The following is a 115,343-nucleotide window of genomic DNA, read 5'->3' as shown; positions in this document are numbered from 1 at the left end:
ACAGTATGTTTAAAGAGCCCATATTCAATTTAGTTTTCGTAGATAAATCGGTTAATTTTAAAGAATTAACGAATTTTCAAGAAACCATCAATAACTTAACACATTTAAATTTAAATATAGAAAGCATTGATAACTTACAAACAAGTATTGATCGCTTAATACTTGTATTTTATATATTTTTTATCGCCTGTATATTAAGTTTAATCTTAACTATTTTTACATTATTTTTTAATAAAACGATTTTGAAAATAGTTAATATGTTTATCATAGCGATCATGCTTGCAATTACTTTTGGTTTTTCTGCATTAATTAAAAATATTGCTACAAGAATTGCCGATTCAATGAATCAATATTATATAACTGTTGATTCAAACCAAATATTAACAGAAGCAAATGCAATCCATAACGCTTTTATTTTATTAAGTTGTAGTATTGCTTTACTTTTAATTAGTTTATTCTTTAGAAATCGGAAACCAAGAATTTAACTTCGTTCAAATTTTATCAAAAAGCTGCTACATATAGTATATTAAGCCCGAAAATGTATGCCAAAGTTCATTTTCGGGTTTCTTTTATACCTATAGATCGATGCGCCAATCGATTAATATATTTGATAAAATTAAAGTCAAAACCTAAAAGGTCTCAACTTAATTATCAAATTTATTTAGACCACGTGGCTTGTTACTTTTAATGTATTTAATACTAGTAATTATCTGAGTCACAAAAGTATTCATTATAAGAAAATAGTAACGCAGACTTTATTAAAGATTAAAAAAGCGACACTTTCTATACAACTGTTATAGAAATTGCCGCTTTTTCGTTAGTCAGAAATGTTATATCACTGATTCTTTTTCTTATTCTTCATTTGAAATGTAATGTGACTTGCCTTTTAAGAACAAGCTCAAAATAAATGCCAACGCACTTAACAAAGTAGCGATTAAGAAAGCACTATTTACGCCGTTAATTGAAGCTAGCTTTTGCACAAATTCTAAAACTTGAGAAGTTGCCATTTGTTCTCCACCCATTGCTTGAGCCATTTCTTGTAAACGGTCTTTAATAAATGGATTTGTTTTATCTAAATCCTGTGTATATGATGCAATATGTTGAGTTGTTTGTGTAGACATGACTGTAACTAGTAATGCCGTACCAATTGAACCAGCCAATTGTCTCAATGTATTAGTTAATGCATTGCCGTGTGCGATGAGTCTTTGTGGTAATGCGTTCATACCAGCAGTCATTATTGGCATCATGATAAAACTCATACCAAATGAACGAATGATATAAATAACCATTAAATGACCATACGTTGTATTCATATTTAATTTTGTTAATTCCCACGTAGCATAAGTCATAATGGCTGTCCCTACTAAAGCTAGTGGTTTAATACCTATCGTATCTAATAATTTTCCTGCTATTGGGCCCATTATACCCATTATTAGAGCACCTGGTAATAATAATAAACCTGATTGTACTGGTGTAAAACCTCTTAAGTTTTGTAAGTAAAGTGGTAATAAAATCATACCACCAAATAAACTCATGGTTACAATCATGTTAATAACTGTTGTTAATGTAAAACCTGAGTATTTTAAAACTTCCATGCTTAGCATTGGCACACGCATTGTAAGCTCTCTAATTACAAAAGCAATAATAAAGATCACACCAATAATAAGCGACACTACAACTATTGGAGAACTCCACGTGTTATTTCCCGCTTCACTGAATCCGTATAATAACGCACCAAATCCAATTGTACTAAATATGATGCCGGGGATATCTGCTTTAGGGTTTGTAGTAACTTGATATACTCTAAACCATATATAAGCGATAGCCAATGAAATAAGCCCTATAATGAACATGCCATAGAACATCACGTTCCAATGATAATTTTCTACAATATAACCTGATAATGTTGGTCCTATTGCAGGTGCTAAAATCATTGCTATACCGAGTGTCCCCATTGCTGCGCCACGTTTTTCAGGTGGGAATATAGTCATAAATACATTTGTACCGAGTGGCATTAAGACACCAGCACCAATAGCTTGCAGTACTCGGCCAACCATCATTATTGTAAATGAACCTGATATACCACAGACTAACGAGCCAATCGTGAATAATGTCATCGCTATTAAGAATAATTTACGATACGAATATTTATTAAATAAATAGGCACTGATTGGTATTAGAATACCATTCACAAGCATAAAGCCTGTCATAAGCCATTGACCTGTATTAGCAGAAATATTAAAATCTGTATTTATTTTAGGTAATGCAACATTTAATAACGTTTGGTTTAATATAGCTATAAACATACCGAAAATCATCGCTATTAAAACTTTACCTTGAGAAGTGCCTTTTCCAAACATAAATGAACTATGTTTAGCTTTTAGCTTTTCATTTACCTGTGCTTCTTCAGAATTCGGATTGATTTGTTCATGATCCGAATCATGTTGTGTCGATGATTCAGTAGCGTCACTATCAGAGTGCGTTGCCTTTTCTGGCTTTTCGTCTATTGATTCATCTTTGTTTTGTTCTTGATTTTCTGTTGTTGTTTTGTCGTCTTTAACTTTAAATTTAGATTGATAACTTTCGTTAGAAGCAATGCTTTCATGCTTAGATTGTTCCATTTTTCTGGCAGATTTTTGCTTATTTCTTTTCATGATAAAGAAATTTAGTCCGCCGACAAGAATGAGCGCTATGACTACGTAAACAATAATGAAGGTCATTGTCATTTTAAGACCCCCTTAATTTTTATGAATTTTTACTTCAGCGTTCATTCCTGGAACAACATTTTTAGATGGTTTTGAATCTAGTGAAATTTTCACTGGTACCACTTGTGATACTTTTGTATAGTTGCCATCACTGTTTGATGAAGGCATCATTGAAAAGCTTGAAGCAGTTGCTTTGCCGACTTCTTCTACTTTACCTTTTAATTCAGCGTCTTCACCATCTAATTTAACATTTACATCTTTACCTTCCTCAACGTCTGCAATATCTTTTTCATCCACGTTAGCAGTTATATAAGAATCATCTAAATTATAAGCATAAGCGATTGGTGTGCCAGCTTGAGCCATTGAACCTTCCATGCCATCAACTTTTACAATTGTGCCATCTTTAGGCATTTTAATACTCATATCTTGAGATTGACCGCCTTCACCTTTAGCAGCAATCTCTGCAACTTTGTCACCTTTGCTTAATTTTTCATTATTTTTGACATCAAGCGATTTGATTTCGCCAGAAGCTGGAGCTGATATTTTAATTTGTTCTCCATCCACTTTAGCATTATCCGTACTTACAAAAGATGTTGCTTGATTATAAAAATGGAATCCTACGACACCAATAATTACAAGTACAACAATGGTAATGACATTGATTAATACCATTTTCTTCATGATACTTTCCTCCTATTTGCATTTAAAATTCACCTTGTATATTATAAAGAGATGAAATTTAAAAGTATACCGACACTTAAATAAAATGTGTTGGGTACGTTATTTATGTTCTATGAAGGAGTTATTATGAAACAAAATGCTAAACGTAAAATCATCCATAATATGATTGCATTACTAGAGCTACATCCGTTTGAAAATATAACTATCAAAATGTTATGTGCATATAGTGATATAAATAGGACAACTTTTTATGATTACTTCGTAGATAAATATGATCTTTTAGCTACAATACAGTCACACCATATTCAGAAATATAAAAAACTATTAGAAAATCTATATAAAAGTTCAGAAGAGATTGCAGATAATTATTCGAAACTATATCAGTTTTTCAAAATCATTTTACGCTATATTAAACGCCATTATGGCTATTTCCATGCTATTTTAGTCACATATCCTAATCGAGACTTGTTTTTTGAATATATGCATGCCACGCGTGATACCTATATTAAAATTTTGGATGACTATACCAGTGTTATAAATAAAAAACAATTTGTAATTTACGCACTAGGTGGCCAAATGGGTCTTGTTTATACTTGGATTAAAGAAGGATGCAATCAACCGGTAAATGATTTAGCTCAAATTTTATTAGCTAATACAATTAAGTTGAATCGTTAAGTCATTTCCTAATAAATGATCTAATTAAAAAGACTACTAAATTTCTACAAAATAATAGAAGTTTAATAGTCTTAGATTATTTCTAATTCAAATATATAGAACAGCTTGATACCTACCATGCAACATCATGTCAATGCTATACTTCACCTTGGTTTAGCAAAATTCTAGCCTTCGCCACTTCGAATCATTCCTGCAAAATAAATTAGCTTGGGATAAAAATCTAATTTGTTTAAAATGACATTATTGCTACATCCATGAATGTAAGCGCATGTTTAAATCAACTTAAAGTACTTGACTTGAAACACATGCACCAGCTACTTACCAAAATACTAAAAAGATTTTATTTCATCCTCTCTTAGGCTCACTTGCTTGTTCTAAATACAAAATAACTCATCACTTGCAACACTATGAGTAATATACCTGCAATTAGGATAATTGTGACATAAGGTACATAATTTTCTTCTCCCATTAAACCTACGAGAGGTGAAATCACCCCACCTAATAAGTATTGGATAAGTCCAAGTAAACTTGATGCGCTTCCATTACCCCCAGTACGTTCATCCATTGCTATAGAAAATCCCAGTGTTGCTACACCAGTAACCGGTGCAACAAGAATAATAAAACCAAAGCATAAAATCCATATTGACAAGTGATTTACTAAAGTGAACGTTACACTCAGAATTCCTACTAATTGAATCAATGTCAAAATTCGTAATAACATTTGCCTATTTATAAAATCAACCAACTTACCAGTCAATTGACTTGAAACAATCAGACTTATACCAACAACTGCAAACATAATACTAAATTGCTGTGGAGACATACCATAAATATGTTGAGTAATAAATGGAGAAGCTGAAATATAACTAAACAATATGATAAACGTAACCCCTTGAATCAACATTGGTAATACAAAACGTGGTGCTTCTAATAATTGTAAGAAATTCTTAAAAATACTTCCCATATGAGGGCTATCCCTATGTTCAATTGATAATGATTCTTCCACTTTAAACATTGTTCCAAAAAACATGAGCATGCCAAATATGGTAAGTACGACAAACACCATATGCCAAGTTGAAAATGATAAGATCACACCACCTAAAGCGGGTGCTAATACAGGTGCGACGCCATTGACTAACATGAGTAAAGCTAAAAATTTCGTTAATTGTTTACCACTGTATAAATCGCTTGATATTGCTCTAGAAATAACTGCGCCTGCGCCTCCACAAAAACCTTGCACAAATCTTAAAATGATCATCCACCAAATATTGTTTACAAAAATAATTCCTAAACTTGCTAATGTAAATAACAACATCGCAATCATAAGTGGTTGTTTACGTCCGATGGAATCAGAAATAGGACCAGTAAATAAATTCCCAATAGCTAAGCCAATCATAAATAAAGATAAAGTTAATTGCGCATTTGAAGTTGTCGTATTAAAATCAGTCTGAATTTGAGGTAAACCAGGTAAAAACATATCTATAGATAAAGCACCAATTGCAGTTAATGCACCTAGAATTAAAATAAAAATAAGTGATTGCTTTTGTTGTTGATTGTCTGACATCTTATAACTCCTTCAAATATTACTTAAAATACTCAATTCGACGATAACTACATTTAATTATGTATTTCTTACTGACTTATTACAATATTATGAATAAGCATTATTACCATTATAGCTTTAGCTCAAAAACAAAGAAAGCGTCAATTTCTACTAACTGTTATAGAAATTGACGCTTATACATGAGTCAGAATGAGTTTATTCTCAAATTGCTCTATTTTTCTACTACTACATTTATCAAAGTGATATTGACAAGCATTTCACTACATTACTATTCCGAATATTTCACTACCTTGAGATTACTGGCATCATCATCGCCTTCAAGTTGATAGTTCACTTCGCCATATTGTCCGTCTTCTTTGACGGTTTGAGCAGTAATATAAAATGTTTCACCTTGTCTCACAATTTCAGTGATTTGTGGCTGTGGTAAATAAAAAATAGCATTTTCTTTCACTTGATTTTTTGTAGACTTGTAGTTATTGCTATTCTTTTTCAGATAAGATGAAACTAAATTAAAGTTACTTTGGCTATGCGCGTTATTCATTGCAGCAGTATAATTACCGAAAAAACGAACCACCTTATTTCTGAAACTATTTTCTTCTTTTTCTTTTTTATCAACATAATCTTGAATTTCATCACCATCAAAATTCAATGTTACATATGTTTTATCTTTCAAGTTATCCGTTTTAACAGTCGTTTCAGCTGATTTAAATGTCTTTTTCTTCGCTTCACCTTCGGCAGAAACTGTTAATTCTTGTGTTTTTGGATATGGTCCTATTTCTTTATTATTATTATAGTCATATGTTTTATCATTTACTTTCACTTTAACCGTATCTTTATCAATTTCTGATGCGCCTTTTAAATCTAAGACAATATAAGCTTCATTAAAATCTTCTGAAACGTCAACTGTTTCATGATTACTATTATTAAAATTAAATTTGAGTTCACCACTAAACTGTCCGTTAGCCATTTCCTTTTTAGACTCGATAACGTAATCACCTGGTATGAATTCACCAAGTACCGTCGTCTTATTCTTCTGTGCGTGAACAGTTCTTTGCTTATCATTTGCTTTAAATTTATATGTTGCATCGTACTTAGGCTTTACAATCGCTTCTTTTGTAGGTGCTGTAAAACTCATGTTATCAAATATCAAATAACGTCGCCCATTTTTACTGATACGCAAAACTTTTTCACCATTTTTGGCTGTTACAAAGTCTTCCTCACTCGTCTCATTATTATTTAAAGAAGCTATTTTTTGTTTAATATCTTTTGTATATTGTTTCATGCCAACTTCTTTTTTTATATATTTAATATAAGCTTTAGTCTCATTTTCATCCACACTATTATTTTGTGTGCTTAATAAGGTTGATAATTTTTGAGTATCATTATTATCTACAGCATTAATTAATATTTCCGATTGTGCTTCCGGAGAATTAAAATTTTTCAATAAGATAAATATAATCACCAGTAGAATAATGATAAAAGCTGCAATACCCCAGGGAATAATTTTCCTTGCTTTGTTATTAACAGTTTTTTTGTTTTCTTTTGAAGTTCGAGTCATTTTTTCGTTACTTGTCGACTCTATACGATAGCCACAATGACTACATCTTCGTTGTCCTATCCTTATATTTCCCCCACATTTAGGGCACTTTTGCATTTTATCACCACGCTCAGTCCTTATTTTTTACATTATCCCGTTATTTTAACATAATATATTTATAAACTATATGGCTTTATCAAGCCATTTCCACCAATTTTTTGTAGTTTTTTAATTAAGTGAAATTTATTTTTACGCTACCTTATTTCTATTATATGTATATAAATCAGTAAAAGATATACATCATTAGTCCAATGTCTTCTTATATCTTCTATGATTTTTTCTTTCATCTTATATAGCTTAAGCTTTTAATTATGCACTTCAAATGAATCATTTTAACTTGGGTACGTCATTCCGGTTGTTGAAGCATGATTTTAATTAAATGTATTTAGCTTTGCTTTTAAATACTTTCATTGCTTATACTATTAAATACTGTGCTTCAAATTGAAATTTTTTAATCTTTGGTCAATAATTTCTAAAACATAACGTGCTTGTTCGATTTGTTCATCAGACAAGTCGTGTAAAATATCACTGACAATCGTATTGATAATTTCCTTACTTTGTTTATTAAATTGTTTGCCTCTTTCTGTTAATTTAATATATTTTAATCTTTGATCTATATTTTCTTCTGCTTTCTCCCATTGAACTACTTCTGCTTGTATTAATTTTTTGATTCTCCGGCTAACGGCAGCTTTATTTACGCCTTGTCTTTCAGTTATTTCAGTTAGCGTCATGGTTTTTTCGTTTTCTAACATTAATATAACATTGGCCTGCTCTTTTGATACGTTATAGTCTTCTCTTAATTCTTTTAACAATTTAGCTAACAAAGTATTCACATCATTTATAAATTCACCCATAAAATCAATATGACTACTTAAATTTTTAACCATAACTTCTCGCACCTCTACTATTCTAGCTCACATAAGTAAACGTTATTTTTTTTATATTATGTTTATAATATCAATATTCGAGATGGTATAAAAGCAGAAATTTGTATTCACTGCGTTTTTTAATTGTTAAATCTAGCAAAATTACAAAATACAATACCATTAAAATTTGATTAATTTTAATAATTGCTCTACATTTAAAATATTATAAACTTTCGGGGTGAACCATGTATACGTTGTCTTTAATTATAAGTTTAATTATTTTATGTGGTTTTATTGCTATGATTAAAAATTTCAAATTCACTACTAATTTAACTTTTTTTGTAATTCAAATTATTTTAGGTTACTTTGTAATCATCTTACATGTAGGTAAGTTATCTTTGCCTATGCCACTCATATTCACTATGTTTGTTGGCGTGTTGTTAATACACATCAAACATCATCATTTATTTAAACATAGATTAAGCGCACTTTTTTTGCGCCGTTTGTATGCTATTGCATATAGAGTATTACTATTTATGATTGCTTGTGCTTATATTAGTCTAATACCTGTAGGTATCAATGTGATTTTTTATTGGTTAGCTGCTATTGCATTTAGTGCATGTTTCACCTTCATTTGTTATGCGCTTTGCACATCTGCATTTTCAAATGTTACATACAAAGAAGACTTTGATGTCATATTGGTATTAGGCGCAGGTATTTTTACTGATCAAGTAACACCTATGCTAGCTAAAAGATTAAACAAAGCTATAGCATTACACCATTTAAATCCAAATGCTCGACTCATTGTAAGTGGTGGACAAGGTCCTGACGAACCAATTTCAGAGGCCTTGGCTATGTATCGATACTTAGTACAAAGAAATATTAATCCTTCAATGATAGTACTTGAAGACCAGTCTACGAGCACTTTAGAAAACCTTAAATATACAAAAGTGCTCATTCAACAATTATATAGATATGAACCAAGTATCCTATGTGTCACAAGTCAATTTCATATTATGCGCGCTTTAAGGTTTGGACAAAAATTAAACCTCAACTTAAAAGGTGTCGGCAGTCATACACCTTATCATTTCTTTGAAATTGCATTAATTAGGGATTTTTTAGCAATCATGTACCAATATAAGCTTTTACTAACTTGTTACTTTGTAGTGTTATTTTGGGCAAGTATGATGGCGTTGTGGCATATTCCATCCATTTAAAGCCACTATACACAAAATAATTTGTGCATCCTATTTACAATAGAATATAGTGTTTTCTTCATAGAAAAAGAGTGGGACAGAAGTCTAATTTTATTAAAAGATTTCTGTCCCACTCCATTGATTTAGGAATCATAATTATATTACGGTTCATTTAATTATACTATTGATCAACGATGACACCATCATCTAATTCGATGACTCTATCAGCATAATCAAATAGTCTTTTATCGTGGGTTATCATAATACCAATCATATTTTTACTTTGAATTTGATTTTTAATCATATCTATCACTTCTGTGGCACGTTCAGCGTCTAAACTTGCAGTTGGTTCGTCAGCTAAGATTATTTTCGGATGATTCATCAATGATCTCATGATGGCAACACGTTGCTTTTGTCCGCCTGAAAGTGTGTGTGGAAATACGTTGAGCTGTTCTGCTAAACCGATTTGTGTTAATAGTTTTTCTGATCTATCAGTGGCTTCTTTTTTAGACATACCTGCTTCTTTACCTATTGTTGTTAACTGATCTTTAACTTTTAAATAAGGTACTAAGTGTGAAGATTGAAATATAAATCCAATTTCATTTAGTCTTAGCTCAGAAGCTTTTTTATCACTATCATATAAATGCTCACCATTATATAATATTTCACCACCACTTTGTGACAATAGCCCACCTAAAATAGTTAAAAGCGTTGTTTTACCTGAGCCTGAAGCACCGTTTAAAATTACAAATTCTCCTTCATTCACTTCAAAATTAATCCCTTTTAAAACTTTAGTTTCGGAAGAACCTTTCCCAAAGGATTTTTTTATATCTTTAACTTGTAAACTCATTATTCTCCACCTCCGATAGCTTCAATAGGATCTACTTTAAATAATTTAATAAATGATAGTGCTGCGCCAACAATTGCAACAACGATGAAAATGCCTACGACTAATAATATATTCGCAACAGTTACGTGGAAAGGCATAGAAATTGGCATTATTAATGATAAACCACTAATTAATGCAACAGCAATTATCACTGCAACCATTGTAGTTATTAATATTTGTAATACTAAAGCACTTAGTAAATGTCTTGTCTTGATACCAATTGCTTTTAAAATACCGATTTCTGGAATTTTTTGTATCGTCATAACATAGAAAAATGCACTGAGAACTATAGCAGAAATGACAAACAAGCTAACTATCATCATATTAAGTGGTGCTTGTTCTGCTTGATAACTCGGTATTTCACTTGTGATATCGTCTTCCGTAAATACATCGATACCATTAATATCTTCTAATTTATTTATCTGTTTTTGTGACATATCTTGAATTGGATAAACGGTACTTACATTTTTATTCAATTTATCAAATCCACTATTATTCATCATAACCACTGAACTATGAGAATACATTGTGTCATCCAAAATACCTGATACTTTTAACGTTTCACCGTCTTTAATTTTAATGTTGTCTCCAACATCTACCCCACTTGCAGTTAATTTACTATTAATTGCAACTTCATTGTCTTTTTTAGGATAATGTCCTTCTGACAATTCTGGTTTTTCATTTTTCACTGTATTCGTCATAACAACATCTTCTTCATCTTTATCAATTTTCAAAGTTTGAGATGCTATTTTTAAAGGTGACTGTCCACTAATATCTTCAATTTTCTCTTGCTGTTCTGGTTTAATAATTGATTTTTCGATTTGTGGTGTTTTGTTATTTTGCATCACATATTTTTCTGACTTCATATTATCTAACATAGAAATATTTTCTCTTGCTAAACCTTGTGCCAACCCACTAATAAATAAAACCATAACACCTAATAACAATATAATTAACATGATTAATATATAACGAAATTTATAATATTTTATCTCTTGCCATGCCAATTTCATAGTGTTTCACTCCCTTTCAAGAACTTATATTTAAAGTTTAAGGTCTTTATATGAACTCAATATGAACTATGATTAACTTTTTAAATTATTTCCTATTTGTTAAGTTAAATTTTTCCATATATAATGTCTGTAAAATGATTAAGGAGATTTTGAGCATGACAACTTGTTTAATTGTCGATGATGACAGTAAAATTTTAGAATATGTTTCAAATTATATTTCACGAGAAGGACTAGATGTTGTGACACAATCAAGTGCTGAAAACGCACTGTCGTATTTAGATACACATCAGGTTGATATTGCTATCGTCGATGTAATGATGCCTGGCATGAGTGGTTTTGAACTATGTAAAGTTTTAAAAGAAGATTTTGAAATGCCTGTCATTATGTTAACAGCAAGAGACGCACTTAGTGATAAGGAACAAGCATATTTAACTGGTACAGACGATTATGTTACTAAGCCATTTGAAGTAAAAGAGCTTATCTTTAGAATAAAAGCAGTATTAAAACGGTATAATATAAATGCTAATAATGAATTGAAAGTTGGAAATCTCACGCTCAATCAAGCTTATTTAGAACTTCAATCTTCTACTAAATCAATGAACTTACCAAATAAAGAGTTTCAACTCTTATTCTTACTTGCTTCACATCCAAAACAAGTATTTAACCGTGACGATTTGATTGAAAAAATTTGGGGCTTTGACTATGAAGGTGATGAACGGACCGTTGACGTACACATTAAGCGTTTGAGAAAGCGATTGTCAAAGTTAGGAGCTACGATTACGATTCATACAGTACGTGGCTTAGGATACAAGGTTGATGACAATGTTTAAATCACTATATTCACGTATTGCTATTTATACTGTCGTCATTTTACTATCGAGTGCATTGCTTAGTTTTCTATTAACTAACATTATTTATCACAATCATTTAAAAGAGAATAATGATGCAAAAATAATGAGAACATTAAAAGATGCTATTTCCTATGAAAAAGAATCTAAGATACAAATGCCAAAACCCTTTTTCAAACATCTTGGACAAATGAATTATCAAGTGATGACCGTCTCAGAAAATGGCAAAAAGGCTTATTATGGCACTGCATTTAGAAAAGATAATGTTGACTCTAAAAACATTAAATCTGTGTTAAATGGCCATGATTATCATGGGATAAGAAATTTGCCCTACAACCCTTTTATCACTGGATTTTTTGAAAATACTACTCAAAATACTGTGGGTGTGCAATTTCAATCCAATGGTCAAAATTATGCTGTTTTTATGAGACCAGACATCGGAAAAACTTTTAGTGAATTTAGAATTTTCTTAGTCATATTAATTACACTCTTATTAGTCATCTCAATCATTTGGGTTATTTCTTCAACTTATATGATTATTAAACCGATACAACAGTTAAAACAAGCGACTGAAAGGTTAATGGAAGGCAATTTTGATGTACCGATAGACATTAAACGTAATGATGAATTTGGCACATTACAATATCGATTTGATAAAATGAGACTCTCTTTAAAACAAGTCGATGACATGAGACAGCACTTTGTTCAAAATGTTTCACATGAGATCAAAACACCATTAACACATATTCATCATTTACTTGATCAATTAAAATTCGCTAAAGACGCAACAGCTCGTGAAAAATATATCGATGAAATATACCAAATTACAACACAGCTCAGTGAATTAACCAAAGAACTTTTATTATTATCAGAAATTGATAATGGCGAACATCTAGAATTAACTGACAACATCGAACTTAATAAACTGATTAAACAGATTATACGCCATGAACAATTTGCGACGAATCAAAAAGATTTAATCATTATGTCTGATTTAGCTAATGTATCTATAATTGGGAATGAGCGCTTACTAAATCAAGCTTTTCAAAACTTAATAACGAACGCGATCAAATATTCTGAACAAGGGGGTACAATTGATATTACACTCACACATGATACCGATCAAATTCATTTTAATATCACTGATGATGGTCAAGGCATGACACCAGAAACCCAATCTCGTCTATTTGAGCGTTTCTATAAAGCAAGCAATCATGATAATAGCAATGGCTTAGGCTTAGCTATTGCGAAAGCAATTTTTGAATTACACAATGGTACAATTGAAGTAGCAAGTACGAAATATGAAGGTACGACATTCACTGTTACCATCCATAAATAATAATGTAACAAGTGAGTTGATACCTATGAATTTTATGAGTTAAAGCTCATAACAGGCTACAATATTTTCTAGCAAACATAGACAATTAAAACCTCGAGATTTTAAATACAAAAAAGCGCTAATCCTTTGTGGATTAGCGCTCTTACTTTGACTATGGCTATTTATCTCCCAAGCTTCTCATTTGTTAAAATGAGTGTACTATATCTATTAATTAATCTTTAAGTTTTTAGTTATTTCTTTATTAATTTGAGTGTATAGAGCTTCATTTTCCGATAATTTCATACCGAATGAAGGCACTATTTCTTTAACTTTTTCTTCCCAATTGTTAAATTCTTGTTTATAACAACGTTGAAGTACATCTAACATGATGTCAACAGCAGTTGAAGCACCTGGAGAGGCACCTAACAATGCTGCTAAAGAACCATCTTCGGAAGTAATGACTTCTGTACCAAATTGTAACGTGCCTTTTCCTTTATCTGTATCTTTAATGACTTGTACACGTTGTCCAGCAACCACAATTTCCCAGTTTTCGCTTTTTGCATTTGGCACAAATTGACGTAAATCTTCCATTCTCTCTTCATTTGATAATGTGAGTTGAGAAATTAAATATTTAGTTAAGTTCATTTCTTTAATTCCTGCCGATAGCATTGTAATAAGGTTGTTTGGTTTCACTGATTTTATTAAATCCATATTTGAACCAGTCTTTAAAAATTTAGGTGAAAAACCAGCAAATGGCCCAAACAATAATGTACGTTTGCCATCAATATAGCGTGTATCTAAATGTGGTACTGACATTGGCGGCGCACCAACAGCTGCTTTTCCATAAACTTTAGCAAGATGTTTTGATGTGATAGCCTCATCTCTACATACTAAGAACAGACCACTTACTGGGAATCCACCAATATGTTTAGATTCCTTGATACCTGTTTTTTGTAATAAAGGTAAACTAGCACCACCGGCACCAATAAACACAAAATCACTTTCCACTATTGTCACTTCATCCGTTTTCAAATCTTTCACTTTAACTTCCCAAGTGCCATCCTTACGTTGACTTAGGTTTTCTACTTCATGTTCGTAATTAAGTTCTACATGTTTATCTTCTAAATTTGAAAATAATTTTTTTGTTAACGCACTAAAATTCACATCTGTCCCCGTTTTATCATATGTAATAGCCATTGGTATATTAGATGTACGCCCTTCCATAATCAACGGTGCCCATTCAGAAATTTGCGCTTTGTCATCTGTAATTTCCATATTACTAAATAAAATATTTTTATTTAATCTTTCTACACGTCTTCTTAAAAAATCTACATTGCGTACACCCTGTACAAAACTCATATGCGGCACAGGTTTAATAAAGGCTTCAGGTTTTGATAATTGACCTTGCTTAACAAGATAATTCCAAAATTGCTTTGTAATTTGAAACTGTTCATTAATTTTAACAGCTTTAGAAATATCGATTGATCCATCTTTGTTTTCGTTTGTATAATTTAATTCGCATAATGCAGAATGCCCTGTTCCTGCATTATTCCACGCATTTGAACTTTCTTCTGCTGGTGTAGATAATCTTTCAAACATTTTAATATCTTTCTCAGGTGCAAGTTCTTTTAATAACGTTCCTAGTGTTGCGCTCATGATACCGCCGCCAATTAATATGACATCTGTTTTGCTATGTTGTTTACTCATAACAAACACAGTCCCCCTTTTATATATGTTTATAGACACGTTATCTTTATCTAGGAAAATCACAGCCATGATAAAGCGTTTTCTATAGTGAATAATTTAAATCTTAATCTACTATAATTATACTAAATGTTAAAAAAATAGCAGAATCTTTTGTCACACTTCTAATTATATACGTTATTGTCCTATGAAAAAAGGGCTTTCAGTAATTCTACTCAAATTATGTTAATACCTGTTAACTATAATAGCTATGAGACGACTTAAATTGCAATTAACATTAGACACTTAAAATCAAATTACATTGTGTCACACATAACATTCATTACTTTATCACTCTCTTAAATTTCATGCTATAATAAATTTTAATTTAATTCTTATACTTTTGGAGGTATTCCAATGAAATCTATCACTTTTTTTACGCATAATGTTTATGCTATGGGTGGTACTGTTAAATCTATTTCTCAATTAGCTAATGTTTTAGCCGAAAAAGGTCATAAGGTTGAAATCATTTCCGTTTTCAAGGGGGCTTCTAAACCTTATTTCAAACTACATAAATCTATTAAAGTTCGTGCTTTAACAGACTATCAGTTACATTTTTTAAATATTAAAGCTATATTTTTTAATAGAATCCGCAAATACACTCCGTTTTCTAGACCAAAATTAATTTCACAATATGAACCAGGTCTTTATCAGTTTTCACATTATATAGAAAAGAAAATGATTCAAGCAATACGCAATGTTTCCACTGATATGCTCATTGGTACACGTGCGAGTTTTAATATATTAATTGCTCACTATGGTCCACAAAATGTAGAGAAAATAGGTATGGAACATATGAATTTTGAAGCACATAACGATGCCCTACAACAAGAAATCTTAGATGCTTATCAATATTTAGACAAAATAACCACACTAACAGAAAGTGATAAAAGTAAATATGAATCTTTTGTTCAAACTCCTGTTTATGTCATACCCAACATTTTAAATGAGCCCCGTCTCTCAATATCAAAAGAAAAAATCATTACTGCCGCAGGACGACTAGAATACGAAAAAGGGTTCGACCTATTAATTCAAAGTATCATACCTATTCAACAAGAAGTCAGACGTTTTAAATATCAAATACACATCTATGGTGACGGAAAAGAGCATGAGCTTTTACAACAATTAGTCATAGAGCACCAACTAGCAGATATCGTAAAACTTTATGGTTCAACTCAGCAATTAAACGAAAAATTAGCTAAAAGTGATATTACAGTCGTCCCTTCTCGTAATGAAGGGTTCGGAATGGTAATTTTAGAAGCTATGAATCAAGGTAATGTCGTGGTTAGTTTTGATGGTAATGCAGGACCAGACGCTCTGATACAAAATAACGTCAATGGATACCTCGTATCGCATGGAAATGTAAAAGATCTTTCTAATAAACTACTCAGACTTATCAATCAGGAATTTAATAAACAAGCCATTATAGAAAATGGGTATCAAACCGTCCAATTATTTTCATCAGATTCAGTCTACCATTACTTTCAAATGATGATTGCATCGAAATAAAAAAAGAAGCCAAACGGCTTCTTTTTTCATTTCGATCTTTATATTTTATTACAATAAACCTAATCATCTGTAATATGCCATAATCACAGGCATCTTACTAACAGCCATAACCATGATGATGCTTTAATGAATGATAAAGTTCAACATGAAAGTCCATAAACATATAAAGATAATAAATGCAAAACTATAGCGTAACGTCATTTTTAATAACTCTGATTCTTTACCTACTTGTTGTACAGATGCAGTTGCAATCGCAATGGATTGTGGTGAAATTAATTTCGCTGCTACACCACCTACTGTATTTGCAGATACAAGCAATGCACCGCTTGTACCAATATTATTAGCTACCGCTGACTGTATCGGAGCAAATAGTGTATTATTATTTGTCACAGAACCAGTTAAAAATACGCCAATCCAACCTAAGATAGGTGACAATAGCGGGAAGATTGATCCTGCTTTAGCAATACCTTCACCTAAAGCATTACTTAAACCTGCATAAGTCATCAATTTAGAAATAATTAAAATAATACAAATTGTAATAATAGGTAACCATAATTCTTTAAAAGTTAATTTTAATAAGCGTGTTGCATCAAGCATGTTCACTTGTTTTGACATTAATATAGTTATTAAAATTACTAATAAAATCGCTGTACCAGTTTGTCCAATGATATTGAGTGGTAATGTAATTGCTTTGTCAGCAATGTCACTATACGTACCTGGTAGTTGAATATTAAATACTAATGCGCTCAACGCACCATTAGGTGAGAACAACGCTTTAAATTGTGGTGCACTCCAAATCATAACTAATGCTGTTAAAATCACAAATGGACTCCATGCATATATTAAAGTTTTAAAATTATGTTTTACAATAGACTTAGGTTCTCCACTATCTTTCAACCTAAATATATTTTTAGGCTGATGTTTTTTAGAATATAAGGCTAACGCTAACATTGATACTAACGGTGGGATAATATCAGCTAGTTCTGGTCCAATAAACACCGTAATCAAAGCTTGTAATATCGTAAAAGTTCCACCAACAATAAGGATTGCTGGTAACGTTTCTTTAATACCTTTAAAACCGTCAATAATCCATACTAATAAAAATGGGATAAACATATTCATAATCGATAAAGTTAAAGCAGACATTTGAGAAACCGCAAATCCTGTAACATCACTTGGTAAACCAAGTGTATCAATCACTGTTACAGGCAAGCCAATTGCTCCAAATGCACCAGCTGAAGCATTAGCAATTAAACATAACATTGCAGCTTCTAAAGGTTTAAAGCCTAATTGAGTTAATAACAAGGCACATATGGCAATCGGCACACCAAAACCTGCTGCACCTTCTAAAAATCCATTAAACGCAAAACCTATGAGCAATAATTGAATACGATGATCTTGCGATACACTCGCAATACTATCTTGAATCTTATCAAATTGCCCAGTTTCATTTGTAACCTTATATAACAGCACTGCCATAATCACAATATAACCAATTGGAATGATGCCTTGGAAAAATCCTTCAATTGATGCACCTGTTGCGATATTCATAGGCAATTTGAATATCGTTATTGCAAGTATCAATGTAACTACTAATGTCGTAATTGACGCATATATCCCTTTCATTTTGAAAATGGTTAAGCATAATAAAAATAAAATGATAGGGATAGCGGCTACAATACTGGATAACAATACATTGTTAAAGGGGTTAATACTTTCTACAAACATTTATACTCACTTCCTATACTTAAATTAATTAATCATCTTCCGTTTGTGAATTATTTCACATAAATTATAACATCTACTTTAAGTAAAATACAATAATTTCCAAAAAATTAATAGCCTAAAATTAAAGTTTTTTATTTTTCTAATAAACTCCAATTGAATATACATCATCTCAAACGCAATTCTTCAATCCTAATATGAATATTGAAGTTTCTTTTATCTATGACGTATTAAATGATAAAATAAGGATAATAATATTTAAATCGAGGGATTATAAATGATAAAGCAAATAGAAGTTTCAACGTGGGACCTTTTCGTAAAGGACCTTGAGAAAGCTACAGCACAAGGATATACTCACTTTGTATATATAGATCAAAATAGTGAAATTTATCAATCGATGTTAGACGCAGTTACACTAAAACCGGTCACTATCGTTGCAGATTATACAATCAATCAACAATATTTAAATGATTGCCGATATTTTGGTAAACCCGAAATCACTTTTAATGATTGGATGGATAATCTAAATCATTTTCCAAATATTATTTTCCATATAGAAACCACTCAAAAAATAATAAACAATTATACCATTAATAATATATTTGACTTAGCATTATTATCACTATTGCAAGATGATGTAGCAACAGATAGCCATGTCGTTTTCAATTTCAAACATGCTTTTACAACCAGTAGTGCTATATGGGATTATATTCAAGCATTCACGCCATTAAACACTACTAAATTCAATTTAAACAAATTAGCCTTTGAACATAAACACTCGATACCATTTAAAAATAGTGAAACACTAGCGCCTAATCATGACGACATTCGATTTACAGATAAAGTGCTTAAAAATACTAAATTCAAACTTCCACATTGGATTTATACTTTAGTTCATCGTCATTACGAAAAAAAACATTATGAAAGCAGTTATATTTATAAGAAAGATAAATCGAAAGTTAAAAATCATATCGTCTTTTTAGGTTTTGATTATGGATTTCGAGGTAATTCTCGCTATTTATTTAATCATTTTGCAAAGTACTTTTCTAAATTACCTATATTTTTTATAACGAATGATGTAAATGGCCCTAATTTTATCGATCCAAATGACGCGAAATCAAAAAATCTAATAGAAACAGCAAGTGTGGTTATTTTAGAAAACGATATCCCTGATGATATCAAACCAAATGGTACAATTATACAACTATGGCATGGCACACCTATTAAAAAACTATTTTTAGATAGTCATGAACCTAATGAGAATCTCAATATCTATAATTATCGTGCACGCAAATATAATAAATGGTTGCAACAAGATTACTTCATCAGTGATTCCGGAGCCATTATGGAACATTTCAAGTCTGCGTTTCCACAACAACACACACACTTATTAAATTGTGGGTATCCGAGAATTAGATATCTGTTAGATAAACAATCTGATCAACCATATATCTCATTTATAAAGAAAGAATTAAAACTAGATCCTCAAAAACAAACATTACTTTATGTTCCTACATGGAAAGCAGCAAATGAAGCAACCGATTTGTTACCAATGAGTGATGGCTTATTGAATAAATATAATGTTATCTTTAAAGGACATATCAACGACCAATCTAACTATATACCTGAAAATGCTATCATTGCGCCATCACATATTGAAGTTCAAGATTTATTGTTAGTATCAGATACAGTATTAACAGACTATTCTTCACTTATTTTTGATGCACTTACGATTGATAAAACTGTCTGCCAATATACGCCTGACCATGAAAAATATGTGAGTGAACGCGGTGTTTATGAAGATGTTATGCATTCTCTTTCTACAGTTAGATATAGTGATTCAAAAGCGCTCTTAAATGATTTAATCAGTCACCAAATGAAAGATATACATGCTAATCCGTTTATAAATAAAGACAACCATGCCTTTGAAACGATTTCACATATTATTCAAAAGTCGATTAATTCCAATAAATTAAACTAATCATCACATATACAACCAACAATTTGTTATTCTAATTTAAAATTCAAAGTTTAAATTATGAATATTGGCTTTGGTGCTTTTATTTAAATATAAAATGCATTTAAAGGAATCATACTCGAACGATTCGCACATAAAGAAAATTTTACCAAATTAAAAAGTGGCAAGTTAGAAGTTAATGCTTTCTACTTGCCACTTTTTTATAATACGTATAAAAATCACGTTATTTTATAATGCTTTTATTGTTGGTAAGCTGGATCAACTACTCTAACAGTTCCTTGTTGGTCAACAGTTACAATTGAATAACTACCAGCTTGTGCTTGGTTTTGGAAGCTAAAGATATAGCTATAATTCCCTTCGCTTCCTTCAATAGCATAATCATTATAAGGATTTGATTGGCCATTTAACGCATTGACTTCAGCAGTTGCATTGTCTAAAGCGTTTTGGAAATTAGGCAATGACTGTAAAGCTGTTTGTGCGTCAGTGCTACCTGAAGTAATGTTTTGTGCGACTGGCACTGCATTTTGACCTTGATAAGGTGCCACATATTGAGAAGCACCACTGTTACCTGTGTTGCCCGCATTTGAATTACCTGCACTATTAGATGCTTGATCAGCATTACTATTTGCATTACTTGCTGTACTATCATTGCTATCCGCATTGCTTGAATTGTTATCATTATTTGAATTATCGCTATTGTTATCACTGCCGTTGGAACCGTTAGTCGAACTATCATTGGCATTGTCACTGTTTCCAGAATTGCTGCTATCATCAGAGTTAGAACTAGAGTCTGAGTCAGAACTATTTTTATCAGCATCACTGTCTGATTTGTTGTCCGAATTACTATCTGAATCTTTATCGGAACTATCATTGTCCTTTTTGTCATCGCTCTTAGAATCTTTTGAGTCTTTTGATTTGTCATCAGAAGACTGTTTGTCTTTCGAACTATCGTCTTTACTACCACCATTGTCATCACTACCATTAGAACAAGCAGCAAGTGCTAATGTAAGTGTAAGAAAACCTGCTAATAACTTCTTCATATAATAAGCCTCCTTAGTTGTGTCCTTCCCATTGCCTAACTTAAAATTATGTAATGTGTTTAACAATTAGGATAAATGAGAATTATTATGTTATTCACTATTATTATTAAAATAAACACCTTTTATCAAAACTTTTTTTGAAATAAATATAATTTTTACAAAAACTTAAAAAATAGAAACTTTAATTTAATATCTAGCTTTTGCAATAGGAATACAATGCGCCAAGATAATTGAATAGATTACAGGGTAAATGACTTTTACAAAAGCTACTATATGGTTTTTTCCATAATTAAATCTGTATCTACCACGTTACCAGTATGAAATTCATGGGAACCTGTTATACGTAGGCCTTGTTTTTTATAAAAATTCAATGCTTTTTCATTATACTCCCATACACCTAACCAAATTTTTGTTTTATACAGCTCGCGTGCTTTTTTAATTGCAAAATCAAAAACATTTTTCCCTTTTCCTCCACCTTGTGATTGAGGTAAAAAGTATATTCTTTGAATTTCTAAGTAGGATTCACCCATTGCCTCAGTTTGTGCATCGTCTATATTTAATTTAAAATAACCTACAATTTCATTATTGCTGAGATAAAAATATGTGAATGAATGTTTATTATTCAATTCGTCTTGTAACGTTTCCACATTATATGCCTGTTTAAAATAGGTTTCAAAATCTTCCTGTGTATATCCACCTTCTTTGAATGTATGTTTAAATGTTGTAATACAAATTTCTCTTAACCGATGTACTTCCGATTGTTTTACCAATTCAATATTATCTGTCATACTGCATGCCCCCTTTTTACCATCTTGTCAATTAGTATACTAAAATGTTAAATATGTTACTATACGACTTAATATATTTTTTTGACAACTTAAAGTATAGTCAAATGACATAAAGTTTACGATGGTTAAAATTAAAACGCTTACTTTTAAATCAGCGCTTTTACACTTATTGTGAAATTCACAATATCATGATAAAGTAGTTCTAGTTTTTTAATTGTTCATAAATATATATACATAAGGGAGTGCCATAAGGCAATGACGAAAACATTTAAAGCTTTTGTGGTCAATGAACAAGACGGCAAAGTAACAAGCGAATTTAAAGATATGACAATAGATGATCTTCCAGAAGGTGAAGTGTTGATTAAAACGAAATACTCTGGAATTAATTATAAAGATGCATTAGCTACATTAGACAATTCAAAAATTGTTAACAGTTATCCAATGGTGCCAGGCATCGATTTAGCAGGTGTGGTAGCTCACTCTGACACACATGCTTTTGAACCAGGAGATGAAGTCATCGTTACAGGGTACGGTTTAGGAACAGACCATTTCGGAGGTTTTAGTGAATATGTTCGCGTAAAAGAAGAATGGATTGTACCTTTACCTAAAGACCTCACACTTGAAGAAGCTATGATATATGGGACAGCAGGTTACACAGCTGGTTTAGCAATTGAAAAATTAGAGCATAATGGACTATCTGTAGAAAAAGATCAAGTGCTTGTAAGAGGTGCAACAGGTGGTGTAGGAACATTAGCGATTATGATGTTAAATGGCATTGGATATGATGTGATCGCTAGTACAGGTAAGACTGAAGCTACTGAAACACTTAAAACCATAGGTGCAAAAGATGTTATTTCTAGAATTGACAAAGAAGATAATAAACCTTTAGGTAAACGCACATGGCAAGCAGTCATCGATCCAGTTGGTGGTGACAGTTTTTCACAAATCATTAAGCAACTTAATTATAATGGTAGCGTTGCGCTCATTGGCATGACAGGAGGCGCTACATTCGATAGTTCAGTCTTTCCTTTCATATTAAGAGGTGTAAACGTTATAGGTATTGACTCTGTATATACAGAAATGAGACAACGGAAACATATTTGGCGTCGTCTATCAAAAGATTTAAAACCAGATCAATTACATGATATAAAACATAATATAAACTTTAAAGATATTAAAAACAGCATAGATGAAGTGCTTCAACATAATAATTCTGGTAGAATTGTTATCGAATTCGACGCATAAGATGATTTTATAAAACTCCGCACATCAAACAAAAATTGATGTGCGGAGTTTTATTTGATATCAACTTATATAACTATACATTTTTATTTAAACTACAAAAATATTACAATTCATATAAATATATATCAATAGATAAATTTATTATACTTTAACATTTACAATCAAAATATGAAAGCGTATACTTATTATTATTGAATATTATCAGGAGGGTTAATATGGGAATCAAAGTGAATAAAAAGCTCATCTTTTTCCTTGGTGCATTGGGAGGATTACTCTATGGTTATGACATGGGGGTTATATCAGGTGCACTGTTATTTATAAAAGATGACATACCGTTAAATAGTTTTACTGAAGGACTTGTCGTTGCATCGATGTTAGTCGGCGCTATCTTCGGCTCCGGTGCGAGTGGACCTATGTCTGATAGATTAGGTCGTAGACGTGTTGTATTTATTATCGCTATTATTTATATTGTCGGTGCATTAATTTTAGCCTTAGCACCATCAATGCCAGTATTAGTAATTGGTAGACTTGTTATCGGATTAGCTGTCGGTGGCTCAACAGCAATCGTACCAGTATATTTATCTGAAATGGCACCTACCGAACAACGTGGTTCGTTAAGTTCCTTAAACCAATTAATGATTACAATTGGTATTTTATCTTCATATTTAATTAACTATGCTTTCACTCCAATCGAAGGATGGAGATGGATGCTCGGTTTAGCAGTATTACCTTCACTCATTCTATTAATCGGTGTAGCATTTATGCCTGAAAGCCCTAGATGGCTACTTGAACACAGAAGTGAAAAAGCTGCTCGTGACGTTATGAAATTAACATTTAAAGAAAGCGAAATTGATAAAGAAATTGCTGATATGAAAGAAATAAATGCTATTTCTGAAAGCACTTGGAATGTATTAAAATCACCTTGGTTAAGACCAACATTGATCATTGGTAGTGTATTTGCTTTATTACAACAAATTATAGGTATTAACGCTATTATTTATTACGCACCAACGATATTTAGTAAAGCTGGTCTTGGAAATGCAACTTCTATATTAGGCACAGTTGGTATTGGTACCGTAAACGTCCTTATTACGATTGTAGCAATTATGATTATTGATAAAATAGATCGTAAGCGATTATTAGTCATCGGTAATATTGGTATGGTAGCTTCACTATTAATCATGGCAATATTAGTTTGGACAATTGGTATCCAATCTTCTGCATGGATTATGGTTGCTTGTCTAACGCTTTTCATCATCTTCTTTGGTTTTACTTGGGGACCAGTACTTTGGGTTATGTTACCAGAATTATTCCCAATGCGCGCACGTGGTGCTGCAACAGGAATCGCTGCTTTAGTACTATCTATTGGTAGTTTACTAGTTGCGCAATTATTCCCTATTTTGACTGATGTTTTATCAGTAGAACAAGTTTTCTTAATCTTTGCAGCTATCGGTGTCTGTGCTTTAATCTTTGTTATTAAATACTTACCAGAAACACGCGGACGTAGTTTAGAAGAAATAGAAGCTGATTTAAGATCTAGAACAAATGCAACTGATGTCAATGTTAAAGAATCCAAATAAACATTACATTGCTAAAACAAAATTAATGTGAGTTTTTAGGGTATAAAACCTATGCTCAAAATAAGAGAGCTAATCCGTTCTGGATTAGCTCTCTTTGCATCTTGCAAATTAATCCGTATAGCTTCCTAGAAGATGGTTTGGTATCATTCTCCCTGAATATGAACGCGTTGTATTATCGTTAAAAAATGATATCAATTAGCACAAAATAATACACGTCCATTACTCTATCTTTATGAAAGAGTAATGGACGTGTGTTTCGTAGATAACTATCTCAAAACTACTGCTTCGCATTTAAACATTCTTCAACATATTTAAACTTAGTATTTGATATACATCCCACAAGAATGAGGTTCCGTAGTCGTAAATCCGAATTGTTCATACAATTGATCTGCAGGATAATCTGCCATTAGACTCACATAAGTACCATCTTCTGCAACAGATGATATATATTTCATAATATTAGTCATAACCTGTTTACCATAACCCTGTCCTTGATAACGTGGTTCTACTGCTATGTCAATAATTTGAAAAGCAGTACCGCCATCTCCAATTACTCTGCCCATCGCTATTAATAAGTCATCATCATATATTGTAATGTCAAAGCATGCATTTGATATCCCTTTTTCTGCCGCCTTTTGTGATTTTTCACTTAACCCAGCTTTTTTTCTCATATTTCTATAATTTTGTACTGTTGGCGCTTCGTACTTTATTTTAACCATGTATTTTCATCCCCCAGACTGCTAAACCATGATTTATAAATATTTTTTCATCACTACTTTATTAGATTCTTTGAATGCATCATTATGACTCGATACATAACCTTCAGGAGCCGCTTCTGGTTCAACATAAAGCTTTGCTAGATTAGCTGCGTTTGCTGCGTCGCTAAAAGCACTCGCGATTAAGTGTGCTTTTGCTTCATGATAAATAATATCACCACAAGCGTATAAACCTTCAATACTCGTTGCAGTGTTACCAAATCCTTTAATATTATATTCACTATGCATATCAACTTGAGTTGTAGATTGTTCTAATAATGTATTTTCTCTATCGAATCCATGACTGACGATGACTTCGTCAAAAGCACGTACCTCTTGTTCCCCTGTTTCAATATTTTCCAATATCACTTGTTCTATACGCGACTGGGTAACGTCTCCTATTAATTGATAGATATGTGTGTTGGATAACTTTTCTACTGACAATCCATCTAAAATATTTTTCATCGCTTCATAACCCTTGATATCCGCTTTTCGATAAATTAATGTCACACTTTTAGCATAGCCACTTAAATCATTTGCCCAATCTAGAGCAGAATTACCTGCACCTGAAATCAATACGTTTTTGTTTTTAAAATGTTTTAAAGATTGCACAACATAATGTAAATTTGTTAATTGATATCTTTCTGCTCCCTTGATATCAAGTTGTTTTGGATTAATGATGCCACCACCAATGGCGATAATAACAGATTTGGATTTATATATATTTCCTTTATTGGTCTCTACTTCAAAATGACGTTCAGCCAATTTCCTAATATCTATCACACGTTCCTCTAAATTTACTTTAGGATTAAAATGTAGTCCTTGATTAACAGTATCTTGTATAATTTCATAGCAAGGTTTGGGTGCCAATCCCCCGATATCCCAAATAATCTTTTCAGGATACACGTGCATTTTACCTCCTAGCTTATCTTGAATATCAATAATTCTTACATTCATCCCTCTTAATCCAGAATAAAAGCTCGCGAACAAACCGGCTGGTCCACCACCGATAATGATTACATCATCCATAATAATCCTCCTACATGTACTACTTATTAATACCTATTATCCTATTATTGATAATGCTTATCAATTAAAAAGGGTGACTTTTTAATAATTAATTACTTTATATGTATAATGGCTTTAAAATAAAATAAAAAGACGATCAAATTCGTATCGATCGTCTGCTATATCTATGATTGCTATATTTGTTTTAAAAATCTATTTAGAGAAATTATTTTTCTGATTTTTTGACAATGGCGTTTTTAAGCAAGAAGAATAATAAAATAAAACCAGCTGTAATCACTGTATGCCCCATTCCTGCATAGCCAGCAAATGATTCTGGAACTTTAAGTCCCATCACTTGGTAAGTGCCTTTCGTAAACATCATACCAATCGTTACCAATACACCTATATTATACACAATAAAGAACCAATTAAATAAATAATAACTACTCAAATTAAATACTTTTGTTACTGGTAATAAAATGAGATGCATAAACATTCCTAATATTAACGTATGCGTATGTACTACTACTAATTGTGTATCACCTGTAAAGTCATAAGCAAGTGTTAATTCACGATAATAAAAACCACTAAGCAATCCTAAGATTGTATAAATTAAAAAAGCGTATAATATTCTGCGCATTCAAAATCCTCCTTAAAAATTATTATAAAATAAATTTAATTAAAATACAGTGACAATTCACCAAACTTCACAAAAAAGCCAGTAATCAAAATCTGATTACTAGCTTAATCACTTATGCTTTATCTTTCTTTACGAGACTTTTTAAAAATTGCTATGAGCGCTAAAATAATAGCTATGATAGATACAATCCATAAAGCGATAGAATCATTGCCCGATTGATTATTTTCAGAATCAACATCAGCTTTTTTGGATACTTTAGTCATAGGTGATGGTTTTTCTGCGTCTTCATCACCATTCCATTTTACAGTTTCTCCATCGTCATAAGTTTGATAAGCATCCCATTTAAATTCGCCTTCTTTATCAGGATTTGCTACTTGAATAGGTAAATCGACAAATTCATTGGGTCCAATACCTTTATCTTTAGCTGTCCAAGTGATTTTGGTAATATTACCATCGTCATCTTTAGTTAATTTATGATCAAATGTTTCCTGTGGTGCAACACCTACAACATTTACACCTTTGGGTACTTTCAACTCTATTTTTGTCGTGTTCGCTTCTTTTTCTACTGGAACTCTAACATCATATTTTTCATAAGAACCTGGTTCACTTGTGTCAGGATTCATAGTCACATGTGCATGAGCACTTTTGGAAAATACTAAAACAGTAAAACAAACTGCGATAGCTAAAATAAATTGTCTTTTCATCTTTTAAACTCCTATCCTGGAATATTTAATTGACTCATAATTACACCTGCTAATATGAGTAAAATACCTATGCTTAGTTCTATGATTAATGCAAATCTATTTGTCTGACGATGCTTACCAAGCGCTTTAGTTGTTTGATAAAATCCTAACGTCATCATCACAAATGTTAGCAGAATCTTAATAAGTAATAAAACGCTCCACGTTTGAATATTTTTCCACAATGTTAAGACATTCGTTTGGTCAATTGACATAAGGACACCTGATATGACAATTAACATGACAGCGCTAATATTTACTTTTAATAAAAAAGGTCTCATTTGATTTACTGCAAATTGTTTTTTACCCAATACCATCACCACTAAGTATATCAAAGCGCCTAACCAAAATGAGATTCCAGTAATATGGATCACTCTGATAAAAATCGACCATATTGGTACAGATTGAGACCAAGCATGTCCAGACATACTAAGCGCAATTAATATTAGACTTGGAATGAATATATACCAACTTGTAGCCATATTTTTCAAAGTGAAAAGCAATAATAATATGATAACTGCAATCATTGTTAATATGAATGGTGTTTGCAATAAAGTTGCTTTTTGTAGACTTAACACATCTGACACAACATCAGAAGATAAAGTCATCATATAAATTAAAACTGTGATAACGGAAATCATGACCAACGTCAAAATGGTTGGCATCGTGTATGTTTTAAAATTTAAATGAGGTAAACTTTGTCTTTTAGCTAAGCGGTTGACAAAATAAAGGCCGGTAAGTGTAATCAATAATCCTTCTATTATAAAGCGCGTAACCCCAAACCAAAAATCTGCCTTTTCATAAAACGGTGGTGCTGTATCAATTCCATTTGCTGTCTGTTTTCCAACTGAAAATTCAAAACTATCATTGATCTCATGGCCATCTGCAGACATTGTATGCCATTTTATACTGTGCGTACCTTTATTTAAATTTTCAATAGGAAATGTCAATGTTTGAGAGGAACCTGTTGTACTTGGTTTTACTTCAGTCAATTCAGAACCATTGTCATCATAAATCTTTATGCTTGAATACTTTGAATGGACTGGTTCATTAAATTGTAATGTTATTTCTTTTGGCGCGTTTTCAACCACACTATTTTGTGCTGGAGTAACTTTTTCTAAAGTTGCATGTGCTGAAACTTGCTGAGAAAAAGTAACTATCCCAATGATCAACGAAATTATAAATATAACATAAGAAAACTTATGAATTTTAAATGTTAATTGCACTTTCATCCCCCTTTTTCAAAAAGTTTATATTATCAATGATATTAAATGAAATATATATTCACAATATAAATTTCATTTTGTCATTTTTTGGACAAATAATTATAAATTAAATATTATTGTTCCAATTAATTAGAAATAAAAGATTAGTTTTGTTACCATTAAAAATATTTATAATGTGTTGTTATAAAAATAAGTATTAAACTAATGCTAAATTTGTTTTTATTAGAAATGCTAAGTTACAAATTATGTATAAATTTAATTTAAATAGCAAAAGACTAATCCGTCGTCTCTCACACGGACTAGTCCTTTGCTTTAATTAAGCGCTTTAGGCCTCAACTTCTTATTCTTCAAGAATGATATGGTTTACATAAATATAACGCATTAAAATTCATCTTGTTCAACTTTCACAATTTTATCTACTTTACGTTGAGAACCGCCTTCCCAACTTACATTTAAGTATGCTTCAACATTTTTTTTAGCAACTTCTATACCAATAATTTGTGCTCCCATAGTTAGTATTTGAGCATTGTTACTTAACTGTGCACGCTCTGCAGAATAGTAATCATGCGCCAAAGCGGCGCGTATGCCTTTTAATTTGTTGGCTGTTATCGCAACGCCGATGCCAGTTCCACAAATAAGAATACCACGTTCATTATCTCCTTGTTGGATGCTTTTACCAACTTTAGCAGCAACATCTGGATAATCCGTCTCTGCACAATGATGACAACCAAAATCTTCTACTTCATGGCCGAGTGTTTCTATATGCGTTTTCACTGCCTCTTTTAAGTCGTAACCATTGTGGTCTGCACCGATTGCTATTTTCATTCTAACTCCTCCTTATATACTTATCACTTCACTTATACATATGATTTAAATGTATTTAACATCAGATACGCTGACATCGCGCCAGGATCTACATGACCTTGCGAACGATAGCCTAATCGCTTAGAACGGCCTTTATTTGAAACAATATCCTTTGTACTTTCCATACCTTTTTTAGCCTCTAAAAGTGCAATCTCAAATGCTTCTTTGAAATTAATAGATTGAGATTTAGATGTTTCTAATGAAAGATAGAATGGTTCAAGTGTATCAATCATCGTTTTATCACCTATTTCAGCTTTACCTCTTGCCTTAATTCCTTTACTGAATGCAATCCAAAATTGATATAAATCTGTATCATCTAATTCAGTTTTATTTTTCACTGCAACTGCTGACTTTAAAAAACCTGAAGCATATAAAGGACCTACAGATGACCCGACTGCATCCAAAAAGCTTTTACCAACAGCAACACTGATTTTTGCAATATCATCTTGTACTTGTAACTCGTTATGAATCGTACCTTTTACAGCTTGATAACCAATATTCATCGTCACACCATGATCACCATCACCTATTTTTCTATCTAATTCACATAGGTTATCTTTTTGTTCTTCAAACAACTCAGCTAATGCTAGGATGAATGATTTATATGTTTCACTTGTTAATGTCATTACAATTTCCTCCTAGACTTCTTTAAAATTTGGACAATCGACAGGATGATCTATACATGACTTTAACGTCTCATCCACCTTCATCAATGTTACTGAGAAGCCACCCATTTCCATTGATGTAATAAAATTACCAATATATGATTTGTACGTCTTTATATTTTTTTCATTTAATATTGCATCAACTTCTTTATTGATAATATATAATTCCATTTGTGAGGTTGCACCCAACCCATTTACTAACACAACCACTTCATCATCTGATTGATAAAGACCTTCTTTCAAAATGTTTTTCATAATAACTTGGACGGTTTCTTTTGCTGTGCGAATCGTTGTTTTTTCAATACCTGGTTCACCATGATGTCCTAATCCAATTTCCATCTCGTTATCTTCAAGATCAAAACTTGGTTTTCCTGTTTGCGGTAAATAACAAGGACTTAACCCAATGCCCATCGAACGTGTATAATCATTTGCCAGTTGTGCAATACGACGTACTTCCTTCAAATCATAGCCAAAATCAGCAGCAGCACCTGCAGCTTTATAAACCAGTAATTCACCTGCTATGCCACGTCTCTCTTCAATTTCCTTCGCTGAAGCAACATCATCATTTCCTATTACTACTGCTGTTTCAATATCATCTTCGACTTCTGTCATTTCACTGGCCATTTCAAAATTCATTAAATCTCCTGCATAATTTCCATAAATATATAACACACCATTGCCGTCATGAATTTCTCTAGTTACAGCTTGTATAGGAATTGGTGAAGGTGAAGCGAAAATATTACCTACTGCCACACCATCAGCCATACCTTGACCAACATATCCGATAAAAGCTGGCTCATGTCCTGATCCTCCACCAATTAAAACACTCACTTTACGATTAGGGTGTCGTTTTTTTCCAATTAATGCTCTTTGATGCAAGTTTGAACGTCTAATATATTCAGGATAAGCAATTAAATATCCGGCCATTAATTCTTCTATAACGTCATCAGGATGATTAATCATTTTTTTCATTTAAAGTCTCTCCTTTTAACTATCTATGTTATCTATCACTTTGCTGTTTTAAGGTACAAGCACAATTTTCAATGACTTATCTCCTTTTTTCATCAATTCAAAGCCTTCTTCAAAATCTTGCAGTGGCAATTGATGTGTTACTACGCCTTCAGTTGGATAATCACCATTTTGTATACCATTTATCACAAGCGGATAACAGTAAGGTCCTAAATGACTACCCATTAAATCTAGTTCTTTACGATCAGAAATGATGCTCCAATCAACAGTTACTGGATCCCCAAATACAGAAAATTCGACAAATCTTCCTAGTTTTCTAATTGCACTCAAACCCTGTTCAACAGATTTAGGATGTCCTGTCGCTTCAATGTAAGTATCACAACCATAGCCCTCAGTCATATCCTTAATTTCTTTTACTATGTCAACTTTTGCTGGATTCATTACAATGTCTGCACCAAACTGTTTCGCTAATTCTAAACGATCATCTTTCATATCTAGTACAACCAAAGTTTCAGCGCCAGATTTTTTAGCAGCTCCTATCATGCCAAGCCCCAGTGTTCCAGCACCAGATAATACAACGAAATCTCCTAATTTGATGTTTGCACGTTGCACTGCATGTAAACTACAAGCATATGGTTCAATTAGAATTGCTTTTTCTATAGGTAGATCTTCAGGAACTTTATAATTTATTGCTTCTTTAGTGAATTTCATGTATTCAGCCATACCGCCATTGACATTATTTTGGAAACCGTATAAATCGTGTTTTTCACACATCCAATACTCTCCACGTTTACAAAATCTACATTCCCAACAAGGTACAATTTGTTCAGAAATGACACGATCACCTATTTCAAAATCAGTCACATCTTCGCCTTTCTCAACAATACGTGCAATAAATTCGTGGCCCGGTATCATCGGTGCTTTAATATAAGAAGGTTGCGTTTCATCACCCCAAAAACTTGGTGCTCCGCCATACGCTTTAATATCTCCTGCACAAATACCACATGCTTCAACTTTCACTATAATTTCTTTTGAATTCTCAATTGTTGGCGTCTCTACTGTTTCATATTTATAATCCCCTGGCGCATATGCTACAACTGCATTCATTTTGTCTGGATAATTTTTATTCGTCATTTTCAACAACCCCTTCTTTTAATAGAAAACGCTTTCATTTATACCTATAATTCTAATATATATTTTCATTTCTTTCAAATATTTTTTCGTTTATTTTCGTTTTTCTTTTGTTTTGTTATTTTTATAAAAAATTGTGTTAAACTAAATTATGAACATAAGGAGGTTGCGAATCATATGAAAATGTATGCAGATGAACGACGAGAGCACATATATACTTATATAAAGTCACATAAAAGAGCTACTGTAAAACAACTTTCAGATTACTTAAGCGTGACAGAAGCAACAGTTCGGAGCGATTTAAGGCTTTTAGAAAGTGAAAATAAGATTACACGTACACATGGCGGAGCAAAAGTTAATGATACGATGACTTCTAAGTTAAACTTTTCTTACCGCTTAACACAAAAGCATCGTGAAAAACATAAAATAAGTGAGCATGCGTTAAATAAAATCGAACCACAACAATGCATACTCATCGACGCAAGTTCAACTACATATGAGCTTGCAAAATTAATATCTGAGACAACAATGGAACTTACGATTATTACAAATGGATTGGAAAATGCAGTACTCTTAAAAGAAAATCCTAACTTAACAGTGCTCGTAGTTGGAGGGTTTGTATCACAAGATTCAAATGCAATTACTGGAAACATTGATTCACAAATTTTAGAAATGTATCATATTGATTATTTCTTTTTATCTGCAAACGGTTTTACCTTAGAAAATGGTTTGACTGATTTTTCATTACCTGAAGTTCAACTCAAAAAGCAGATGATTCAAGAAAGTGAAAAAGTAATTGCTCTGATAGACCACAGTAAATTTGATATTTCATCTACTTTATCATTTGCTAAAATCACTGATATTACTGAAGTTATTACTGATGAATCCCCCCAAAAAAAATGGCTACAAAACATGCCATTTAAGTTAACTGTTGTTTAATTTCAAAATTAACAATTTAAAAAGCTGTATCAATTAGAATAATTTAATACCTAATTGATACAGCTTTTTTTACTTAAAATAATTATCCAATCTTTTTATATACCACCTGACCATCCAACAGTAGTGAAGATATACAACACAATTGAACCTACGATGACCCAAATTAAAAACAATGGTGCCATAAATTTAAACCATGAACTAAAATTAGCTTTCGCAATAGCAATCGCACCTACTGTCGCACCCAATGTTGGCGTAATTAAATTACCTAATCCACCGCCAAAAGATAGTGAAGTTAACAGTATTTGGTCATTCACACCAAGTGTATACGTAACTGGTTGTAATATTGGAACCATGACACTCATTAAACCTGAACCAGATGGTACTAAAAAATTAAATACTGTTGCTACTAAAAATATTAATATTGATACGACACCAGCTGACGAACCATCAAGTTGTGTCGTTAATCCGTTGACAATCGTACTTAAAATCTTACCTTTTTCTAGAATGACGCTGATTGTATTTGCCATGATAATAGCAAAAGCAACCACTAGCATTGGTTTCGCTCCTGCTAGAAATCCATCCACCATTTCACTAGGCCGTTTACTTTTTATAAAGTAAGCAAGCACAAAACTAATACCAAAAACAGTAATGAATACACCATTTCCATATTTCTCAGTCCAACTTAACATGCCGTTACCTATTGCTAATACTATAGGTGTAAAAATCACTAATCCTACTACAACCAAATCTCTCCAATTAATTGTTCTATCTTTCAAATCAATTTCTGTATTTATTGTTTGCACATTATTTTGTTGCCAAGATGTAGTATTCATCAAACTTTTATTTGGTGATTTAATAACCCTTCTCGCATACCAGATAACATATAATAAAGTGACCAATAAAAACACTGTGTACATAATTGCTCTCCCACCATATCCTGAATATAAAGTGACTTCCGGATAAACGATTTGACCAATTTTAGCCATACCTGAAGGAGAAACTGAAAATGCCATATACAAAGGTAGGAAGGTCATGCCAAGGGCAATAATTGGATCTAATTTTAACCTATTCGCTAAAATGACACCGAGCGTAACAAAAACAATCATCTGATCGCCACCTACAAAAAACCCTATAAACGCCATTAAAGAAAATAATCCTATAATGAGTGGTAAAGCACCTGCGTGTTCAAATCTATATATCATATAATTAGTTAACTTTGTCACTGAGTCCAATTGCAACATACCTCCAATTGCCCCACCAACAAATAGCAATAAAGTTACAGTTTGAGCTGATTGTATACCCCCATTTAATATTAAGGTAATTGCATAAAACGGGTTAACTGGATTTTGTGAAATAGCATGATAAGTTCCTTGTACAATTTCACCACTTTTTGTCGTGTCAAATTCACCAGCTGGAATGACATATGTCAGTAAACATGCAAACATCATCATCATCAACATCATTAATAACACGTGTGGCAATTGAAATTTTCTTTTTTCTTTTATTTTTAATTGGTCTTGTTCAACATCTGTTTGCGAATGATGTGAAGTTGCACTATATTCAGACATTCTATTTCACTCCTTAAAAATCATTTAAATTAGATATGCTCTACTTTTGTGTTTCGATATCGATTTTCTTTAAACGGAATACCAAGATGATCACGTAATGTACTACCTTCATAAGATTTCGAATAATAACCTTTTGTTTCTAATATAGGTAACACTTCTCTTAAAAATTCATCATATATTTCACCATAGACATGTGGTCCAAAGATAAAGCCATCTGCTGCACCTTGTTCAAACCATTCAATTATTAATGCTGCTACTTCTTCATAAGTGCCTGTAAATGGTGAACGTCTTACAGTTTCTTCTAGAGCAACTTCTCTTAACGTTAAATTTTGTGATTTCGCACGTTCAGCAATTGCATCAGTAGTTGCACGAAAACTATTTTTCCCTACGTCACCTAACTCTGGAAATGGTGCATCTAATTCGTATTGAGTAAAGTCATGGTGATCATAATATCTTCCCAAGTAGTCTAAAGCCTCTTCAATTGTTGCTAATGATTTAAGTTCATTTAATCGTCGCTCTACTTCGGCTTTATCTTTTCCAATGACTGGTGCTAGCATTGGATAGACTTTAACATGGTCGGGATTACGCTCAAATGCTTGGGCTTGTTTTTTAATACTGTCATAATTACTTTTAGCAATTTCAAGTGACTCACCAAGTGTAAAAACGGCATCAGCATATTTAGCTGCATATGCCTGTCCTTTAGGAGAAGCTCCTGCTTGGAATATAACAGGTTGTCCTTGTTCTGACCGACTTGCATTCAAAGGACCTTTAACTTGGAAATATTGACCTTTGTAATCTAAAGTATGCATTTTACTTTTATCAACATATTCACCATTTTCAACATCGAACGTAAACGCGTCATCTTCGTACGAATCCCATAATCCTTGTACAACTTGGATATGTTCTTCAGCAATATCATATCGAACATCATGTTCTGGATGATCTCCTTTACTATAATTGTCAGCACTCCCAGCTAAAGGCGAAGTTACCACATTCCAGCCTGCACGACCTTTACTAATGTTATCAATTGTTGAAAGTTGTCTGGCCACTGTGAACGGTTCACTATACGAAGTTGAAATCGTACCAACTAATCCAATTTGCTGCGTTATAGGAGCAAGAGCTGCTAAAAATGTTAAAGGTTCATGTCTATCTAAAAAATGTGGTATCGATTTTTCATTGATATATAATCCATCTGCTACAAAAACGAAACTGAAGCCAGCTTTTTCTGCTTTGCGAGCAATTTCAAGTTGAAATTCAAAATTTGTACTTGCATCACTTGGAACCTCACTTGATTTCCAAGCATGCATATGACTACCAGGACCGTTCAACATAATTCCAAAATCTATTTTTTTATTTGTCATTTTACCCCTGCTTTCAAAGTCGATTTTTTATATACACGCGCTAATTGCTCTACTGTTTTTAATCGTAATGAATGATTTTGAACGGGCATATGAAACATAAATTCATCAACTTCATCATCTATATTTAATTCATGAATCTGTTGTTTTATGGACTCAGCTGTACCATTAAATACCTCTATTTGTTGTGCTTCAATTTCAAATGTCCTTGAACTTTGCTTTTTAAAATCATCAATTTGGTGTTCACTTGATACCGTTAATTTTTGACCGTCATCAAAGTGTAAAACATAGTTTGTACGCCCTTCTTCAATTAATGCGTACTCCGCTTCGCTATTCGATACAACAGCAGCCAAGGCAACAATTATTCTCCCCTCAGGGTAAAATGCTTTGTATGTACGAATGGCTTTTTGTAAAAGTTCATTATCCGAATTCAAAAAATATGCATAAACAAATCCTACTTTTTCTTCTGCTGCAAAACGCGCTGATCGTTCACTGCCACCTAAAAGAAAAACATGTGGTTTTTCAACCTCTTTATTACGAATCGTTGTTTTTAAATTTGAATATGGATTTTCTTTAGGAAAGTTTCCATTATTAAATTGATTTAATAGATGAAATTTATCATTGAAAGATGTAGGTGAACTTTTGATATCTTCTTGCAATGCTTGTGTCGCTAGAGGAAAACCACCAGGTGCTTTACCTATACCTAAATCTACTCTTCCCGGAGCGATTTGGCTCATAAAATGAAACTGCTCAATCACTTTAAATGGACTATAATGCTGTAGCATAACCCCACCAGAACCAATGTTTATTCTACTTGTTTGGTTTAATAGATGTGTAACTAATATTTCAGGACTCGTACCAACGACTTCTTGTATATTATGATGCTCTGCAACAAAATATCTTGTATAATTCAGGTTTTCTGCTAATTGAGCGAGTTCAACTGTTCTCTTTATCCCGTCGCTAACTGCTTCATTATGATCTATCGGACTTTGATCAAGTATACTAATAGATGACATAAACAATCCCCCAATCGATTTCTGAAAATTATATTAGTTTCAATATTATGCTCACGGTAACATTTTGTCAAGTATCCTTATCGTTTTACTAAGGATTAAGAGAGGGATTGCTTTTGCCATCTCGAGTACTCCATTTTTTACATACCATTTATCATTTAAATTGAAAATTGTTAACCAAGTACACTTTTCTCATAAAAAAGAGCAGAGTAACATCACCCTTTAATAAAGTGATGTTATTCCGCTCTAATTTATAAGACTAAACATAAAATTTATTCCTGTTATGGCTTGCCTCATTATATGATATTAAATTTTGCATACATTGTGGTAAAAATTACTTTTTAATATGACCAACCCAAAGTATGTTCCACTTCATCATCCTCATGTTCAATATTATCTATATCAATCATAGATTCTGAAATGTTTCTAGAATGGTAACCAATACGCTCTAAGATAGCTATCATATCTAGATATAGCAAACCACCTTCTAAAGAACATTCTCCAGAACTTAAGCGCTTGATATGTTTCTTCCTAAGATCATGTTCTAATGTATACGAATCGTTACTCAAACGAACGATTTCATCTTTTTTAACTCTGTCATATACGTTAAACATATCAATTGTTTTTTCAAGTGACGCATCGACATGGTCATATAGTCTTTCAATACTTTGTTCTGCTTTTGCAGATATTTGAATTGATTCTGTTTCTTTTTTCTTTAAATCCAATAAATAAGCTTCTGTTAAACTTGCTACTTTAATAAACGTTCGATTAACATCGAATAACACAGACATTCTTTCTGCATCTTGTTTGGATATCTTCTTCTCAGAGATTTTTGTTAAATATTGTCTTACATTGTCATACATACTTTCCACAGCTGCATGCTTCTGAATTATATCTTTTTCTGTTTTATCATCATAGTTCTTAGCATATCTAAACATATCGAAAGTCATATGACCTATATTTTGAATTTCATCTTGAGCTTCTTGTAACGCGATGTTAGGAGCTCTGTTGATTAAATTTTTATCTAACATTCTTGGTTTATATTTTTCATTCAAGTCTTCGCCTGGTACTAACTTCGTCACTATCCATGCTAGGATGAAAATAAATGGCAATTGAATAATTGTGTTTGTTACATTGAACGTACCGTGTGCAAATGCAATAACCATTTCAGGCTTTAAATTCATAATCCCTTGCATCCATTCAATAACTAATTGATAGAGAGGCATGATTATTAAGAAAATGATAGCGCCAATTACATTGAAGAGTACATGTACAGCTGCCACACGTTTTGCCGCCAACGAGCCTGCTAAACTGGCAAGTACTGCCGTGATTGTCGTACCAATATTATCGCCTAAAAGTACAGGAAGTGCACCGTGTAAACTAATTAAATCATTGGCAAAGAATCCTTGTAAAATACCAATTGTGGCACTTGAACTTTGGATAATTACTGTTAATAATGTACCTGCTACCACACCATATAATGGATTCGAAGACATATCTAACATAATTTGTTTAAAAGAGTCTAAATTTGCTAATGGTTTAACTGCACCACTCATAAGTTCTAAACCATAGAACAATGCACCAAAACCAAATAAAATCATACCCACATTTTTCACTTTACGTTTTTGAATAAAGAAAATTAGAAATGCACCAATTGCTAAAATTGGCAGCGAATACTCACCGATATCAATACCTATAATAAATGCAGTAACTGTAGTACCAATATTCGCTCCCATAACTACTCCAATTGCCTGACGCATTGTCATAAAGCCTGCACTAACAAGACCTATAGTAATTACTGTTGTGCCCGAACTACTTTGAATTAATATCGTTACAATCATACCAGCCAAGACACCCATTAAAGGGTTACTTGTAAAAGTATTTAAAATGCTTCTTAATCTATCACCAGCTGCGGCTTGTAAACCGTCTCCCATTTGTTTAATACCATATAGAAAAATACCTAATCCACCAATAAAGGTAAAAATAATCTCCATTACAGAAGAATCCATCGTTACACCTCTTTAAAATATTTGTAAACTATGTGAAGTATAACTAATTTTTGTTAAGCTAATGTTAATTTATCATTAAAATTACATCGTATTTTCTCAACATTTCTGTAATCTTATTTCACCAATACATGCAAACCTTTCCAAATTCGTTAACCATGCAGATTTTACAATATGATACTTATAATATCCTTAAATTAATTCTTTTTATAAGTATTACAATTAAAATTGAAAGATACTTGTCAACCGCTCTAATCTTCGCTAATATAATTAAGAATTTAATGAAGGGAAGATTTGTATTGTGATTACTGCTTATAAACATACTCAAACACAAGAAATAATAACATCAACTTTAGACTATGATGCTTCATGGATCAATGTCGTTGACCCAAATTGGGAAGAAATAGAACATTTAATAGATTTATACCATTTACCAGAAGATTTTATTAGAGACCCTCTAGATACTGAGGAAAGTTCTCGTGTTGAATACGATGAGGAAACGGGCTATTCCCTCATAATCCTTGATTTGCCAGTTGTTAATGATACAAATCTTAATGTGCTCTCGTTTATAACAATTCCTCTAGGTATTATTATTGGTAATAAAAAAATATTTACTGTATGTAATGTGGAGAATGAATTTCTAGAAAAATTTAGCCATCAAAATTTAAATTTACATTTTCATAGCCGATTCGCGCTCAATATATTATTAACGATCGCGAATCATTATAATAGAAACCTTAGATTATTAAATAAAACGAGATTACGTATAGAACGTGATTTAAAAAATAATGTTACAAACAAACAACTATATAATTTAATGGAAGTTGAAAAGAGTTTAGTTTATTTCTTAGCAGCATTAAAAGGTAATGAAACGATAGTAAAGAAACTTTTCAGATTACCTGCAATTAAACGATTTGAAGAAGATGAAGATTTGTTGGAAGATTTAGTCATAGAAAATAATCAAGCTTTAGAGACCACAAGATTATACACGGATATATTAGAAAGTATTACAACTTCATATGCATCACTACTTTCAAATGAAATGAATAATACGATGAAAACATTGACATTATTTACTGTCTTTTTAACATTACCAACTTTGGTATTTAGCTTTTTCGGCATGAATGTTCCATTACCTATTAATGAACATAGCTATGTCTCTTGGGTTATCGTGATCGCTATTTCATTAATTATCGTTTCATGTGTAGGCGCATTTCTATGGCGAAAGCAAAAGTTTTGATATAGAGCAAACACACATTTAAAAATAACTAGATATAAAGCTTATGCTCAATATGAAAGATTCTATCATGTGTTATTGTACTGAATCTTGAAATTTGTACTTTGGTTTTCTGTAATATTCTAAAAGCTTGTTTCCTCAAAAACTTAGGAGACATGCCTTTTAAATTTATTTCACTTTTTTATTAAAATTTATATATTGAGAATAGCTTGTCACATCAGGTTAATTTTCAAAAATAAAAACGTCAATTTCTATATGATTAGAATTGACGTTTTTAAATACTATAATCCAAACTATTTTTTGCTGATGGTAAAAATGAATATTAGCTGACTTTAATTTGATACTGGCCTTAACCTAAAGGCATAATATCTTCTTTAGTAATATTATCGTAATAATATTTTATTTTATAGATAAAATAATCTTTCAATCTATTCATGTTTTCCAATGTGCTTGAAGCTTGTTCCAAATGAATTAACCACGATCTTGCTGGACACTCAGTATCATAAAATTCTTTATGGATTCTTACTGTTTCTCTATTAACAGGCAATTGATATTTCTTTAAAATTGCAGCTGCTAGCCAAAAGCTAACCTCTTCTACCTTCATAAATGCACTATCTGTTAATATACCATTGATTTTAGACTGACATCTCTCGATACCAATATAATGCGTATTGGCAAATATATTTCCGCAGTGCCATTCAGTATATTGTGTTGGATGAAACCAGTAACATGTGTCTTGGTCGATGTAGACGCTCGCCCATCCTTTTTCTAATTCGTTTTTTTCAATACGCTTATTTAACCATGTAATGTAATTTTTGGCAGAATAATTTTCGGCATCATCGTGTAGAACGACACCTAAAATATCTTTTTTTCGTTCAGTGATTTTCTCTTCTATTTCATAATAATTTGAGTATATATGCTCCATTATTTCCCTTCTTTAATATTTAAATTTTTGCAGCATTAGTTCGTTTAATTGATTTATTTTAAAGTTAATGATGTGCACAATTTAATTTTATCGATTGAATTAGCGCTTGAAATAAGAAAATAGTTATATTTAATATATTAATATTCACAACTATTTATTATATAATGTAATTTAGTCAATATAACAATATGTTATCAGGAGTTGCTAGATAGAATGGAACATGCCACATTATGTATCCACGATTTTTTAACTACAGACACGCAACGTTGTATCAACCAAGTCATACTGTTATTTTCATTAAATAGTAAATTGAATATCAATATTAATGGTAAACAAACTTCGGTTGAAAACAATATCGCTATCATCAATCATAGTGATTTATTTTGTATAACTCACGCAGAACAACTTGTTGAACTAAAAATACCAATACAACAAATCATCCCGCTTAATCAATTATTTTTTAATTGTTATTATGATGCAAAAGCATTGCATGCTCAAGAATACTTGAAGTATTTAATACTAAACATGATTGAAAAATTAAATACTATGAATTCAATGGAATTACCTCAATTAACTGAGCTTATTTCTACCTTAGAGCAAGAAACTAAAAAATCAACTGATTATGTTTATATACCGACAATCCATTCTGAAAATGAACTTTTAAATAAAATATCAGATTATATTCAAAAGCACATTACACAACATATCATGTCCAAAGAAATTTCTTCAATTTTTTTTATTTCTAGTTCATATATATCGATTTTATTTAAAAAATATTTAGGTATTAGCTTTAAACATTATGTAGTAAGTTTAAAAATTGCGCTTTCTCTTAATGAACTTATTAATAGTAACAAAACCATTTATCTTATTTCTGAAAATATGGGTTTCAATCATTATGCTAACTATACTCATCAATTCAAATATCATCTCAAGTTAACACCGCTTGCTTACAGAAAAAAGCTTAATATATTGCACAATAATCCTATTACGTTATTAACTACTGATATTAGCGGATATTCACACTATTTCAAAGCCTACTTAGATGACCATAATCAATCACTTGATAACGAAATTATCAATTTAGACCACTTAAAGTATAATGATTTGGCAAAACAACCTACCATCTTTATTCATATTGATAATCTAATGGATATAATTCAAACAAATTTAAATCAAAAACTTAATTTTAGTGACCTTACAAACTGCTATTTACTTATAAATAATGTGAGCAATCTAGCATCAGCTTCACTCAATTTAAATGGGATTGTCAATTTTATCGATGCTATTTTTTCTAACTGTATAGGCGTAGTTATTAGAATTAAATCCATGGAAGAATATAAAAAAATAGAACAAGTGATTTCCCAATTTTTAATATTCAAACCTAAATATCATGCTAATGGTAATATGTATAACTTTATGATTCTATTTGATTCAGAATACTTAAAGTTAAATGATATAAACAGATTGTACATTAAAGTCAGAAGTTTAAATATTAATATCAAATTAGCAATCAATGTAGAAGGCGTGTTAACCCAAACTCAAAGTCTTAAACACACTTTTACACTCTTACATAGATTTAATTTTGACTTTAATTTTATTGATGTAGAACGTAGCGAATTACGTACAATGTTATTAAGGCATAGCCATCAATTCGATAATGTATCAAGTTATAGTGATTATTATAATAAATTCGTCACACTTTCTAAGCTACAACCTAATAAATGTGTGTACTCAAAACTTACTAAAAATCACTTCACTCAATATAATCAAAAAGCGCCTTTAGGAATATCAGAAATTATGCAACATACAATACAATTGATTAAAAATGGTTCTGCTGTTGGCTATGAACTAATGAATAAATGTATATATGACGTTGCATTAATGAATCATCACGGCATATATGAACCCATTGTATATATAATGCAATTCTTAAAGCCATTTTATGGAAAAGCGATATTAATACAACCTAATTATTTAGTTGCAAAAGATAAACAATGTACACATTTACTATTATTCAATGCCAATACGCACACAACGTTAAACAAGCGAAAGTTTATATTAAAACAACAAACAATTATTTCAAAATTAATTTTATTTATACGTACGTTAAATAGAGAACATGGTTTTATAGATTATGCTTTACCTCCTATATTTAATGATATTTTCATTGAACAATCACTGTTAAAAAATATAGAACGTTCAAATATGCCGAAATCAGAATTACGACACACTACCTATCCACACACACCTATTGAGTTTGATATTGGTCGAGATGAGGTGAAATACATTCGCTTATCACCTACAAATAAATAATAGTGTAGCATAGACATGAAACTTTAAAAATAAGTACATATTAGCACAATTTAATTTAAAAGTTTTGTCATCGCTTATACTTCAATTGCATTATGCTAAAATATCAGATATAACTGAAGTAAAGATATATAAAGGAGAATCTAATTTTGAAAAATAAAATGTTTGCAATTATTATCAGTGCAGTAATGGTGATTGTAGCTATTGTCTTAGTTATTATGATGGTTTCTGGTGGTCAAAAAGAGACATACTTCGGCTACATGAAAAATAGTACAACTGCTGATAAAGTAGTGAGTGAAAAAGACCATGAAGTAGAGGAAAATGTAAAAATACCTTCTAAATCAGGATTTAATCCTAAAAAAGGTGATTTTGTAAAACTTATTAAATCTGAGGACGAAGACACTTATAGTAAAATGGAAGTCGTTGATCACGATGACATTCCGCATGGTCTAATGATGAAAATTCACGATATGGACATGAAAGGCATGTAAATAAGTAAAACCGCGTCACAAAACAGCCCCATAAGCACTTCTTAGAAGTGAAGTGCTTATGGGGCTGTTTGTGCCTTAAATAACATTAATTTTGTTTAACCCATCACTTGTTTTCAAAAACATCCTACTGTTGTTGTTTTATAATTAACATAATATAACCGTAATTAACAAAAAAGCACTGAATAGATTTATTTTCTATTCAGTGCAAAATGTCAGAATTTTAATTTAGTTTATATCGATTTTAGATAGGCTTGACCTTTCTCTTTGTCATAAGCATTTTCCCATTTTGCAATAACAATGGTAGATAATGCGTTACCTAATACATTTACACAAGTTCGTACCATATCTAATAGTCTATCGACACCGATAATCAATGCCAGTCCTTCAGCTGGTAATCCCATTGTTGTCAATGTTGTAATAAGTACTACAATTGATACTCCTGGTACGCCCGCCATACCTTTTGAAGCAACCATCAAAGTAACCATTAACATGATTTGTTGGCCGATGGACATATCGATGCCATACATCTGAGCAACAAATAAGGCTGCTATTGATTGATATAATGCAGATCCATCAAGGTTAAATGTATATCCAATTGGTACTACAAATGAAGTAATATCTTTTGGAGAACCAAAGTTTTCCATTTTTTTCATTATTATTGGTAACACAGATTCAGAACTTGATGTTGAAAATGCTAATACTAGTTCATTTTTTAGTATTTTAATAATAGAGAAAATACTAATACCGCATAATCTAGCTACGATACCAAGTACAACAATAATAAAGAATATCATTGCACCGATAACCACTAATAGTAATTTTAATAATGGTATTAATGCTGAAGCACCAAAAGTCATAATTGTCGTACAAATAAATGCGAATACGCCAATAGGTGCTAATTTCAATATTTTATTAATCATCCAAAACACAGCTTCTAATGAACCACTTAAAACCGCTTTTACAGGTTCTGCTTTTTTACCAATTGCTGATAATGCAACACCAAAAAACACTGCAAAGAAAATGATTGGTAGTAATTCACCTGAAGTCAATGCCTCGAAAAGATTTTGAGGCACAATGTTTACAATTGTATCAATAAAGTGATTTCCATATGTAGATGATTCGGCAGCTTTTGCCGAGGATTCATATGTTGAAATATCACCTTTGGGTAATTTATCTGGATCTAAACCTTTCCCTGGTTTAAATATATTCGCAAAAAGTATACCTAGTCCTATAGCTATTGTTGTTATAATTTCAAAATATAAAATTGTTTTAAAACCGTAACGTCCCACTGTTTTAGATTCACCTACATTGGATATAGATAATGCTAGTGAACAAAAAACAACTGGAATTACAATCATTTTTATTAAATTCAAGAAGACATCGCCAAAAGGCTTAATGTAATTTGCAATTTCATCGTGCCCATAAAGTAATAGGCCTACGATAACACCTAATACCAAAGCGATAATAACTTGCATTGGTAAACTGATTCTTCTTATAATTGCCATGATGTTTCTCCCCTTTTTCTGACATTGCTTAATTATATCAAAATAATTTTTATATAGATATAAATTTTTTCGGCAAAAAGAGTTGATATTACACTTAATTTTTATTTTTACTCATTTTATATATATATAAGTAACATAATTATTTTGACAAATATACAAAATTGGCGTTAAAGACTATGATATCACGCTATGATCGCTTACTAAAAGTTAGATATAATGATATAATCACAAATAAAACCACTACTCTTTTAGTCTATTTTTTATTTGAGTAACATAAGAAATCGGTATGATTTTTATATACATTTCACTTGGAATAGTGCTCAAAATGCTTATGTTTTTTAATTTTTACTAAAGTAATCTATACGATAAAAGCATTTAATAAAAAATGGCTGATGCCATAAATAAATACGGTACCAGCCAACTTTATCCTGTTTTGCTTTAATCTATAAAATAATAACATCATTAAAAATAACTTTTAATCTTTAGGTTGATATTTTTCTTTAAAAGCATTATGTTTTGCGCCTTTGACATTTTTCTTAGTTTCTGGATCAAAACCTTGCACCAATATACCTTTATATGTACTAATCGGTTGAACGACATAAGTATGATCTGAATCATCTTTAAATTTAATTTCTTTATAATACAAACCTTTTTTAGCACTATATAATGTTTTCTCTGTTTGGATTTTATCAGTTAGATGAGTTTCATCTAAATAGTTATCAACTAACTCTAAATTTTTGTGACCTTGATAAGTTCTTAAACCAAAGAAAAAAATTACAGCCAAAATTAACGAAATAATTAATAGTCCTAGTATTTTCAAAAACGTCTTCATTATTTATCTCCTTTTAAGTAAAAACAATTATTATACATACTCCATTGTTAATCCTCATACTCTTAAATTCCTAGACTACTTATTAAAATTCATAATATTAATATTATGAACGATAACAAATAAATTATAAAGTATTATTACCTTTTGTAACAAAATGTTCTTAATTTTTCGCTTATGTATAACTGTATATATTATAAAATATACATATATTCTTTATTACTTTTTGAATAATCCGTTCAGGACAATTTCACCTAACTTTAATATGAATGAAATCAATAAAATAACTCAAATAACACTTTCACAACAGTATAAAAATATTATGAATAAAGACACAACTGTTCCTTGACAATGTACGTAGTTCATAATAAGGTTAAATTTCAAAAGGGGTGATTAAATGGAGGACAAATTAAGTTACTTAGAAGAACAACTGTGCTTTCTATTTTATGTTTCATCAAAAGAAATAATAAAAAAATATACTTCATATTTAAAAGAGTATGATTTAACATATACTGGTTATATTGTTATGCTCGCAATTAAAAAAAATGAAAAAATCAACATCAAAACACTTGGACAACGCGTTTATCTTGATTCAGGTACGCTAACACCATTACTAAAAAAATTAGAAAAAAAAGGGTTTGTTAGTAGAACACGTGAGATTGATGATGAACGTAATTTACAAATTGCACTTACCGAACATGGTGCAAAAGTTCAAGATTCATTATCCGGTGTGTCTAGAAAAGTTTTTGGTGAATTTGATATGGATATCGATGAAGCCGTTCACTTAAAAGAGACAATACAAAATTTTGTGAATAAACATTTCACTAAAGAAATTTAATATATTAAGAGGCAAAGAAACGTTTAAAGTGTGTAGTTTATTTATGCTATTTTAAACTTAAACTTGCCTCTTTTTTATTTTTTCTAATTATACTTATGTTAACAATCATTGATACGCCATTTTTGATATGATCGTACATTTAGAATAATCAACGCTCATAGTTTGACTTTGACTTTCTTTGACTAATGTATTATAATATAAATATAAGGTTAAAGGAGAGGTGAAAAATGATGCAAAACACTCAAAATCTTTCTACAGATATTCTAGAAAATTTATTAACTGAGCATCATGATTTTAAAGTAGATGTATATGAATCAAGTGCTGCATATCAAGTCATGGCTGAACTGCCAGGTTACAGTAAAGAAGATATAGATATTCAATTTGATGAAAAGACATTAACAATCAGTGTTACAAATACTTCTACAACAACTCAAAACCAAGATAATTACTTGATTAAAGAGCGCAATTTTAATAATCAAAGTAGACAATTTATATTTAAAAATGTTGATGAAACTAATATTAAAGCAATGCTAAACGATGGTATATTAAATGTTACGTTACCTATTAACCATACAAAAAAACAAATTAATATTGATTAAATCGTAACAAAATAAATTTATTATATAAGGAGAGATGCTTTATGCCATTCAATATGAAACCATTCGATAATTCATTTTTCGATGCAAATCCTAGTGATTTATTCAGAGACTTTGGACGTCAATTTTTCGATCAATTTCCAGGAAGTAATAGCATTAAAACAGATGTCAAAGAACTTGAAGATGCTTACGTAGTAGAAGCAGAATTACCAGGTATGAAAAAAGAAAATATTAATCTTCAATTTGAAAATAATGTTTTAACAATAGAAGGTAAACAATCATTTGAAAATAATAAAGAAGATGAAAATGGTCGCATGATTCATCAAGAACGTAGCTTTAGTGATGTAAAACGTCAATATCAATTTGATAATGTTGATGAAAATGGCATTAAAGCTGCTTACGAAAATGGCATGCTAAATGTGACGCTACCTAAAAAAGAGAAAAAAGAGTCTTCTTATAATATTCAAATTGATTAAACATTAAAAGCAACACTTCATAAAAGTGAAGTGTTGCTTTTTTTATGAAATTTATAGTTTTAGTTTACATTTTTAACCATTCTCGACATTGTTATTAATGCTATAATTCCAAATATCGCTAATAATAAAAAACGCTAAATGACTGGAACCTGTGACTATTGTGACATAAGAAATAACAATGGGTGGGAAGAATCCCCCAAACCGCCCATCATAGAAACAATACCGTTTGCAGTACCTGCCTCTTTACTAAAATATAAAAATAGGGAATTCCCTTAGCTAAAACCTAAAGGAATCCCCTACTACATATCATCACTTAAAATGGCGGTTGTCCTAATACTTCTTCATCAAAACGATCTGGAATTAATACTTTTCTCATAATAACGCCTAAATCACCATCGTCATTTTCATGTTCCGCATAAACTTCATAACCTCTTCTTTTGTATATATCTAATAGCCATGGATGTTTGCGTGCAGATGTACCCAATGTCACTGCTGGTACCTTAAGCGTATCTCTAAGGAAGGTTTCTTCAACGTATTTTAATAACTTGCCGCCCAATCCTTGACCATCATACGAAGGTTTTGTAGCAAACCACCATACAAACGGATAAATAGAAATACGTCGTTTTGTCTCCCAAGGATAACGTACAGTTATCGTTGAAATAATTTCCGTGTTATTTTCCAAGACAAAAGTCGTACCCGTTTGTAAATTTTTTTCGACCATTTCAACACTAGCGTTGACAGATGGCCAATCAATTCCTAATTCTCTTAATGGTGTAAATGCTTCATGCATTAATTTTTGCAATGCTTCAGCATCATCTATTTCAGCAATTCTAATATTATAGTCAGACATTTTGTCACTCCTTAGCGTTTCTCTTAAAGCTTCATTTTATTAAATCTCAAACATTAATTTACAGTAATACAATATGGTTTCTTGATAAATGAGTCAATTTTTTTGTTTTATAGATAAAAAATAAAAGACAATACGATTTCATTAAAGAAACCGCATTGTCTTTCTACTTTATCTTAAAATCAACTGCGCAAACTATCGCGTTTACCGTTTAAATAAGCATAAACCAGCCCAACAAATATACCTCCACCAATATAATTACCTATAAAAGCAAAGACTATATTTTTTAAAACGTGTAGCCATGCGACAGCGTCAAAATTATAAAAAACCATACCAGCATATAAACCTGCATTAAATACTACGTGTTCATAACCCATAAATACAAAGACAATAACACCACAGGCTATGAAGAAAGCTTTAGATAAACCATCTTTAAATTGAATTGATACGTAAATTCCAATATTTATGAAGAAATTACAGAAAATGGCTTTTACTAAAATGGCATACCATGTCGTATCTATGGTCTTTCCATCTACAAGCGTTGTTAAACTTGTCACCATTTCCGTTGTCATTATAGGCGTAAACTTCATTAACCCAAATAATACAAAACCTCCAATAATATTAAAAAAGAAGCATACTAACATGATGAGTAAAGCCTTGTTCATACCGATAAGTTTATAATACCATCCAACTGTTAAATACATAAAATTACTCGTTAATAATTCTGAATGTGTTAGTACGATTAATACTAAGGCTAAACTGAATGAAATAGCGCCTATTAAGTTAATGAGTCCTTCATTTGCACCATCAAATTGTGTTTTTATTGCAAGCATGAAAACTGTTACAATGGCTAACAAAAATCCAGACATAATCGATTTTAATGCATAACGTCCAGGTGTTTGGTCAAACATTACATCCTTCATTTGAACTTGATTATTAATGTTCTTAATTGTTTCGCCTGACATATATGTATCTTTGATGGCTTTATTATTATCTATCAACATCGACACCCTTCCCCTTTAAAATATTTAGATTTCAAACTTACAGATTCATTGTATTATTTTTTATTCAAATTTAATAGACGTACTTCTATTTTACATAAAAAAACACCTCCGTATAAATTCTTTTTAATGTGAATTCAACGAAAGTGTCTTTATTTCACTCCAAATATTAGAGACAGTTCATAACGAATTAGCGCTCATATTGGAGCGTGGATAGCTCTAACTTAATCGCGCTGCTTGCTGTTATTTTTTAAATTTTGTTAATATATGTAGGCCATAAGCAAAAATACCATAGCCTGTTAAAGTACGTAATAACCATTTGAATGTACTGCTACTTAAACATTTTTCATTTAACATCATAGCTGGTACAAGCGTACTTATCGTATATAACCCAAGTACTTTTAAATAACGTTTATTCAATACACTCACCTCTTTTCACTTTTATTATAACTAAAAGCTAAAGTGTACAAGTGTTTCAATTCTTACATATCTATGACTATTTATTTTTTAAAAGTGTTTCTAAATTATCAAATGTGCTATTCATACCCGCTTCTACACCCATATCAAGTAACTGTTGTGCTGATTTAGGATCTGGTAGTTCTGCAGTGGATATAATACGTGTTGAATTCTCACCTTTCTGTTCTAATTGAATGACATTACGCATACTAGCCATATTTTTATCAATATTACCTTCTTTATCAGTAAAGTAATCGTTATAATCAATTAAATAAGGTGCTTTGACTTCATTATACTTTGTTAATGTATAACTTGTACCTTGATCAGTATATATTGCAAAAAACGCTTGACCTCCAGTCACAATATTAAATTCGAACACTTTTGTTGTTGCACCTTGAGGGTGAAACCATTGTTCAAATAAAGACTGCTCAGTATATGCGTCAAATATTTCTTCTGCAGTTGCTTCAAAATCTCTTTTAAATATAATTTTATTTTCATTTACTTCTATACTCACTTAAAACGCTCCTTTTTATTCATCATTCATAATTACATAAGATGTCACTGTTTTAATTTTGGCATTTTTACGATTGCTTTCAAACTCAATAAAATCCGCAAAGTAGACTGCTGTGCCATCACTATTTAACTGAGTACCATGCATTGCACCAAACTTTCCGTGTGTTAAATTATGCGTCACTTCTATTCTTTTAATATCTACTTTATGCGCTTCAATTTCATTGTGAAATTCATCTAAACTGTTCAATTCAAAAGCACCAGGCACTTGCCACTTGAAATTTGACACAACTGTTTGTGATAACTTATTCTTATCAGCTAATGCAGATCCAATTAGAAAATCTAACATGATTCGCCGTTTGGGTGCATTATCACACCCTAAATCTCCAACCATTTCAAATGGAAATTCTGAAGCCGCTTCATTTTTAAATGATAGTCCTGCTTCTGTTAACGCATTTTCTAATATGCTGATTGCTTTAGGTCCTACGCCATGAGTATCTAATATAGTAGTTCGTTCATATTTTGCTAATTCTTCTAAAGTATTTATACCGATCGAAGCTAACGCATTCGTTGCTGGACGACCAATTTTAGGTAACATTGTTGCCACTGAAATCCCCCTTTTTAATACTTTATACCCGCATAAAAAGATTTTAAATTTTATATAAAAAAAAAGATCCAAGACAAACATCAGTCTTGGACCTTTTTACTATAATTTTTGTTATTAATCTTCTAATGCAAATTCAAGGCTTACTTGGAAGTTTATATCCTTACCAATCATTACGCCACCAGTTTCAAGTGGTTGGTTAAATGTCACACCATATTTTTCACGGTTAATTGTGCCATTAGCGATGAATCCTGCTGTTGTAGCTCCATTTAATGGGTTTTTACTTTGACCTTCATATGATAATTCAAAAGTTTCTTCTTCAGTTACATCTTTAATTGTTAAATTACCAGTAACTGAATTTCCATCTACTTTTGTTACATCAAATTTAATTTCAGGGTAGTTTTCAACATCTAAGAAATCACCACTTTTTAAGTGATTATCACGATCACCAACGCGAGTGTCAATTGAATCTGCTTTGATTGTTAAACCACCTTTAATTGTACTTAAATCATTTAAATCTCCTTCAAGTGAAGCTTCGAATTCATTAAATCTACCTTTTATATTTGAAATCACCAGGTGTTTAACTGAAAATTCTACTACTGAATGTGCTGGATCAAAATTAAATTTTGTCATAAAAATTCATACCTCCAAATTATTAACTTTCTATTGATACATTTATTATATCAGGTATATTTTATATATCAATAGAAATGCTCATATTTGTGTTTCTATGAAAAATATTCCCGTAAAACAAAATTTTACTCATTATCTATATAAATAATTAATTTCACTTAAATCCACACATTGATTTAGACTTTAATGTGCTAACATTTCTTTTTTAATTTGTGCTTTTGTTAATTCACTTGAGTAATATGTTGGCCAATTGTCTAATTCTTTTAATACTTTTTGTTTATTATCTCCCATAAATATATGGAAATGTTCTGCTTTTTTAGGTGCAATATTATGATCGCTAAATTGTACATATTTTGGTAAATCTTTATTGCTGCCTACTCGTTTAAATGAATATCTGACACCTCTATTACCTTTTTCATATTTCAAAATATCTTTCCCATCGTATTTGTATTGGCCAGTTAAGGTCTTACCGTCTTTTTTAAAAGTAATCGTATCCTCCGTAATATTTATATTACTAATATTTGTCTTATATCCTTTTTGGTAATATGCTTTATATTCTTTTGCAGTCATTTGATTATCTTCTTTTGCTTTGTGTTTCATGACATCATCTAACGTGCCATCTTTTAAAAACGGATAAACTGATTGCCATTCTCCTTCATAATCAGTTAATTCTCTATCTTTTACTTGACTATCCTTAAAGTAGCCATCAGCAATTGCTTTTTCATGTTTATTATGTGCGTGTTCATCATCTGTTTTAACATTGTCATTTAATGCCATATCAAGATGTTTTATATTTTTTTCCATTAGGGATTGATATGTCAGTTTATTATCTTCTGCTTGTTCTTTTGATAATGACTCCATGTTATTAAACTTCAATGGTTTTGCTTTTGTTTCTTTGCGAATCGTATCTGTGACTTTATTAGAAACATTGGCTTCATACAAAATGTATTTTGCGCCTGAATCATTAATCTCTTTCACAATTTTTGCTAATGCTTTTTGAGATGGATCTTCAGCATTCATGTTTTGTATACCTTTTTGGACAAATCCATATCTTTCTGAAAGATAACCAATAGATTCATGTGATATATATACGGTATTACCTTGCTTATCTTCAGTGATGTTTTGCATTTTTTGATCTATGCCCATCAAATCTTCTTTCAACTTATTATAGTTCTTTTCATAATAAGATTTGTGTTTAGGGTCTTGCTTTATTAATTTATCTTTGATCTCTTTTGCAAAGACTTGATTAAATTTTGGGTCTAACCATACATGAGGGTCATAGCCGCCATGATGATGTCCATGTTCATGATGGTGACCATGTTCTTCTTCATGTTTTTCTTCGTGTTGATCAGTTAATAATTCGCTTTTATCAATTTTATCTCCTAACGATACCTTTTTATCATCCTTTTTAATTGTTGCTGCCACTTTTTTAGCAATAGGATCCAAATCGTCACCTGTATACAGGAACATATCTGCTTTACTCGCATTCATAATATCTTTTTGTGTTGGTTCATATGTATGTAAATCTGCACCAGTAGGATAAATAGATTTAACTGAAACATACTTTCCACCTATTTGATTGGCAAATGATTTTAATGGAAATACAGTAGTATTAATTTTTATTTTGTCATTATCTTTTGATTCGTTAGACTTTGTAGCACTACAAGCAGTAACGATGATCGCTAATATAATGACAAATGACAGTATGTATATTGACTTTTTCATTCTTATTCCTCCTCATATAGTAATCATTACGATTTAAAATTATAACTGTACTTTTCGAGATATGCAATACATATTTTGATTTTTTCGTAATTGTTTCGATTTAATAAGTTAGTCCTTCTTTTTCATATAAACTAAAAAAGCCCGTTCCTAAATGTTTTATAAAACGTTCAGGAACGGGCTTTTGATATTAAAGTTTAAATCTAAATTTTAATATTTAACTTTCTTCAAGTATTTTTTTATAGTTCTTATATTTATACGGGTCCTCTACTTTTTTACCTGCTACAAAAACTGTAGGTGCTGTTTCAATATGGTTTTCTTTATATTGTTTATGATCTTGTTCGGCTGCTTTCCATGATTTACTATTTTTTGTTTTATAACTCGCTTTTATCTTTTCTTTTTTATCATTTGAAATTTCCAATTGATTTATTTGTTGATCAACGAGTTGTTCGGTAATCCATTTTTTTTCTGAGTTCGGTTGTTGCTTAAACATTAACTTTTGAAATTTTAAATATTGTTTAGGTGCATATTGCCTTACTGCATGACCTGCCCTTGAACCTATAATTGAATCTTTTCCTAAAAATGCCATATTAACAAATTGATAATCTACTTTTTTCGTATCAATATATTCTTTTTTTAATTTAGGCATAATATGTTCTTCTACTTTTTTACAATATGGGCACTTAAAATCACCATACTCAATAATTTTAATCTTTCCACCTTTTCCATATTTGTCATCTTGATGTACATTTTGATTGTCATTCGAACATGCGGAAACAAAAATGACTACTGCCATTAATAACAAACTTAACCAATATTTCTTCATTTGTTAAAAACACACCTTCTTATCTTGTTTTATTCTTCTAAGTTCATATTTTCTTCTTTATAATCCGCATCATGTGCATGTGAATATGATTTTGAATTAAAGTTTTTTAAGTAATGTGCTTTACCATCTGTTATTTTATATGTATAAAAATGAACTTCATCATCATCTTTTAACGGTTTATAAGCAATAGTCACATATTTACCTTTGTCATACACATAGATATTCGCATTCTTTTTTTCAAACTTAGATTCCACATCGCCATTTTGCTTATCAGCTAAAATCTTTTGTTGTTTTTTCTGTTGATGCACTGCTTTGTCAATCTCATCAGCATATTTCCCACTACTGCACCCAGCTATAATGATTATTGAAATGAACACCATCGTCATTAATTTTTTCATATTTACACTCCTAATATTACTTCTCATATCTAATATTATTTAACCATAAGTTTTATCTTACAACGAAAATCTTTGATGTGCTAGAACTATAACATTATTTTTATATTTATATAAAAACACTTCCGAAAAATTCATTCATAAATGAATTTAACGAAAGTGTCATATTTACCGTAAAAAATTAAATTTTCACCTATGGTACAACTTTATCCTAGCTATAACTCAATTATTTTCATTTTCATCATATTAGTGCCACTTTGATTGCTAATGCACCGTAATTAAGTTCATCTGTTTGTGAATAAATTTGATATATAGCCGCTAATTTTTGAGAAAGTTGATCATCTGCTTTCGCTCCAACTTCTTCATTTGTATATTGATTCAACAGTGACTGAAACGAAGAAAACACTACAATTTCCTTAACTTGGACGGTTAATGTTTCTTCATTCATTAAATTTTGGAATACAATATAATCGCCGCTTTTAATTTCTTGTCTTTTTTCATCATTCAATCTAATTTCAATCGTTTTGACTTCGTTTTTCATTAATTGAAAAGGTTCATTATTTAAATGCATCGAGTGTTCTATAATCCATACGCTCCATTCATAATATTTATATTGATATCAAAGTATCATAATATTAATATCATTTACAAGACAATTTCGCTTAATGCAGTACGATGTCGCAAATTTAATTATTCAGCATTCTTTTCTTCTAATTTAAGTTGTCTTTTGCTTTTCAACATAAACACACTTATTAAACTAATAATTGATATAATGACTGCAAACCAAAAGGCACCGTGATACCCACTTAGCAATGCTTGATGTTGAATTTCTGCTGTCATTTGCTTTTGGCTCATATCTTTAAACTCAGACATATTTGGTGTGTAGTTTTTAGCAACCTGACTCATAATTGTAATCAAACCTGCTGTACCAATTGATGCAGATATTTGTTGTATAGTATTTGTCATCGATGAACCATGGGCATTCATTTCTGGCGCTAATTGATTCATTGTATGTGTCATTAATGGCATTAAACCAAGTGCGATACCAATCATACGAATAGCATATACAGTAGCTAATATCGCTGATGAAGTATGTTCATCCATGATTACAAAATAAGAAGTTGTTACAACTACAATAAACATACCAATGAATGCTAATATTTTAGCACCATATTTTTCATAGAGTAAACCTGAAATCACTGACATAATCCCCATTACGATAGCTCCAGGTAATAAAATCAATCCTGATTGAAGTGCTGAGTCATTCATAATATTCTGCACAAACATCGGTAACACTGTTTCAGAACCAATCATTGAAATCATGGTAAAAGCCATTATGATAATACCTACGGCAAATTGACTATCTTTGAATACTGAAAAATCAAGCAGTGGATTTTCCAAACGTGTTTGACGAAATATAAAAGCAGCAACTAAAATAATGCCACCAATTACAGTAGTCAATACAATTGGATCGTTCCAGCCATCACGAGAAATTGAACTTGTACCGTATAGCAAACCACCAAAGCCGAACACAGATAAGATTATTGATAAAATATCAATACGTGTCTTTCGATTAGTACCAACATTTTTGACGAATTTAAGTGCACCAATGAAAGTAAGTGCAGCTATTGGAGCAACGACATGGAATAATGAACGCCAATTTAAATACTCTACTAAATAACCAGACAGTGTCGGACCAATTGCTGGAGCTAAACCAATCACTAAACCAAAAGTCCCCATATATTTACCTCTTTCATGAGGTTCAAATACATCTAAAATCGTCGTCATCATCAGTGGCATCATGATACCAGAACCAAGTGCTTGAACAATTCTTGCACTTAATAAAACAGAAAAGTTTGGACTAAATCCTGCAATTAAAGTCCCGATAAAAAAGATAAATATTGCAGTTAAAAATACTTTTCTTGTTGAGTATCTTTGAATAATCATTGCTGACAATGGGATTATTACACCATTGGTCAATAAAAAGGCCGTAGTAAGCCACTGTACTTGTGTGTAATCTATTTTAAAATCTTTCATTATGCTTGGTAATGCTGTAGTTAATAAGGTTTCATTTAATAATCCAAAAAATCCACCACACAACATCATCAAAATCATTATAATTTTCGTCTTTTGATCCATTTTTGTACTCCTATTTTCTATTAATTTATCAACTCTTTTTAGTCGCATTTCTGCATTATACATATTTTAGTTTAATTTATCATTAAAAATACTTAAAATATTAGTTTTATTTTAATCTTTTATTTTGAGAGATTTAAAAAATAGTTATAAATCGTAATAATTACTATTTACATTTCAGGTTTTTTCTTACATAATATCTATAGATAAAGGAGGTCCTCACTATGAAATTAGATTTACAAACAGCACGTCGTAATTTAAATAGTCCTAATATTAAAACACGGAAACGTGCACGCAAAATTATCCAACAACATAAGCGCAATAAATAAAAATAGAAGTAACACTTCAAAACCAATGGTAATTTGTTTCTGGTTTTGTCGCATTACTTCTAAAATGTGGCTTGATTCCTGAAAATATACATTTATATACTTCAGGATCAGCCATTATTTTATTTAAACGATTCATTATCTATTTATGAGGTCTTTTTTTACTTACATTTATTGAAAAACTATAAGTAATATTTATTTATTACTTTTAAATCATCTGTTAAATCATAAATCAAAGGCGCTCCAGTTTTAATTTCATATCCTACAATATCTTCATCTGATACATCTTCTAAATACTTAATTAATGCACGTAATGAATTTCCATGTGCAGAAACAAGCACAGTTTTTCCATCTAATAACTGTTGTGAAATTTGGTCGTTCCAATAAGGAATCACCCTAATTAAAGTGTCTTTCAAACTTTCTGATTCAGGCATAACTCTTCTATCTAAATGTTCATATTTTCTATCATTTAAATAGTCTTTTCTTTGTTCTTCACTTTGTTCAGGTGGTGCTATGTCATATGAACGTCTCCATATATGTACTTGTTCTTCTCCAAATTTTTCTCTTGCTTTATCTTTGTTTAAACCTTGCAATCCACCATAATGACGCTCATTTAAGCGCCAAGATTTAATAACAGGAATAAATAACTGTTGAGATTCATCTAATAAGTGAAATGTAGTTTTAATGGCGCGTTGTAATAAAGACGTAAAGGCGATATCAATCTCTATACCCTGTTCTTTTAATTTTTTTCCCGACGTTACTGCCTCAGTTCTTCCCTGTTCTGATAAATCTACATCAGCCCAACCTGTAAATAGATTCTCAGCATTCCATACACTTTGTCCATGTCTACATAAAATTAGTTTTGGCATAATATTCCTTCTTTCCATTGAATAAAATTATATTATCACCCGTTTTACAAAAATATTACAGTGATATACAGATATAAATCTTGTTACGACAATACTTATCTATAATTTCTCATGCCATACATTAAAATTATAACAATTTACACTTAATTTTGAAATGATTGTATTCATTTATTCATAAATGACTTTTTATTTTTATTTTACTGTAACCTGTCTATAAAAAAATGATGTTATAGTTGTAAACGTTGATAAACCGAGCAATACGACAGACAAAAATAAGCATTTTTAAAACAACTATGCAGATTAACAAATACAATTTGAAATTATTTAAAACAAACAATTATTAGGAGGATTTTTCAAATGAAAAAATTATTATTAGCTTCATTCGCATCAGTAACAATCGCTACTGCTGGTGTTGGTTTAACTTCAAATACATCTACAGCTGATGCTGCAGAAACTACTCAAGCAAACAATGATGTATATAGTGAATTTATTGCTGCTGGTGGTACAAAAGCACTTTGGGATAACATTGTAATGCCAGAATCAAGCGGTAACCCAGATGCGGTGAATGAATTAGGATATAGAGGTTTAGGACAAACGAAGGAAGCTTGGGGTACTGGATCTGTAACTGAACAAACAAAAGGTATGATTCAATACGCTGAAGAACGTTATGGCTCAATTGATGCAGCAATTGAATTCCGTGCTGCAAATGGTTGGTGGTAAAACGAATTTTATGCATTTCTTCAATATGTAAAAAAATAAAGCCCCACTTCTCAATTTATTGAGTTAGTGGGGCTTATGCATGGGCTGAATCTCAGGTGTTCCTCTATATTTTTTTAAAATTCTAGTCATTCTTGCCAGGGTGGAGCAGTGAAATCTTTTTGATAAAAATAGATTTCTGTTCCACTCGTTTTTTTTACTATAAAATAAGCTAATAAAATTTCAGTTTATACATCAATATTCATTAAATACCTTAATTCAGGTTATCCTTTAGTAGTTTATTAACTTAATATGAATATAAGTCATGATAATAATCAAAATTATTTACTTTCTCGACATCTTAGTTACTGTATTGACTGTGGCTCAGGATGCACATAAACTGAAGAAATGCCTTTGCTATGCATATGTTGTTCTACTTTGTCGCAAATGTGATGTGCTTCCTCTAAAGACAAATCTGATTTTACTACAATCGTTACATCTACAAAAACACTACTACCGTGGTAACGACCTTTAATATTTTGTACTTCTATTACATCTTCAATTTCTAACACATAATTTTTATAAGCTTCTAATTCTTGCTCGTTAAAACCGTCACTTAATGTAAAAATTGATTCTTTAAAGATACCAAAACCAGTATATATTATAAGTAAGCCTAAAATAATGGCTAATATCGTATCAATGATTGGAAATCCAAATTGTGTAAATACTAAACCAATTGCAGTTCCTAAACTCACTAACGCATCCGACAAATTGTCCTTAGCTGCAGAATTCAGAGAACTACTTTGGGTATGATTAGCAATTCTTTGATTAATATAAAACACAGCTAGCATAATCAAACCACTAATGACACTGACATAAATATTTATAATATTAGGAGTATGATGTTCGTTTGTGAATAATTCAGGAACATTCTCTATAATGACTTGAATACCTACAAACATTATAATAAATGACACGAGTAATGATGATATATTTTCAGATTTCAAATGTCCATATGGATGGTTTTGGTCTGCAGGTTTAATAGAAATTTTCAACCCAATAATTACGGCCAAAGAAACAATAATATCTGTCATGTTATTTAAACTATCTGCTTTTACAGCTGCAGAATCATATAAATAACCTACAATAAATTTAGTCACTGATAATATGATATAGACGATTAAACTTAAAAAGGCACCTTTTTGTGCTGTTTCCAATTTTTCTTTTTGACTCATCTTACGTTCCACCTTCAGTATGATTGAATACTTATTATGACTCAATACAAACATATTTACAACGATTTTTATTCAAAAATTATTTAATATAAATAAACTAATTATTTTTTTAGCCAATCCTAATATTAATTATAAAATTGAGCAAAAATAAGAGACCAAGTTTGAAACAAATCATATTTTTGATTCCGCAACTTGATCTCATAAAAATAACTATATTTAAAATGTTGGTCTATTAATCATTTAACTAATCTCTCAAAATATATTTAGAGAGCACAAATGTTATAGGTATCGTAATGATAAGCCCTGCAAAAGGTGCTATCACAGATGATATACCAAACCATTGTACAAAAATGTACAATAATAAAGTTTGCATGCCCATATTGACAACTTGAGTTAATGGAAACTTTAGGAATTTACTCCAAGTTGGTGTCACTTTATAAACAAAGTAACAATTTAAATAATAAGAAATAACAAAACTAATGATAAATCCACTGATATGACTAACTAAATAATTCATTTCTAATAACTTCAATAAACAAAGATAGACAATGTAATAATTTAAAGTATTCATACCGCCTACAATCACAAATTTAATCACTTCATAGTGTGTTTTAGTCAAATTCATTTTTTACTCCTTAGTAAATTTCCGTGTCTTTTTGAATAATTGCTATTAAAAACATATTATTAAAGCGCTATATCTAGTATAATACTTTATCATATAAATGTATGTTTTGTATTATATTAATAATTACAACGAGCTCAATTAATATGCTCGTTTTTAAATATACATGGTATTTAATATATTACTTTTATAAGTAGTTACAAAACGAGATAACATGTATATAATTAAACATTAAAGAGTATTTTAAAGGAGTTTCAAACATGGACAAGATTTCAAATCGTCAACTGCCAATTATGGTCATTATTGTGTTAGGTATCATGACTACATTTGGCCCTTTAACCATAGATATGTATGTGCCATCATTACCGAATGTGCAACATGACTTTAGTACATCTGTATCTCAAGCACAGCTTACTTTATCATTTGCAATGATTGGTCTTGCTATTGGCCAATTTATATTTGGACCTTTGTCTGATGCATACGGACGAAAAAAAGTTGCTTTGTTTATCATTTCAATCTATGCGCTCGCTTCTTTACTGGCGGTTTTCACTGCTTCCATGGGTGTCTTACTCACTTTGCGACTAGTTCAAGGTTTAACTGGCGGAGGCGCGATAGTAATTGCCAAAGCTACTATGGGAGACCAGCATGAAGGAAAAGCATTAGCTAAAGGACTAGCAGCATTACTTGTAATTAATGGTATCATTACGATTATTGCGCCAATCATAGGTGGATACGCACTAACGATATCCAATTGGAAAGCAATATTTGTAATTCTAGCAATCGTAAGTGTTATTATTTTATTTTTGTCGATCCGCCATTTAGAAGAAACACATCAACCAAATCGAGCAAAACTTAATTTTAAAGTTATTTTTAAAGATTTTGCTCATTTGTTAAAAACGCCTGCATTTATTATTCCAATGATTTTACAAGGCTTAACGTACGTAATGTTATTTAGTTTTTCATCTGCGGCACCGTTTATTACACAAAAAATTTATGACATGACGCCTCAGCAATTTAGTTATTTGTTTGCTTTTAACGGCATTGGCCTTATTATTATGAGTCAACTTACAGCCTTACTTGTGGCATATATAAATCGCTACTTTTTGCTAATTATGCTAACAATCGTTCAAATAATTGGCGTTGTACTTATTATTGTGGCATTAACACTGCATTTGCCGTTATGGGTATTAATTATCGCATTCTTTTTAAATGTGTGTCCTGTAACAGGTATCGGACCTTTAAGCTTTGCATTAGCAATGGAAGCGCGTACTGGTGGCAGTGGTAATGCTTCCAGTTTACTAGGTCTATTTCAATTTATACTTGGTGGTATCATGTCACCATTAGTAGGATTACAAGGTGAATACAGTATCTTACCATATACGATTATTTTACTAATCACTGCAGTGCTAATCATTGGGTTAGAAATTGGGTTAAAGTCGTTTCTTATTAATAAGCATATAACATGAATTAAAGCTTAAAAAATACATTCAAAGCATTATCAACATTCACAATTAATTTAATAACATATGTATTAATTTGGAAAACTTAGGTTAAAAAATTAATATAGACGCCGCTAAATTCATGTTTCAACATGTCATTTAGTGGCGTCTTTTCTTTTGCTTGCTCAATATACCAATCTATAAAATACTATAAACACAATAAATGTCCAATTCTACTTGACTTGAAATAGAAATGGACGATTACATGACACAATTGTGTTTATATTTCTAACATCGTTGATTTCAAACTTCTATTCTATTATTTGATTGGAAACCAAATTTCAGTAATATAGTCGTTTGAATGTAATTCACCTGGTTTATACAACTCAAAAAAAGGAGCGCTTCGCAATTCATAATCTAGAGTATGTAAGATTTTTCTATGAATGGTTTGCATTGCTTGTTTAATCGATTCTGGAACTGGACCTTTGGCATCAAATACTAAGTATCTGCCTTCTACTAATTCTACGTGTTCCCAATCACTTTGCGTTTCCTCATTTGTCACACCTATTAAATAATGCATTTCGCCATTTTCTTTAGGAAGACAAACACCTAATAACCCTTCGAGGTATTGATTACTTTGTGATATCAAGTGATTTTTGTAACCCATTGCTTCAAATTCCATCCAAAACTTAAAAATATTTTCTTGTGCTTTTTGTCCAGTTGCATATGCTCTTTTTACCCCTACAACTGGCACTGGAATGTCGGATAATGTTTCTATTCTATAATCCATTGTTTTCAACCCCTTTCGCACATTATAACCATTTTCATTAAAATATATCTAATATTAACTATGATTTAAGCATCTTTGTAGTCACTTAAATCGATATAGATATATAATAAAAGCAATCATCAATGTTAATAAATCTTTAATATTCGATACAGGAGTCTCTATCTATGAATAAAAAAATATTAGCCGTTAAACCAATTAGCCAATTGTTCCCGATACCTATGATTATGGGGTGCGAAGGCATAGCAAGTGCAATGATATTACAATTCAATAATCACAAAATACCAGCAACACATATCATGAAACACTGGCCGAAACACGCCAATAATCCATATAAAGGCTATGTAGGTCATCACTTATGGGTAAAATGGGGTTATCATCAAACGATTTTCCCTACAGCCTTAGCACCCTATTTACAAACGTATGATAAACGTATTGTTAATAGTACTGGGAAATCACTGGCTTCATTATGTGACGTCATTGATAAAGGGCAACCTGTCATCATTTATCACACTGTTTTAGGTCAAAAGCCTTTTAGCAAAACATTTAAAATTGATAATACACATCATCAATTGGTATCAAACATTCATGTTACCGTGCTGATTGGTTATGACGATAACCATTATTATTATATTGATCCATTATGGTCTAATTTATGGAAATCAATTATTATACCTGCTATTTTTCCGAATAAATATCAAATTATAAAAATTAACAAACAGAAATTAGAAAGCAGTTATAATGCTCCTGGACGTATGAGCATTCATTTACAAAAATGATTAATTAATTTCTATTTTGTGTAACGCATGGTTGATTTCCTGTTCTATATCTGGTGTACGCCATTCCCGTTGATAGCCTAAACACGGACAAATATATGTCACGTTGTTTTCTTCAAAAACATTTCGAAAATGAACATGGCCCATAATACTATATCTAATATCATATTGGGTATAAATTTCATCAAAATCCGAAGTACCTATAAATGCATTAAAATAATCAAATATTCTATGTGGCATTGGTACTGCGAATTTACGATGAGTCACGATGTGTGTCATTAATATAATTTTTTTATCTTTTACTTTTTCAATATCCTTCATCGCTTGTTTGGCCGCTATCATTGATAATTTTTGGTCTTCAATTTGCCAATCTATTTTCACTTTATCTTGCCAAGTAGCGCCATAATATTTCCTACGTGCAATGTGTTCCAAAGAGAATTTAGAGTGTGCATATGTATAGTCATACCAACCTGTATTACCTACAATCGCCCACGCTTCATTTATGACAAAAGGATCATCTATTAAGCAATTATCCATTTTGATATAAGTATCCAAGATTTCAGAAGAAGTCGCCCCAGTATCCGTTGACCAAAAATCATGATTTCCTGGTACAAACAGTACTTTTATCATTGTTTGTATCTCGATTTCCTTCACAAATGATTGCGTTAACTTATAATGATTTGAAACATCTCCAGCGATAAGTAATAATTCAATTTTTTGTTGCTTAATTACTGTAACTAATGCCTGTTCATAATCTTTGGGCGTTAGTTTATTATGTCTATCGATATGTAAATCTGAAATCATGCCTATTAACATATTTATCACATTCCTCTACTCGTTTAACAATTTCATTATGACACAACTTCACTTTATTCTTTAAATGTTCCGCTTGTATTCATATAAGTTTCGTTCAGCAAATCATTCTGTATATCAAACATACCTGTAAGTCATTCATTAAAATGTTTTTCGAAATTATTTAAATAATATTTAAAAATTGTATGCAATTGTGTTAAAGTTACATTGTTCAAAACCCGAGCAGGAGGAAATAACATATGAAGAAAAATTGGATTGTCTTAATGATGACGATGCTACCTTTACTTTTAACTGCTTGTGATTATTCAAAACAAGAGGATAGAAGTGGCTGGTTTTACTTTATTTTTGTAAAACCCATTGATATGTTTTTGCATGGATTGGGAAAGTTGTTTAACGACAATTATGGGTTAGCCATCATCATGATTGTACTGACCATACGCCTTATCTTAATGCCGTTTATGTTAATACAAGTTAAAAACATGCATCTGATCAGAGAAAAAACAAAGATAGTACAACCGCAAATTGATAACATCAAACAACGCGTAAGAGATGCGCAAACACAGGAGGAAAAACGTGAAGCTAATAGAGATTTGATGACCACTTATAAGCGTTATGACATTAATCCAATAAAAAGCGTTATCGGTTGTTTACCAATTTTAATACAGTTGCCCATATTATTTGGTTTAATCGTGACACTTAAATTTCCTAGCAGTGGTGGAATAAATCAATTCCCTCATTTTTTATGGTTCAATTTAACAAAACCTGATCTATGGATGTCTTTAATTGCAGCTGTTATTTATTTCATACAACCTCTTGTAAATGCAATGCATTACCCTAAAAATCAACGCAAAACATATTATGTGATGATGATACTATCACCTATTTTTATAACTTACATATCTTTACATTCTGCAGCAGCACTTGGTTTGTATTGGACATTTAGTGGTTTGTTTTTAATTTTACAAATGCACTTTGCTCATTCATATTACAGTAAACAAGCAAAACAAGAAGCTTTAAAACTTGCGGATTCCCTCAATTAAACAAATATTGACTAAACAATGAGTCATGTTACTTTATTGAATTTTAAAATTCTTTCATTTACTTGTAATGAATTCAAAAATTTCTTTTACACATCGTTAGATGCTATAATAATTACAATTTGATAAACAAAGGGGGAAGATGTATGGAGTTTACAATAAGAGCATTAACTGAAGCAGATAAGTATGGTAAAGCACTTGTCCACTATGAAAGTTGGTTGGAAACTTATGACCATTTATCTAAAAATAATTACTTAGAAAACCTAGACAAAGCTCAATTTATCAGAAAGTCTTATTTGCACAATGTTCCGACATTAGTTGCCCTCGTCGAAAACGAAGTAGTAGGTTTCATATCTTATGGCAAAACGGAATCCTCATCTTCTTCTGACGACTGGAGTGAAATCTTCGCACTTTATTTATTGGAAGATTATCAGCGTCATATGATTGGTTATGCACTTACACAACGTGCCTTGGAATTATCTTATCCTGACAATGTAACCCTATGGGTAGTTGAAGAAAATAAAAATGCAATTCATTTTTATGAGCAAGTTGGATTTAAGTTGAGCAATGATAAACAAGCTACTTATTTTGGAAAAACTTATTATGAAGTACGTATGAATTATTCAAGAAATGAACACGATTATTAAAATAACAAGTTACGACTTTATTACTACATTGTTTTACGCACTAAAAAAAGCAATGACACCCGCTATCATCATAGTATGTGTCACTGCTTTTTTATTTTAATATATGTTCTAAAAATAATTTAATGCGTTTCACCTAAAGCAATTTTAATGTCCTCATCTGATTCTATAATCGCTTTGAGAGCAGCTTCCAAACCTTCTGCAATCGTTTGAATAGACATGGATGGTTTTTCAGGTTTGTCTGTGACTTGTTGAGGAATAAAAGGCACATGTATAAATCCAAATTTAATATTTGGAAATTGTGTTGCTTGTAAAAATCCAAGTTGATACAAAATATGATTACATACAAAAGTACCTGCTGTATTAGACAATCTCGCTGGTACCCCTGCAGACTTAATCGCCTCTGTCATACGTTTAACTGGTAAATTGGAAAAATATGCGGCATCGCCTGATGATTGAATAACTTCATCTATCGGCTGGTTACCTTCATTATCAGGTATACGCGCATCATCAATGTTTATACCTACACGTTCTGGCGTCAATTCAAATCTTCCACCTGCTTGTCCAATTGCCAATACAACATCATATTGTTCTTGTTTTAATTTATTAACTATAATTTCTTTGCTTTTATTAAAAACTGTAGGTATTTCTATCTTATCAATCTGATGTGTTTCAATTTCATTTGGCAATAATTTAACAGCTTCCAATGCTGGATTAATCTCTTCTCCACCAAAAGGATCAAACCCTGTTACTAATATTTTCATCATTAACATCCCCTTTTCATTTTTTAATTTATACTTTTTACATTTTAAAACGCCCAAACATACATTAATCCTATATGCACCAAAATTAATATAAGTGCAATGGGCGCTTGCGCTTTAATCACGCCGAATTCTTGTTTCATTTCTAATAAAGCAACTGGTAAAGTATTAAAATTAGCTGCCATAGGTGTCAATAATGTACCACAAAATCCACCAGTCATAGCCAGTGCACCAGCTATAACAGGATCTCCACCTTGTGCGATAACAAATGGAATACCGATACTTGCTGTGATAACGGTAAATGCAGCAAATGCATTACCCATTAACATTGTAAAAAGCACCATGCCAATAACATATGCTGCCGCACCTATAAGATGATTGCCCTCTGGTAAAAAAGAGGATATGCCTTTAGAAATAACATCCCCCACACCACTCACTGTAAAAAGTACGCCTAATGCAGCCAAGAACTGTGGTAGTATACCAACTGTTCCAATTTGTTGGGTTAGACGGTCACTGTCGTAAAGTATATATTTACCATTTGGCTTAATAACAATATATGAAGCAAGTAACCCTAATATCGAAGAAACACCTAAACCTATTGCTCCTCCTAATGGTGTCCAATTAGAAACGATAATCGCAGCTATAGCTAAAACAATAGCGGGGATAAATAATTTATTTCCATATTTTTGTGAACCCACGTTTCCCTGTGCTTCGTTGACATCTATAATATTTTTAATAACCACTTGTTTACATAGCGTTAATATTCCCATAACTATGATAAATATGCCATTGATTACGTTAGGTATATAAGGACCGGCAATAAATAAAATAGCTAATAAAATCCAAAATAAAGCTGTACCATATTTTTTGCTATTTGTTGATGCTTTTAACACGCGATATGCCGTATAAAGTAATTGTAAACCAATTAATATGTAAAATAGTTCTAAAATTTGATTTAATGTATGCTCACTCATGTCTTTCCACCTGCTTTTTACCGTATTTCCGATCTAAATATTTATCAAATCTAATATTATTTATCCACACAATAAAAAAGACAATAACAGCGATTGGTAATGATGCTAATACAAGATCAATGGCATTCACTTTAATATCTAAAGACTGAAACGTACCAACCATTAACAATACACCTGCTGCCCCTACAAACAAATTTTGACCGAAGAAATTACCATAATTTTCCATCGCAGAAGTCTGCGCTTTAATCTTTTCGATATCCTTTTCGTCTACTTCATGTTCTTGCAAATGATAGCGTGTTCTTAACGCACCCTGTACCATTGGATTAATCAATGGACGTACAAACTGTGGATGTCCTCCGATACGTATTGATGCAACACCCGCTAATTCTCTAATGAATAAATAGATAGTCATCAATCGCCCACTCGTAACTTTATTCACCTTACCGATCATATTCGAGGCCTGCTTTTTTAAACCAAAACGCTCAATTAACCCCACCATAGGTAATGTTAAAATAAAAAGTGTAACTAAACGATTATCAACAAAAGCTTTTCCTAATGTTTCAAGAATAACGTACAAATTTAAACCTGATACAAGTCCCGTCGCTACAGCGGCGATTAAAATCACAGCAATCGTATCAATCTTGAATAAAAAACCAAGTACTATAATTAAAATTCCAATCAATTTTAACCATTCCATGTTATCTCCACCTTTCTTCTTTTATATTAAAGGTTTACTTTTTTTAATACAATGAATTTTCAGATAATTTTTATACCTTAACAACATAAACAAAAAAGTCCAAAACATCTTTTACATGTTTCAGACTTTTAATGACAACGGCTTATAAGCGATAAATTTTAATTTTTCATTTTTGGAAAATTACTTGAACATCTTTGTTAAAACGCGTGTATTATACTTATTCCTCTACTACGACATTAAAGTTCGCCATAATTCATACATCTAAACACTTGCTATCTCATATCTTCATTCGCATTTAAAATGCTATAGCCATTTTAAAGTGGCATCCGATTCATTACGAGAAGGTAGCAATGTTTCAATGATTAATAAAATCGTACATATCCATGCAATCACATTAAGTAAGATGGCTATGCTATTGATTTGAATCAAATCAAATGAAATGTTCATAATAATAGACACAGCTATAAGAATGATGGCAGAAGTTCTTCTTCTTCCTGCATCATAAAATCGTCGCAATGTAATAGCAAACATTGGTATAATCATTGCCAAAACAAAAATCCCAACCAATATTGACAGGATTGTAGCAACAATAAAAGCACCTGAAATAAAAGCAATAACACCAATAATAGCTACAATAAATACACTAACAATATGAATCAGCACTGGTGTCCAGAACTCTAATCTATTGGATTTACTTTGAAAATCTATATATTTTTTCCAAAAATCTTTATACGCCTCTATCATATTTGACACTCCATTTTTCAATTAAAGTTATTTAAACATTTATTATTCATAATAGCGTAATCGCACACCTTCTAACAAGTACTAGCTACATATCTAGTTTAAATATATGACTTAACTACTTTTTCTAGCACGACAGGTAATTCTATTAATGCGCTCTGCTTATGCAGACGCTCACTTAATTTATGAGCATCTTTGCCAATGGGTCCTATCAATAATGTAGGTGCACTGATGGCTTTCATTGATTCAAAAGGAATAGTGTATGTACGATTGAAATTTGGCGTATTTTGCTCATATATAACCATCTGTTCCATATCTCCATCAAACTTTAAATAACTCGTATCACTGATGCCATTAAAATAATATACTTGTTCACTACTACGCTGAAATTGTTCATTTAGTGTATGTTTCACTAATTCTATAGTTGAGGATACGTGCTTGTCGGATGAAGCATTAACAGCTGGATAATAAGGTGAAGCAAAAAATGTCACTACAGCTGGCGCTATATTCTTACATATTTGCATCAGCTTATCTGCAACATGAATATTCTGTAAATGTAACTCTGACGTTTCTTGAAGTGTTTGATCTATAAGATTAGTGATTGCTTCTTCACCGTACTGTTTAACAGCATATTGCCTAAGTTGCTCATATGTCAGAACATTAATTTTTTTATCGAATTGGTAATCTTCTGTTTCTAATACAGATAGCCAATCCGATTCACAACGCTCAACAGCAGTGATGACCGTATTTATGAATTCTCTAAAAACATCTTTAGGTGTTTTGTTAAATAGAAAGAAGTTAAATAATCCTATGGTTTTGTATGGCGTTTGCACATCATATGTATCTTTAATATCTTTCATCATTAATGTTACAGGTACAGGTGTGGATTCATTTTCAAAATGTTCTTTTAGCTGTGTGTTATATTCTACCGCTTGTGTAATATAACTCATCATAAAGTTAGCACTCAAACCTTCAAGAGGCTGACCGACATGTGTTTCCTTTCCATAGCACAGTACTGCTGGCATGATTTTACCAATTGATCCTGAATATATATAATGTTTTTCATCTGAAGTAGCTTGCTGAAAAGTAGGTTCACTATTCAAATGTAATTGTATATCTAAATCGTAGTTAGCTTTTAATTCTGCTAATTTTTCTACCGCTTTTCTCATACCAGAAGAATTTACTTCCTCGTCTGGAACCGTAACTAAAATCAAATTAATATCCCATTGTTCAATGGATGCTAATTCAATTAAAGACATATGCAACATGAGACCTGCTTTCATATCCATAATCCCACGACCAAATAAGTAATCTTCACTAAGTAAGTCTTCTACAGCCCCTTTATCTAAATAATTTTGGTTTTCTAAAAAATACTGCTTTAATTTATCAGGATTACAAGCTAAATCATGAGCTAAACCAAATTCCGACACATCGACCGTATCATAATGACTAACAAGTACAATAGTTTTACCGGATTGGGAACCCTGATAAAAAGCAATTAATGCTTCTTTATCATCATCCGTTAGTATTTTTTGAATTTGATTGGGATTGGTCTTAAAATATTTAAGTTGAAATAACAATTGGTTTACCAGATTAGGGAATGTTTTCTCTCCTTGTGTATTCGTAATTGATTGGTGATTTACAAGTTGTTTTAGTAAAGTTAAACGATCTTGTTCATTTTGCCATAAAGTTTGCATCAATCCAGACCTCCTTGTAAGCGTTTACTAAATTATAATATGATTTCCCAATGATAACCAATAATTTTACTGTACATTTCAAACTAATTTACGCATATGAGGTTTGTCTATATCCTAATTTTTTCATATATACTACTCTAAAAAATGCACCCTTCTATGCTTGATGCTTAATCTAGCATAGAGGATGCATTTCATTTTGTTATTTACTTCAAAAATCTTATTACCATAACTAATTATTAAATTGCTTTTTCGGAACTAATAACCATACAAATACAAATGCAATGATTGCTAATGCAGCATTAAACCACAGTCCATACATGGCACCAACATGAATATTGTCACGAGCTGACATAATCGTAAATATTGTCCCTGAAATAGCTACACCAAATGAGTTACCAAGTGAAGATGCCATTTTATATACACCAGACGCGACACCTACCTTATCTTCTGGCGCAGTAGTAACAGCTGTATCTGTTGAAGGTGTGGCATACATACCTAAGCCCACACCATAAATTAAGTAACCTAACACACAACTGATGACATAAACAGGTGTAGGTAAAAAGGTTAACGAGATTAATAGAATCCCTATCGCATTAAGCCCTGCACCTATAAGCATTGGTTTTTTAGGACCGATTTCCTGTAGGATTTTTTCTCCGACTCTAATCATGATTAAAACAGCTACTAAGTAAGTAATAGTCATCATACCAGATTGGAATGAGGTGAAATGTAATCCCGATTGAAAATAAGTATTCGCAACAATAAGCGTCCCTGCTACAGCATTTAGTAAAAAGTTTGACACTGTAGCACCACTGTATGCTTTATGTTTAAAAAGTTTAAAATCTATCAATGGGTTTTTAACTTTGTTTTCAAATAATATAAATACAATAATTGAAATGATGAATATCACAATTAACATCAAAATAAGCGGTGAAAAGAAACCATAATTTGAAGATTGTGTAATGATTAAATTGACACTCAGCATTGCAACTATTAATATAATTAGCCCTACAAAATCAAATTTGGCACGTTTTGATGCCTCGGTTTGAACGGCTTTCGTTTCTGGCGTGTGTTTGATTAAATACATAGACACTAAAGCTACTATTATTGAAATAATAAATATAGATCGCCATCCTACAAAGGTAGCCATGATGCCACCAAAAAACGAACAAATTCCAGTACCACCCCATGAACCGATAGACCAGTAACTTAACGCACGTTGTCGCCTTCTTCCAATATAGTATTCATTTATAATTGCTAATGTCGAAGGCATGATACATGCTGCAGATAGCCCCTGTATTGCTCTCCCAAGTACTAACAAAGGGACAAATCCTGGAATGATAATAAGTAATGATCCAAGAACGCTTAAAGTCAAACCGATATAAGTCATTTTGACCCTACCATATCGATCTGCAAGTCCTCCTGTACCTACAACAAACAAACCACATAATAATGCGGTTAAACTTACGGCTACGTTAATCGTTCCATAACTAGTTGTGAAAGATGTTTCTAATGCAGGAACGATATTAACGAGCGATTGAGCAAACAACCAAAATGTTATTACGCTTAAAAAAATACCTGAAAGAAGTCTGTTATCTCCTTCAAATGGTTGTTCTGATTCCATATTATTTTGCCTCCTAAATCCCCGTAAAACAACCATAATCATTATTAATGATTTAACTTGTCCAGCTCCAAAACATTTTCTCTTGCTTATAATAATGATTACATGGTAAACATGACTTTTTAAAATTCAAAACATTTTTTAAAAAAGTCAATAAGATAAAAATAACATTTACTTCAATTTATTGCTAAAAAAAGAGCACGCAAAGTGTATTAAGTAACTTTTTAATTATTCCACAAAATATATTGATAGCGTTTAGAAATTTTATTTTTTCTATAAGAATAATTAATACATAATCAAAATTATGTATTATACTAGATAGACAAATTATCTATAAAGGTGTATGAGATGTTAAATTTATTTATTTTATTACTAGAACGTGTAGGTCTTATTATTATTATCGCTTATATATTAATGAATATTAATCACTTTAAAACAATGATGAATCAAAGAGATAAACGAAGTTCACAATGGCAGCTCATCATCATTTTCGGGTGTTTCTCTATGATTTCAAACTTCACAGGTATACAAATCAATGGCAATGAAGTCGTTAATGGTAGCGTCTATAATCACTTAGATCCTGAGGCTTCTCTCGCAAATACGCGCGTACTTACCATAGGTGTTTCAGGGTTAATCGGAGGACCATTCGTCGCTATTTTTGTCGCAATGATTTCAGGCATTTATCGTGTTTATATTGGTGGTGCTGATGCTTATATTTATCTGATTTCATCTATATTTATTGCGCTAGTATCCGGTTATTTTGGTTATAGAGCAATGCGTGCACGTCAGTATCCTACCATAGTTAAAGGTACTATCATTGGAGGTACTACAGAAGTTATTCAAATGATTTGTATCTTAATCTTTTCTGATAATACGGAGCATGCTTGGTCACTAGTTAAATTAATTGCTTTACCTATGATTTCAATCAACTCAATCGGTACAGCAATTTTTTTATCAATTATATTATCGACAATCAAACAAGAAGAAGAAACACGTGCTATTCAAACACATGATGTTTTACAACTAGCAAATGAAACATTACCATTTTTCCGCTCAGGATTAAATGAGCATTCTGCCAAACAAGCAGCTACCATTATTTTAGATCTTATGCGTGTTTCGGCAGTCGCTATCACTAATCGTAAAGATATATTAACGCATGTAGGTGCAGCAAGTGATCATCATGTTGCCCAAAAACAAATCATTACCAATCTTTCAAAACAGGCAATACAAGCAGGTACTTTAAAAGAAGCATATTCAAGGGAAGATATTGGTTGTAATCATCCTGAATGCCCGCTTGAAGCAGCCATTGTCGTTCCATTAAGAGTCAAGAATGATGTTATTGGTACTTTAAAACTATATTTTACTAATAGGCACGATGTTTCTCATTCCGACAAACAGTTAGCATCTGGTCTTGCAGAGATATTTTCTAGTCAACTTGAATTAGGTCAAGCTGAAACACAAAGCGCTTTAGTTAGAGATGCCGAAATCAAATCACTACAAGCACAAGTAAATCCGCACTTCTTTTTCAATGCCATTAACACAATTTCTGCCTTAGTCAGAATTGATAGTGAAAAAGCAAGAAAGTTACTGTTACAGCTCAGCCAATTTTTCCGCTCAAATTTACAAGGTGCACGTAACAATACGATTTCACTTGAAAAGGAATTGCAACAAGTTGAGGCTTATTTATCACTTGAACAAGCACGTTATCCAGATCGTTTTGATGTTTCATTCAATATTGAAGATTCATGTTATGGTGCACTTGTACCACCATTTGCAATACAAATACTTATAGAAAATGCCATCAAACATGCCTTTAAAAACCGTAAATATAACAATCGTATTATCGTAACCGCTTATAAAACAGCAGATGGATTATATATATCAGTTGAAGATAATGGTTCAGGAATCCCTGATGATAAAATTAATAATATAGGTAAAACACGTGTTTATTCTGATTTAGGCACAGGTAGCGCCTTAGAGAATTTAAATCACAGATTAGAAGGCTTATTTGGCATTACAGCTAAAATGCATATTCATTCCGGCAAAGAAGGTACCAACGTAAGTTATACTATTCCATTTTTCATAAGAGAGGACGAAAAACATTGAAAGCAATTATTGTAGATGATGAACCTTTAGCGCGTAACGAACTTCATTACTTATTAAATGAAATTCGTACGTTTGATGTAATTAATGAAGCAGAAAATGTTTCAGAAACATTAGAACTCTTACTTTATGATCGTTATGATGTAATTTTTTTAGATATTAATTTAATGGAAGAGAGTGGACTCGATTTAGCAAATAAAATTAAAAAAATGCAAAACCCACCACATATTATTTTTGCTACGGCACATGATACTTTCGCCGTTAAAGCTTTTGAGCTAGATGCGACGGATTATATTTTAAAACCATTCGAACAAAAACGTATTGCACAGGCCATCCATAAAGTTGAAACAGCGCTCGATCACGATACTTATAAACAAGCAAATGATGTCAGCCAGCATCAAAATGATGCACACAAAGAAAATACGCCAACCTCACAAATGGTTTTACCTATTGAAGTAGATGAGCGTATTCATATCATTAATTTAGAAGATATTATTGCTATTTCTGTTAATAACGGTATTACTACGATCAACACCTTACAAGAAAATTATCATACAACTGAACCACTTAATCATTACGAAAAAAAAATTGCGGATCCTTTGTTTATGAGAATTCACCGTGCCACGCTTGTTAATAAAGTACACATACAAACAATAGAACATTGGTTTAACTATACCTATCAACTTACGATGACAAATGCATTAAAATTCCAAGTCAGTCGCTCATATATGAAAACGTTCAAGCAGAATATGGGCTTACTTTGAATGTCACATCGTAATTAATGCAACTCAGTATATACGTTTCGTAATTCACCTTTAAAAAGACTAGTAGCAACCGTTTTCATATTATAATTAACTCAAGATTAATTCGGGAGGAAATACATTATGGAAACAAACAAAAAACAAGCTGAGAAGCAGCCTAGTCATTCAAAAACGTATAACTTTTTTCATCAAGTACTAGTGCTGGCAATCATCATGCTTTTATCAAATATTATCGAAAGTTTCATGCCTATTCCAATGCCAGCATCAGTGATAGGTCTAGTCTTATTATTTATCGCTTTATGTACAGGGATTGTTAAACTTGGGGAAGTTGAAAAAGTGGGTACGACGCTAACAAATAATATTGGTTTCTTATTTGTACCTGCAGGTATTTCAGTTATTAATTCTTTAGGCGTATTAAGCCAAAGTCCAATCTTGATTATATTGCTAATTATCATTTCTACAATCTTATTATTACTATGCACAGGATTTTTCTCACAAATGTTAATTACAAAATCATTTATACCTAAGAAAAGAAAACCTAAACAGTTAGCGGAGGAAAAATTATGATTGAACATTTAGGCATTAACACACCATATTTTGGAATTTTATTATCTATTATACCTTTTATCGTAGCAACGATATTATTCAAGAAGACGAATGGCTTCTTTTTATTTACACCATTATTTGTCAGCATGGTCTTCGGTATAGCATTTCTAAAGTTAACAGGTATAGATTATGCAAATTATAAAATCGGTGGCGACATCATCAATTTCTTTTTAGAACCTGCAACTATCTGTTTTGCGATTCCGTTATATAAAAGACGTGACGTGCTTAAGAAATATTGGAAACAGATCCTTGGTGGTATTGCTTTCGGAACGACAGCTGCTTTGGTATTTATCTATTTCATTGCAAGTGCTTTCCAATTTTCAAATGAAATCATTGCATCTATGTTACCACAAGGTGCTACCACTGCCATTGCTTTACCAGTATCAGCCGATATTGGTGGTATTAAAGAACTAACATCATTGGCAGTAATCTTAAATGGTGTCATTATTTATGCTTTAGGTTCCAAACTCATTAAATTATTTAACATTACAAACCCTATTGCTCGTGGGCTCGCACTTGGTACAAGTGGCCATTCATTAGGAGTGTCATCTGCACAAGAATTTGGTGAGACAGAAGCTTCAATGGCCTCTATTTCACTAGTAATCGTAGGTGTAATCGTAGTCGTTGTTGCACCAATTTTAGCAACAGTCTTACTATAATATCTAAAATCACAACGATAAAAAGTTAGAACATAAACAATGCTTGCTCAAGCTTAAGCGTCAATTTCTATGATAAATATAGAAGTTGACGTTTTCTTTAGTTTTATGAAACCTAAAATTTTCTCCCCCAGTTTTTTCTTATATTTAATACAGTTTAATTAAATATAAATGTTTATATCATTTTATATACGTTTTGAAATTTTTTAAAAATTAACGTTACATGTTTCCCGAAAGATTTTACTTTACATAGAATATAATTTTTAACAATTATCAGAAAATTAAAATAACATCCTTTTATATCCTTGTATTTTGATAAGAATTATAGTACTATTCATTTATTATAAACATTGGAGGTTCTATTAAATGACATTATATTTACTCGAAGCAAATAATCTTGATTTCGCAAAGTCTAAAAAAGACTTAGAAGATAAAGCAGCAAAACTCACTACTGGTGAAGTACCAACATTAATTGAAGTACAAGCAACAGAAGATTTAACACATGGCTATTTTATTGTAGAAGCGAACAGTGATACAGAAGCTAAACAATTTCTTGAAGATGCATCTATCAACATTAATTTAGTTAAAGAAGTACGTTTAGTAGGTAAAGACTTAGAAGAAGTTAAAAAAGGTGATGCACACGTTGATTATCTTGTTACGTGGAACATCCCAGAAGGTATCACAATGGATCAATATTTAGCGCGTAAAAAGAAAAATTCTGTCCACTATGAAGAAGTCCCTGAAGTTCAATTCCAACGTACTTATGTATGTGAAGATATGTCAAAATGTATCTGCTTATATGATGCACCTGATGAAGACGCCGTTCGTCGTGCAAGAAAAGCTGTAGATACGCCTATTGATGATATTGAAAAATTATAACTAAACTTTCTCTTTATATTTATAATTCCACAGGTTTAGTTAGCAAAAGTTATTTATAAGTATGTATCATACTCGTCACACCATTGCTAGCTAACAATCTTATTTAAGCTAAAAATTGGGGTAAACTTATAAATAACCTAAACACTATTCAAGGAGCGGCAATATGAAATCAAATGATACATTTTAGATTTCTGCCGCTTTTTTTTCATCAAAAAACATATTAATTAGATAGGAATAATAGAGGTGTTGCCATGATTCGCATTAATCACATCCAACATCAATTTGGAGACCATCGTGTTATCGATGATTTTAATTTAAATATTGAAAAAGGTAAAATAGTTACTTTTCTAGGTAAAAGTGGTTGTGGAAAGTCTACCATGTTAAACATTATAGGCGGATTTTTAACACCTTCGTCAGGTACTGTTAAAATTGAAGATCAATTAAAACAAAATCCATCACCTGATTGTTTAATGATTTTTCAGCATCATAATTTACTGCCGTGGAAAAACATTAATGACAACATTCGTTTAGGATTAAATCGCGAAATGAGTGATGATGAAATCAATAATTATTTAAAATATGTTGATTTAGATCATAAAGGAAAGACGTTTCCAGAGCAATTATCTGGAGGAATGAAACAACGCGTAGCACTTTGCCGTGCACAAGTCCATCAACCCAAAGTCATATTGATGGATGAACCATTAGGCGCACTGGATGCTTTTACACGTTATAAATTACAAGATCAACTTGTACAACTCCAAAAACAATCTACAGCTACGATTATATTAGTTACGCATGACATTGATGAAGCCATTTACCTTTCTGATCACATTATCTTACTCGGCGATGGCTGTAATATTATAAGCCAATATTCAATTGAACAATCACATCCGAGAAATAGAAATGATAGTTATTTATTAACTTTAAGAAATAATATTATGGAAAAATTCGCATTAAACCACCATCAAGCAGAACCTGAATATTACATATAAGGAGTTGTAACTATTGAAAAAAATAATCATCTTTCCAATAATTATGATCCTTATACTAAGTGCATGTAATAATCAATCTATACAGAAGAATAATCAACATAATCAACCGCAAAAGACTTTAAAAATTGGTTATTTGCCAATTACACATTCTGCTAACTTAATGATGACTCAAAAAGTAAAAGCACAAGCTAAACATAATGGTTATAAATTAAAATTAATTAAGTTTAATAATTGGCCAGATCTTATGGATGCATTAAATAGTGGGAGAATTGATGGCGCATCAACCTTAATAGAATTAGCTATGAAATCTAAACAAAAGGGTGCTGATATTAAAGCAGTTGCGCTAGGACACCACGAAGGTAACGTCATTATGGGACAAAAAGGTGAAACGGTAAACAATTTTAATAATGAGCATCAATATCGATTTGCCATCCCTCATCGTTATTCAACGCACTACTTATTATTGGAAGAAATGAGAAAACAATTAAATTTGAATGCTCAAACATTCAGTTATCATGAAATGGCTCCAGCAGAAATGCCAGCTGCCCTAAATGAACATAGAATTTCTGGATATTCTGTGGCCGAACCTTTTGGCGCATTAGGAGAAAAGTTAGGCAAAGGAAAAACTTTAAAACATGGTAATGAAGTGATTCCCGATGCATACTGTTGTGCTTTAGTACTTAGAACTGACTTAATAAAAGATCAAAAACATGTTGCTCAAAGTTTTATATCTGATTATAAAAAAGCTGGATATCGAATGAATGATAAATCACAAAGTGTTGATATTATGTCTAAGCACTTTAAACAAGATCGAAAAGTATTGGAACAATCTGCAGAATGGACATCATATGGCAATTTATCAATTAATGAAGATGGTTATCAAAAAATTACACAGTTGATTAACCAACATCAACTTTTCGAAACACCATCTTATAAATCATTCGTTGATCCAACACTGTATAAGGAGGCATAAGCAGCATGTCAGGTAATTTAATTAAAAAGCAAACTTTACCTATACTAACATTCATACTTTTCTTATTTATTTGGCAATGTGTCATTTGGATTGGAGATTATAAACCGATATTACTCCCAGGTCCTATCCTAGTAGCTCAGAGTATTTGGCATTTTATTATTACCGGGGAAATATTTACCCATCTGGGCATCAGTTTATTTCGATTTTTTATTGGATTTAGTATCGCAATTTTAATTGGTGTCCCAACAGGTTTTATTTTAGGTCGAAGCACCTTATTGCACACTGCAATAGAACCGTTATTTCAACTTATACGACCTATTTCACCTATAGCTTGGTCGCCATTTGTTGTTTTATGGTTTGGTATTGGCAGTTTACCAGCAATGGCTATCATCTTTATCGCTGCTTTTTTCCCGATTGTATTTAGTACGATTAAAGGCGTTAGGAATGTTGAGCCACAATACTTAAAAATTGCGTCAAATATGAATTTAAGTGGTTGGACGTTATATCGTAACATCTTATTCCCTGCTTCATTTAAACATATTATGGCTGGTATTCACATGGCAGTGGGAACAAGTTGGATTTTCTTAGTTTCAGGTGAAATGATTGGAGCCCAATCTGGACTAGGATTTTTAATCGTAGATGCGCGTAATATGTTAAATTTAGAAGATGTATTATCAGCGATCTTCTTTATTGGACTCTTTGGATTTTTGATAGATAGAATAATTAGTTATTTAGAAAAATTAATTTTAATCAGATTTGGAGAATAAAGGAGTAATTTATATGACTTTACAAAAACGTATTGAAACAGAATTAGATCCCTATGTTATTGAAATTGATGAAGGGAGTTATTACCCACGACCATTCATTCAAGGCTTATTTAGAGATGGCTATTTTTCTGAAAATGACTTAAAAAATAATCTAGAAGTCATTGAAGAAGTCTCAAAATCCTGCTTAACTACAGGTTTTTGTCTATGGTGTCAATTAGCATTTTCAACTTATTTACAACACGCAAATCAACCACATTTAAATAAAACTTTACAGCAACAGTTGTTAAATGGAGAAATTTTAGGAGCAACAGGTTTATCTAACCCTATGAAATCTTTTAACGATTTAGAATCATTCAATTTAACACATCATTATAATGACAACACATTAATTATTAATGGCAAATTACCTGCAATAAGTAATATTGCGTGTGATCATTATTTTGGAGCAATTTCTAAAGCAAATGATACAGATGAGTTAGTGATGTTTATTGTAAAAGCGAATCAAAAAGGTATAACTTTAGATGAAAAATCAAATTTCTTAGGTGTCAATGGGTCGGCTACATTTGCTATTGAAATGAAAAACGTAGAGATTCCTGAATCACAAATTATAACAAAAGAAGCAAAAAGTTTTGCTTCTGCCATTCGACCACAATTTGTAGCTTTACAAATTCCTATAGCGCTCGGTTCAATCAGAGCTTCGTTAGATTTAATTCATAAATTTTCTGACGCACAAAATGGCATCAATAAATACTTAGAATTCGATATCAATGCGTATGAAAACCAATATAAACAGCTTAAAAACGCGTTTTATCATATTATTGAAAACGATGATTTAGACGATAATTTTGCTGAACTGATCAAAATTAAAAAAGAAGCTGGTTACCTATTATTAGAAGTAAATCAAGCTTCGATGGTAAACGGTGGTTCTAGAGCATATTCTCCACGTGCGCCACAAGCTCGTAAATTGAAAGAAGGTTTCTTTTTCGCTGCACTTACACCTACATTGAGACATTTAGGAAAATTAGAAGAAGAATACCGCACTACAGTTTAGTAAACGAGTATAGATGGAAAATCAAAATCATCGAAACATAATGACGACATCAAAAATTCGACAATGATATAAAATGATCGTCTAATATAAAAATAAATGGCTAATCCCTATCATCATCAAGTGGATTAGCCATTTTGTATTTAAATTGATTTCGTCGTCTCGACTTTAAACGTTACTCAGTGATATGAGTCACCATATATTACCCTTTTACTAACCAGTCTATAGCACGTTTGATAGCATAGTCCCAATAAGCATAGTCATGCTCACCTGGCCCATCCTCAAAACAATATGAAATTTGCTTTTCATCTAGATATTTAATAAATTTTTTATTATCTTCATGTAGTGCATCTTCTGTACCACACATAATTAATAAATCTGGTATCTCTTTACCTTGTTGAATTGCCTGGTCAACTAAATAATATGGGTCTAAGTCATTACCTGTAGCATTTTTTGAAACACCTGCAATTGCTTCTCCAGAATAATCGTACCAATCATAATCCATGAACGTCTGAGCATCATATACTGCCGATAAGGGACAAGCCTTTGCAAATCGATGTCCCTCAGCTAATGCAAACTTGATTGTTCCGTAACCTCCCATGGAATGACCAGCGATAAAATTATCTTCTCTCTTTTGTGACAAAGGTAAAATTTGATGTGCATAATCAAGTACTTCTAGCACATAATCATAATACTTATGACCAAAAACCATATTACTATAACCACTGTGATCTGCATTAGGCATAATAACTGCAAGTTGATGCTCATTCGCATAGCGCTCTATATTTGTGTAACGCATATACGAAGTTTCATCACTAGACAAACCATGCAGTAATAATAGTGTTTTTAGTGGTTTAGGCTGTGTACCTTTTTTGAAATAACTTTCATCCTCTGGAAGAATTACCATAAAATGATGATGCATACCTATTGTCTTTGAATTGTAATTAATAGATAATAGTGCCAATGATTTCACGACCTTCTATTCATTAATACTTTGCGGCTTAGTTTTACCTCTTTTTTCTGCTTTATGTGCAGGATCTAAACGTTTCTCCAATAATCTTAAACCGACATCTATAATAATAGCGATTAATGCGATTGGTATCGCACCAGCTAAGATAAACGTTGTACCATCTGTAGCGTTTGTTCCTCGGATAACGATGTCACCTAATGTAGGTGCACCAATAAATGAACCAACTGCTACAACACCAATTGCAACAACCAGTGCAATTCTTAATCCACCTAATATGACTGAGAGTGATAAAGGTAACTCAATCATTCTTAATACTTGATTTCGTGTCATACCCATACCTTTACCAGCATCTTTAATATTCGCATCAACACCCATTATACCTGTATAAGTATTTTTTATAATCGGTAATAGCGCATATAAAAATACTGTTACCACGACTGTAGTAGTACCTAATCCCATGACAAGCATGAGTATCGCTAACATTGCAATAACCGGAACGGTTTGAATAATATTCGCGATAGTAATAATAACACCAGAAAACTTACTATATCTTGCAATTATGATACCAATTGGAATACCAACAATAGATGCAAAGAGTACACCGTAAACAGACATTAATAAATGTTTTAAAAATAAATCCCAAAGGTAGCCATAGTTGACTGAATAATATTCTACTAATTGTTGTAATAAATTACCTTCCATTAGTTTTGACCACCTTTCTTATCATTTTCAAAATAATTATGTTTTTTTAAGAAGTTCTCAGCAACGACTGCTGGTTCTTGTCCTTCACCATCTGCTTGATAATTAAGTTTTTGCATTTCAGATGTCGAAACTTTTTTGTCTAGTTTATTGATGATTGGTTTTAACTCTGGATGTTTATCTAACAATTCATTCGTAGCAACCGCACTTGCATCATATGGTGGGAAAAATTGTTTATCATCCTTTAAAACTTTTAAGTCATACGCTGCAATACGTCCATCTGTTGAATAACCTACAGCTACATCTAAATTATTAGAGTTTAATGCATCATATACTAAACCAATTTGCATTGGTCTGATAGTATCAAATTTAAACCCATATTCTTTTGTAAATCCAGGATAACCGTCACCTTCACGGTTTAACCAAGAACTATCTACACCGAGTTTAAGTTCAGGATGCTTTTTCAAATCAGATACAGTTTCTAAATTATATTTTTCTGCTGTTTCCTTAGTGACCATAAATGCGTATGTGTTAGCAAAACCGTAAGAGTTAAAGAAGGTTTGGTCGAATTTTTTTTGGAAACCATCTTGAGTTGCTTCCATAGCTTTTTTAGGATCTTTAATTGGATCTTCATTTAAGGCACCAGTTAAATCAGTACCATTATATCTAGCACCTGACATATTCGCGTCACCATTTACTAACGCATTGTGTTGAATGGTACTTGATCCTAAATTATTAATTAAAGTGGGTTTAATTTCACCATTTGTATCGTGTTCTATTAACAGTCTCAACATATGAGACATAATTTGTGATTCACTTGTTGCAAGTGCTGTGATTTTAATATCTTGTTCTGAACTGTTGCTACCTAATCCTGGTAAACTACATCCAGATAAGGCCGTCAGACACAACACAAGCACAATACAATATTGTTTCAATTTCTTCATAATGTCCTCCTTAAATTATCTGGATACTTTTAATCCCTTAGGTACAGCCCATCTTTCTACTAGTGACAGTAGGAAATCTACGATCAATGCTAACGCAGTCACTAATACTGCTGCACTTACAATCATTAATGGGTCATACAAGTTTAATCCATTAAATACAAAATCACCTAAACCACCTGCGCCTACATAACTGGCTAAAGTTGCCCAACTAATTACGTAAACAGAAGACAAACGAATACCTCCTAGTATAAGCGGTAAGGCTAACGGTAGTTCCACATCTTTCATTAATTGAAAACGTGTCATACCCATACTTGTGCCTGCTTCTTTAATGTTATCATCTATGTTTTGCACACCTAATACAGTATTGTTTAAGATTGGCAATAATACATAAATAAATAAAGCTACAATTGCAGGTAATTTACCCACACCAAAGATTGGAATCATGACTGCTAACACTGCTAATGTTGGTATCGTTTGTAACACACCAGCAATAGTTAGCACAATATTAGATGTTCTTTTCATTTTTGATAATAAAATACCCAATGGTACAGCGATGACGATAGCAATTAACAAAGCGATGATTGAGATATAGAAATGTTCAACGGTTTTTGATATCAGTTGACCACCATACTGCTCTACAAAATCTTTCATTACTTATCAGCTCCTACATTATCGGGCTCAACAATAGCATTTTTTTGTGCACTAACATCTTCGTCTAACTCGCCCCAAATACTATCGTAAACGATGTCAACTAAGTTTGCTCTTGTAACTAGTCCAATCAATGTCTCTTCATCACTATCTACAACTGGTACATTTCTTACATTTCGTTTTAATATCGTACGCACCGTATCTTGCAATTTACTATCTACTCTTACTCTGTATATATCACGTTGCATTGTGTCAATGAGTTCTTTATGAGCTCGTAAACCTTGGTTAATATCTTCTATATCTAAATATCCAAGTAATCTATCATTATTACCTACGACAAATAATGTATCGACACGTCGATCTCTCATAACCTTAACCGCTTCATTTAATGAACTATCTGCATGTACAGTTACTGGTCGGATCATTGCATCTTTGACGGTTCTCATATTAGGTCTATCTTGAATCAATCTATTTTGACCGATAAAGTCACGTACGAAATCGTTTGCAGGATGTCGTAAAATATTATCTGGTGTATCATATTGAACGACTTTTCCTTCAGACATAATACAAATTTTATCTGCCAATTTAATCGCTTCATCCATATCATGTGTGACAAAAATAAATGTTTTACCTAATTTTTGTTGCAGTTCTTTAACCAAATCCTGTAATGTATCTCTCGTAATTGGATCTAACGCACCGAATGGCTCATCCATTAAAATAACATCTTGTTCAGCTGCTAAAGCACGCACAACACCAATACGTTGTTGCTGTCCTCCAGACAATTGTGAAGGATATCTATCTAAGTATTCTTCTGGTAAATCTACTAATTTTATCAATTCTTTAGCTTTTTTTTCTTTCTTTTCATCAGACCATTTTAATAATTTAGGTACTAAGACTATATTCTCTTTAATGGTCATATGAGGCATTAGACCAATTTGCTGAATCACATAACCAATTTTTCTACGTAATTCAACGGCGTTCATTTTGCGCACATTTTTACCATTGATTGCAATTTCGCCTTCTGTAGCCTCTATCATTCTATTTATCATTCTTAAAGCAGTAGTCTTCCCACTCCCACTCGTACCGATAAACGCTATAAATTCACCAGATTCGATTTCCAATGATATATTATCTACAGCTTTTTTTGTGCCACCATAGACTTTAGATAAGTTTTTTATACTTAACATGTGTTAATTCCTTTCTATATTTGTATTTTCATTTAACATTTCATTTATAAATATAGGGCTAACTGTGTATGTTATACAAATCCGAAAATAAGTAAAAACATGTAGCACAACTAGCCCTACTTTATTCATGTGTTGGTCAAAAATATCAATTTTGACTAATTTTTTTCATCCTATATCTATTAAGATAACTCAACAAATGAAAATAAACAATTTATAACCTTAAGTTTTGTTAATTAAACTATTGAAATTAATTATCAATTCAATAGCTCAAAACAATGTTTCAAAAATATTATTTTCGTTTTATGCCAATCAGTCGACCTAATTCTTTTGGCGCTTCATGAATTGTTCCAACTTTAGCATAATCATCTATAGCATTTTTTATTTGTTCAGGGAAAGCTGCAGGTCTGCCTATTGTAGTGTCCATGCCCATAAGCATTACTTCATATGTTGCACAACGGTTATTTTGAGCATCTACTAAAGTCATAAAAACATGTAAACGTTTGGCATCATAATCATATAGACTTACGTTCACAGTAATAAGCTCAGCTACGCTTATTTCTTTTAAATACACTACATGATTTTCTAAAGTGAACACTGTATAATTCAATTTTTTAATTGTATTCACATCTAAGCCTAGTGATGCCAACCATGCATCTGTGGCATCACTAAATACTCGATTATATTCAGCGTCATTCATGTGCTGATTATGATCGACCCAAATATCTTTAACAGTGGTTTGATATTGAAATTGAGTCATATGAACCTCCAATTATTTAATACCCTTTTTCATTGATGCAGTGTCTTCTGGCCAATATGCTTCAGCTAATTCTTTCACTTTAACTAAGAATTCATTACGCTTTTGGTCTAATTCTGACATCGTTTGCCCTTGTGAAGCCGTTTCACAACCATTTACCACATTATCATATAAATCCTGAGTTAGTTCAGGCGCAATTAATTTTGTCCATGGTTTCTTCAGTGCTGGACCAAATTGTTTCAACATATGACGCATGCCGCCTTCTCCTCCAGCAAGATGGAATGTCATAAATGGTCCATACTGTGCATAACGTAAACCTGCTGCATGGGTAAATGCTTTATCTACTTCTTCAGTAGTTGCTATTCCTTCATTAACAATGTGTAATGATTCTCGCCATAGTGCCTCCATCAATCTATCTGCGATGTGTCCTTCAATTTCATGTCTGACATGTAGCACATCCATACCAATGCTTTCGTACACTTTTTCTGCTTCTACTGTGACAGCTTCAGTTGTTTCTTTACCAGGTACAATTTCAACTAATGGCAAAATGTATACTGGGTGAAACGGATGTGCAACAACCAAACGTTCAGGATGTTTTAAATTCTGTTGTAATTCTGAAGGCATAATGCCAGAAGTACTAGAACCAATAATGGCATCCTGACGTGCATAGGTATCGATTTCAGATAATACCTGTGCTTTTAGTTCTTCAATTTCTGGAACATTTTCTTGAATATGATCTGCATCTTTAACAGCCTCTTCTAAGCTTACCGTAAACGATAAATTCTCTAAAGACGCCCCCTCTGCTAAACCTTGTTGCTCAGCATATGGCCAGTTTTGTTTCACTTGTTTTAACATGCTTTCATAAGCACCTTCACTGGGATCTGTCGCAATTACTTCGTGACCATGCGCTAAAATACGCGTAATCCAACCACTACCTATAACGCCCGTACCTACAACTGCAAATTTCATTATTTGCCTCCTTTAGGATCTCTAAGTTGGTATTGCTCACGCGCTTCAGCCGGTGTCATTGGCTCTATATCTAATGTTTTTAGTATTTCAACTGCACGTTCAACTAGTTGTTCATTTGAAGCTTTAACACCTTTTGATAAATACAAGTTATCTTCTAAACCTACGCGGACATTTCCACCACGTTTCGCCGCTTCTTCTACAGTAGGTAGTTGCATTCTCCCAATACCAAAAGCTGACCAATGTGCATTTTCAGGAATACGTGTTTTAAAATATTCAATTGTCTCTGCATCGTTTTCAGCACCCCATGGAATACCTAGACAGAATTGGAACATGGGTTCGCCTTCAATGAGACCTTCATTAATTAATTGTTTTGCAAATGAAATATGCCCACTATCAAAGCATTCTAATTCAGGTTTTACACCTGCATCTTTTACTAATTGTGCTTGTTTTCTTAACCAATCAGCTGGGCTTAAGTAAACAGCGTCACCCATATTCACACTACCACAATCAAGTGTGCACATTTCTGGTAATAATGCGCCAATCGCTTCATGTCTTTCTTCAGGTGTTTGCATATCTGAACCTTCACCTGCTGTATATGGATCTTCTAGGTTAGGGATAAAATCTCCGCCACCACCTGAAGTAATATTAATAATAATATCTTCATCAGCTTCTCTTATTAATCTTACTGCTTCTTTAAAAAATTCAACATCATGGCTTATGCCGCCTGTTTCTGGGTCACGTGCATGAATGTGTGCAACAGTAGCCCCTGCTTTCGCACATTTAATTGCTGAATCTGCAATTTCCTGAGGTGTTACAGGAACACTTTTATTTTTTTCTACAGTATCTCCAGCACCTGTTAAAGCTGCTGTTAGCATAACTTTTTTCATATATAAACCTCCAACAGAGTTTTGATCACAGTTGATAGTGTACCAACCGGACGGTTTAGTTTCAACCCTTGCTACAGCTAAAAAAAGGGATAAGTGATGGTTTGTCATCACTTATCCCTATAGCATCAATACTTTCAACGAATCGAAAATTTTATTATTTTTTTATAATTTCAACTTTTTCATGCATCTTTTAATTCGATTTGTTTGTTTTCTGTATAAGATGTTAGTCGTTCTAAAACTTTTGCTCTCATTGTTTCATCAAGTGCGTCTAGTCCAAATATTTCCGATAACCATAAGCCGTCCACTGCTAAACGTATGATTGTTGCATCGACTTTATCAATGCCATCTTTTTCAATTTTTTCTTGCCAATCTTTATAGGTATCTTGTAGTGGTAATAATAAATTACTATTAATACCCTGTGCAGCCAGCATACCAGAAGTAATTGATGCATTTTCTGAACGGTGTTCTCTAGTAGCTTCAATAAATGCACGCAATAATTTGCCAACTTCTTGTGTCTCATTTTTAACATGTTCATTCACATTATTTCGATACAACTCATCTGCATGATCCACAAGTCCTTGTATCAATGCGAATTTATTTTTAAAATGATACAGTAAACCACCTTTACTAACACCTGCTTTTTTAGCAACTGCATCAAGTGTTAAATACTCACTACCTTGCTCATTTACGATAGCCGCTGCTGCTTCTAATAGTTGAATACGTTTAGACACTCTTGCCATATCTACACCTTCTCTTACAAAATATTACTTGATTCATCTACTATATTTATATTTGAGCAAACTATAAACGATAAATGACAAAGTTGCAAGATTAATCTAGATTTTATAAACGACGCGTTATCTATTTTTAAATAAATACGATGGTTTGGTTCAACTAAAATACGATTAAAAAATTTTGACAACCACGAACACTTTTTTGTCATTGAAGACTTAAGTCATGCTATAGCTTAATTGGTTACTTATCATTCATGCCTTTACCTTCTAGGATATGATTGATATACTTTTCAACTCTATTTTCCCTTGTTGAAGCACGTTTAGCTTGACCTATATAATACATATATTGACGTTGTCTTCCAGGCGTTAAATTATTAAATGCTTCTTTTAACTCTGACGAAGCTTCTAATTTATTTTTCAATTCCTCAGGCATATCGAATTCTTCTGTCGTTTTCATCGGTACTTTTTCACCCGACTTTTCTACTCTAATGGCTTCTTCTACATACCAAGCAATTTCGTCTTTACGTTGTTCTATTTCGTCTAAACTTTCAAATCTCAACTGGCGAGCAGCTTGAACATTTTTCGTTTGTTGAATTAAAGTATGATATGGATCTTTCATAATGGCACCTTTTTCAAATAACAATGCACAATAATGTTTAAAATCTTGAATGATGACAACATTTTTATTGTCCAAAGTATAACAAGGATGCATCCATTTATAATCTTCTGTTAATTCTGTTTGATTGATTATATTTCTTAATACTTTAAAAGCATCTTGCCATTGATCTAAGCGTTCAATAAACGCATCTACTTTATCGTTTTTAATTGATTCACTCATAAAAAACCGCCTTTTATTTTAATTTTACTATAAATATATACATTTAATCCATACTATCTTTTATATCATGTTAACGTCTTATTTTCTAAGAATATAATACTTATTTATATCTTTAATAATTCAAAATATTTCTTCAAACCATTTTTAAATGTGCTCAATTTAGATAATCCTTTATTGATCTTCTTCACACTACTCTGATACAAAACCTATATATTGTCATACTAATACAATTCAAAAATACATTTGTTTTACTTATAATTTAATATAAGTAAAATTATATAAGTATTTATATATATTACTGATACACTTCGCTTTTCTCTGTTACACTTATAAATAATCACTTTTTAGAAGTGTGAACAATCATTGTTCAGTTTTTTGTAAGCGCTTTAATATTTGGAGGGGATATTTTATGCAACAAGAGAGTGTTTGGCTAACAATTATGGGGCTAATTATTATTATTTCCATTGTTGGTTTACTAATTGCTAAACGTATTAGTCCAGTTGTAGGCATGATTTTAATACCGAGTGTAGGGGCACTCATATTAGGTTACAATATAGGCGATTTAGTAAAATTCTTTAATAGTGGTTTAGATCAAGTCATTAACGTCGTCATCATGTTTATTTTTGCAATTATTTTCTTCGGCATCATGAGTGACGCTGGCTTATTTAAACCATTGGTAAAGCGTTTGATTTTACTTACTAGAGGTAATGTTGTAGTTGTTTGTATTGTAACTGCACTTATCGGAATATTCGCGCAACTCGATGGTGCTGGAGCCACAACATTTTTATTATCAATACCAGCATTATTACCGTTGTATAAAGCACTAAATATGAATCGGTATCTACTACTTTTGTTACTCGGACTGAGTGCATCGATTATGAACATGGTGCCTTGGGGTGGTCCTATGGCTCGTACAGCTTCAGTAATTCATTTTAAGAATGTCAATGAATTATGGTATGGTGTTATACCTGTTCAGATTATCGGTTTTATTTTAGTTTTACTATTCGCTGTATTTTTAGGTTTTCGAGAAAAAGCAATTATACAACGTAAAATCAATTCGGGAGAAGTAACTAATACACAAGATGTGGATATACATAAATTGGTTGAAATATACGAACAAGATCAAGATATTAAATTTCCAATTCGTGGTGTTGCCGTTACGAAACCTTGGATTAATTGGATTAACGTGATACTTACGCTCGCTATCATCGTAGTAATGCTAGCTAATATCGCTCCGCCTGAATTTGCATTTATGATTGGTGTTGCGATTGCTTTAATTATTAACTTCCCAAATGTAGACGAACAAATGAGTAGGCTTAAGGCTCATGCGCCAAATGCACTTATGATGGCTGCCGTGATTATTGCAGCGGGTATGTTTTTAGGTGTACTTAATGAAACTGGTATGCTTGAGGCAATAGCAGTAAGCTTCATCCACATTATACCGAATGCCGTAGGGCCATACTTACACATTATTGTCGGTATTTTCGGTGTACCACTAGATTTATTAACGAGTACGGATGCTTATTATTTCGCAATCTTACCTATTGTTGAACAGACAGCCGGTCAGTTTGGTGTGTCATCTGTGTCAACAGCATATGCAATGTTAATTGGAAATATTATCGGTACGTTTGTCAGTCCATTTTCACCTGCATTATGGTTAGCAATAGGGCTTGCAGAAGCAAATATGGGAACATATATAAAGTATGCGTTCTTTTGGATATGGGGTTTTGCCATCGTCATGTTAATTATCGCTATGTTAATCGGAGTCGTTACATTTTAAGTTCTAAACTGTGTGACTTTAGTAAAAACATTTGCACAAAAATTTAAAAAACAGGGTGTCGAACTGAAATTACATTTCAATGTTCCACGCCCTGTTTTATTTATATATAATTAAATTTTGCAGTCTTATATTACCATTAACCCATGCTCAAATCATGATGCTTTATTGTATTTAGCGACATTTTTAAGGCTAATCACTAAAATAAATGCTACAAACGCAATTGCAGCTGAAAAATAAGTCGTTGCGTAGACATTTAAGTTCGATACTACTAATCCACCTACAATACCGCCGATACCGATACCTGCGTTTAAACTAGACATATTCCAGCTCATCACTTGGCTCGTATCACCCTCAACATGTTCTATAATGCCACTTTGCACAGCTGGATTCGTACTCCATTGCATGATATTCCAAATGAAAATAATCATGAGTAATAAACCTGTACCTGGTAAAAACATATTAAGAATAAGCATCATAACAATAAATACGGCTGTCGCAATAACCAACCAGCGTTTGCTCGTAAGTCTATCTGATAAAAAGCCACCCATTGATGTTCCGATTACACCTGCAATACCATTGATTAATAATGCAATAGACACAAAGGATAGTTGATGCCCACCGGAAAGGATTAACGGATTAATATAAATAAACGTCACCGAGTTGGCTACTAATAATAAAAACGTGATACCTAAATATTTTGTAACTTCAGCGGGTCTTAACACTTTGGAATAAGCGTTTGAACGATTTGAACTTGTCTCTGTGTCAGTGTTTGACGATAGATGATCACTTAGCTTCGGTACATATATATACATTAGAATACCAACGAATAAACTAATAACCACAATAAATAAAAACGTATATCTCCAACCGACTAAATCACCAATGACTGTCCCGATTGGCACACCAAAAACATTTGCCCCACTAAAGCCGGAATACACAATACCAATCATTTTCCCTCGGTGTTGTGGCGCAGTTAATAACGCAGTTAAAGCTAATATTTTAACCACAATTAATGCTGCAGCTGCAGATGATAAGATACGTCCAATCACTAAAATAGAAAAATTAGGCGCAATCGCAATAATGATATTGCCTACAACAAATGTTAACAGTGCCCACAATAAAACCATTCGTGGTGAAAAACGATTCGTTAGCTTTACTAAAATAGGTCCTGCTACTGCAAAAGTAATGGCATATAAGGTAACTAATTGTCCAATGATTGCTTCAGAAACATGTAAATCACTACTCATCAAGTTCATAATACCAGCAACCATCATTTCAACCATTCCTACAATAAATATACTTAATATAAAGGTAAATATGCGCATAACTGACATAAATATCCTCCTCTCTTTAATCTGATTTGAAAAATTCTATAACTGCTACATTATAAACCATTCGTCAATATATATGAATACTTAGCAATACATGCTATTAAATTCATTTCAAAAAACAGGAAACGCAAGAAATATCAATAACCATTTTGATACTTCTGGACGTTTCCTGCTCATCTAAATTTAAAATTTCTCATCAAATAGATTTGATTTTAGTAATTGTCATCATGTTTATTATAACAAATATACATCAAAAACTTTTAACGATTGTCTTTGGGGATATGTCGCGCAATTAATTGGTCTCGTTCATTAAAGAATTGACGATAACTCAAGTATGTTGCAATCAACGCTGACATAATTGTCGCTGTTGTATGAATAAATACTACTAAAAGTTGAAATTTAACAGCTTCCAATGGATCTACACCACCGATAATCAACCCTGTCATCATACCAGGAATCGAAACAATACCATACGTTTTCACTGAATCTATCGTTGGCACAATTGCCGTTTTGATACTTTCACGGATCGTTCCTTTGGAAGATAGTTTTGGATTAGCACCTAATGCCAATTTGGCTTCGATTTGACTCATTTCTTTAACGAATTCACGATCTAAATTTTGATACGCAAGATTAATAGCAATCAAACCATTACTTCCAAGCATGCCTGCAATTGGAATTACTTCATTAGGTTTGAATTCAATTGCGCCAGTGATCACAATACCGACTAATGGTAGCGCTACACCTATAAATATGGCAATAAAAGAAATCCAAAATACATGATGCATCACAGGTGAAGCTCTACTGATCGTGTTCCACGATGCATTAATAATGATGATCAATACAAACAAGAGCAACAACCATGTTTGGTTTACATCAAATATAAAATGAAGTAAATAACCTAAAATCACCAATTGAACAACTGCTCTTAAAGTTGCAACGAGTAAATCTTTAATTATGTGTAATTTTTCTTTATATGACACGATGATTGGAAAAAGTAGGAGTGTCGCAGTAAGTACTAAAGCAGTGGTACTCATCATAATTCCTCCTCCTTCTCAATTTGTCCATCCACAATTCTAATGCGCTTTTGGAAATGTCTCATACTTTGATCGTTACTATGTGTAATCCATAAAATTGTTGTACCTTCCTCTGCAAGCTTAAAGATTAAAGATTCAATTTTTTCACTGTTATGTACGTCTAAAGCACTTGTTGCTTCGTCTAATAATAATACTTTGGGTTTATACATTAGCTGTCTCGCAATCGTAACACGTTGCCGCTCCCCACCAGAAAGATGGTTTACGCTTGTATCAAAGTTATAATGACCTAACCCTACCGACTTCAAAAGTGCTTTAGCTCTTTTACGATTAAACTTATCATTTCTAATTTGAGCGGGGAAAGCTAAGTTATCACCAATAGTACTTTCAAACAAATCGCTTTCTTGTAATAAATAACTAATTTCCATTCTTAACTTTTCTGGACTAATATCTTCATATACTTGATTATTAAAATATAATTCCCCTTCTGTAGGACTTATCAAATTATTCATTAAGCGTAACAAAGTACTTTTGCCACTTCCTGAAGGCCCAACAATCGCAATCGTTTCTCCTGCTTCGATTTTCAAATTAATGTTATTGATAATTTGTCGGTTATCCACCTGGTATGAAACATTTCTAAGCTCTAACATTTTGAACCTCCTAGGTCATATATAGTTTATACCCTATTACGACTGTTTGATTTCCTGTCATTTTAGCATTCAATCGTTTTATTCAAAACACAACATTAAATATCACACGTAAACATTATTTTAAAAATACAATCGCAATAAAAGATATTAAATTATTAAAAGCATGCAGTGATATGGATACTGCTAGGTTTTTCCCACTTTTCAAATATACAAATACTAGACCAATCGCAATAAAAATATAGCTTCCGATTTCAAATGGGGATGTAGCCCCTAATACATGAATACCAGCAAATAATATAACTGATAATACACTTGCAGCAGCATATGTAATTTTTTTACCTAATTCATGAATGATGAGATGCCTAAATAATAACTCTTCAATAATCGGCGTCAAAATAACAATATCTAAAAATAAAAATGGGAGCATCCAATTGTCTTGAAATAGTGCTTCTAAAATCAATTGATTCTGTGTTTCATGATATTGTAATGACTTCGGTAAAAAAGTCATAAGCCAATCATATAAATTATTCAACAAGAGCGTAGATATGTATGCTATAAAAATAAGCAAAATATATTTACGAACTGATTTTAACCTGTTGATCGCAATTGCTGTAATATTATCTTTAGTATGCATGCCATAAAAACTTAAGATGATACATATTTCAGCAATAACACCACCAAAAATCAGTATATTCATATCACTTAAACGATACTTACTACCAATATTAAAAATGTCATATGATACGATTAATATCAGCGTTAATATAAGTGGTATAAGATAATTAGCAATGATGTATATAGGGATTAACCAAAAGTCTTTTTTAACAATTTTCTGATGCTCCCATATATGCTTTTTGGTTAATGGCGTTGCTGATGATTTGTCAGTCATATGTCACCTTCCTTGTAGCTGTTTAACAATAATATAACACAATATTTTATCATTATTATAAGTTGATTTACTTTTCTATTTGAAAATTACAATTAACCATTCTACCCCTTTACAGTGGAACACATTGTAAATTGCATAATTTATTGTATTATATAACTATATTAAGGGGGGAATGTTACATGACTATTTTGACTATTTTACAGTTTATCGTCAACGTAATCATTGTCGTTTGTTTAATAAGCGTACTTGTTTTAGGGGCTGTATTGCTTTTTAAGGATAAACGACAAAAGCAACATAGCGTTTTACGCAATTATCCATTACTTGCACGTATTCGATATTTTGGTGAAAAAATAGGTCCAGAATTACGCCAATATTTATTTTTAGCAGATACCAAAGGCAAACCTTTTTCTCGTAATGATTACACCAATATTGTATTAGCTGGTAAATATAATTCAAGAATGACTAGTTTTGGTACACAAAAGGATTATGAAGATGGGTTTTACATTCAAAATACGATGTTTCCGTTGCAATCTAAAGAATTACATATTAATCAATCACCGTTGATTTCATCATTTATTTATACAATTGATAATGAACGACTCTTTAATCGTGACGAACATCGCACAAAAGCAGAGATAGATCCATTTTATTTAACAGATGAAGATGCCATTATTTTAGGTCCTGAACTGAAACATCCGTTCAAACTTAAAAGGCTTGTTGGTCAATCAGGAATGAGTTATGGCGCATTAGGAAGTCATGCAATCACGGCGCTATCCAAAGGATTAGGACAAGCTGGAACTTGGATGAATACAGGTGAAGGCGGTTTATCAAAACACCATTTATCGGGCGATGCAGATATCATCTTTCAAATAGGTCCAGGTTTATTTGGCGTACGAGATAAATCGGGAGAATTTGATATGAATGCTTTCCAAAGTTTAGCAAATGAAGATACGGTCAAAGCTTTTGAAATCAAGTTAGCACAAGGTGCAAAAACAAGAGGCGGCCATATGCAAGGTAATAAAGTCACACAAGAAATTGCTGATATTCGTAATGTTGAACCTTGGAGGACGATTAATTCCCCTAACCGTTTTGAATCTATAGATAATCCAACCGATTTATTAGACTGGGTTACACAATTACAAAAAGTAGGTCAAAAACCTGTTGGTTTTAAAATTGTAATCAGCAAAGTATCAGAAGTAGAAGCGCTCGCACAAACAATGATTGAAACAAATCAGTTTCCGAATTTTATTACTATTGACGGCGGCGAAGGAGGCACTGGTGCAACATTTCAAGAATTGCAAGATGGCATAGGTTTACCTTTATTCACTGCTTTACCAATCTTAACAGGTGTACTCGAAAAGTATGGTATACGCAATCGAATTAAAGTATTTGCTTCAGGGAAACTTGTAACACCTGATAAAATTGCGATTGCATTAGGTCTAGGTGCTGATTTAGTCAACGTTGCAAGAGGTATGATGATTAGTGTCGGATGTATTATGAGTAGGCAGTGTCATATGAACACATGTCCTGTAGGTGTTGCAACAACAGATCCAAAACGTGAAAAGGGATTAATTATAGATGAAAAAAAATACCGCGTCACTAATTTTGTAACCAGCTTACATGAAGGCTTATTTAACATTGCTGCCGCTGTAGGTGTAACTTCCCCAACTCAGATATCGAAAGAACACATCATTATCAAAAAGAAAGACGGTAACATTCAATCCATACATGATTATAAATTAAACTTACTAAATCATAATTAACTTCAAAGATTAAAACAAACACCTTTGTTAAAAATAAGCTTCAACAACATTTCGAAGGATAAGATAAGCATACGTCTGGGACGAATCACTGATGTCCAGACGTATTTATTTTGCAAATAGATATTTAAGTCCGATGGTTCATTATCATACAAAGTGATTCAATTGCTTTGTTAGCTTAGATTCTATCGTTTCTTGTTGATCTTCCAATGGATTGAATTCAAATAAATTACCATTAATAAAAACGGTCGGAATGCCTTTAATTCCTCTTTCAAATGCTTCTTCATGAATCGCTAACGAACGATCGTCAGCTTCTTTATGAGGTGTAAGATTATATTCTTCTTCCATTTTGGCTTCAATTGTCGAAAAACTTACTTTCCATTGAGCTTGTGTTTGGTATAACTCACGAATAATATCTAAGGTTTCTTCAGGTCGTTGATAGTTTAAATATATATTTGCTATTGTTCCTTTTAATAAGCCTTGCTTCGTTTTATCAAAATGTTTAATTGTATGTTGAACCTTCCCTTGATCAATGAATGGCTTTAATACAGTGTCTGCAGCGAAAAAGAAGTTTTTACAGTATGGACAAGCTAAATTGATAAAAGATTCAACTTTAATCGGTGCTGATTCTGAGCCTATTGTTAAATAATTAATTTCTGTCATCGTCTATCCCTCCACTTTGTTTATAATTATATTGAATCATGGACAGGTATTGAATGCACACGTTTAGCCTTACAATAGCGTGCAACGTAAACTTCATCTAATGTTATGTAAATTAAATTAATAACACAAAGCTCAAACAATTAGCTTATATCGAAGTTCATGATAAAATGAATATAAATATTTGATTAGGGGGTATAACATGAACAATTCAATAAAATTACTAGAATCATTAACAAATGTTGACGGTATTGCAGGTCATGAAAAAGCAGTAAAAACACTTATGTGTGATTATTTGACGCCAGTAAGTGATGAAATTATTGAAGATAATCTGGGAGGTATTTTCGGTAAAAAAACGACCTCTACTGGTAATAAGACATTAATGGTGGCAGGTCATTTAGATGAAATTGGTTTTGTAGTTACTAAAATTGATAAAGATGGATTTTTAAAATTCACACCTATTGGTGGTTGGTGGAACCAAGTGATGTTATCTCAAAAAGTAACTGTCACAACTGATGAAGGCAAGAAAATCAGAGGTATTATTGGCTCCAAACCACCACATGCTTTATCACCCGAAGAACGTAAAAAAAATGTAGAAATAAAAGATATGTTCATTGATATTGGAGTTAAAAGTAAAAAAGAAGCTGAACAATTCGGCATTGAAATTGGCAATATGATCACACCATACAGTGAGTTTGAAACACTAGCTAATAGCAAGTATTTAACTGCCAAAGCTTTTGATAATCGTTATGGTTGCGCCCTTGCTGTAGACGTTTTAAACAACCTTAAACAAGAATCCATTGATATTAATTTAGTTTCAGGCGCTAACGTACAAGAAGAAGTAGGTCTTCGTGGCGCTAAAGTTGCAGCTAATAAGATTAAACCTGACTTAGCTCTTGCTGTCGATGTAGCTGTTGCCTATGATACACCAGGCATGTCTGGCCAAACTAGCGAGACAGCTATTGGACAAGGACCTGTAGTCATTATTATGGACGCTTCAAACATAGGTCATGTTGGTTTTACAAACCATATTAAAAAAATAGCTAAAGCACATAATATAGATATCCAGTTAGATTCTACACCTGGTGGCGGTACTGATGCTGGAAGTATTCATGTTGCCAATGAAGGTGTGCCTACGGTCTCTATTGGTGTCGCTCTACGTTATATGCATTCAAACGTCTCTGTATTGCATACAGATGACTATAAAAATTCGGTTGCCTTAGTCACTGAAATCGTTAAATCTTTAAACGACGATGCCGTAGATAACATCATTTGGTAAACCACTCAAACCTATAAAAAATAAAGCCGTAAACAAAGTGCTACCACTAATGTTTACGGCTTTTTGGTGCTTCTTAATAACTATTAAACTCAAATAATATCACTTTCACTCTAAATTATTCTGTAGAATCTTTCCAACGCGCATCACTCAACATTTCTCCTGGCCAAGTATATGCCGTCACACCACCATCAATTGTAATGGTTTCACCAGTTATAAAAGAACTGTCATCAGAAGCCAAGAAAGCAATGAGTTTACCTACTTCATCAGGTGTGCCCAAACGACCTAAAGGCGTAACCCACTTCTGATTTTCTCTAAATATTTTTCCTTGTTCATCTTCTTTAGTACCTGTTAATTTATCTACAAGTGGTGTTTCTATCGTACCTGGTGCGACTGCATTCGCTCTGATATGCTCACGTCCATATTCTATCGCTGTTGATCGAGTGAAATTGATGATACCTGCTTTTGCAGCATTATATGCTGAACGATTTAAATCTGCAGCATTTCCAGAAAATGACGCCATATTGATGATAGAGCCACCATTTGACATCATTAGTGGTAAAAAGAATTTAGTCATCAAAAATGTACCTCTTAAATCAACATTCATAATTCTATCAAACACATCGATTGGAAATTCATGAATACGTCCAGCGGCATTATCAATACCAGCATTATTACATAAAATATCAATATGATCATAATCTTCTTTAATAGATTGCGCAAGCCGTTCTACTGCATGTGCATCTGATACATCTACATTATATCCTGAAGCTTTATTACCGCCCTGGTTAATTACTTTTACTGTATCATGTACAGATGCAGAAATATCAATCGCTAAAACATGTGCCCCTTCTTTTGCCAATATTTGTGCAGAAGCAGATCCTATGCCAGTACTAGCGCCTGTTACCACAGCAATCTTATTTTCTAATCGTCTCATCTATGAACTTCCCCTTTCATTTCCCTACTGTTCAATATTAATTTATCTGTAATACATTTCCTTTTTAAATCAATTTTAAAACCTTTGTATAAAGCATTCATAGATGCCTTTTGCTTGGAAACATAAAATTTATCATACTCATTTCAAAATGAGTTTGTTATAATTTCGATAACTTATTGGGGAGGTAATAATAATGGGGTCAAATACGAGAGAAAAATCGACAATTATAAATAAATTTCTGAATATTGTAGAAAAAATTGGTAATAGATTACCTGATCCAAGTATATTGTTTTTTCTAATGTGTCTTGGGCTCGCAATCATTACATGGGTTGTTTCACTTTTTCATGTCACAGTAAAACATCCTGGAACAGGTAATACCATTGGCATCAAAAATATTTTAAGCAAAGATGGTATTGCTATGATTTTGAATGATGCAATCAAAAACTTTTCTGAGTTCCCTGCACTCGGTTTAGTATTATCAGTGATGCTTGGGGTAGGTATTGCTGAGAAAACAGGTTATTTTGATAAATTAATGGTACAAATTGTTCATAAAGCACCCAAGCAAATCATTGTGCCTGTAATAATACTTATAGGTATTATTGGCAATTCTGCAGGAGATGCTGCAACGATTGTTTTACCACCGTTAACAGCGATGGTCTTCATAAAATTAGGCTATCACCCTATTGCCGGGTTAGCGATGGCTTACGCATCAGCACTTGGTGGTTTTTCTGCGAATGTCATGATAGGAATGTCAGATGCATTGCTTTATGCCTTTACAGAACCAGCAACAAAGATTGTTTCTGATAAAATTGCAGTTAATGTAGCGATGAATTGGTACTTTATTGCAGCTAGTGTTGTTGTATTATTGCCAACAATTTATTGGGTTACAATGCGTTTTGTCATCCCCCGTTTAGGCTCATATGACGATACACAGTCTAATATTAAAGTGGATGATACTAATAAAGGATTAACACTTAAAGAAAGTAAGGCTGTGTTTTGGGCAAATATAAGCTTTTTCACTACACTTATTTTACTTATCATTATGGCAATACCACAAAATAGTTTCTTACGTAATGCCAAAACTGGCAGTTTATTGAATGATTCTCCTATTATTAATGGGGTTGGTTTAATTATTTTACTTATTTTTTTGGTGCCTGGTTTGGTGTACGGCATGTTAATGAAGGAATTTAAAAATTCTAAAGATTTAGGTAAAATGCTTGCTGATTCTATGGCTTCTATGGGGTCTTTTATTGTTATTGTCTTTTTTGCAGCACAATTACTGGCATTTTTAGAATGGAGTAATTTAGGTGTGATTGTAGCAGTACAAGGTGCTGAAGTACTTCAAGATCAAAACGGTATCGTCCTTATTTTAGGAGTGATTTTTTTAGGTGCGCTCATTAACTTATTAATCGGTAGTGCATCTGCTAAATGGGGAATTCTTGCTCCAATATTTATTCCAATGCTGATAATTGTAGGATTTCATCCTGCATTCACACAAATGTTGTATAGAATTGGAGATTCAATTAGTAACCCAATTACGCCAATGATGCCTTATTTGCCATTACTTTTATCTTATGCTCAAAAATATGATAAACACATGAAATTAGGCTCACTGTTATCTAGTTTAATGCCTTATACCATTATTCTAAGTATTGTATGGCCCATATTCATGATTATATGGTACTTACTTGGCTGGCCATTAGGCCCTGGAGGCCCTTTACACATCAATGAATAAGTCAAAAACAATATTAAATTTCAAACTATATAAAAATCATTACCATGAATTGAACAATATTCAATTGATGTATCACAAATCATGCTATTTATTGTAATATTAAAGAGAAAAGTGGGTAAATAAATTTATAAACAACTATTTACCTCATATATACAGGAGGAGATTATGGAACGCATAGGATTAGTAGACATCGGATCAAATACAATAAGGTTAGTTATTTTTGAATTCGATACTAAAACAGGATTAAATGAAATTTTAAATATTAAAACGCCCGCACGCTTAAGTCAATATTTAACCGATGATTTAAAGATGAACCAAGATGGTATCGATGTGTTGACAACAACATTACACAGCTTTAAAAGCGTCGCTAATAAATTTGAAGTAAACGAATTACATCCTGTTGCGACAGCTGCTATTAGACAATCTACCAATCAAAATGAAATTATCAAACACATTAAAAACGAACTTGACATCAGCATCAAAATCATTCCTGATCAAGAAGAAGCTTTTTATGGTTTTTATGCCATCACTCATACTACAGATGTAGAAGATGGTGTTTCTATCGATATTGGTGGTGGTTCTACAGAAGTCACTTTATTCAAAGATAAAACGATCATTGAAGCGCATAGTTTCCCATTTGGCGTTGTAACATTAAAACGAAAATTCTTCGAAGATAAAGATCATAATGATAAATCTGCAATTAAAGCAATGGAAAAATTTATAGCTAAGCAATTCGAACAGCTACCATGGTTACAAGACCAAAAAATTGCTTTAGTCGGTATTGGTGGATCGGCTCGTAACGTAGCACGCATTCATCAGTCAGAACATTCTTATCCCATTGGTGGTGTTCATAACTACTCAATGACTGAAGAAGATATGGATGAGGTATATAAAATAATTAAAAAGAGTTCACGTGATGACTTAAAAGATATTGATGGATTAAGCAGAGACCGTATAGACATCATATTACCAGCAGTATCCGTATTCAAAACTTTATTCGAACAAATCAATGCAACCCACTTCACTTTCTCACGCAAAGGGCTACGTGAGGGCTATATAATGAAGTTGATATCCGAACGTCACCCACAAGAATTTAAAAAAGAAAATATTAGAAAAGATGCATTATATCATTTAGCTAATGAATATAGCATCGAAGAATCTAGTGCAAAACAACGCGTTAAATTGGCTCAATCATTGTTATCACAACTGATTGACTTAGATAAAATTCAAGTTACTAAAAAAGAGCAAGAACTTTTTGCGGAAGGTGCATATTTATATTATTTAGGAAGATTTATTGACGCAGATTCTAGTTCACCACATACGTATTATATTATAGCGAATTCAATGATTGATGGTTTTCCACATGAAGATCGCGTCAAACTTGCAATGTTAGCAAGTTTTAAAAATAAATCTCTTTTAAAATTTTATAGCCAAGAGACCGCATGGCTACGTGGCAAAGAGTTGGATTATATTCAATTTTTAGGCGGTATTATTAAATTTGTAAATGCCCTAAATATATCACATACTAGCCCAGTGGAACGTGTGGCATTACAAGAAGAAGATGGTGCTTATACTTTGTATGTCCATTATATTGGTGAACCGATTGCTGAAGAATATCAATCACTTAGACAAAAAAAGCATATCGAGAAAATTTTAAAAGAAAATCTTTCTATCATCTTTACAAAATCTTAAAATTCATATGATAAATTGTACGTAGCAAAATATGTTAACAAGACTACAATAAGGTGGAATTAGAATTATGCAAAAGAAATTGGGAGAGAGAGATTTAAATTTACCACAATATTATAATAATAGAGAGCTCAGTTGGTTAGATTTTAATTATCGCGTATTACAAGAAGCTGAAGATAAAAACAATCCTTTATTGGAACAATTAAAATTTATTTCTATATTTAGCTCTAACTTGGATGAATTCTTTATGGTGCGTGTGGCCGGATTACAAGATCAAGTTAAAATGGGCTATGATAAACCTGAGAACAAAGCACAACTCACACCTAAAGAACAACTTGAGCAAATAAAAATAAAAAATAAAAAATATGTAGATTTACAGTATGCACGTTATAACGAATTAGTAGAACTGTTAAAACAACATCGTGTGGAAGTAACAAAACCTGAATCTTTACCAGAGTCTTTATTACCACAGTTAGAACGTGAATTTAAAACAGGTATCTTACCTACATTAACACCATTAGGTATCGATGCTTATCATCCTTTCCCAAAATTAAACAATAAAAGCTTGAATATATTTGTAGATATTGATACCGATGATGCAATTAATTCGGCTATTGTACAAATACCATCATTAATTCCAAGATTTTATACATTAAATCAAGGTCAAACTCAATACGTTATAATGTTAGAAGATATTATCACTTATTATATTAATGAGTTATTCACTGGCTATGAAGTGTTAAATACCTTCACCTTTAGAATTACACGTAATGCCGATCTAACCATCCATGAAGATGGTGCCGAAGATTTGTTAATTGAAATAGAACGCTTCTTAAAAGAGCGTAAACGCGGAACAGCAGTACGTTTAGAGATAGACGGAAGACAAGCAACTTATGAAGACGTTGTTTGGATTATCAATCAGTTGGAAGTTCATGATAATGATGTCTATTTTGTAGACGGTCCATTAGATTTAACACTGCTTTTCGATCTTGTAGACCATTTATCTAATAGTTTAAAACATTTAACATATAATAAATATCTACCACAACCACCTCAATCTTTGGGTAATGAAGACATTTTTGATTTATCATTAAAACGTGATATTTTCTTTCATCATCCCTATGAATCCTTTGAACCAATTGTAGATTTCATTCGTGATGCTGCAAATGATCCGAACACGATTGCTATTAAACAAACATTATATCGTGTAAGTAAAGATTCACCAATCATTAATAGTTTGAAAACAGCTGCAGAAAATGGTAAACAAGTAACTGTGCTCGTTGAATTAAAAGCACGTTTTGATGAAGAAAATAATGTTCACTGGGCAAGAATGTTAGAAGATGCAGGCTGTCATGTTATTTATGGTATGACATATTTGAAAACGCATAGTAAAATTTCGCTTGTGGTCAAACGCAACAATAACAAACTCACATCTTTCGTACATTTAGGTACTGGAAACTACAACGATAAAACAGCTAAGCTCTATACAGATATGGGCATTATCACAACAAATCAAGAAATAGCAGAAGATGCTATTAACTTCTTTAACTACCTCAGTGGATATACATTGAAACCAGAATATAATAAACTCATTGTAGCTCCATACGACATACGTGATGTATTCTTAGCTCGAATAGACAAAGAAATCAAATCACATCGTGAAAACGGTAATGGAAAAATTATGATGAAGATGAATTCATTAACAGATAAAGATATTATTCTTAAATTATTTGAAGCTTCTCGTGCTGGTGTCAAAGTTAAATTAATTATTCGCGGTATTTGTTGTTTAAAACCAGGCATCCCAGATGTCAGCGATAATATTGAAGTAGTAAGTATCGTTGGTCGTTTCCTTGAACACTCTCGTATCTATTACTTCCATAATAACGGTGATGAAAAAATTTACCTCTCTTCAGCAGATGCAATGACACGTAATATGATTAAGCGTGTAGAAATATTGTTCCCTGTCGAAGATAAAAAAATTGCTAAACGCTTATTAGATTATATGAATTTACAATTATCAGATAACCAAAAAGGTCGATATCAGGACGAACAAGGTTATTATCATTATATTCATAATAATTTATCACCATTAAATTCACAGGCTTATTTAATGAAAGAAGCGATGACATTTGGCCAAAAATTAAAAGAAGCTTCTACCCTGCCACAAGAAGTTCCCATACAACATAAAAATCGATGGTTTTCTAAACTAAAAGATACGTTTAAACGATGATAAAGAACCACTTCCCAACTTGTTGGGTTAGTGGTTCTTATGCTTAAAATTATTCACTTCCCAACTTGTTGGGTTAGTGGTTCTTATGCTTTCGAACGACAGAGAGAAAGTAAACTTATTCACTTCCCAACTTGTTGGGTTAGTGGTTCTTATGCTTTCGAACGGCAGAGAGAAAGTAAACTTATTCACTTCCCAACTTGTTGGGTTAGTGGTTCTTATGCTTTCGAACGGCAGAGAGAAAGTAAACTTANNCGAACGACAGAGAGAAAGTAAACTTATTCACTTCCCAACTTGTTGGGTTAGTGGTTCTTATACTTTCGAACAGCAGAGAGAAAGTAAACTTTTTCACTTCCCAACTTGTTGGGTTAGTGGTTCTTATGCATGAGCTAAAGCTCAGGTAATCCTTATAGCGAAATCATCTTTATCGGTTTCGTATGATATCCTCTTACTTAAACAAAAAAATTCATCTCATTCTCAACTTATAGCATTTTGAAATATCAGTTATATAACATCTTATGTATCTAATTTTGCTATAATAAACACTAAATACTATTAACTTTTATGAGGTGTCACTTATGATAAATGTTGAAAAATTAAAAAGTAAATTTCCTTTAGTCAATGACATGCAACAATATAAACCGATATTTTGGAAAAATCCAAATTTTCGTAATGATGAAACATTTCCTTTTTCATTAGATGATATAGAAGATGCTGCAGCAAGGTTAGAACGTTTTAGCAGTTATATACGTAATGTTTTTCCTAAAACTGAAAAAGACCATGGTCTGATTGAATCCCCACTAAAAGCAATCCCTTTTATGCAACAAGCATTAGTTGACTCTGAACACCTTGAGCAAAGTGGTAAATTATGGCTTAAATGCGATAGTCATCTTGCTATTTCAGGCTCTATAAAGGCAAGAGGTGGTATATATGAAGTTCTAAAACTAGCTGAATCTATCGCTATAAAGGAATGTGGTTTAAAATATACAGATGATTACAAAATTTTATCCGAATCAAAATATAAAGCGTGCTTTCGTAAATATACCGTTGCTGTCGGTTCAACTGGTAACCTAGGTTTAAGTATTGGCATCATAAGTGCACAATTAGGCTTTCAAGTTATTGTACATATGTCTAGTGACGCGCGCCAATGGAAAAAGGACTTACTTCGGTCACGCGGTGTGAAAGTTGTTGAGCACCAATCTGATTATCAATATGCAGTTGCTGAAGGACGGAAGGCTGCAGAAAACGACCCTACTTGTCATTTCATAGACGATGAAGGTTCTGCTGATCTTTTCTTAGGTTATACAGTTGCTGCTTTACGGTTAAAAACACAACTTAGCAATGAAGGTATACAAGTAGATGCACAACATCCCCTTTTTGTTTATCTGCCTTGTGGTGTTGGTGGAGGTCCAGGTGGTGTTGCCTTTGGATTAAATCAAGTATTTGGCGATCATGTGTATTGTCTTTTTGCTGAACCTACACATGCACCATGCATGACATTAGGAATGATGACACAACTGCACAACCAAATAGCTGTAACAGATATTGGATTAGACGGCCGTACTGATGCAGATGGTCTTGCTGTTGCCAGACCTTCAAAACTCGTTGGTCATATAATGAATTCATTATTATATGGTGCTTTTACTGTAGAAGATCAACAAATGTACCGATATTTATATTTGCTTAGTCAAAAGGAACGTATATTTGTTGAACCCTCTGCAGCATCAGGGTTTGCAGGTTTAAAAGCAGTGTTGAAACATACCGACAAAACTCATTTTAATTTATCTAATGCCAATCATATTGTATGGGCAACTGGCGGTAATATGGTACCTAAGGAAGAAATGTTAAAATATGTGGCTCAAGGCAAACAATCATAAACGTCAACGATTTAGAAACATACCTGACAACAAACATTTAACTTTAAGTATACACCCCACTTTATGTTTTGCTCGATACCTTATCTAAAAAACGCATATATAATAACCTTGCTTCTTTTTCAATGATGGCATTAGGCTTGGTTAAAATTTATAATAAATATAATATGTTCGAAGTGGTATCGTCACACTTACTTTCACTCTAAAACCTAAAACAATATTTTAGGTTTTATTTTTTTATATAAATATAGATAAAAGCGTCTAAAGTCACGTTGCTAAGAATATTTTCTGAATATTTATTGAATTCTAAAATCAACTGTGTTAAAGTATGTTTTATCAATTCACTTTAGTTCGGTAGAGAAACAAAGTATTTAATAAAGGATGGTCATTATACTATGGATACGAAAGCACTTATTAATAACAAAGAATATGAATTATCATTTTTAAAACATTTTCAACAAGCGGATTTTAAACTTGTTGATTTTAGTTTTATAGAATCATTATCCTGGCAATCACTTACGCCTGATGATTTACAACAAATGACAGAGCGTAGCTTTTGGCAACATGACCATCATATTTTTGCTTTGCGCAATGATTTCACTGACCAATTATTGCGTTACTACAGTAATTATCAACCTGAACAACAACGTTTAGCTTATAGTGGTCCAATAGTCAGAAATAATGAAGTTTACACTCAATTAGGTATAGAACATTACAACCCAACTGTTACAGATATGCAAAACGATTTTAAAACGTTTTATAACTTTATTAAATATACGTTGAATGATGATATCGACTTTGTCATTTTAGGACATTATCAATTAATCGATTTATTATTAGCAGCTAGCGAACAAAGCCAATCGATATTAAATCTTATACAAGAGCGAAATATTTCAGAGTTAACTGCACAGTTAGGTCTTGCGCATCCTGTGGTACAGTTGCTCACTACAAAAACAACTGAACAACTTGATTTATTAACACAACTATTTCCACATGACCATCGCACCATCCAGTCTTTACATCGGTGGGAACAATGGTTTAAATCACAAAATATTACTGAAATTCATCTTGATATAACCCCTAGACCACCACGTTCTTATTACAAAGGATCATTCATGAAATGTCATTTAAAAAATAATAAAACTCAGCGTCTCACTGGTGGATTTTATAAAGGGAAATTAGAAGGCTTTGGACTAGGTTTTATACTATAAACAAGGAGTGAAAATCATGCTTACTGTCGCATTGGCAAAAGGTAGATTACTTAAAAGTTTTATAAAGTATTTAAATGAAATAAGAGAAACTGAAATAGCATATGCACTTGAACAAAGAGAGCGTCAATTACTTATAACAGTTAATGATATACAATTTATTTTAGTCAAGGGTAGTGATGTACCGATATATGTTGAACAAGGCGTTGCAGATATTGGCATCGTCGGCAGCGATATTTTAGAAGAAGGTAATTATTTTATTAACAACTTACTGGATTTACCTTTTGGCGAATGTCACTTTTCACTTGCTGCTAAACCAGAAGCTTATCAATTTAAAAAAGTAGCTACTTCATATACCCAAACAGCACGTCAATATTTTGAAGCACAAGGTTTAGATGTTGAGCTTGTAAAACTATCAGGTTCAATTGAATTGGCATGTTTGGTAGATATGGTAGATGGCATTGTTGATATTGTTCAAACTGGTACTACTTTAAAGTCAAATGGCTTAGTTGAAAAAGAAAAGATTAAAAACATCAATGCTAAACTCATTACAAATAAGGCATCATATTTTAAAAAATCAACTGAAATTGATGATTTAATTAAAACTTTGGAGGTGACGCTCATTGATTACAAATAAAGAAACATTTATGAATAACTACCTGAACCAATCTGAACTAAACGAAGATTTATATCCAATCGTAAAAGAAATTTGTGATCAAGTGAAATTTCGAGGGGACGACGCCTTAAAGGAATACAATCTAAAACTAGACAAAGTAGAAACATCACAATTATCAGTTTCTAAGGAAGACTTATTTACTGCTTATCAACGCATTGACTCATCTATACGGGAAGCTCTTGAACAAAGTCATGACAGAATTAAGGCATATCAAATGTCTATTAAACAAGAGCATCAGCAGGATAATTCAGAATGTTACGAAATATATCACCCGTTAGAGCGTGTCGGTGTCTATGTCCCAGGTGGTAAAGCTAGCTATCCCTCCACCGTGTTAATGACTGTAACACTTGCTAAAGTTGCTGGTGTTAAAAATATCGTCGTCGTTACTCCACCACAAATTGAAGGTATACCTGATATTGTACTTGCTGCCTGTTATATTGCTGGTGTTGATCAAGTTTACCAAGTTGGTGGCGCACAGAGTATTGCTGCTCTTGCGTATGGTACTGAGACAATTCCTAAAGTGGATAAAATTGTTGGACCTGGAAATCAATATGTTGCCTATGCCAAAAAATATTTATATGGGCAAGTTGGCATTGATCAGATTGCTGGTCCAAGTGAAATTGCACTAATCATTGATCGATCGGCTGACATAAATGCCATTACTTATGATGTATTTGCTCAAGCAGAACATGATGAACTCGTTAGAACATTTGTCATCAGCGAAGATAAAAACTTATTACAACAATTAGAAAATAATATTCAAAAAACTCTAAGACAAATCAAACGGCAACCTATTGTTGAAGCCAGTTTAAAACACAATCACTTCTTAATTTCAGTAGAAAACTTTACTGAAGCTTGCGATTTGATGAATCAAATTGCACCGGAACATGCATCTATACAAACACAATGTCCACATGACTATATCAACCATGTGAAATATGTAGGTGCACTCTTCTTAGGACATTATTCTCCAGAAGTTATCGGAGATTATATTGCTGGCCCAAGCCATGTACTACCTACAAATCAGACTGCTCGTTTTACCAATGGTCTATCTGTGAATGATTTCTTAACGAGACATTCTGTCATAGATTTATCACAACAAACATTTAAAAACATTGAACAATCCGCACGTAAATTAGCACATATTGAACACTTGTATAATCACGAACAATCCATAGAAATTCGAACAACAAAGGAGCCACACAATGATTAGAATTAATAAAAATGAAAGTCCACTTAAACCATTATCTAATGAACAACTTGCAACAATTATTCAACAGGCAGCATTTAACTTTTATCCTGATGATGAGTATGAGCGCTTCAAACGAGCTTATGCAGCTTTTCATAATATTTCTCCTGATCAAGTCATAGCAGGTAATGGTTCTGATGAGCTCATTCAAAAATTAATGTTAATCATGCCAGAAGGACCGGCATTGACCTTAGATCCTGACTTTTTCATGTATCAAGCTTATGCTAATCAGGTAGCTCGACCTATTGAATTTGTACCAGCAAATTCAGATTTAACATTTGATTTAGAAATGATTTTAAAACGAATTGATGAAGTACAGCCTGCATTCTTTATTATGAGTAATCCACATAATCCATCTGGCTTACAATATAGTACGACATTTTTAATGGCTATTGCAGATAAGATGCAAACATTGGGTGGTTACTTTATCATTGATGAAGCTTACTTAGATTTTGGTGAATCTTATGATATTAAGATGCAACCTCATGTTATTCAAATGCGTACGCTCTCGAAAGCGTTTGGTATCGCTGGCTTAAGACTAGGTGTGCTCATCGGTACTAATGATACCATCAAACTCATCCAAAGCATTGAGCATCCGTATCCTTTGAATACAATTACGCTTCATATCGCGATTTATATGTTTGAAAATCAAACAATGACTCGCGCGTTTATAAAGCAACAACGACAGCTTGCCCGCAAATTAAAAGATATGTTTCATGAACTTGTTGACGATGTCATGGTAGTCTTCCCTTCTGCTACAAATTTCGTATTAACCAAAGGAGAAGCTGCGCAAAGTTTAGGTGCTTATATTAAAGACAATGGATTCCTTCCAAGATTATACGATGAACCAGAAATGTCTGACTATGTACGATACTCTATTGCTACAGATGAACAATTAGATCAATTATTTATACTTATTAAAAATTGGAGGTCGCAATATGATACTAAATAAAACACGTAATACAGCAGAAACACAATTAAGCATTTCTCTGGCTGATGACCACCGTGAAAGTAATATTCATACAGGCGTTGGGTTTTTGGATCATATGTTGACACTCTTTACTTTTCACAGCCAATTATCCTTATCTATAGAAGCAAATGGAGATGTTCAAGTCGATGATCATCATGTGACAGAAGATATTGGTATTGTTCTTGGACAGTTACTGTTATCGATGGTAAAGGAACGTAAATATTTTCAACGTTACGGGGTTAGTTACATACCCATGGATGAAACACTTGCGCGTACAGTCGTAGATATTAGTGGACGACCTTATTTATCTTTTAATGCTCAATTCAGTAAAGAAAAAGTAGGTACATTTGATACTGAACTCGTTGAGGAATTTTTCAGAGCACTTGTTATCAACTCACGTCTAACAACGCATATTGACTTAATTCGCGGTGGAAACACACACCATGAAATAGAAAGTATATTTAAATCTTTTGCTCGTGCGCTTAAAGATGCATTAGTCTCAAATGACGCTAATATCACTCCTTCTTCTAAGGGTGTGATTGAATGATTGCAGTGATTGACTATGGTTTAGGAAATATTAAAAACATACAACGTGCGCTTAATCGTTTAGGTTTTAATGCAATTTTAACAGATCGTGTAGAGGATATTGAGGCAGCAGATACCCTTATATTACCCGGTGTAGGTCATTTTAAAGATGCTATGCAAGCGATTGAAAAACGGGGATTAAAGTCTATTTTACAAAATATATCACATAAACCGATCATCGGTATTTGTCTAGGTATGCAATTGCTTTATGAACACAGCGCAGAAGGTGATGTAGAAGGATTACAACTTTTCCCAGGAAATATCATACCTATTCAAACACCTTATCCGGTACCGCATTTAGGGTGGAATAATTTAATCAGCAATTATACAACATTAACGCAAGATGTATATTTTGTACATTCCTATCAAGCTGAAATGTCAGATCATGTTGTTGCTTATGCAGACTATGGCACGTTGATTCCTGCAATTGTTCAATATAAAAATTTTATAGGTATCCAATTCCATCCTGAAAAAAGTGGTGAAGATGGTTTAGCGATACTTAATCAAGCTCTGAAAGGTGGTTTCTTATAATGATCAATATTTGGCCAGCTATTGATTTAATTAATGCAACAAGTGTGAGACTGACTGAAGGAAAATATGATTCAGAAGAAAAAATGACGCGCAGTGCCGAAGATAGCGTCGTTTTTTATGAAAAGTTCGACTGTGTAGATCGTATTCATATTGTAGATTTAATCGGTGCCAAGCAGCAAACATCTATTGAACAGGACTACATCAAACAATTAAGAAGCCTGACCAATAAACCTATGGAAGTTGGTGGCGGTATACGTAGTTATGAAACAATCAAAGCTTATTTTGCTGACGGTATAGACTATTGTATTATTGGAACAAAAGGCATTCAAGATACTGAATGGTTAGCCAAAATGTCTCATCAATATCCGTACAAACTCTATCTATCAGTAGATGCATATCAGCGCGAAATAAAAATAAACGGCTGGGAACAAGATGCACATCTAGACTTATTCGATTTGGTTCAGCAAATCGAATCGCTACCATTGGGAGGTATCATCTATACGGATATTTCTAAAGATGGTCGCATGGCTGGCCCAAACTTTGAAATAACAGCACAGCTTGTCAAAGCAACACAAAAACCTGTCATTGCTTCTGGTGGTATTCGTCATCAACAAGACTTAGAACAATTAGAAAAATTTGGTGTTCATGCAGCAATCGTTGGTAAAGCTGCACACAACCATGCATTTTGGGAGGGATTATCATGATTAAAAAAAGAATTATCCCCTGCCTAGATGTGAAAGATGGCCGCGTTGTCAAAGGCATACAATTTAAAGGGCTACGTGACCTTGGAAATCCTGTGGATTATGCACTTTATTACAACGAGCAAGGTGCAGATGAATTAGTCTTTTTAGATATCTCTCGAACTGAAGCTGGCCATGGGCTTATGTTAGATGTTATTGAAGAAACTGCTGAAAAACTATTCATTCCACTTACAGTAGGAGGCGGCATTTCCACAATTG

Annotated in this window: 111 protein-coding genes and 1 pseudogene (2 of these 112 running past the window's edge); 46 read left to right on the top strand and 66 right to left on the bottom strand. The window is 32.2% G+C overall.

The window, feature by feature from the left end; all coding sequences use genetic code 11:
- Window positions 1-485, top strand: the 3' portion of a protein-coding gene (locus KA830_RS01820) for a hypothetical protein (RefSeq protein WP_204180285.1). The gene continues 151 nt to the left of window position 1, outside the view; only the last 485 of its 636 coding nucleotides appear in the window; its start codon lies off the left edge, out of view; its stop codon occupies window positions 483-485.
- Window positions 486-851: 366 nt separating this feature from the next.
- On the opposite strand, the gene KA830_RS01815 is transcribed toward KA830_RS01820, so the two are convergent.
- Window positions 852-2,726, bottom strand: coding sequence for a DHA2 family efflux MFS transporter permease subunit (locus KA830_RS01815; protein ID WP_046208530.1), 1,875 nt, complete (start codon window positions 2,724-2,726; stop codon window positions 852-854).
- Between the two features lie 12 nt (window positions 2,727-2,738).
- Window positions 2,739-3,386 (bottom strand): HlyD family secretion protein, encoded by a 648-nt coding sequence (locus KA830_RS01810; RefSeq protein WP_046208531.1) that lies wholly within the window; start codon window positions 3,384-3,386, stop codon window positions 2,739-2,741.
- Between the two features lie 126 nt (window positions 3,387-3,512).
- Here KA830_RS01810 and KA830_RS01805 point away from each other — a divergent pair, with 126 nt between their 5' ends.
- Window positions 3,513-4,061 carry a TetR/AcrR family transcriptional regulator gene (locus KA830_RS01805; protein ID WP_046208532.1) on the top strand — a complete coding sequence of 183 codons (549 nt, stop codon included), beginning with the start codon at window positions 3,513-3,515 and terminating at the stop codon, window positions 4,059-4,061.
- A gap of 361 nt (window positions 4,062-4,422) precedes the next feature.
- On the opposite strand, the gene KA830_RS01800 is transcribed toward KA830_RS01805, so the two are convergent.
- From KA830_RS01800 to KA830_RS01790, 3 genes are all read right to left on the bottom strand, one after another.
- Window positions 4,423-5,625, bottom strand: coding sequence for a putative multidrug effflux MFS transporter TcaB (locus tag KA830_RS01800; RefSeq protein WP_070037513.1), 1,203 nt, complete (start codon window positions 5,623-5,625; stop codon window positions 4,423-4,425).
- Between the two features lie 268 nt (window positions 5,626-5,893).
- Window positions 5,894-7,279, bottom strand: a complete 1,386-nt coding sequence (locus tag KA830_RS01795) for a membrane-associated protein TcaA (RefSeq protein WP_210134062.1) — start codon at window positions 7,277-7,279, stop codon at window positions 5,894-5,896.
- A gap of 365 nt (window positions 7,280-7,644) precedes the next feature.
- Complete coding sequence (locus KA830_RS01790) at window positions 7,645-8,109, bottom strand: MarR family transcriptional regulator TcaR (RefSeq protein ID WP_204180286.1); 465 nt, start codon at window positions 8,107-8,109, stop codon at window positions 7,645-7,647.
- Window positions 8,110-8,333: 224 nt separating this feature from the next.
- Here KA830_RS01790 and KA830_RS01785 point away from each other — a divergent pair, with 224 nt between their 5' ends.
- On the top strand, window positions 8,334-9,305 hold the full coding sequence (locus tag KA830_RS01785; protein ID WP_019468866.1) for a YdcF family protein: 972 nt from the start codon (window positions 8,334-8,336) through the stop codon (window positions 9,303-9,305).
- A 160-nt stretch (window positions 9,306-9,465) separates the two neighbouring features.
- Here the strand turns inward: KA830_RS01785 and KA830_RS01780 are convergent, their stop codons facing one another.
- Both KA830_RS01780 and KA830_RS01775 read right to left on the bottom strand, forming a co-directional pair.
- Window positions 9,466-10,134, bottom strand: a complete 669-nt coding sequence (locus tag KA830_RS01780; protein WP_019468865.1) for an ABC transporter ATP-binding protein — start codon at window positions 10,132-10,134, stop codon at window positions 9,466-9,468.
- Window positions 10,134-11,186: an ABC transporter permease gene (locus KA830_RS01775; RefSeq protein ID WP_046208535.1), complete on the bottom strand. Its 1,053-nt coding sequence runs from the start codon at window positions 11,184-11,186 to the stop codon at window positions 10,134-10,136. Before KA830_RS01775 ends, KA830_RS01780 begins: the two co-directional genes overlap by 1 nt.
- A gap of 155 nt (window positions 11,187-11,341) precedes the next feature.
- On the opposite strand from KA830_RS01775, the gene KA830_RS01770 reads away from it, so the two are divergent.
- Entirely contained in the window at window positions 11,342-12,016 is a 675-nt protein-coding gene (locus KA830_RS01770; RefSeq protein WP_019468863.1) for a response regulator transcription factor, read from the top strand.
- The gene (locus KA830_RS01765; protein ID WP_046208727.1) at window positions 12,009-13,373 is read left to right on the top strand and encodes a sensor histidine kinase; all 1,365 of its coding nucleotides are present in this window, start codon (window positions 12,009-12,011) and stop codon (window positions 13,371-13,373) included. The genes KA830_RS01770 and KA830_RS01765 overlap by 8 nt, the downstream gene beginning before the upstream one ends.
- 207 nt (window positions 13,374-13,580) lie before the next feature.
- Here the strand turns inward: KA830_RS01765 and mqo are convergent, their stop codons facing one another.
- Window positions 13,581-15,059, bottom strand: coding sequence for a malate dehydrogenase (quinone) (gene mqo / locus KA830_RS01760; RefSeq protein ID WP_046208536.1), 1,479 nt, complete (start codon window positions 15,057-15,059; stop codon window positions 13,581-13,583).
- A 393-nt stretch (window positions 15,060-15,452) separates the two neighbouring features.
- Between mqo and KA830_RS01755 the strand changes: the two genes are divergently transcribed.
- Window positions 15,453-16,604 (top strand): glycosyltransferase family 4 protein, encoded by a 1,152-nt coding sequence (locus KA830_RS01755; RefSeq protein ID WP_204180288.1) that lies wholly within the window; start codon window positions 15,453-15,455, stop codon window positions 16,602-16,604.
- A 123-nt stretch (window positions 16,605-16,727) separates the two neighbouring features.
- On the opposite strand, the gene KA830_RS01750 is transcribed toward KA830_RS01755, so the two are convergent.
- On the bottom strand, window positions 16,728-18,332 hold the full coding sequence (locus KA830_RS01750) for an L-lactate permease (RefSeq protein WP_019468859.1): 1,605 nt from the start codon (window positions 18,330-18,332) through the stop codon (window positions 16,728-16,730).
- Window positions 18,333-18,606: 274 nt separating this feature from the next.
- On the opposite strand from KA830_RS01750, the gene KA830_RS01745 reads away from it, so the two are divergent.
- Window positions 18,607-20,310 (top strand): CDP-glycerol glycerophosphotransferase family protein, encoded by a 1,704-nt coding sequence (locus tag KA830_RS01745; protein WP_070037506.1) that lies wholly within the window; start codon window positions 18,607-18,609, stop codon window positions 20,308-20,310.
- A 236-nt stretch (window positions 20,311-20,546) separates the two neighbouring features.
- Here KA830_RS01745 and KA830_RS01740 read toward each other — a convergent pair whose 3' ends face one another.
- Both KA830_RS01740 and KA830_RS01735 read right to left on the bottom strand, forming a co-directional pair.
- Window positions 20,547-21,347 (bottom strand): hypothetical protein, encoded by an 801-nt coding sequence (locus KA830_RS01740; RefSeq protein ID WP_210134061.1) that lies wholly within the window; start codon window positions 21,345-21,347, stop codon window positions 20,547-20,549.
- A gap of 269 nt (window positions 21,348-21,616) precedes the next feature.
- The gene (locus tag KA830_RS01735) at window positions 21,617-22,135 is read right to left on the bottom strand and encodes a GNAT family N-acetyltransferase (RefSeq protein WP_046208540.1); all 519 of its coding nucleotides are present in this window, start codon (window positions 22,133-22,135) and stop codon (window positions 21,617-21,619) included.
- A gap of 255 nt (window positions 22,136-22,390) precedes the next feature.
- On the opposite strand from KA830_RS01735, the gene KA830_RS01730 reads away from it, so the two are divergent.
- Both KA830_RS01730 and glcP read left to right on the top strand, forming a co-directional pair.
- Window positions 22,391-23,380: an acrylyl-CoA reductase family protein gene (locus KA830_RS01730; protein ID WP_046208541.1), complete on the top strand. Its 990-nt coding sequence runs from the start codon at window positions 22,391-22,393 to the stop codon at window positions 23,378-23,380.
- A 215-nt stretch (window positions 23,381-23,595) separates the two neighbouring features.
- The gene (glcP, locus tag KA830_RS01725; protein WP_019468854.1) at window positions 23,596-24,960 is read left to right on the top strand and encodes a glucose transporter GlcP; all 1,365 of its coding nucleotides are present in this window, start codon (window positions 23,596-23,598) and stop codon (window positions 24,958-24,960) included.
- A 317-nt stretch (window positions 24,961-25,277) separates the two neighbouring features.
- Here glcP and KA830_RS01720 read toward each other — a convergent pair whose 3' ends face one another.
- The 9 genes from KA830_RS01720 to KA830_RS01680 all read right to left on the bottom strand — a co-directional run bounded on the left by KA830_RS01720 (window position 25,278) and on the right by KA830_RS01680 (window position 32,961).
- Window positions 25,278-25,679 carry a GNAT family N-acetyltransferase gene (locus tag KA830_RS01720; RefSeq protein ID WP_204180290.1) on the bottom strand — a complete coding sequence of 134 codons (402 nt, stop codon included), beginning with the start codon at window positions 25,677-25,679 and terminating at the stop codon, window positions 25,278-25,280.
- Between the two features lie 33 nt (window positions 25,680-25,712).
- Window positions 25,713-26,744, bottom strand: a complete 1,032-nt coding sequence (locus KA830_RS01715; protein ID WP_204180291.1) for an NAD(P)/FAD-dependent oxidoreductase — start codon at window positions 26,742-26,744, stop codon at window positions 25,713-25,715.
- A 205-nt stretch (window positions 26,745-26,949) separates the two neighbouring features.
- Window positions 26,950-27,363, bottom strand: a complete 414-nt coding sequence (locus KA830_RS01710; RefSeq protein ID WP_019468851.1) for a DUF2871 domain-containing protein — start codon at window positions 27,361-27,363, stop codon at window positions 26,950-26,952.
- A gap of 119 nt (window positions 27,364-27,482) precedes the next feature.
- On the bottom strand, window positions 27,483-28,067 hold the full coding sequence (locus tag KA830_RS01705) for a YcnI family copper-binding membrane protein (RefSeq protein ID WP_019468850.1): 585 nt from the start codon (window positions 28,065-28,067) through the stop codon (window positions 27,483-27,485).
- Window positions 28,068-28,078: 11 nt separating this feature from the next.
- On the bottom strand, window positions 28,079-29,335 hold the full coding sequence (locus KA830_RS01700) for a copper resistance CopC/CopD family protein (RefSeq protein ID WP_204180292.1): 1,257 nt from the start codon (window positions 29,333-29,335) through the stop codon (window positions 28,079-28,081).
- Window positions 29,336-29,710: 375 nt separating this feature from the next.
- A complete protein-coding gene (gene rpiB, locus KA830_RS01695; RefSeq protein ID WP_204180293.1) occupies window positions 29,711-30,154 on the bottom strand; it encodes a ribose 5-phosphate isomerase B in 444 nt (147 codons plus the stop codon).
- 32 nt (window positions 30,155-30,186) lie between these two features.
- Window positions 30,187-30,819, bottom strand: coding sequence for a dihydroxyacetone kinase subunit DhaL (gene dhaL / locus KA830_RS01690; RefSeq protein ID WP_204180294.1), 633 nt, complete (start codon window positions 30,817-30,819; stop codon window positions 30,187-30,189).
- Between the two features lie 12 nt (window positions 30,820-30,831).
- A complete protein-coding gene (locus tag KA830_RS01685) occupies window positions 30,832-31,830 on the bottom strand; it encodes a dihydroxyacetone kinase subunit DhaK (RefSeq protein ID WP_204180295.1) in 999 nt (332 codons plus the stop codon).
- Between the two features lie 48 nt (window positions 31,831-31,878).
- On the bottom strand, window positions 31,879-32,961 hold the full coding sequence (locus tag KA830_RS01680; protein WP_064209326.1) for an MDR/zinc-dependent alcohol dehydrogenase-like family protein: 1,083 nt from the start codon (window positions 32,959-32,961) through the stop codon (window positions 31,879-31,881).
- A 174-nt stretch (window positions 32,962-33,135) separates the two neighbouring features.
- On the opposite strand from KA830_RS01680, the gene KA830_RS01675 reads away from it, so the two are divergent.
- The gene (locus KA830_RS01675; RefSeq protein ID WP_204180296.1) at window positions 33,136-33,897 is read left to right on the top strand and encodes a DeoR/GlpR family DNA-binding transcription regulator; all 762 of its coding nucleotides are present in this window, start codon (window positions 33,136-33,138) and stop codon (window positions 33,895-33,897) included.
- Between the two features lie 95 nt (window positions 33,898-33,992).
- On the opposite strand, the gene KA830_RS01670 is transcribed toward KA830_RS01675, so the two are convergent.
- The 4 genes from KA830_RS01670 to KA830_RS01655 all read right to left on the bottom strand — a co-directional run bounded on the left by KA830_RS01670 (window position 33,993) and on the right by KA830_RS01655 (window position 39,845).
- The gene (locus KA830_RS01670) at window positions 33,993-35,465 is read right to left on the bottom strand and encodes a Na+/H+ antiporter NhaC family protein (protein ID WP_204180297.1); all 1,473 of its coding nucleotides are present in this window, start codon (window positions 35,463-35,465) and stop codon (window positions 33,993-33,995) included.
- A gap of 29 nt (window positions 35,466-35,494) precedes the next feature.
- Window positions 35,495-36,826: an LLM class flavin-dependent oxidoreductase gene (locus KA830_RS01665; RefSeq protein WP_064209325.1), complete on the bottom strand. Its 1,332-nt coding sequence runs from the start codon at window positions 36,824-36,826 to the stop codon at window positions 35,495-35,497.
- Window positions 36,823-37,839 carry an MsnO8 family LLM class oxidoreductase gene (locus tag KA830_RS01660; protein ID WP_204180298.1) on the bottom strand — a complete coding sequence of 339 codons (1,017 nt, stop codon included), beginning with the start codon at window positions 37,837-37,839 and terminating at the stop codon, window positions 36,823-36,825. Before KA830_RS01660 ends, KA830_RS01665 begins: the two co-directional genes overlap by 4 nt.
- 338 nt (window positions 37,840-38,177) lie before the next feature.
- Window positions 38,178-39,845 (bottom strand): Na/Pi cotransporter family protein, encoded by a 1,668-nt coding sequence (locus KA830_RS01655; RefSeq protein WP_046207587.1) that lies wholly within the window; start codon window positions 39,843-39,845, stop codon window positions 38,178-38,180.
- Between the two features lie 298 nt (window positions 39,846-40,143).
- On the opposite strand from KA830_RS01655, the gene KA830_RS01650 reads away from it, so the two are divergent.
- Entirely contained in the window at window positions 40,144-41,082 is a 939-nt protein-coding gene (locus KA830_RS01650) for a CorA family divalent cation transporter (protein ID WP_204180300.1), read from the top strand.
- Between the two features lie 346 nt (window positions 41,083-41,428).
- Here the strand turns inward: KA830_RS01650 and KA830_RS01645 are convergent, their stop codons facing one another.
- A complete protein-coding gene (locus KA830_RS01645; protein ID WP_204180301.1) occupies window positions 41,429-42,004 on the bottom strand; it encodes a peptidoglycan recognition protein family protein in 576 nt (191 codons plus the stop codon).
- A gap of 213 nt (window positions 42,005-42,217) precedes the next feature.
- Here KA830_RS01645 and rsp point away from each other — a divergent pair, with 213 nt between their 5' ends.
- Together rsp and KA830_RS01635 are read left to right on the top strand one after the other, a co-directional pair.
- Window positions 42,218-44,317: an AraC family transcriptional regulator Rsp gene (rsp, locus tag KA830_RS01640; protein WP_204180302.1), complete on the top strand. Its 2,100-nt coding sequence runs from the start codon at window positions 42,218-42,220 to the stop codon at window positions 44,315-44,317.
- Between the two features lie 146 nt (window positions 44,318-44,463).
- Window positions 44,464-44,805 carry a DUF4889 domain-containing protein gene (locus tag KA830_RS01635; protein WP_019468837.1) on the top strand — a complete coding sequence of 114 codons (342 nt, stop codon included), beginning with the start codon at window positions 44,464-44,466 and terminating at the stop codon, window positions 44,803-44,805.
- Between the two features lie 230 nt (window positions 44,806-45,035).
- Here the strand turns inward: KA830_RS01635 and KA830_RS01630 are convergent, their stop codons facing one another.
- Complete coding sequence (locus KA830_RS01630; protein WP_019468836.1) at window positions 45,036-46,310, bottom strand: cation:dicarboxylate symporter family transporter; 1,275 nt, start codon at window positions 46,308-46,310, stop codon at window positions 45,036-45,038.
- 475 nt (window positions 46,311-46,785) lie between these two features.
- The gene (locus KA830_RS01625; RefSeq protein WP_019468835.1) at window positions 46,786-47,142 is read right to left on the bottom strand and encodes a DUF3139 domain-containing protein; all 357 of its coding nucleotides are present in this window, start codon (window positions 47,140-47,142) and stop codon (window positions 46,786-46,788) included.
- 394 nt (window positions 47,143-47,536) lie between these two features.
- Between KA830_RS01625 and KA830_RS01620 the strand changes: the two genes are divergently transcribed.
- The 3 genes from KA830_RS01620 (at window position 47,537) to KA830_RS01610 (ending at window position 49,049) form a co-directional block, all read left to right on the top strand.
- On the top strand, window positions 47,537-47,977 hold the full coding sequence (locus tag KA830_RS01620) for a MarR family winged helix-turn-helix transcriptional regulator (protein ID WP_070037495.1): 441 nt from the start codon (window positions 47,537-47,539) through the stop codon (window positions 47,975-47,977).
- Window positions 47,978-48,204: 227 nt separating this feature from the next.
- Window positions 48,205-48,576 (top strand): Hsp20 family protein, encoded by a 372-nt coding sequence (locus KA830_RS01615; protein WP_204196309.1) that lies wholly within the window; start codon window positions 48,205-48,207, stop codon window positions 48,574-48,576.
- 41 nt (window positions 48,577-48,617) lie between these two features.
- Window positions 48,618-49,049 carry an Hsp20/alpha crystallin family protein gene (locus tag KA830_RS01610; protein ID WP_204180304.1) on the top strand — a complete coding sequence of 144 codons (432 nt, stop codon included), beginning with the start codon at window positions 48,618-48,620 and terminating at the stop codon, window positions 49,047-49,049.
- 59 nt (window positions 49,050-49,108) lie between these two features.
- On the opposite strand, the pseudogene KA830_RS01605 reads toward KA830_RS01610, so the two are convergent.
- From KA830_RS01605 to KA830_RS01550, 12 genes and pseudogenes are all read right to left on the bottom strand, one after another.
- Window positions 49,109-49,303 (bottom strand): annotated as a pseudogene (locus KA830_RS01605) (MFS transporter); the annotation flags it as partial.
- Window positions 49,304-49,362: 59 nt separating this feature from the next.
- Entirely contained in the window at window positions 49,363-49,899 is a 537-nt protein-coding gene (locus KA830_RS01600; protein WP_019468831.1) for a GNAT family N-acetyltransferase, read from the bottom strand.
- 179 nt (window positions 49,900-50,078) lie between these two features.
- Window positions 50,079-50,897 (bottom strand): formate/nitrite transporter family protein, encoded by an 819-nt coding sequence (locus tag KA830_RS01595; RefSeq protein ID WP_026034775.1) that lies wholly within the window; start codon window positions 50,895-50,897, stop codon window positions 50,079-50,081.
- Between the two features lie 243 nt (window positions 50,898-51,140).
- A complete protein-coding gene (locus tag KA830_RS01590; RefSeq protein WP_046207579.1) occupies window positions 51,141-51,317 on the bottom strand; it encodes a hypothetical protein in 177 nt (58 codons plus the stop codon).
- 76 nt (window positions 51,318-51,393) lie between these two features.
- Window positions 51,394-51,867 (bottom strand): SRPBCC family protein, encoded by a 474-nt coding sequence (locus KA830_RS01585; RefSeq protein ID WP_046207578.1) that lies wholly within the window; start codon window positions 51,865-51,867, stop codon window positions 51,394-51,396.
- A gap of 15 nt (window positions 51,868-51,882) precedes the next feature.
- On the bottom strand, window positions 51,883-52,461 hold the full coding sequence (locus KA830_RS01580; protein WP_037539911.1) for a helix-hairpin-helix domain-containing protein: 579 nt from the start codon (window positions 52,459-52,461) through the stop codon (window positions 51,883-51,885).
- 123 nt (window positions 52,462-52,584) lie between these two features.
- Entirely contained in the window at window positions 52,585-53,100 is a 516-nt protein-coding gene (locus KA830_RS01575; protein WP_019468826.1) for a YceI family protein, read from the bottom strand.
- Between the two features lie 183 nt (window positions 53,101-53,283).
- Window positions 53,284-54,825: a zinc ABC transporter substrate-binding lipoprotein AdcA gene (adcA, locus tag KA830_RS01570; protein WP_204180305.1), complete on the bottom strand. Its 1,542-nt coding sequence runs from the start codon at window positions 54,823-54,825 to the stop codon at window positions 53,284-53,286.
- 214 nt (window positions 54,826-55,039) lie between these two features.
- Window positions 55,040-55,648, bottom strand: coding sequence for a DsbA family protein (locus KA830_RS01565; protein WP_204180306.1), 609 nt, complete (start codon window positions 55,646-55,648; stop codon window positions 55,040-55,042).
- A 29-nt stretch (window positions 55,649-55,677) separates the two neighbouring features.
- Entirely contained in the window at window positions 55,678-56,046 is a 369-nt protein-coding gene (locus KA830_RS01560) for a DUF4467 domain-containing protein (protein WP_019468823.1), read from the bottom strand.
- A gap of 238 nt (window positions 56,047-56,284) precedes the next feature.
- Window positions 56,285-56,614 carry an ASCH domain-containing protein gene (locus tag KA830_RS01555; protein WP_019468822.1) on the bottom strand — a complete coding sequence of 110 codons (330 nt, stop codon included), beginning with the start codon at window positions 56,612-56,614 and terminating at the stop codon, window positions 56,285-56,287.
- A gap of 119 nt (window positions 56,615-56,733) precedes the next feature.
- Window positions 56,734-58,182 (bottom strand): MDR family MFS transporter, encoded by a 1,449-nt coding sequence (locus tag KA830_RS01550; protein ID WP_019468821.1) that lies wholly within the window; start codon window positions 58,180-58,182, stop codon window positions 56,734-56,736.
- A gap of 221 nt (window positions 58,183-58,403) precedes the next feature.
- Between KA830_RS01550 and KA830_RS01545 the strand changes: the two genes are divergently transcribed.
- The gene (locus KA830_RS01545) at window positions 58,404-58,508 is read left to right on the top strand and encodes a putative metal homeostasis protein (protein WP_017722768.1); all 105 of its coding nucleotides are present in this window, start codon (window positions 58,404-58,406) and stop codon (window positions 58,506-58,508) included.
- Window positions 58,509-58,687: 179 nt separating this feature from the next.
- On the opposite strand, the gene KA830_RS01540 is transcribed toward KA830_RS01545, so the two are convergent.
- Window positions 58,688-59,374, bottom strand: coding sequence for a 2,3-diphosphoglycerate-dependent phosphoglycerate mutase (locus KA830_RS01540; protein WP_040030126.1), 687 nt, complete (start codon window positions 59,372-59,374; stop codon window positions 58,688-58,690).
- Between the two features lie 357 nt (window positions 59,375-59,731).
- On the opposite strand from KA830_RS01540, the gene KA830_RS01535 reads away from it, so the two are divergent.
- Window positions 59,732-60,094: an aggregation-promoting factor C-terminal-like domain-containing protein gene (locus tag KA830_RS01535; RefSeq protein WP_019468819.1), complete on the top strand. Its 363-nt coding sequence runs from the start codon at window positions 59,732-59,734 to the stop codon at window positions 60,092-60,094.
- A 341-nt stretch (window positions 60,095-60,435) separates the two neighbouring features.
- Here the strand turns inward: KA830_RS01535 and KA830_RS01530 are convergent, their stop codons facing one another.
- Both KA830_RS01530 and KA830_RS01525 read right to left on the bottom strand, forming a co-directional pair.
- The gene (locus KA830_RS01530; protein WP_019468818.1) at window positions 60,436-61,305 is read right to left on the bottom strand and encodes a cation diffusion facilitator family transporter; all 870 of its coding nucleotides are present in this window, start codon (window positions 61,303-61,305) and stop codon (window positions 60,436-60,438) included.
- Between the two features lie 244 nt (window positions 61,306-61,549).
- Entirely contained in the window at window positions 61,550-61,930 is a 381-nt protein-coding gene (locus tag KA830_RS01525; RefSeq protein ID WP_019468817.1) for a GtrA family protein, read from the bottom strand.
- A 257-nt stretch (window positions 61,931-62,187) separates the two neighbouring features.
- Here KA830_RS01525 and KA830_RS01520 point away from each other — a divergent pair, with 257 nt between their 5' ends.
- Entirely contained in the window at window positions 62,188-63,393 is a 1,206-nt protein-coding gene (locus KA830_RS01520) for a putative multidrug effflux MFS transporter TcaB (RefSeq protein ID WP_204180307.1), read from the top strand.
- Window positions 63,394-63,685: 292 nt separating this feature from the next.
- Here KA830_RS01520 and KA830_RS01515 read toward each other — a convergent pair whose 3' ends face one another.
- Window positions 63,686-64,156: a GyrI-like domain-containing protein gene (locus tag KA830_RS01515; protein ID WP_204180308.1), complete on the bottom strand. Its 471-nt coding sequence runs from the start codon at window positions 64,154-64,156 to the stop codon at window positions 63,686-63,688.
- A gap of 164 nt (window positions 64,157-64,320) precedes the next feature.
- Between KA830_RS01515 and KA830_RS01510 the strand changes: the two genes are divergently transcribed.
- Entirely contained in the window at window positions 64,321-64,932 is a 612-nt protein-coding gene (locus KA830_RS01510) for a C39 family peptidase (protein ID WP_019468814.1), read from the top strand.
- Here the strand turns inward: KA830_RS01510 and KA830_RS01505 are convergent, their stop codons facing one another.
- Window positions 64,933-65,745: a metallophosphoesterase gene (locus KA830_RS01505; protein ID WP_210134060.1), complete on the bottom strand. Its 813-nt coding sequence runs from the start codon at window positions 65,743-65,745 to the stop codon at window positions 64,933-64,935.
- A gap of 236 nt (window positions 65,746-65,981) precedes the next feature.
- Here KA830_RS01505 and yidC point away from each other — a divergent pair, with 236 nt between their 5' ends.
- Both yidC and KA830_RS01495 read left to right on the top strand, forming a co-directional pair.
- A complete protein-coding gene (yidC, locus tag KA830_RS01500; RefSeq protein WP_210134059.1) occupies window positions 65,982-66,782 on the top strand; it encodes a membrane protein insertase YidC in 801 nt (266 codons plus the stop codon).
- Window positions 66,783-66,925: 143 nt separating this feature from the next.
- Window positions 66,926-67,426, top strand: a complete 501-nt coding sequence (locus KA830_RS01495; RefSeq protein ID WP_046207571.1) for a GNAT family N-acetyltransferase — start codon at window positions 66,926-66,928, stop codon at window positions 67,424-67,426.
- A gap of 119 nt (window positions 67,427-67,545) precedes the next feature.
- Here the strand turns inward: KA830_RS01495 and pcp are convergent, their stop codons facing one another.
- The 6 genes from pcp to KA830_RS01465 form a co-directional block, all read right to left on the bottom strand.
- Entirely contained in the window at window positions 67,546-68,187 is a 642-nt protein-coding gene (gene pcp, locus KA830_RS01490) for a pyroglutamyl-peptidase I (protein ID WP_204180310.1), read from the bottom strand.
- Window positions 68,188-68,231: 44 nt separating this feature from the next.
- A complete protein-coding gene (locus tag KA830_RS01485; RefSeq protein ID WP_204180311.1) occupies window positions 68,232-69,158 on the bottom strand; it encodes a DUF979 domain-containing protein in 927 nt (308 codons plus the stop codon).
- A complete protein-coding gene (locus tag KA830_RS01480) occupies window positions 69,151-69,855 on the bottom strand; it encodes a DUF969 domain-containing protein (RefSeq protein ID WP_019468807.1) in 705 nt (234 codons plus the stop codon). Before KA830_RS01480 ends, KA830_RS01485 begins: the two co-directional genes overlap by 8 nt.
- Window positions 69,856-70,158: 303 nt before the next feature.
- Window positions 70,159-70,599, bottom strand: a complete 441-nt coding sequence (locus tag KA830_RS01475) for a DUF805 domain-containing protein (protein ID WP_204180313.1) — start codon at window positions 70,597-70,599, stop codon at window positions 70,159-70,161.
- Between the two features lie 98 nt (window positions 70,600-70,697).
- Window positions 70,698-72,293, bottom strand: a complete 1,596-nt coding sequence (locus KA830_RS01470; RefSeq protein WP_196296353.1) for a M20/M25/M40 family metallo-hydrolase — start codon at window positions 72,291-72,293, stop codon at window positions 70,698-70,700.
- Between the two features lie 229 nt (window positions 72,294-72,522).
- On the bottom strand, window positions 72,523-73,914 hold the full coding sequence (locus KA830_RS01465; RefSeq protein WP_046207565.1) for an MFS transporter: 1,392 nt from the start codon (window positions 73,912-73,914) through the stop codon (window positions 72,523-72,525).
- Between the two features lie 345 nt (window positions 73,915-74,259).
- Between KA830_RS01465 and KA830_RS01460 the strand changes: the two genes are divergently transcribed.
- The 9 genes from KA830_RS01460 to KA830_RS01420 all read left to right on the top strand — a co-directional run bounded on the left by KA830_RS01460 (window position 74,260) and on the right by KA830_RS01420 (window position 82,699).
- Window positions 74,260-76,017, top strand: coding sequence for a sensor histidine kinase (locus KA830_RS01460; RefSeq protein ID WP_107525160.1), 1,758 nt, complete (start codon window positions 74,260-74,262; stop codon window positions 76,015-76,017).
- Complete coding sequence (locus KA830_RS01455) at window positions 76,014-76,778, top strand: response regulator transcription factor LytR (protein ID WP_204180315.1); 765 nt, start codon at window positions 76,014-76,016, stop codon at window positions 76,776-76,778. The genes KA830_RS01460 and KA830_RS01455 overlap by 4 nt, the downstream gene beginning before the upstream one ends.
- Before the next feature lie 120 nt (window positions 76,779-76,898).
- Window positions 76,899-77,342 carry an antiholin-like murein hydrolase modulator LrgA gene (gene lrgA / locus KA830_RS01450; protein WP_046207562.1) on the top strand — a complete coding sequence of 148 codons (444 nt, stop codon included), beginning with the start codon at window positions 76,899-76,901 and terminating at the stop codon, window positions 77,340-77,342.
- Window positions 77,339-78,040 carry an antiholin-like protein LrgB gene (lrgB, locus tag KA830_RS01445; protein WP_019468801.1) on the top strand — a complete coding sequence of 234 codons (702 nt, stop codon included), beginning with the start codon at window positions 77,339-77,341 and terminating at the stop codon, window positions 78,038-78,040. Before lrgA ends, lrgB begins: the two co-directional genes overlap by 4 nt.
- Before the next feature lie 363 nt (window positions 78,041-78,403).
- The gene (locus KA830_RS01440; RefSeq protein WP_019468800.1) at window positions 78,404-78,916 is read left to right on the top strand and encodes a DUF4242 domain-containing protein; all 513 of its coding nucleotides are present in this window, start codon (window positions 78,404-78,406) and stop codon (window positions 78,914-78,916) included.
- A gap of 251 nt (window positions 78,917-79,167) precedes the next feature.
- Window positions 79,168-79,908 carry an ABC transporter ATP-binding protein gene (locus tag KA830_RS01435; protein ID WP_073344084.1) on the top strand — a complete coding sequence of 247 codons (741 nt, stop codon included), beginning with the start codon at window positions 79,168-79,170 and terminating at the stop codon, window positions 79,906-79,908.
- 13 nt (window positions 79,909-79,921) lie between these two features.
- The gene (locus KA830_RS01430; protein WP_046207560.1) at window positions 79,922-80,881 is read left to right on the top strand and encodes an ABC transporter substrate-binding protein; all 960 of its coding nucleotides are present in this window, start codon (window positions 79,922-79,924) and stop codon (window positions 80,879-80,881) included.
- Window positions 80,882-80,886: 5 nt separating this feature from the next.
- Entirely contained in the window at window positions 80,887-81,648 is a 762-nt protein-coding gene (locus KA830_RS01425; protein WP_046207559.1) for an ABC transporter permease, read from the top strand.
- A gap of 13 nt (window positions 81,649-81,661) precedes the next feature.
- Entirely contained in the window at window positions 81,662-82,699 is a 1,038-nt protein-coding gene (locus KA830_RS01420) for an acyl-CoA dehydrogenase family protein (protein WP_210134058.1), read from the top strand.
- A 199-nt stretch (window positions 82,700-82,898) separates the two neighbouring features.
- Here the strand turns inward: KA830_RS01420 and KA830_RS01415 are convergent, their stop codons facing one another.
- The 10 genes from KA830_RS01415 to KA830_RS01370 form a co-directional block, all read right to left on the bottom strand.
- Window positions 82,899-83,660, bottom strand: a complete 762-nt coding sequence (locus KA830_RS01415; RefSeq protein WP_073344091.1) for an alpha/beta hydrolase — start codon at window positions 83,658-83,660, stop codon at window positions 82,899-82,901.
- Between the two features lie 15 nt (window positions 83,661-83,675).
- Window positions 83,676-84,368 (bottom strand): ABC transporter permease, encoded by a 693-nt coding sequence (locus KA830_RS01410; RefSeq protein WP_019470117.1) that lies wholly within the window; start codon window positions 84,366-84,368, stop codon window positions 83,676-83,678.
- A complete protein-coding gene (locus tag KA830_RS01405; protein WP_204180316.1) occupies window positions 84,368-85,309 on the bottom strand; it encodes an osmoprotectant ABC transporter substrate-binding protein in 942 nt (313 codons plus the stop codon). Before KA830_RS01405 ends, KA830_RS01410 begins: the two co-directional genes overlap by 1 nt.
- Before the next feature lie 15 nt (window positions 85,310-85,324).
- Window positions 85,325-85,960, bottom strand: a complete 636-nt coding sequence (locus KA830_RS01400) for an ABC transporter permease (RefSeq protein WP_019470115.1) — start codon at window positions 85,958-85,960, stop codon at window positions 85,325-85,327.
- Window positions 85,960-87,144 carry a betaine/proline/choline family ABC transporter ATP-binding protein gene (locus KA830_RS01395; RefSeq protein WP_019470114.1) on the bottom strand — a complete coding sequence of 395 codons (1,185 nt, stop codon included), beginning with the start codon at window positions 87,142-87,144 and terminating at the stop codon, window positions 85,960-85,962. The genes KA830_RS01400 and KA830_RS01395 overlap by 1 nt, the downstream gene beginning before the upstream one ends.
- Before the next feature lie 289 nt (window positions 87,145-87,433).
- Window positions 87,434-87,901, bottom strand: coding sequence for a thioesterase family protein (locus KA830_RS01390; protein ID WP_046206815.1), 468 nt, complete (start codon window positions 87,899-87,901; stop codon window positions 87,434-87,436).
- A 12-nt stretch (window positions 87,902-87,913) separates the two neighbouring features.
- Complete coding sequence (locus KA830_RS01385; RefSeq protein WP_019470112.1) at window positions 87,914-88,867, bottom strand: 3-hydroxyacyl-CoA dehydrogenase NAD-binding domain-containing protein; 954 nt, start codon at window positions 88,865-88,867, stop codon at window positions 87,914-87,916.
- Complete coding sequence (locus KA830_RS01380) at window positions 88,867-89,754, bottom strand: beta-keto acid cleavage family enzyme (RefSeq protein ID WP_019470111.1); 888 nt, start codon at window positions 89,752-89,754, stop codon at window positions 88,867-88,869. The genes KA830_RS01385 and KA830_RS01380 overlap by 1 nt, the downstream gene beginning before the upstream one ends.
- A 179-nt stretch (window positions 89,755-89,933) precedes the next feature.
- On the bottom strand, window positions 89,934-90,494 hold the full coding sequence (locus tag KA830_RS01375) for a TetR/AcrR family transcriptional regulator (protein WP_046206814.1): 561 nt from the start codon (window positions 90,492-90,494) through the stop codon (window positions 89,934-89,936).
- Window positions 90,495-90,729: 235 nt separating this feature from the next.
- Window positions 90,730-91,326 carry a YdeI/OmpD-associated family protein gene (locus tag KA830_RS01370; RefSeq protein ID WP_046206813.1) on the bottom strand — a complete coding sequence of 199 codons (597 nt, stop codon included), beginning with the start codon at window positions 91,324-91,326 and terminating at the stop codon, window positions 90,730-90,732.
- Between the two features lie 409 nt (window positions 91,327-91,735).
- Between KA830_RS01370 and KA830_RS01365 the strand changes: the two genes are divergently transcribed.
- A complete protein-coding gene (locus KA830_RS01365) occupies window positions 91,736-93,106 on the top strand; it encodes a CitMHS family transporter (RefSeq protein ID WP_204180317.1) in 1,371 nt (456 codons plus the stop codon).
- A 152-nt stretch (window positions 93,107-93,258) separates the two neighbouring features.
- Here the strand turns inward: KA830_RS01365 and KA830_RS01360 are convergent, their stop codons facing one another.
- The 4 genes from KA830_RS01360 to KA830_RS01345 form a co-directional block, all read right to left on the bottom strand.
- Complete coding sequence (locus KA830_RS01360) at window positions 93,259-94,440, bottom strand: MFS transporter (protein WP_107525166.1); 1,182 nt, start codon at window positions 94,438-94,440, stop codon at window positions 93,259-93,261.
- Window positions 94,441-94,697: 257 nt separating this feature from the next.
- On the bottom strand, window positions 94,698-95,471 hold the full coding sequence (locus tag KA830_RS01355; protein ID WP_046206977.1) for an ABC transporter permease: 774 nt from the start codon (window positions 95,469-95,471) through the stop codon (window positions 94,698-94,700).
- Window positions 95,471-96,118, bottom strand: coding sequence for an ABC transporter ATP-binding protein (locus KA830_RS01350; protein ID WP_019470105.1), 648 nt, complete (start codon window positions 96,116-96,118; stop codon window positions 95,471-95,473). Before KA830_RS01350 ends, KA830_RS01355 begins: the two co-directional genes overlap by 1 nt.
- A gap of 115 nt (window positions 96,119-96,233) precedes the next feature.
- Window positions 96,234-97,007: a CPBP family intramembrane glutamic endopeptidase gene (locus KA830_RS01345; protein WP_210122932.1), complete on the bottom strand. Its 774-nt coding sequence runs from the start codon at window positions 97,005-97,007 to the stop codon at window positions 96,234-96,236.
- Between the two features lie 179 nt (window positions 97,008-97,186).
- On the opposite strand from KA830_RS01345, the gene KA830_RS01340 reads away from it, so the two are divergent.
- Complete coding sequence (locus tag KA830_RS01340; RefSeq protein WP_046208801.1) at window positions 97,187-98,770, top strand: FMN-binding glutamate synthase family protein; 1,584 nt, start codon at window positions 97,187-97,189, stop codon at window positions 98,768-98,770.
- 144 nt (window positions 98,771-98,914) lie between these two features.
- On the opposite strand, the gene KA830_RS01335 is transcribed toward KA830_RS01340, so the two are convergent.
- Window positions 98,915-99,430, bottom strand: a complete 516-nt coding sequence (locus KA830_RS01335; RefSeq protein WP_204180318.1) for a thioredoxin domain-containing protein — start codon at window positions 99,428-99,430, stop codon at window positions 98,915-98,917.
- Window positions 99,431-99,629: 199 nt separating this feature from the next.
- Between KA830_RS01335 and KA830_RS01330 the strand changes: the two genes are divergently transcribed.
- The gene (locus tag KA830_RS01330) at window positions 99,630-100,706 is read left to right on the top strand and encodes a M42 family metallopeptidase (protein WP_204180319.1); all 1,077 of its coding nucleotides are present in this window, start codon (window positions 99,630-99,632) and stop codon (window positions 100,704-100,706) included.
- A gap of 115 nt (window positions 100,707-100,821) precedes the next feature.
- Here KA830_RS01330 and KA830_RS01325 read toward each other — a convergent pair whose 3' ends face one another.
- Window positions 100,822-101,640 (bottom strand): SDR family oxidoreductase, encoded by an 819-nt coding sequence (locus KA830_RS01325; protein WP_204180320.1) that lies wholly within the window; start codon window positions 101,638-101,640, stop codon window positions 100,822-100,824.
- A gap of 193 nt (window positions 101,641-101,833) precedes the next feature.
- On the opposite strand from KA830_RS01325, the gene KA830_RS01320 reads away from it, so the two are divergent.
- The 12 genes from KA830_RS01320 to hisF all read left to right on the top strand — a co-directional run.
- Window positions 101,834-103,375 (top strand): AbgT family transporter, encoded by a 1,542-nt coding sequence (locus KA830_RS01320; RefSeq protein ID WP_204180321.1) that lies wholly within the window; start codon window positions 101,834-101,836, stop codon window positions 103,373-103,375.
- 162 nt (window positions 103,376-103,537) lie between these two features.
- The gene (gene ppx / locus KA830_RS01315) at window positions 103,538-105,067 is read left to right on the top strand and encodes an exopolyphosphatase (RefSeq protein WP_210122934.1); all 1,530 of its coding nucleotides are present in this window, start codon (window positions 103,538-103,540) and stop codon (window positions 105,065-105,067) included.
- 67 nt (window positions 105,068-105,134) lie between these two features.
- Window positions 105,135-107,294: an RNA degradosome polyphosphate kinase gene (locus KA830_RS01310; RefSeq protein ID WP_204180322.1), complete on the top strand. Its 2,160-nt coding sequence runs from the start codon at window positions 105,135-105,137 to the stop codon at window positions 107,292-107,294.
- A gap of 575 nt (window positions 107,295-107,869) precedes the next feature.
- Window positions 107,870-109,168 (top strand): D-serine ammonia-lyase, encoded by a 1,299-nt coding sequence (locus KA830_RS01305; RefSeq protein WP_046206803.1) that lies wholly within the window; start codon window positions 107,870-107,872, stop codon window positions 109,166-109,168.
- A gap of 392 nt (window positions 109,169-109,560) precedes the next feature.
- Window positions 109,561-110,376: an ATP phosphoribosyltransferase regulatory subunit gene (locus tag KA830_RS01300; RefSeq protein WP_046206802.1), complete on the top strand. Its 816-nt coding sequence runs from the start codon at window positions 109,561-109,563 to the stop codon at window positions 110,374-110,376.
- Between the two features lie 16 nt (window positions 110,377-110,392).
- Window positions 110,393-111,010 carry an ATP phosphoribosyltransferase gene (hisG, locus tag KA830_RS01295; RefSeq protein ID WP_019470094.1) on the top strand — a complete coding sequence of 206 codons (618 nt, stop codon included), beginning with the start codon at window positions 110,393-110,395 and terminating at the stop codon, window positions 111,008-111,010.
- A complete protein-coding gene (hisD, locus tag KA830_RS01290; protein WP_348634548.1) occupies window positions 111,000-112,262 on the top strand; it encodes a histidinol dehydrogenase in 1,263 nt (420 codons plus the stop codon). Before hisG ends, hisD begins: the two co-directional genes overlap by 11 nt.
- The gene (locus KA830_RS01285) at window positions 112,255-113,250 is read left to right on the top strand and encodes a pyridoxal phosphate-dependent aminotransferase (protein ID WP_019470092.1); all 996 of its coding nucleotides are present in this window, start codon (window positions 112,255-112,257) and stop codon (window positions 113,248-113,250) included. Before hisD ends, KA830_RS01285 begins: the two co-directional genes overlap by 8 nt.
- On the top strand, window positions 113,237-113,815 hold the full coding sequence (hisB, locus tag KA830_RS01280) for an imidazoleglycerol-phosphate dehydratase HisB (protein ID WP_019470091.1): 579 nt from the start codon (window positions 113,237-113,239) through the stop codon (window positions 113,813-113,815). The genes KA830_RS01285 and hisB overlap by 14 nt, the downstream gene beginning before the upstream one ends.
- Complete coding sequence (gene hisH / locus KA830_RS01275) at window positions 113,812-114,384, top strand: imidazole glycerol phosphate synthase subunit HisH (protein WP_019470090.1); 573 nt, start codon at window positions 113,812-113,814, stop codon at window positions 114,382-114,384. The genes hisB and hisH overlap by 4 nt, the downstream gene beginning before the upstream one ends.
- Complete coding sequence (gene hisA, locus KA830_RS01270; protein WP_204180002.1) at window positions 114,384-115,088, top strand: 1-(5-phosphoribosyl)-5-((5-phosphoribosylamino)methylideneamino)imidazole-4-carboxamide isomerase; 705 nt, start codon at window positions 114,384-114,386, stop codon at window positions 115,086-115,088. The genes hisH and hisA overlap by 1 nt, the downstream gene beginning before the upstream one ends.
- On the top strand, window positions 115,085-115,343 hold the beginning of the coding sequence (hisF, locus tag KA830_RS01265) for an imidazole glycerol phosphate synthase subunit HisF (protein WP_046206799.1). Its footprint extends 500 nt past the window's final position; only the first 259 of its 759 coding nucleotides appear in the window; its start codon is at window positions 115,085-115,087; its stop codon lies off the right edge, out of view. The genes hisA and hisF overlap by 4 nt, the downstream gene beginning before the upstream one ends.

Origin of the sequence: Staphylococcus sp. GDY8P119P (genome assembly GCF_017892075.1) — a bacterium.
GTDB classification, from domain to species: Bacteria; Bacillota; Bacilli; order Staphylococcales; family Staphylococcaceae; genus Staphylococcus; species Staphylococcus ureilyticus.
This window is presented reverse-complemented; position numbering and strand designations above follow the sequence as displayed.

Coding starts and splice junctions, on each gene's coding strand:
- hisA (WP_204180002.1), top strand. CDS start 114,384: ATGATCAATATTTGGCCAGCTATTGATTTAATTAATGCAACAAGTGTG.
- KA830_RS01355 (WP_046206977.1), bottom strand. CDS start 95,471: ATGAGTACCACTGCTTTAGTACTTACTGCGACACTCCTACTTTTTCCA.
- KA830_RS01705 (WP_019468850.1), bottom strand. CDS start 28,067: ATGAAAAGACAATTTATTTTAGCTATCGCAGTTTGTTTTACTGTTTTA.
- KA830_RS01715 (WP_204180291.1), bottom strand. CDS start 26,744: ATGGATGATGTAATCATTATCGGTGGTGGACCAGCCGGTTTGTTCGCG.
- KA830_RS01370 (WP_046206813.1), bottom strand. CDS start 91,326: ATGAGTGAATCAATTAAAAACGATAAAGTAGATGCGTTTATTGAACGC.
- KA830_RS01785 (WP_019468866.1), top strand. CDS start 8,334: ATGTATACGTTGTCTTTAATTATAAGTTTAATTATTTTATGTGGTTTT.
- KA830_RS01325 (WP_204180320.1), bottom strand. CDS start 101,640: ATGAGACGATTAGAAAATAAGATTGCTGTGGTAACAGGCGCTAGTACT.
- rpiB (WP_204180293.1), bottom strand. CDS start 30,154: ATGAAAATAGCAATCGGTGCAGACCACAATGGTTACGACTTAAAAGAG.
- KA830_RS01685 (WP_204180295.1), bottom strand. CDS start 31,830: ATGAAAAAAATGATTAATCATCCTGATGACGTTATAGAAGAATTAATG.
- KA830_RS01560 (WP_019468823.1), bottom strand. CDS start 56,046: ATGAAAAAATTAATGACGATGGTGTTCATTTCAATAATCATTATAGCT.
- KA830_RS01675 (WP_204180296.1), top strand. CDS start 33,136: ATGAAAATGTATGCAGATGAACGACGAGAGCACATATATACTTATATA.
- pcp (WP_204180310.1), bottom strand. CDS start 68,187: ATGAAAATATTAGTAACAGGGTTTGATCCTTTTGGTGGAGAAGAGATT.
- KA830_RS01535 (WP_019468819.1), top strand. CDS start 59,732: ATGAAAAAATTATTATTAGCTTCATTCGCATCAGTAACAATCGCTACT.
- KA830_RS01630 (WP_019468836.1), bottom strand. CDS start 46,310: ATGGCAATTATAAGAAGAATCAGTTTACCAATGCAAGTTATTATCGCT.
- KA830_RS01285 (WP_019470092.1), top strand. CDS start 112,255: ATGATTAGAATTAATAAAAATGAAAGTCCACTTAAACCATTATCTAAT.
- KA830_RS01780 (WP_019468865.1), bottom strand. CDS start 10,134: ATGAGTTTACAAGTTAAAGATATAAAAAAATCCTTTGGGAAAGGTTCT.
- KA830_RS01610 (WP_204180304.1), top strand. CDS start 48,618: ATGCCATTCAATATGAAACCATTCGATAATTCATTTTTCGATGCAAAT.
- KA830_RS01740 (WP_210134061.1), bottom strand. CDS start 21,347: ATGAAGAAGTTATTAGCAGGTTTTCTTACACTTACATTAGCACTTGCT.
- KA830_RS01680 (WP_064209326.1), bottom strand. CDS start 32,961: ATGACGAATAAAAATTATCCAGACAAAATGAATGCAGTTGTAGCATAT.
- KA830_RS01360 (WP_107525166.1), bottom strand. CDS start 94,440: ATGTCAGTTATGCGCATATTTACCTTTATATTAAGTATATTTATTGTA.
- KA830_RS01390 (WP_046206815.1), bottom strand. CDS start 87,901: ATGACTCAATTTCAATATCAAACCACTGTTAAAGATATTTGGGTCGAT.
- KA830_RS01335 (WP_204180318.1), bottom strand. CDS start 99,430: ATGACAGAAATTAATTATTTAACAATAGGCTCAGAATCAGCACCGATT.
- KA830_RS01350 (WP_019470105.1), bottom strand. CDS start 96,118: ATGTTAGAGCTTAGAAATGTTTCATACCAGGTGGATAACCGACAAATT.
- KA830_RS01790 (WP_204180286.1), bottom strand. CDS start 8,109: ATGGTTAAAAATTTAAGTAGTCATATTGATTTTATGGGTGAATTTATA.
- KA830_RS01665 (WP_064209325.1), bottom strand. CDS start 36,826: ATGACAAATAAAAAAATAGATTTTGGAATTATGTTGAACGGTCCTGGT.
- hisB (WP_019470091.1), top strand. CDS start 113,237: ATGATACTAAATAAAACACGTAATACAGCAGAAACACAATTAAGCATT.
- KA830_RS01345 (WP_210122932.1), bottom strand. CDS start 97,007: ATGACTGACAAATCATCAGCAACGCCATTAACCAAAAAGCATATATGG.
- mqo (WP_046208536.1), bottom strand. CDS start 15,059: ATGAGTAAACAACATAGCAAAACAGATGTCATATTAATTGGCGGCGGT.
- KA830_RS01520 (WP_204180307.1), top strand. CDS start 62,188: ATGGACAAGATTTCAAATCGTCAACTGCCAATTATGGTCATTATTGTG.
- KA830_RS01465 (WP_046207565.1), bottom strand. CDS start 73,914: ATGGAATCAGAACAACCATTTGAAGGAGATAACAGACTTCTTTCAGGT.
- KA830_RS01540 (WP_040030126.1), bottom strand. CDS start 59,374: ATGCCAAAACTAATTTTATGTAGACATGGACAAAGTGTATGGAATGCT.
- KA830_RS01750 (WP_019468859.1), bottom strand. CDS start 18,332: ATGTTTGTAGAAAGTATTAACCCCTTTAACAATGTATTGTTATCCAGT.
- KA830_RS01330 (WP_204180319.1), top strand. CDS start 99,630: ATGAACAATTCAATAAAATTACTAGAATCATTAACAAATGTTGACGGT.
- KA830_RS01395 (WP_019470114.1), bottom strand. CDS start 87,144: ATGTTAAGTATAAAAAACTTATCTAAAGTCTATGGTGGCACAAAAAAA.
- KA830_RS01720 (WP_204180290.1), bottom strand. CDS start 25,679: ATGGTTAAAATAAAGTACGAAGCGCCAACAGTACAAAATTATAGAAAT.
- KA830_RS01620 (WP_070037495.1), top strand. CDS start 47,537: ATGGAGGACAAATTAAGTTACTTAGAAGAACAACTGTGCTTTCTATTT.
- adcA (WP_204180305.1), bottom strand. CDS start 54,825: ATGAAAAAGTCAATATACATACTGTCATTTGTCATTATATTAGCGATC.
- KA830_RS01340 (WP_046208801.1), top strand. CDS start 97,187: ATGACTATTTTGACTATTTTACAGTTTATCGTCAACGTAATCATTGTC.
- KA830_RS01600 (WP_019468831.1), bottom strand. CDS start 49,899: ATGTCTGACTATAATATTAGAATTGCTGAAATAGATGATGCTGAAGCA.
- KA830_RS01700 (WP_204180292.1), bottom strand. CDS start 29,335: ATGAAAGTGCAATTAACATTTAAAATTCATAAGTTTTCTTATGTTATA.
- KA830_RS01655 (WP_046207587.1), bottom strand. CDS start 39,845: ATGGATTCTTCTGTAATGGAGATTATTTTTACCTTTATTGGTGGATTA.
- KA830_RS01485 (WP_204180311.1), bottom strand. CDS start 69,158: ATGAGTGAGCATACATTAAATCAAATTTTAGAACTATTTTACATATTA.
- KA830_RS01550 (WP_019468821.1), bottom strand. CDS start 58,182: ATGGATCAAAAGACGAAAATTATAATGATTTTGATGATGTTGTGTGGT.
- KA830_RS01800 (WP_070037513.1), bottom strand. CDS start 5,625: ATGTCAGACAATCAACAACAAAAGCAATCACTTATTTTTATTTTAATT.
- KA830_RS01405 (WP_204180316.1), bottom strand. CDS start 85,309: ATGAAGAAATTGAAACAATATTGTATTGTGCTTGTGTTGTGTCTGACG.
- rsp (WP_204180302.1), top strand. CDS start 42,218: ATGGAACATGCCACATTATGTATCCACGATTTTTTAACTACAGACACG.
- lrgB (WP_019468801.1), top strand. CDS start 77,339: ATGATTGAACATTTAGGCATTAACACACCATATTTTGGAATTTTATTA.
- lrgA (WP_046207562.1), top strand. CDS start 76,899: ATGGAAACAAACAAAAAACAAGCTGAGAAGCAGCCTAGTCATTCAAAA.
- glcP (WP_019468854.1), top strand. CDS start 23,596: ATGGGAATCAAAGTGAATAAAAAGCTCATCTTTTTCCTTGGTGCATTG.
- KA830_RS01775 (WP_046208535.1), bottom strand. CDS start 11,186: ATGAAATTGGCATGGCAAGAGATAAAATATTATAAATTTCGTTATATA.
- KA830_RS01660 (WP_204180298.1), bottom strand. CDS start 37,839: ATGTCATCTATTAGTATACTTGATCAAAGTCCGATAGATCATAATGAA.
- KA830_RS01625 (WP_019468835.1), bottom strand. CDS start 47,142: ATGAAGACGTTTTTGAAAATACTAGGACTATTAATTATTTCGTTAATT.
- KA830_RS01375 (WP_046206814.1), bottom strand. CDS start 90,494: ATGGCAAGAGTGTCTAAACGTATTCAACTATTAGAAGCAGCAGCGGCT.
- KA830_RS01495 (WP_046207571.1), top strand. CDS start 66,926: ATGGAGTTTACAATAAGAGCATTAACTGAAGCAGATAAGTATGGTAAA.
- KA830_RS01745 (WP_070037506.1), top strand. CDS start 18,607: ATGATAAAGCAAATAGAAGTTTCAACGTGGGACCTTTTCGTAAAGGAC.
- KA830_RS01410 (WP_019470117.1), bottom strand. CDS start 84,368: ATGGAAGGTAATTTATTACAACAATTAGTAGAATATTATTCAGTCAAC.
- KA830_RS01420 (WP_210134058.1), top strand. CDS start 81,662: ATGACTTTACAAAAACGTATTGAAACAGAATTAGATCCCTATGTTATT.
- KA830_RS01310 (WP_204180322.1), top strand. CDS start 105,135: ATGCAAAAGAAATTGGGAGAGAGAGATTTAAATTTACCACAATATTAT.
- KA830_RS01530 (WP_019468818.1), bottom strand. CDS start 61,305: ATGAGTCAAAAAGAAAAATTGGAAACAGCACAAAAAGGTGCCTTTTTA.
- KA830_RS01755 (WP_204180288.1), top strand. CDS start 15,453: ATGAAATCTATCACTTTTTTTACGCATAATGTTTATGCTATGGGTGGT.
- KA830_RS01565 (WP_204180306.1), bottom strand. CDS start 55,648: ATGAAGAAATATTGGTTAAGTTTGTTATTAATGGCAGTAGTCATTTTT.
- KA830_RS01505 (WP_210134060.1), bottom strand. CDS start 65,745: ATGTTAATAGGCATGATTTCAGATTTACATATCGATAGACATAATAAA.
- KA830_RS01525 (WP_019468817.1), bottom strand. CDS start 61,930: ATGAATTTGACTAAAACACACTATGAAGTGATTAAATTTGTGATTGTA.
- KA830_RS01805 (WP_046208532.1), top strand. CDS start 3,513: ATGAAACAAAATGCTAAACGTAAAATCATCCATAATATGATTGCATTA.
- KA830_RS01435 (WP_073344084.1), top strand. CDS start 79,168: ATGATTCGCATTAATCACATCCAACATCAATTTGGAGACCATCGTGTT.
- yidC (WP_210134059.1), top strand. CDS start 65,982: ATGAAGAAAAATTGGATTGTCTTAATGATGACGATGCTACCTTTACTT.
- hisG (WP_019470094.1), top strand. CDS start 110,393: ATGCTTACTGTCGCATTGGCAAAAGGTAGATTACTTAAAAGTTTTATA.
- KA830_RS01470 (WP_196296353.1), bottom strand. CDS start 72,293: ATGCAAACTTTATGGCAAAATGAACAAGATCGTTTAACTTTACTAAAA.
- KA830_RS01735 (WP_046208540.1), bottom strand. CDS start 22,135: ATGACAGATAATATTGAATTGGTAAAACAATCGGAAGTACATCGGTTA.
- KA830_RS01815 (WP_046208530.1), bottom strand. CDS start 2,726: ATGACAATGACCTTCATTATTGTTTACGTAGTCATAGCGCTCATTCTT.
- KA830_RS01710 (WP_019468851.1), bottom strand. CDS start 27,363: ATGCGCAGAATATTATACGCTTTTTTAATTTATACAATCTTAGGATTG.
- KA830_RS01425 (WP_046207559.1), top strand. CDS start 80,887: ATGTCAGGTAATTTAATTAAAAAGCAAACTTTACCTATACTAACATTC.
- KA830_RS01670 (WP_204180297.1), bottom strand. CDS start 35,465: ATGTCTGAATATAGTGCAACTTCACATCATTCGCAAACAGATGTTGAA.
- KA830_RS01440 (WP_019468800.1), top strand. CDS start 78,404: ATGACATTATATTTACTCGAAGCAAATAATCTTGATTTCGCAAAGTCT.
- KA830_RS01555 (WP_019468822.1), bottom strand. CDS start 56,614: ATGCATTTAAATAATGAACCTTTTCAATTAATGAAAAACGAAGTCAAA.
- KA830_RS01580 (WP_037539911.1), bottom strand. CDS start 52,461: ATGTTACCTAAAATTGGTCGTCCAGCAACGAATGCGTTAGCTTCGATC.
- KA830_RS01475 (WP_204180313.1), bottom strand. CDS start 70,599: ATGATAGAGGCGTATAAAGATTTTTGGAAAAAATATATAGATTTTCAA.
- KA830_RS01305 (WP_046206803.1), top strand. CDS start 107,870: ATGATAAATGTTGAAAAATTAAAAAGTAAATTTCCTTTAGTCAATGAC.
- KA830_RS01810 (WP_046208531.1), bottom strand. CDS start 3,386: ATGAAGAAAATGGTATTAATCAATGTCATTACCATTGTTGTACTTGTA.
- KA830_RS01545 (WP_017722768.1), top strand. CDS start 58,404: ATGAAATTAGATTTACAAACAGCACGTCGTAATTTAAATAGTCCTAAT.
- KA830_RS01795 (WP_210134062.1), bottom strand. CDS start 7,279: ATGCAAAAGTGCCCTAAATGTGGGGGAAATATAAGGATAGGACAACGA.
- dhaL (WP_204180294.1), bottom strand. CDS start 30,819: ATGACATTAACAAGTGAAACATATAAATCATTCATCCTAGCATTAGCT.
- KA830_RS01645 (WP_204180301.1), bottom strand. CDS start 42,004: ATGGAGCATATATACTCAAATTATTATGAAATAGAAGAGAAAATCACT.
- hisH (WP_019470090.1), top strand. CDS start 113,812: ATGATTGCAGTGATTGACTATGGTTTAGGAAATATTAAAAACATACAA.
- KA830_RS01380 (WP_019470111.1), bottom strand. CDS start 89,754: ATGAAAAAAGTTATGCTAACAGCAGCTTTAACAGGTGCTGGAGATACT.
- KA830_RS01300 (WP_046206802.1), top strand. CDS start 109,561: ATGGATACGAAAGCACTTATTAATAACAAAGAATATGAATTATCATTT.
- KA830_RS01765 (WP_046208727.1), top strand. CDS start 12,009: ATGTTTAAATCACTATATTCACGTATTGCTATTTATACTGTCGTCATT.
- KA830_RS01575 (WP_019468826.1), bottom strand. CDS start 53,100: ATGACAAAATTTAATTTTGATCCAGCACATTCAGTAGTAGAATTTTCA.
- KA830_RS01480 (WP_019468807.1), bottom strand. CDS start 69,855: ATGGAATGGTTAAAATTGATTGGAATTTTAATTATAGTACTTGGTTTT.
- KA830_RS01615 (WP_204196309.1), top strand. CDS start 48,205: ATGATGCAAAACACTCAAAATCTTTCTACAGATATTCTAGAAAATTTA.
- KA830_RS01770 (WP_019468863.1), top strand. CDS start 11,342: ATGACAACTTGTTTAATTGTCGATGATGACAGTAAAATTTTAGAATAT.
- KA830_RS01730 (WP_046208541.1), top strand. CDS start 22,391: ATGACGAAAACATTTAAAGCTTTTGTGGTCAATGAACAAGACGGCAAA.
- KA830_RS01400 (WP_019470115.1), bottom strand. CDS start 85,960: ATGAAAGATTTTGTAGAGCAGTATGGTGGTCAACTGATATCAAAAACC.
- KA830_RS01385 (WP_019470112.1), bottom strand. CDS start 88,867: ATGAAATTTGCAGTTGTAGGTACGGGCGTTATAGGTAGTGGTTGGATT.
- KA830_RS01510 (WP_019468814.1), top strand. CDS start 64,321: ATGAATAAAAAAATATTAGCCGTTAAACCAATTAGCCAATTGTTCCCG.
- KA830_RS01320 (WP_204180321.1), top strand. CDS start 101,834: ATGGGGTCAAATACGAGAGAAAAATCGACAATTATAAATAAATTTCTG.
- KA830_RS01460 (WP_107525160.1), top strand. CDS start 74,260: ATGTTAAATTTATTTATTTTATTACTAGAACGTGTAGGTCTTATTATT.
- KA830_RS01365 (WP_204180317.1), top strand. CDS start 91,736: ATGCAACAAGAGAGTGTTTGGCTAACAATTATGGGGCTAATTATTATT.
- KA830_RS01515 (WP_204180308.1), bottom strand. CDS start 64,156: ATGGATTATAGAATAGAAACATTATCCGACATTCCAGTGCCAGTTGTA.